Annotated in this window: 89 protein-coding genes and 2 tRNA genes (2 of these 91 running past the window's edge); 39 read left to right on the top strand and 52 right to left on the bottom strand. The window is 59.1% G+C overall.

The window, feature by feature from the left end; translation table 11 throughout:
• Together ACRRSD_RS18405 and ACRRSD_RS18400 are read left to right on the top strand one after the other, a co-directional pair.
• Window positions 1–106: the 3' end of a TonB-dependent copper receptor gene (locus ACRRSD_RS18405; protein WP_435034569.1), read on the top strand. It extends 2,015 nt beyond the left edge of the window; only the last 106 of its 2,121 coding nucleotides appear in the window; its start codon lies beyond the left edge, outside the window; it ends in the stop codon at window positions 104–106.
• A 150-nt stretch (window positions 107–256) separates the two neighbouring features.
• On the top strand, window positions 257–1,630 hold the full coding sequence (locus ACRRSD_RS18400; protein WP_435034567.1) for a PepSY-associated TM helix domain-containing protein: 1,374 nt from the start codon (window positions 257–259) through the stop codon (window positions 1,628–1,630).
• A gap of 67 nt (window positions 1,631–1,697) precedes the next feature.
• Here the strand turns inward: ACRRSD_RS18400 and ACRRSD_RS18395 are convergent, their stop codons facing one another.
• The gene (locus ACRRSD_RS18395) at window positions 1,698–6,509 is read right to left on the bottom strand and encodes a DUF4329 domain-containing protein (RefSeq protein WP_435034566.1); all 4,812 of its coding nucleotides are present in this window, start codon (window positions 6,507–6,509) and stop codon (window positions 1,698–1,700) included.
• Window positions 6,510–6,819: 310 nt separating this feature from the next.
• Here ACRRSD_RS18395 and urtA point away from each other — a divergent pair, with 310 nt between their 5' ends.
• The 11 genes from urtA to ureC all read left to right on the top strand — a co-directional run bounded on the left by urtA (window position 6,820) and on the right by ureC (window position 17,588).
• Window positions 6,820–8,085 (top strand): urea ABC transporter substrate-binding protein, encoded by a 1,266-nt coding sequence (urtA, locus tag ACRRSD_RS18390; protein ID WP_435034564.1) that lies wholly within the window; start codon window positions 6,820–6,822, stop codon window positions 8,083–8,085.
• Between the two features lie 366 nt (window positions 8,086–8,451).
• A complete protein-coding gene (gene urtB / locus ACRRSD_RS18385; RefSeq protein ID WP_435034562.1) occupies window positions 8,452–9,954 on the top strand; it encodes an urea ABC transporter permease subunit UrtB in 1,503 nt (500 codons plus the stop codon).
• Window positions 9,954–11,033, top strand: coding sequence for an urea ABC transporter permease subunit UrtC (gene urtC / locus ACRRSD_RS18380; RefSeq protein WP_435034560.1), 1,080 nt, complete (start codon window positions 9,954–9,956; stop codon window positions 11,031–11,033). Before urtB ends, urtC begins: the two co-directional genes overlap by 1 nt.
• On the top strand, window positions 11,030–11,899 hold the full coding sequence (gene urtD / locus ACRRSD_RS18375; protein ID WP_007918913.1) for an urea ABC transporter ATP-binding protein UrtD: 870 nt from the start codon (window positions 11,030–11,032) through the stop codon (window positions 11,897–11,899). Before urtC ends, urtD begins: the two co-directional genes overlap by 4 nt.
• A gap of 137 nt (window positions 11,900–12,036) precedes the next feature.
• Window positions 12,037–12,735, top strand: coding sequence for an urea ABC transporter ATP-binding subunit UrtE (gene urtE, locus ACRRSD_RS18370; RefSeq protein ID WP_435034559.1), 699 nt, complete (start codon window positions 12,037–12,039; stop codon window positions 12,733–12,735).
• 43 nt (window positions 12,736–12,778) lie between these two features.
• Window positions 12,779–13,618 carry an urease accessory protein UreD gene (locus tag ACRRSD_RS18365; protein WP_435034557.1) on the top strand — a complete coding sequence of 280 codons (840 nt, stop codon included), beginning with the start codon at window positions 12,779–12,781 and terminating at the stop codon, window positions 13,616–13,618.
• Between the two features lie 331 nt (window positions 13,619–13,949).
• Window positions 13,950–14,252 (top strand): urease subunit gamma, encoded by a 303-nt coding sequence (gene ureA, locus ACRRSD_RS18360; RefSeq protein WP_007915951.1) that lies wholly within the window; start codon window positions 13,950–13,952, stop codon window positions 14,250–14,252.
• Window positions 14,253–14,261: 9 nt separating this feature from the next.
• Window positions 14,262–14,795: a GNAT family N-acetyltransferase gene (locus tag ACRRSD_RS18355; RefSeq protein WP_435034555.1), complete on the top strand. Its 534-nt coding sequence runs from the start codon at window positions 14,262–14,264 to the stop codon at window positions 14,793–14,795.
• 5 nt (window positions 14,796–14,800) lie between these two features.
• The gene (locus tag ACRRSD_RS18350; RefSeq protein ID WP_435034554.1) at window positions 14,801–15,334 is read left to right on the top strand and encodes a GNAT family N-acetyltransferase; all 534 of its coding nucleotides are present in this window, start codon (window positions 14,801–14,803) and stop codon (window positions 15,332–15,334) included.
• Window positions 15,334–15,639, top strand: coding sequence for an urease subunit beta (locus tag ACRRSD_RS18345; RefSeq protein WP_435034552.1), 306 nt, complete (start codon window positions 15,334–15,336; stop codon window positions 15,637–15,639). Before ACRRSD_RS18350 ends, ACRRSD_RS18345 begins: the two co-directional genes overlap by 1 nt.
• A 248-nt stretch (window positions 15,640–15,887) precedes the next feature.
• Window positions 15,888–17,588 (top strand): urease subunit alpha, encoded by a 1,701-nt coding sequence (gene ureC, locus ACRRSD_RS18340; protein ID WP_435034551.1) that lies wholly within the window; start codon window positions 15,888–15,890, stop codon window positions 17,586–17,588.
• 57 nt (window positions 17,589–17,645) lie between these two features.
• Here the strand turns inward: ureC and ACRRSD_RS18335 are convergent, their stop codons facing one another.
• From ACRRSD_RS18335 to ACRRSD_RS18325, 3 genes are all read right to left on the bottom strand, one after another.
• Window positions 17,646–19,046: a hypothetical protein gene (locus ACRRSD_RS18335; RefSeq protein ID WP_435034550.1), complete on the bottom strand. Its 1,401-nt coding sequence runs from the start codon at window positions 19,044–19,046 to the stop codon at window positions 17,646–17,648.
• Between the two features lie 139 nt (window positions 19,047–19,185).
• Entirely contained in the window at window positions 19,186–19,491 is a 306-nt protein-coding gene (locus ACRRSD_RS18330; RefSeq protein ID WP_016984795.1) for a chaperone modulator CbpM, read from the bottom strand.
• A gap of 23 nt (window positions 19,492–19,514) precedes the next feature.
• Window positions 19,515–20,465: a DnaJ C-terminal domain-containing protein gene (locus ACRRSD_RS18325; protein WP_435034548.1), complete on the bottom strand. Its 951-nt coding sequence runs from the start codon at window positions 20,463–20,465 to the stop codon at window positions 19,515–19,517.
• 292 nt (window positions 20,466–20,757) lie between these two features.
• On the opposite strand from ACRRSD_RS18325, the gene ACRRSD_RS18320 reads away from it, so the two are divergent.
• Window positions 20,758–22,032, top strand: coding sequence for an Hsp70 family protein (locus ACRRSD_RS18320; RefSeq protein ID WP_435034547.1), 1,275 nt, complete (start codon window positions 20,758–20,760; stop codon window positions 22,030–22,032).
• A 135-nt stretch (window positions 22,033–22,167) separates the two neighbouring features.
• Here ACRRSD_RS18320 and ACRRSD_RS18315 read toward each other — a convergent pair whose 3' ends face one another.
• The 3 genes from ACRRSD_RS18315 to ACRRSD_RS18305 form a co-directional block, all read right to left on the bottom strand.
• Window positions 22,168–23,181 carry an AI-2E family transporter gene (locus ACRRSD_RS18315; protein WP_368966162.1) on the bottom strand — a complete coding sequence of 338 codons (1,014 nt, stop codon included), beginning with the start codon at window positions 23,179–23,181 and terminating at the stop codon, window positions 22,168–22,170.
• A gap of 439 nt (window positions 23,182–23,620) precedes the next feature.
• Window positions 23,621–23,926: a PsiF family protein gene (locus ACRRSD_RS18310; protein ID WP_064388692.1), complete on the bottom strand. Its 306-nt coding sequence runs from the start codon at window positions 23,924–23,926 to the stop codon at window positions 23,621–23,623.
• 63 nt (window positions 23,927–23,989) lie between these two features.
• A complete protein-coding gene (locus ACRRSD_RS18305; protein ID WP_435034545.1) occupies window positions 23,990–24,784 on the bottom strand; it encodes an AraC family transcriptional regulator in 795 nt (264 codons plus the stop codon).
• A gap of 96 nt (window positions 24,785–24,880) precedes the next feature.
• Between ACRRSD_RS18305 and ACRRSD_RS18300 the strand changes: the two genes are divergently transcribed.
• Window positions 24,881–25,768 (top strand): DMT family transporter, encoded by an 888-nt coding sequence (locus ACRRSD_RS18300; RefSeq protein ID WP_435034543.1) that lies wholly within the window; start codon window positions 24,881–24,883, stop codon window positions 25,766–25,768.
• Window positions 25,769–25,882: 114 nt separating this feature from the next.
• Here the strand turns inward: ACRRSD_RS18300 and ACRRSD_RS18295 are convergent, their stop codons facing one another.
• From ACRRSD_RS18295 to ACRRSD_RS18285, 3 genes are all read right to left on the bottom strand, one after another.
• Entirely contained in the window at window positions 25,883–26,761 is an 879-nt protein-coding gene (locus ACRRSD_RS18295; RefSeq protein WP_435034542.1) for an alpha/beta fold hydrolase, read from the bottom strand.
• Between the two features lie 91 nt (window positions 26,762–26,852).
• Window positions 26,853–27,158, bottom strand: a complete 306-nt coding sequence (locus ACRRSD_RS18290) for a DMT family transporter (protein ID WP_007915923.1) — start codon at window positions 27,156–27,158, stop codon at window positions 26,853–26,855.
• Window positions 27,159–27,797 (bottom strand): FMN-dependent NADH-azoreductase, encoded by a 639-nt coding sequence (locus ACRRSD_RS18285; RefSeq protein ID WP_435034540.1) that lies wholly within the window; start codon window positions 27,795–27,797, stop codon window positions 27,159–27,161.
• A gap of 121 nt (window positions 27,798–27,918) precedes the next feature.
• Between ACRRSD_RS18285 and ACRRSD_RS18280 the strand changes: the two genes are divergently transcribed.
• Window positions 27,919–28,854 carry a LysR substrate-binding domain-containing protein gene (locus ACRRSD_RS18280; protein ID WP_435034539.1) on the top strand — a complete coding sequence of 312 codons (936 nt, stop codon included), beginning with the start codon at window positions 27,919–27,921 and terminating at the stop codon, window positions 28,852–28,854.
• A 98-nt stretch (window positions 28,855–28,952) separates the two neighbouring features.
• Window positions 28,953–29,486: a ferritin-like domain-containing protein gene (locus ACRRSD_RS18275; protein ID WP_122606555.1), complete on the top strand. Its 534-nt coding sequence runs from the start codon at window positions 28,953–28,955 to the stop codon at window positions 29,484–29,486.
• A 100-nt stretch (window positions 29,487–29,586) separates the two neighbouring features.
• Here the strand turns inward: ACRRSD_RS18275 and ACRRSD_RS18270 are convergent, their stop codons facing one another.
• Complete coding sequence (locus ACRRSD_RS18270; RefSeq protein WP_435034538.1) at window positions 29,587–31,662, bottom strand: AsmA family protein; 2,076 nt, start codon at window positions 31,660–31,662, stop codon at window positions 29,587–29,589.
• A gap of 385 nt (window positions 31,663–32,047) precedes the next feature.
• Here ACRRSD_RS18270 and ACRRSD_RS18265 point away from each other — a divergent pair, with 385 nt between their 5' ends.
• The 7 genes from ACRRSD_RS18265 (at window position 32,048) to ACRRSD_RS18235 (ending at window position 37,347) form a co-directional block, all read left to right on the top strand.
• Complete coding sequence (locus ACRRSD_RS18265; protein WP_435034537.1) at window positions 32,048–32,515, top strand: hypothetical protein; 468 nt, start codon at window positions 32,048–32,050, stop codon at window positions 32,513–32,515.
• Window positions 32,516–32,669: 154 nt separating this feature from the next.
• Complete coding sequence (locus ACRRSD_RS18260; protein WP_150651744.1) at window positions 32,670–33,302, top strand: TetR family transcriptional regulator; 633 nt, start codon at window positions 32,670–32,672, stop codon at window positions 33,300–33,302.
• A 330-nt stretch (window positions 33,303–33,632) separates the two neighbouring features.
• Complete coding sequence (ureE, locus tag ACRRSD_RS18255; protein WP_435034536.1) at window positions 33,633–34,133, top strand: urease accessory protein UreE; 501 nt, start codon at window positions 33,633–33,635, stop codon at window positions 34,131–34,133.
• Complete coding sequence (locus tag ACRRSD_RS18250; protein ID WP_435034535.1) at window positions 34,130–34,804, top strand: urease accessory protein UreF; 675 nt, start codon at window positions 34,130–34,132, stop codon at window positions 34,802–34,804. Before ureE ends, ACRRSD_RS18250 begins: the two co-directional genes overlap by 4 nt.
• Before the next feature lie 12 nt (window positions 34,805–34,816).
• Entirely contained in the window at window positions 34,817–35,431 is a 615-nt protein-coding gene (gene ureG / locus ACRRSD_RS18245) for an urease accessory protein UreG (RefSeq protein ID WP_007915910.1), read from the top strand.
• A 27-nt stretch (window positions 35,432–35,458) separates the two neighbouring features.
• Window positions 35,459–36,031, top strand: a complete 573-nt coding sequence (locus ACRRSD_RS18240; protein ID WP_435034534.1) for a HupE/UreJ family protein — start codon at window positions 35,459–35,461, stop codon at window positions 36,029–36,031.
• A gap of 182 nt (window positions 36,032–36,213) precedes the next feature.
• Entirely contained in the window at window positions 36,214–37,347 is a 1,134-nt protein-coding gene (locus ACRRSD_RS18235) for an AGE family epimerase/isomerase (RefSeq protein ID WP_435034533.1), read from the top strand.
• A gap of 123 nt (window positions 37,348–37,470) precedes the next feature.
• Here the strand turns inward: ACRRSD_RS18235 and ACRRSD_RS18230 are convergent, their stop codons facing one another.
• The 9 genes from ACRRSD_RS18230 to amaB form a co-directional block, all read right to left on the bottom strand.
• The gene (locus ACRRSD_RS18230) at window positions 37,471–38,376 is read right to left on the bottom strand and encodes a cation diffusion facilitator family transporter (protein WP_435034532.1); all 906 of its coding nucleotides are present in this window, start codon (window positions 38,374–38,376) and stop codon (window positions 37,471–37,473) included.
• A 175-nt stretch (window positions 38,377–38,551) separates the two neighbouring features.
• Entirely contained in the window at window positions 38,552–39,316 is a 765-nt protein-coding gene (locus tag ACRRSD_RS18225; protein ID WP_122599291.1) for an SDR family oxidoreductase, read from the bottom strand.
• An 841-nt stretch (window positions 39,317–40,157) separates the two neighbouring features.
• On the bottom strand, window positions 40,158–40,874 hold the full coding sequence (locus ACRRSD_RS18220; RefSeq protein WP_007915900.1) for an ABC transporter ATP-binding protein: 717 nt from the start codon (window positions 40,872–40,874) through the stop codon (window positions 40,158–40,160).
• Entirely contained in the window at window positions 40,871–41,743 is an 873-nt protein-coding gene (locus tag ACRRSD_RS18215; RefSeq protein WP_435034530.1) for an ABC transporter ATP-binding protein, read from the bottom strand. Before ACRRSD_RS18215 ends, ACRRSD_RS18220 begins: the two co-directional genes overlap by 4 nt.
• Entirely contained in the window at window positions 41,740–43,041 is a 1,302-nt protein-coding gene (livM, locus tag ACRRSD_RS18210) for a high-affinity branched-chain amino acid ABC transporter permease LivM (RefSeq protein ID WP_095047315.1), read from the bottom strand. The genes ACRRSD_RS18215 and livM overlap by 4 nt, the downstream gene beginning before the upstream one ends.
• A gap of 3 nt (window positions 43,042–43,044) precedes the next feature.
• Complete coding sequence (locus ACRRSD_RS18205; RefSeq protein ID WP_034151619.1) at window positions 43,045–43,959, bottom strand: ABC transporter permease subunit; 915 nt, start codon at window positions 43,957–43,959, stop codon at window positions 43,045–43,047.
• A gap of 239 nt (window positions 43,960–44,198) precedes the next feature.
• Entirely contained in the window at window positions 44,199–45,332 is a 1,134-nt protein-coding gene (locus ACRRSD_RS18200) for an ABC transporter substrate-binding protein (protein ID WP_435034529.1), read from the bottom strand.
• A 368-nt stretch (window positions 45,333–45,700) separates the two neighbouring features.
• Complete coding sequence (gene amaA, locus ACRRSD_RS18195) at window positions 45,701–46,984, bottom strand: L-pipecolate oxidase (protein ID WP_435034528.1); 1,284 nt, start codon at window positions 46,982–46,984, stop codon at window positions 45,701–45,703.
• Between the two features lie 160 nt (window positions 46,985–47,144).
• On the bottom strand, window positions 47,145–48,635 hold the full coding sequence (gene amaB / locus ACRRSD_RS18190; RefSeq protein ID WP_007915887.1) for an L-piperidine-6-carboxylate dehydrogenase: 1,491 nt from the start codon (window positions 48,633–48,635) through the stop codon (window positions 47,145–47,147).
• Between the two features lie 162 nt (window positions 48,636–48,797).
• On the opposite strand from amaB, the gene ACRRSD_RS18185 reads away from it, so the two are divergent.
• The 3 genes from ACRRSD_RS18185 (at window position 48,798) to nadE (ending at window position 51,969) form a co-directional block, all read left to right on the top strand.
• Window positions 48,798–49,697: a LysR family transcriptional regulator gene (locus ACRRSD_RS18185; RefSeq protein ID WP_435034527.1), complete on the top strand. Its 900-nt coding sequence runs from the start codon at window positions 48,798–48,800 to the stop codon at window positions 49,695–49,697.
• A gap of 216 nt (window positions 49,698–49,913) precedes the next feature.
• Window positions 49,914–51,137 carry a nicotinate phosphoribosyltransferase gene (gene pncB / locus ACRRSD_RS18180; protein WP_435034526.1) on the top strand — a complete coding sequence of 408 codons (1,224 nt, stop codon included), beginning with the start codon at window positions 49,914–49,916 and terminating at the stop codon, window positions 51,135–51,137.
• 4 nt (window positions 51,138–51,141) lie between these two features.
• Entirely contained in the window at window positions 51,142–51,969 is an 828-nt protein-coding gene (nadE, locus tag ACRRSD_RS18175; RefSeq protein ID WP_007915880.1) for an ammonia-dependent NAD(+) synthetase, read from the top strand.
• Window positions 51,970–52,167: 198 nt separating this feature from the next.
• Here the strand turns inward: nadE and azu are convergent, their stop codons facing one another.
• Window positions 52,168–52,611 carry an azurin gene (gene azu / locus ACRRSD_RS18170; RefSeq protein WP_095138131.1) on the bottom strand — a complete coding sequence of 148 codons (444 nt, stop codon included), beginning with the start codon at window positions 52,609–52,611 and terminating at the stop codon, window positions 52,168–52,170.
• Window positions 52,612–52,951: 340 nt separating this feature from the next.
• Here azu and ACRRSD_RS18165 point away from each other — a divergent pair, with 340 nt between their 5' ends.
• Both ACRRSD_RS18165 and ACRRSD_RS18160 read left to right on the top strand, forming a co-directional pair.
• A complete protein-coding gene (locus ACRRSD_RS18165) occupies window positions 52,952–53,539 on the top strand; it encodes a TIGR00730 family Rossman fold protein (protein ID WP_435034525.1) in 588 nt (195 codons plus the stop codon).
• 68 nt (window positions 53,540–53,607) lie between these two features.
• Window positions 53,608–53,796 (top strand): hypothetical protein, encoded by a 189-nt coding sequence (locus ACRRSD_RS18160; RefSeq protein WP_034151625.1) that lies wholly within the window; start codon window positions 53,608–53,610, stop codon window positions 53,794–53,796.
• Window positions 53,797–54,007: 211 nt separating this feature from the next.
• Here ACRRSD_RS18160 and ACRRSD_RS18155 read toward each other — a convergent pair whose 3' ends face one another.
• From ACRRSD_RS18155 to ACRRSD_RS18140, 4 genes are all read right to left on the bottom strand, one after another.
• Window positions 54,008–54,898, bottom strand: a complete 891-nt coding sequence (locus ACRRSD_RS18155; protein WP_435034524.1) for a transglutaminase family protein — start codon at window positions 54,896–54,898, stop codon at window positions 54,008–54,010.
• Entirely contained in the window at window positions 54,898–57,384 is a 2,487-nt protein-coding gene (locus ACRRSD_RS18150) for a circularly permuted type 2 ATP-grasp protein (protein ID WP_435034523.1), read from the bottom strand. Before ACRRSD_RS18150 ends, ACRRSD_RS18155 begins: the two co-directional genes overlap by 1 nt.
• An 88-nt stretch (window positions 57,385–57,472) precedes the next feature.
• On the bottom strand, window positions 57,473–60,748 hold the full coding sequence (locus ACRRSD_RS18145; protein WP_435034522.1) for a DUF2126 domain-containing protein: 3,276 nt from the start codon (window positions 60,746–60,748) through the stop codon (window positions 57,473–57,475).
• 409 nt (window positions 60,749–61,157) lie between these two features.
• Complete coding sequence (locus tag ACRRSD_RS18140) at window positions 61,158–63,470, bottom strand: YgiQ family radical SAM protein (RefSeq protein WP_435034521.1); 2,313 nt, start codon at window positions 63,468–63,470, stop codon at window positions 61,158–61,160.
• Window positions 63,471–63,677: 207 nt separating this feature from the next.
• Here ACRRSD_RS18140 and ACRRSD_RS18135 point away from each other — a divergent pair, with 207 nt between their 5' ends.
• The 3 genes from ACRRSD_RS18135 to ACRRSD_RS18125 all read left to right on the top strand — a co-directional run bounded on the left by ACRRSD_RS18135 (window position 63,678) and on the right by ACRRSD_RS18125 (window position 73,679).
• Entirely contained in the window at window positions 63,678–66,260 is a 2,583-nt protein-coding gene (locus ACRRSD_RS18135) for a hypothetical protein (RefSeq protein ID WP_435034520.1), read from the top strand.
• 52 nt (window positions 66,261–66,312) lie between these two features.
• Entirely contained in the window at window positions 66,313–68,910 is a 2,598-nt protein-coding gene (locus tag ACRRSD_RS18130) for a hypothetical protein (RefSeq protein ID WP_435034519.1), read from the top strand.
• A 101-nt stretch (window positions 68,911–69,011) separates the two neighbouring features.
• The gene (locus ACRRSD_RS18125; protein ID WP_435034518.1) at window positions 69,012–73,679 is read left to right on the top strand and encodes an NEL-type E3 ubiquitin ligase domain-containing protein; all 4,668 of its coding nucleotides are present in this window, start codon (window positions 69,012–69,014) and stop codon (window positions 73,677–73,679) included.
• A 39-nt stretch (window positions 73,680–73,718) separates the two neighbouring features.
• On the opposite strand, the gene dnaB is transcribed toward ACRRSD_RS18125, so the two are convergent.
• The 7 genes from dnaB to rnr form a co-directional block, all read right to left on the bottom strand.
• On the bottom strand, window positions 73,719–75,116 hold the full coding sequence (gene dnaB, locus ACRRSD_RS18120) for a replicative DNA helicase (protein ID WP_007915846.1): 1,398 nt from the start codon (window positions 75,114–75,116) through the stop codon (window positions 73,719–73,721).
• 119 nt (window positions 75,117–75,235) lie between these two features.
• The gene (gene rplI, locus ACRRSD_RS18115) at window positions 75,236–75,682 is read right to left on the bottom strand and encodes a 50S ribosomal protein L9 (RefSeq protein ID WP_003221136.1); all 447 of its coding nucleotides are present in this window, start codon (window positions 75,680–75,682) and stop codon (window positions 75,236–75,238) included.
• 19 nt (window positions 75,683–75,701) lie between these two features.
• Window positions 75,702–76,595 carry a hypothetical protein gene (locus tag ACRRSD_RS18110; RefSeq protein ID WP_435034517.1) on the bottom strand — a complete coding sequence of 298 codons (894 nt, stop codon included), beginning with the start codon at window positions 76,593–76,595 and terminating at the stop codon, window positions 75,702–75,704.
• Window positions 76,596–76,631: 36 nt separating this feature from the next.
• Window positions 76,632–76,862, bottom strand: coding sequence for a 30S ribosomal protein S18 (rpsR, locus tag ACRRSD_RS18105; RefSeq protein ID WP_002551829.1), 231 nt, complete (start codon window positions 76,860–76,862; stop codon window positions 76,632–76,634).
• A 28-nt stretch (window positions 76,863–76,890) separates the two neighbouring features.
• Window positions 76,891–77,313 (bottom strand): 30S ribosomal protein S6, encoded by a 423-nt coding sequence (gene rpsF, locus ACRRSD_RS18100; protein ID WP_038360383.1) that lies wholly within the window; start codon window positions 77,311–77,313, stop codon window positions 76,891–76,893.
• A 306-nt stretch (window positions 77,314–77,619) separates the two neighbouring features.
• A complete protein-coding gene (gene rlmB / locus ACRRSD_RS18095; protein ID WP_016983783.1) occupies window positions 77,620–78,387 on the bottom strand; it encodes a 23S rRNA (guanosine(2251)-2'-O)-methyltransferase RlmB in 768 nt (255 codons plus the stop codon).
• Complete coding sequence (gene rnr / locus ACRRSD_RS18090; RefSeq protein WP_435034516.1) at window positions 78,384–81,014, bottom strand: ribonuclease R; 2,631 nt, start codon at window positions 81,012–81,014, stop codon at window positions 78,384–78,386. Before rnr ends, rlmB begins: the two co-directional genes overlap by 4 nt.
• A gap of 225 nt (window positions 81,015–81,239) precedes the next feature.
• On the opposite strand from rnr, the gene ACRRSD_RS18085 reads away from it, so the two are divergent.
• The 4 genes from ACRRSD_RS18085 to ACRRSD_RS18070 all read left to right on the top strand — a co-directional run bounded on the left by ACRRSD_RS18085 (window position 81,240) and on the right by ACRRSD_RS18070 (window position 84,420).
• Window positions 81,240–81,326 (top strand) — tRNA-Leu (locus tag ACRRSD_RS18085).
• Window positions 81,327–81,506: 180 nt separating this feature from the next.
• Window positions 81,507–81,593 (top strand) — tRNA-Leu (locus ACRRSD_RS18080).
• Between the two features lie 251 nt (window positions 81,594–81,844).
• A complete protein-coding gene (locus ACRRSD_RS18075; protein WP_435034515.1) occupies window positions 81,845–82,855 on the top strand; it encodes an extracellular solute-binding protein in 1,011 nt (336 codons plus the stop codon).
• Window positions 82,855–84,420: an ABC transporter permease gene (locus tag ACRRSD_RS18070; RefSeq protein WP_435034514.1), complete on the top strand. Its 1,566-nt coding sequence runs from the start codon at window positions 82,855–82,857 to the stop codon at window positions 84,418–84,420. The genes ACRRSD_RS18075 and ACRRSD_RS18070 overlap by 1 nt, the downstream gene beginning before the upstream one ends.
• A 109-nt stretch (window positions 84,421–84,529) precedes the next feature.
• Here the strand turns inward: ACRRSD_RS18070 and ACRRSD_RS18065 are convergent, their stop codons facing one another.
• The 12 genes from ACRRSD_RS18065 to ACRRSD_RS18010 form a co-directional block, all read right to left on the bottom strand.
• Window positions 84,530–86,464 carry a methyl-accepting chemotaxis protein gene (locus ACRRSD_RS18065; RefSeq protein WP_435034513.1) on the bottom strand — a complete coding sequence of 645 codons (1,935 nt, stop codon included), beginning with the start codon at window positions 86,462–86,464 and terminating at the stop codon, window positions 84,530–84,532.
• Window positions 86,465–86,604: 140 nt separating this feature from the next.
• Complete coding sequence (locus ACRRSD_RS18060) at window positions 86,605–87,894, bottom strand: adenylosuccinate synthase (protein WP_007915835.1); 1,290 nt, start codon at window positions 87,892–87,894, stop codon at window positions 86,605–86,607.
• Between the two features lie 54 nt (window positions 87,895–87,948).
• Window positions 87,949–89,136 carry an ATP phosphoribosyltransferase regulatory subunit gene (locus tag ACRRSD_RS18055; protein ID WP_435034512.1) on the bottom strand — a complete coding sequence of 396 codons (1,188 nt, stop codon included), beginning with the start codon at window positions 89,134–89,136 and terminating at the stop codon, window positions 87,949–87,951.
• A 313-nt stretch (window positions 89,137–89,449) separates the two neighbouring features.
• Window positions 89,450–90,319 (bottom strand): protease modulator HflC, encoded by an 870-nt coding sequence (gene hflC, locus ACRRSD_RS18050; RefSeq protein ID WP_007915830.1) that lies wholly within the window; start codon window positions 90,317–90,319, stop codon window positions 89,450–89,452.
• Window positions 90,319–91,491 carry an FtsH protease activity modulator HflK gene (gene hflK / locus ACRRSD_RS18045; protein WP_007915828.1) on the bottom strand — a complete coding sequence of 391 codons (1,173 nt, stop codon included), beginning with the start codon at window positions 91,489–91,491 and terminating at the stop codon, window positions 90,319–90,321. Before hflK ends, hflC begins: the two co-directional genes overlap by 1 nt.
• Window positions 91,492–91,587: 96 nt before the next feature.
• The gene (gene hflX / locus ACRRSD_RS18040; RefSeq protein ID WP_095056368.1) at window positions 91,588–92,889 is read right to left on the bottom strand and encodes a ribosome rescue GTPase HflX; all 1,302 of its coding nucleotides are present in this window, start codon (window positions 92,887–92,889) and stop codon (window positions 91,588–91,590) included.
• 12 nt (window positions 92,890–92,901) lie between these two features.
• Window positions 92,902–93,162 (bottom strand): RNA chaperone Hfq, encoded by a 261-nt coding sequence (hfq, locus tag ACRRSD_RS18035; RefSeq protein WP_007902656.1) that lies wholly within the window; start codon window positions 93,160–93,162, stop codon window positions 92,902–92,904.
• A 94-nt stretch (window positions 93,163–93,256) separates the two neighbouring features.
• A complete protein-coding gene (gene miaA / locus ACRRSD_RS18030) occupies window positions 93,257–94,228 on the bottom strand; it encodes a tRNA (adenosine(37)-N6)-dimethylallyltransferase MiaA (RefSeq protein ID WP_435034511.1) in 972 nt (323 codons plus the stop codon).
• The gene (gene mutL / locus ACRRSD_RS18025) at window positions 94,228–96,129 is read right to left on the bottom strand and encodes a DNA mismatch repair endonuclease MutL (protein WP_435038516.1); all 1,902 of its coding nucleotides are present in this window, start codon (window positions 96,127–96,129) and stop codon (window positions 94,228–94,230) included. The genes miaA and mutL overlap by 1 nt, the downstream gene beginning before the upstream one ends.
• 5 nt (window positions 96,130–96,134) lie before the next feature.
• Window positions 96,135–97,508 (bottom strand): N-acetylmuramoyl-L-alanine amidase, encoded by a 1,374-nt coding sequence (locus ACRRSD_RS18020; RefSeq protein ID WP_401044867.1) that lies wholly within the window; start codon window positions 97,506–97,508, stop codon window positions 96,135–96,137.
• 57 nt (window positions 97,509–97,565) lie between these two features.
• Complete coding sequence (gene tsaE, locus ACRRSD_RS18015; RefSeq protein WP_108224393.1) at window positions 97,566–98,036, bottom strand: tRNA (adenosine(37)-N6)-threonylcarbamoyltransferase complex ATPase subunit type 1 TsaE; 471 nt, start codon at window positions 98,034–98,036, stop codon at window positions 97,566–97,568.
• Window positions 98,024–99,523, bottom strand: coding sequence for an NAD(P)H-hydrate dehydratase (locus ACRRSD_RS18010; RefSeq protein ID WP_435034510.1), 1,500 nt, complete (start codon window positions 99,521–99,523; stop codon window positions 98,024–98,026). Before ACRRSD_RS18010 ends, tsaE begins: the two co-directional genes overlap by 13 nt.
• A 63-nt stretch (window positions 99,524–99,586) precedes the next feature.
• Between ACRRSD_RS18010 and queG the strand changes: the two genes are divergently transcribed.
• Window positions 99,587–100,660, top strand: a complete 1,074-nt coding sequence (gene queG, locus ACRRSD_RS18005; RefSeq protein WP_435034509.1) for a tRNA epoxyqueuosine(34) reductase QueG — start codon at window positions 99,587–99,589, stop codon at window positions 100,658–100,660.
• A gap of 25 nt (window positions 100,661–100,685) precedes the next feature.
• Here the strand turns inward: queG and ACRRSD_RS18000 are convergent, their stop codons facing one another.
• The 6 genes from ACRRSD_RS18000 to orn all read right to left on the bottom strand — a co-directional run bounded on the left by ACRRSD_RS18000 (window position 100,686) and on the right by orn (window position 111,927).
• Window positions 100,686–105,455, bottom strand: coding sequence for an RHS repeat domain-containing protein (locus ACRRSD_RS18000; protein WP_435034508.1), 4,770 nt, complete (start codon window positions 105,453–105,455; stop codon window positions 100,686–100,688).
• Window positions 105,456–105,536: 81 nt separating this feature from the next.
• On the bottom strand, window positions 105,537–106,520 hold the full coding sequence (locus ACRRSD_RS17995; RefSeq protein WP_435034507.1) for a hypothetical protein: 984 nt from the start codon (window positions 106,518–106,520) through the stop codon (window positions 105,537–105,539).
• A 336-nt stretch (window positions 106,521–106,856) separates the two neighbouring features.
• Window positions 106,857–109,286, bottom strand: coding sequence for a hypothetical protein (locus tag ACRRSD_RS17990; RefSeq protein ID WP_435034506.1), 2,430 nt, complete (start codon window positions 109,284–109,286; stop codon window positions 106,857–106,859).
• Between the two features lie 187 nt (window positions 109,287–109,473).
• Window positions 109,474–110,505, bottom strand: a complete 1,032-nt coding sequence (locus tag ACRRSD_RS17985) for a hypothetical protein (protein ID WP_435034505.1) — start codon at window positions 110,503–110,505, stop codon at window positions 109,474–109,476.
• A gap of 175 nt (window positions 110,506–110,680) precedes the next feature.
• Window positions 110,681–111,292, bottom strand: a complete 612-nt coding sequence (locus ACRRSD_RS17980; protein WP_038360340.1) for a trimeric intracellular cation channel family protein — start codon at window positions 111,290–111,292, stop codon at window positions 110,681–110,683.
• 92 nt (window positions 111,293–111,384) lie between these two features.
• On the bottom strand, window positions 111,385–111,927 hold the full coding sequence (gene orn, locus ACRRSD_RS17975) for an oligoribonuclease (protein ID WP_034151653.1): 543 nt from the start codon (window positions 111,925–111,927) through the stop codon (window positions 111,385–111,387).
• A gap of 107 nt (window positions 111,928–112,034) precedes the next feature.
• Here orn and rsgA point away from each other — a divergent pair, with 107 nt between their 5' ends.
• Window positions 112,035–113,066, top strand: a complete 1,032-nt coding sequence (gene rsgA, locus ACRRSD_RS17970; RefSeq protein WP_095120636.1) for a small ribosomal subunit biogenesis GTPase RsgA — start codon at window positions 112,035–112,037, stop codon at window positions 113,064–113,066.
• 45 nt (window positions 113,067–113,111) lie between these two features.
• On the opposite strand, the gene motB is transcribed toward rsgA, so the two are convergent.
• Window positions 113,112–114,194 (bottom strand): flagellar motor protein MotB, encoded by a 1,083-nt coding sequence (gene motB / locus ACRRSD_RS17965; protein WP_435034504.1) that lies wholly within the window; start codon window positions 114,192–114,194, stop codon window positions 113,112–113,114.
• Window positions 114,195–114,197: 3 nt separating this feature from the next.
• Window positions 114,198–115,049 carry a flagellar motor stator protein MotA gene (motA, locus tag ACRRSD_RS17960; protein ID WP_007952169.1) on the bottom strand — a complete coding sequence of 284 codons (852 nt, stop codon included), beginning with the start codon at window positions 115,047–115,049 and terminating at the stop codon, window positions 114,198–114,200.
• Window positions 115,050–115,215: 166 nt separating this feature from the next.
• Between motA and ACRRSD_RS17955 the strand changes: the two genes are divergently transcribed.
• Window positions 115,216–115,343: the start of an HDOD domain-containing protein gene (locus ACRRSD_RS17955; protein ID WP_435034503.1), read on the top strand. 1,411 nt of this gene lie beyond the right edge of the window; the window shows 128 of its 1,539 coding nt (coding positions 1–128); its start codon is at window positions 115,216–115,218; its stop codon lies off the right edge, out of view.

Below are 115,343 nucleotides of genomic sequence, written 5' to 3'. Positions count from 1 at the left end.
CCTGAACCTGGCGGGCAACGCCGGGTTCGGCTACCCGGCCAATGACCCGCAAGCGATCAATGAACCGGGGCGCACGCTCTGGACCAAGGTCGACATGAGTTTCTAACACCTACCCACCCATGTGGGAGCGAGCCTGCTCGCGAAGGGGACGGCACATTCAACATTGATGTCGTCTGGCACGACGCCTTCGCGAGCAGGCTCGCTCCCACAAGGTTGCAGAACAACCAGAAGATCCAAGCCAAGCGGAGCACACGTGATGAAACAGCCCAAACCGAATTTCTACAACCTGGCCTGGCGTTGGCATTTTTACGCCGGTCTCTTCGTCGCCCCTTTCATGGTGATGCTGGCCCTGACCGGCATCATTTACCTGTTCAAACCGCAGCTCGATTCGCTGATGTACAGCAGCCTGCTCAACGTCCCGGCCGGCCATCACACGGTGCCCGCCGATGACTTGCTGCAACGGGTGAAAAGCGCTTATCCACAAGCTCAGATCACCCAGTACCTGCCGCCGGTCAACGCCGAACGCAGCGCACAGTTTGTGGTGACCAACGCCGGCCACGAACTTAATGTTTTCGTCGACCCGTATCACGGCGACATCCTCGGTGAGCAGGATGCCAAACAAAATCTGCAAGCCATCGCCCGCGCAATCCACGGCGAATTGATGATCGGCACCGTTGGTGACCGCCTTATCGAAATGGCCGCCGGCTGGGGCGTGGTGCTGGTGGTGTCCGGCCTGTTCCTGTGGTGGCCGCGCGGTCAGGCAGCGGGGATTCTGTGGCCGCGCCTGAATAGTCGCGGTCGCGTATTGTGGCGTGATCTGCACGCCGTCACCGGGTTCTGGGGCGCGACATTGCTGCTGGTGATGTTGCTCAGCGGCATGACCTGGACCGGTTTCTGGGGCAAGCAATACGCCCAGGTGTGGAACGTGTTCCCGGCGGCGATGTGGGACAACGTGCCAACCTCCGACGTCGAGGCGCGTAGCCTGAACACCGCCACGCGGCAGACCGTGCCATGGGCGATGGAAAACACGCCGATGCCAATGTCCGGCGACCACGCCGAACACATGGCGCACGGTGCAGCCAACGCCGGTCCCGCAGCACCCACCATCAGCCTGCAAGACGTGCAGAACATTGCCACCCAGCGCAAAGTCGAGCCGGGCTACAGCATCACCCTGCCGACCACCGCCACCGGTGTGTTCACCATCGCCGTGTTCGCCGATGACCCGCGCAACGATGCGACCCTGCATGTCGATCAGTACACCGGCAAAGTCCTCGCCGATGTGCGTTTCGAACAATATGGCACCGTCGCCCGCGCCACTGAGATCGGTGTGATGCTCCACGAGGGCAAGATGTTCGGCACCTTCAACCAGATCCTCGTGCTGCTGATCTGCCTGATGATTCTGCTCAGCGCTATCAGCGGTGTGGTGATCTGGTGGAAGCGTCGGCCACAGGGCAAATTCGGCGTGCCACCGCTGCGTCATGACTTGCCGAAGTGGAAAACCGGCGTGGTGATCATGCTCGCACTGGCGGTGGTGTTCCCATTGGTAGGCGCTTCGCTGGTGGTGGTGTGGTTGCTGGATCGAGTGCTGCTGTCGCGCTTTGGCCGGCAGCCTGAATCTGCCTCGACGTAAGTGAGACTCAGTGTGGAGTGGCCGCCGACGGCGGCACACTCCTGTTATGTCGCCGCTAAATCGAGCGTTACAACTCGTCCCTGACTCGTGCCCCACCCTCGGTTGCAGGCTGCTGGCGGCGCACTCTCCAGCCGGCGCCCATGCGACCGGTCTGACGCCAGTAATGCCCCGCGACCAGCACTCTGAATTCGCCCAGTTCCATCAGTTGTGAAACAAACTCGCCCGGACTTAGCCGGCTGACCCAACGCCCGGCTTCGAAAGCCACAGGTCGGGTCAGCAGCAAATCCCTCTCGGCCTGCGAGTAAACAGGCGTGTACTTGATCAACACGTGGTTCGGCGTTGAGTAGTAATAATCCTGAATGTCGAAACCCTGGGCCTTGAGTTCATGTGTGTGCGCATGCACTCGCGCAGGCGAAGCGAAATTTGCTCTGACATCATCCGTGTCCGGTGCGAGCGTGGTATTGCCCGACAGATGGAACTGGTGGCTGGCCACGAGTGTGTAGCCATTGGGGTAACGCGCCGCCGGATTTCGCCAACTGATCGTCGGATCCCTGGACGAGCGGAATATCCGCAGGACAGGGTCCTCCGCATAAGCGGACCACGCTATGGGCTCGAGCGGGACGAATCGACTGCTCGTCGACCGCGCCAGAATGGCGCCTTCGTAACCGGTTCTGCTATCAGCGTTTTCGTCCGTGCGTTGTTGCGCATAGCGGGCGGCATCGTCGGGGTGATGAAAAACCGGCCCCAGCGCCGGCACCGGATTATCTCGCCATCGTTGTTCGCTCGAACTATCGGCCATACGCGGTTGCCAACGCTCATCCACTTGACCATGCCGCGACCAGTAATCACTGGTTTCAATAACCTCGAGCCGGCCGGCCTTGGCCATCCGGTGCACGTAGTCTGTAAATCTGAATCGGCCCCTGGCAATGTCACGTTCATCAATCGCTGCTTGCTCGCGCGATACAAACGCATTGGGGCGCAACTCCACCTGCCCGTAAGCGTCGTAGAACACGCCGGGTTCAAACGCATGCAATTGCAGTTTCAGCAACGCGTCACCGGCACAGGAGATGTAGATCGGTCTGTACCCCTGCGGCGTACTGGCGCGTCGGCATGCTTGCTGGACATCGCTGGGGGTTACAAAGACATTCCTCACATCGTCAGGCCGTGCGCCGAGCGGAGGCAGCGCTGCGCGCAGATAAATCGAATCCTGTGCAAACCCCGACAACAGGCGTGCCCGTTCGAAAACTCGATCCACAGCCAATTCAGAGCGTTGCACTTCAACGGGCAGGCTGGCGAGGAACAAGCCATCCCGAGAGCGCAGAATGAATCCGAACGTCTGGGTGTCCCTGCTCACCGAGATTTCATGAACATACCGACCAGCAGCATCTGCCTGAATGAATACCGGACTGCAAAGCGGAGCGCTCGCGGCTCTGGTGTAATCCATTACGGGCAGCAGATCCGCAGAGTAAGGAACCCAGCGACTCACCTGTCGGGGCAAACCCCAGGTTTCACTGCCGATGACAACTTGCAGATAGCCAGTCTTTGCCAAGGCGTCGACCCATTCACTCGGTTTCAGTTTCGCGCTGCGTATGCGCTGTTTTATCGCGTCGCCATCCAGGGTGGCAGGAACCGATTTGTAGTCCGTCAGAACGGCCACCAGATCTGCTCGCAGACGATCCCATATTCCCGGCTGATAGCGGATCAACGAACCGTCGGGGCCAAACAGATATTCCTCCCATGCCACTCTTGGCAACCGTGTGAAGGCTGAGTACACGGTGTCGACGGACAGCATGTTCAGATAGAGCTGCTTCTCGACACGAGAAAAAATCACCGACAGCTCCCGTGCGACTCTGGATCGATAACGCGCCGTGATCCTGCAGCCAGCAGGAAATACGCCCGCGCCCTCGCTTTCATCCGGAAAAATCTCGGTAATGTCGAAATCCTCCCGCGACACCTCGAGAGGCGCAGAGGCCAAATACAAACCGTCGGGCCGTTTCAGAATGACGCCGCCAAAAGGTTTGTCCGTACCCAGGGGCAAGCTCGATTTGGCAAACGCCGCAGCATCGTCAGCACTTTGGAAAACCGGGCCGAGCCAGCGTCGCTGCAGATGCGCGTAGGGCTGCCACGTTGGCCCGACCCATCCTGACCGATCCCAGCACTCGCTGGTTCGCACCACCGAAAGTTCACCGCTTTCGGCGACCTCATGGACAAAATCCGTCGGCAGCCACTCGCCAGAAGCGAGGCCTCGCTTGATCGAGTCAAGTGTTGTCTGAGACGTGTCGTCATGGAACAACTTGCTTGCCGTATTCCTCGCGTACCTCAGCAGACCACCGTCCCGAGTGGCAAGGTAAAACGCGGCGGGGCCTGAATCTATTACAGGCCGTCGGCGACCAAAGTACATCGCCGTTGTCAGGTTATCCGGTGAGACAAAATACTGCGCCAGCCAGTCCTCAGGGCTGCTAGACGGTGCTTTTACTCTCTGGTGCACATAAAAGCTCCCATATATGTCGAAGCCATCCGGGTACTGATACCAGGGCGCTGACCGTCGAGGGGCAAATACCGATTCCAGTCGAAACAGATTGCTGTCCTGGCCACTGACAGGAAACAGCTCAGTACCAATGTATTCCTCCCGGGCCTCGTGCTTGAGAATGAATGCGAACCAGGCTCTGTTCTCATCGTGCAAACGCCTGTCGCCAGCAAACAGATGCTGCGCCGCCTCGTCCGCCGAAGCACAGACTGGACCGTACATAACGAACTCAGGCCGCTTCCATGGCAATGGCCAAGGAGAAGATGACCGGGACGATGACGACGAGGGATACGGTGGCAGGGACGGCTGGGGCAGGGACGGCGTAGGCAGTGTCGGTATGGGCGGCGGCGGTTCGGTGGATGTTGACCCGGCGGATTCTGGCATGCTCCAGCCCGGCAGTACTTGGCCGCGATGCCCCCACAACTCGTTGTCCGTCAGGTTGAACAGCCAGCCGGCGGCGGCCTGCTCCCGGATGAAGTCTTGCGGTCGTTTGCTGCCCTTGTCCAGCTCCAGCGCCAACGGACCGGGATGCAAACGTGTTCCCAGGCGTCGCGCCAGATCCTTCGAAGCCAGGGTTGCGTGAGGTGCGAATCTGACCAGGCTGTCCATCGCAGCAGAGCAATACAGAACGGTCTCATCAAGCAATACCTGCCGGATCTCCTCGACACTTAACATCTGCAGGCTGAGCAACGCCTCCTGGAACGTCCACTGGCGGAAATCGATATTGACCTGCTCAAGCCGTGTGAGTGCGACGTGGGAGACATAACGGGCATGCACCACGTGGTTGTCGGGGAAAACCGGATGCCCTCGATTATCCCGAGGATAAAGGCGCCCCTGTTCAAGCACATCGATATCCCCCTCCAGCGGCTCGGTGACCACAAAGCGTTTGTCGTTGCGTTGAAATACATAGCCTGCGTACTGTCGGTCACGGCGAATGCCGACTTGTTCGTGGGCATACCGAACAGCGTCATCGGCGGATAAAAACGCCCGACTCAATGACGGCCAGGGAAAATCCGCGAAAGGCGCCCACGCCAGGTCCAGCCTCCCCAAATGCGCCCATAGCGCGCTGCCCCGCACAACCTCGATCCGGCCAGCCAATATCAGCATCGAGACAAATTCCCGTGGCTGCAATGCCCCGTTCAACAGTCTGGATTGCACCCCGGCATCGTTGATCGCCCCGTCGGAATGCTCGATGCTCAGTGCGCTTTCAATCTCACTGCCGCTGAAGCTGTACTTCAACATGGAGGCATCTTGCGCCAGCATGTACAGCGACAAAGGCCGGCGGACCGCAGACAGCTTTCTGCTCCGGCCCTGACAGGCAATGGCCAAAGCTATCTCCTGCGGCGTGAAGAAATTCTCGTAGAGCCACGATTGAGCAGGAGGAAACTGCGAAGGATCCGGGCGTGATGCGTAGTAGAAGCCTTCCAGCTCATAGCCGTTGGGCAACTGCAGTTGACCATCAACATCCGCCGCAAAGATCTTCGCAGGATCCCATGACGCCAGCCCGGCCGGCCGCGCATGGGTCGCTACATACTCCTCGCCGGCAGTCTTTTTCAGCAGCAGCCCCCACGTTTGCGCGCCTCTGGACTTCAGTGCAGCAAGAACGGCACGTTCAGCACTGGCACAGACGCGGGTCATCAGCGGTAACCCGGCCACCCGGCCTTTGTTAAACGGCTGGCCGGCTTTCCAGTCCGGCGGCACTTGACCAACGGAATGCCCCCAGTCTGCGTGCGAAACAATGACTTTCAGTTCACCCACGGACGCAAGTCTGTTGATGATGCTCATGACGTCATAAGTCCCCCCCGGATTACCCGACGGCGAACCGGCCTTGCGCCAGAGGTAGTAACTGAACTCCTCTTTCGAGCCACTCGGCGAATATTTGAGCAAGGTTCCATCGGGTCCGGACAGATACGCACTGCGAAAAAAGTCCTTCGCTGCCACATCTGCGACGAAATCCAGATCGGAGAAAAAATTGATGAAAAGCCTGATCAGCCTTTCATCCTGACGTGGGTTGGCTTTGCGAACTTCCTCGTACAGAGGCGCATGGCAATGCAGGTTCGCCACGCATCTATAGCCACGAGGGTGCACGTAGCGGCCTGCGGCATCGACTTCGATGATGCTACCGAAATCGAAGCGTGTGACTTCTCCCGGGACGGGTGAGGTGGCGACGAATCGCCCATCCGGGCGAAGCAGGATCACGCTGCCATATTCCCTGTCCGTTTTCTGGGGAATACGGGTATGGACCCAATAGGCAGCATCCTCCTCAGTCAGAAACGCCGGACTCAGGGGCGGCAGCCTGAGTTTGCGGGAAGGTTTGGCGGCACGGTCGGTCCGGCCTGAAACATCACTCATGATAAGCATCCTGCGAAATAGAATCGGGATAACGATCGAATGAGTCTGTTCCTGCCGGCCTGGCGAGCCGTGGTACATGTTTATCGTTTATGTGTCCGCATCTGCCAGCACACGCCGCGCCCCAAACTGGCGCACCTCTGCGCACCAACACCCGCAACCTGTCCATTCCTGGTGCGCCCCCTCTGTCACGCAACCGCTCTGAAACGACATTTCCTTGCCCGATCCCGACCGGGCACAGCCCTTGCAAAACACACCTTCAGTCGTCCGCATCTGCCAACCAGAAAAATTAAATGTTCATGGAGATCGCACAATGAAGCGTCGCAGTTTGATCAAGGCTTTCACACTCACGGCATCCATTGCCGCGATGGGCATGACCTGGACTGTCCAGGCCGCCGAGACCATCAAGGTCGGGATTCTGCATTCGCTGTCCGGCACCATGGCGATCTCCGAAACGTCGCTCAAAGACATGGCGCTGATGACCATCGACGAGATCAACGCCAAGGGCGGCGTCAACGGCAAGATGCTTGAGCCGGTCGTGGTTGACCCGGCGTCGAACTGGCCGCTGTTCGCCGAAAAGGGCCGGCAGTTGCTGACTCAGGATAAGGTTGCCGTGGTTTTCGGCTGCTGGACTTCGGTGTCGCGTAAATCGGTTTTGCCGGTGTTCGAAGAGCTTAACGGCCTGCTGTTCTACCCGGTGCAGTACGAAGGCGAAGAGATGTCGCCGAACGTGTTTTACACCGGCGCCGCGCCGAACCAGCAAGCGATCCCGGCGGTTGAATACCTGATGAGCGAAGAAGGCGGCAGCGCCAAACGCTACTTCCTGCTCGGCACCGACTACGTCTACCCGCGCACCACCAACAAGATCCTGCGCTCGTTCCTGCACTCCAAAGGCGTGGCCGACAAGGACATCGAAGAGGTCTACACGCCGTTCGGGCACAGCGACTATCAAACCATCGTTGCCAACATCAAAAAATTCTCGGCCGGTGGTAAGACTGCCGTCATCTCGACGGTCAACGGCGACTCCAACGTGCCGTTCTACAAAGAGCTGGCCAACCAAGGCCTGAAGGCGACCGACGTACCGGTTGTGGCGTTCTCGGTCGGCGAAGAAGAACTGCGCGGTATCGACACCAAACCGCTGGTGGGCAACCTCGCGGCGTGGAACTACTTCGAGTCGGTAGAGAACCCGCAGAACCAGAAATTCGTCGCTGACTGGAAGGCCTACGCGAAGAAACACAACCTGCCGGGCGCCGACAAAGCCGTGACCAACGACCCGATGGAAGCCACTTACGTCGGCATCCACATGTGGGCGCAAGCGGTTGAGAAAGCCAAGTCCACCGACGTCGACAAAGTCCGTGGAGCCCTCGCCGGCCAGACCTTTGCCGCGCCGTCCGGGTACACGCTGACCATGGACAAGACCAATCACCACCTGCACAAACCGGTGATGATCGGCGAGATTCAGGCCGACGGTCAGTTCAACGTGGTGTGGCAGACCGAAGGGCCGATCCGCGCGCAACCGTGGAGCCCGTTCATTCAGGGCAACGACAAGAAGCCGGATTATGCGGTGAAGAGCAACTGAGTCTGACTTGGGTTTTGGGCTGGGGCGGAGATCTTTTCCCCCTCACCCCAGCCCTCTCCCCCAAGGGGTAGAGGGGAAAGGGAGCTGATCTATGGCTTTCAGAACCTGAGTTGGACGCAGGAATGTCAGGTCGGTATTGGATGATCTGACAATTCGGTCAGCCCCCTCTCCCTTTGGGAGAGGGGGAAAAGGTAGAAGATCTCTATGGCTTTCAGAACTTGAATTCGACGCAGGAATGTCAGGTCGGTGCTGGATGACCTGACACCTCGGTCAGTCCCCTCTCCCTTTGGGAGAGGGTTAGGGTGAGGGGCGGATTCACAGCCGGACACCGCTCCATCGGCCACCGCAAGAAAGGACACACCACTAATGCCCACTGCCATACACCGCGTTCTCATAGCCATCGCACTGTTGCTGCCGATGCTGGCCCACGCCGGCGACGCCGAAGACTTCGTCGCGGCCAATCCCGTGCAGCAAGCCAAACTGCTGGAAACCTGGGCCGCGCAGCCCGACCCGGCCCGTATCGAATTGATCAACGCCCTGCAACAAGGCGAGCTGACCATCGACGGCCAACCGAAAACCCTGCGCCTGAACAATCGCCTGCGGGGTCTGATCGACACCGCCATGGCCAGCCATCAATTGCTCGCCGCCGACGCCAAAATCCGTCTGACCGCCGCGCAGCAATTGCAGAAAAGCGCGAAACCCGCGCAGCTGAAATTCCTCGACCAGCAACTCGCTGGCGAAAAAGATGAAAGCGTCCACGCCGCCCTGAGTCTGGCGCTGGCCAATCTGCAACTGGTCGATACTGATCCGGCCGTGCGCCTCGCCGCAGTACGCCTGCTTGGCGAAACCGGCGATCCACTGGCGCGCACGCGCCTCGAAGGCTTGCTCGAACCCGGCGTCGAGGCCGATGCCGGCGTGCGCACCGCCGCCGAAACCAGCCTCTCCCAAGTCAAACGCAAACTGCTGATCGGCGAGATCCTCGGCCAGGCATTCAGCGGCATGTCGCTCGGTTCGATTCTGCTGCTCGCCGCACTCGGTCTGGCGATCACGTTCGGCCTGCTCGGCGTGATCAACATGGCCCACGGCGAGATGCTGATGCTTGGTGCCTACTCGACGTACGTGGTGCAGTTGATGTTCCAGCGCTACGCCCCCCAAGCGATTGAGTTTTATCCCTTGATCGCACTGCCGGTGGCGTTCTTTGTCACGGCGGCCATCGGCATGGCGCTGGAGCGCACGGTGATTCGTCATCTCTATGGTCGCCCGCTGGAAACCCTGCTCGCCACCTGGGGCATCAGCCTGATGCTGATTCAACTGGTGCGCCTGCTGTTCGGCGCGCAGAACGTTGAAGTGGCTAACCCGGCATGGCTGTCCGGTGGCATTCAAGTGCTGCCGAATCTGGTGCTGCCGTACAACCGCATTGTGATCATCGCTTTCGCCCTGTTTGTGGTGGTACTGACCTGGCTGCTGCTGAACAAAACCCGTCTGGGCCTCAACGTCCGCGCCGTTACCCAGAACCGCAACATGGCGGCTTGCTGCGGCGTGCCGACCGGGCGCGTCGACATGCTCGCCTTCGGCCTCGGTTCCGGTATCGCCGGCCTCGGCGGTGTGGCGCTGAGCCAGATCGGCAACGTCGGCCCGGACCTCGGCCAGAGCTACATCATCGACTCGTTCCTGGTGGTGGTGCTCGGCGGCGTCGGCCAGTTGGCCGGTAGCGTGCTCGCGGCCTTCGGCCTGGGCATCGCCAACAAGATTCTCGAACCGCAGATCGGTGCGGTGCTCGGCAAGATCCTGATCCTCGCGCTGATCATTCTGTTTATCCAGAAACGTCCGCAAGGCCTCTTCGCGCTGAAAGGACGGGTGATCGACTGATGAACCAGCCTCTGTTAGTCACGGCCACGCAAAAGGCCGGGCCGAAAGTCACCATCGCGGTCGGCGCGGTGATCCTCGCCCTGCTGATCGCCCTGCCGCTGCTGTCGTTGTTGTCGCCCGACAATGCGCTGCACATTTCGGCGTACACGCTGACGCTGGTCGGCAAAATCCTCTGCTACGCCATCGTCGCCCTGGCGCTGGATCTGGTCTGGGGTTACGCCGGTCTGCTGTCGCTGGGCCATGGTCTGTTCTTCGCCCTCGGCGGTTATGCGATGGGCATGTACCTGATGCGTCAGGCCGCTGGCGATGGCTTGCCGGCATTCATGACCTTCCTGTCGTGGAGCGAATTGCCGTGGTACTGGAGCGGCACCAGCAGCTTTGTCTGGGCGATGTGTCTGGTGGTGTTGGCGCCGGGTTTGCTGGCGCTGGTGTTCGGTTTCTTCGCCTTCCGCTCGCGGATCAAAGGCGTGTATTTCTCGATCATGACCCAGGCCCTGACCTTCGCCGGCATGCTCCTGTTTTTCCGCAACGAGACCGGGTTTGGCGGTAATAACGGCTTTACCAATTTCCGCACGATCCTCGGTTTCGGCATCACTGAGCCGGGCACGCGCGCGGTGTTGTTTCTGGCCACGGTGTTGTTGCTGGTAACCAGTCTGTTCATCGGCTGGCGCCTGGCGCAGAGCAAGTTCGGTCGCGTGCTGACGGCGTTGCGTGATGCGGAAAACCGCTTGATGTTCTGCGGCTATGACCCGCGCGGTTTCAAGCTGTTCGTGTGGGTGTTGAGCGCGGTGTTGTGTGGTCTGGCCGGGGCGTTGTATGTGCCACAAGTGGGCATCATCAACCCGAGCGAGATGTCGCCAACCAACTCCATCGAAGCGGCCGTGTGGGTTGCCCTCGGCGGTCGCGGCACGCTGATCGGCCCGCTGCTCGGTGCCGGTGTGGTCAATGGCATGAAGAGCTGGTTCACCGTGGCCTTCCCGGAATACTGGCTGTTCTTCCTCGGCGCGCTGTTCATCGTGGTGACGCTGTACTTGCCCAAAGGCGTGATCGGTCTGCTGAAGAAACGAGGTGAACAATGAGAGTCACAGCGAGCGCTGAATTCATGCTGGAACCGGCCTTCTTTCCCGTCGAACCGAACAAGGACGCCGGCACCAGCCGCGACTCGATCGGCCTCGGCCAGCGCGTCGGCCCGGGCCTCGACACCCGTCACGGCACGATCCTCACCCTGGAAGACATCAGCGTCAGCTTCGACGGCTTCCGTGCACTGAACAATCTCAACCTGTACATCGGCGTCGGCGAATTGCGCTGCATCATCGGCCCCAACGGCGCGGGCAAAACCACGCTGATGGACGTGATCACCGGCAAGACCCGGCCCAGTCACGGCAAGGCCTGGTTCGGTGAAACCCTGGACCTGACGCAGATGAGCGAAGTGCAAATCGCCCAGGCCGGCATCGGTCGCAAGTTTCAGAAGCCGACAGTGTTCGAAGCGCTGAGCGTGTTTGAAAACCTGGAGCTGGCGCAGAAAACCGACAAGTCGGTGTGGGCCAGTTTGCGTGCACGGCTGAGCGGTGAGCAGAAAGACCGGATCAGCGAAGTGCTGGAGACGATTCGCCTGACCACCTCGGTCAATCGTCAGGCGGGGTTGCTCTCCCACGGTCAGAAGCAGTTTCTCGAGATCGGCATGTTGCTGATGCAGGACCCGCAATTGTTGCTGCTCGATGAGCCGGTGGCGGGGATGACTGATGCGGAAACCGAGTTCACTGCAGAACTGTTCAAGAGCCTGGCGGGCAAGCACTCGTTGATGGTGGTGGAGCATGACATGGGCTTTGTCGGCTCGATTGCCGACCACGTCACCGTATTGCATCAGGGCAGCGTTTTGGCCGAAGGCTCGCTTGAGCAAGTGCAGGAAAACGAGCGCGTGATCGAGGTCTATCTCGGCCGCTGAACTGCAAATGAAGTCACTGTGGGAGCGAGCTTGCTCGCGAAGACGGCAGCACATCCGACATCTCAGTGACAGGTCAATAGCATTCGCGAGCAAGCTCGCTCCCACAGGGATTTGGGTGAACTTTAAGGAATTCGAACATGCTGCAAGTCGACAAGCTGCACCAGTACTACGGCGGTAGCCACATCCTCCGTGGCCTGTCTTTCGACGTGAAGGTCGGCGAAGTCACCTGCCTGCTCGGCCGCAACGGCGTCGGCAAAACCACCCTGCTCAAATGCCTGATGGGCCTGCTGCCGGCCAAAGAAGGCGCAGTGAGCTGGGAAGGTAAACCGATCACCACCTTCAAACCACACCAGCGCGTTCACGCCGGGATCGCTTATGTGCCACAGGGCCGGGAAATCTTCGGTCGCCTGACGGTAGAAGAGAACCTGTTGATGGGCCTGTCGCGCTTCCCCGGCAGTGAAGCCAAAGAAGTGCCAGGTTTCATTTATGAATTGTTCCCGGTGCTGCTACAAATGAAGCAGCGTCGCGGCGGTGACCTCTCCGGCGGTCAGCAACAGCAGTTGGCGATCGGCCGCGCGTTGGCCAGTCGCCCGCGCTTGTTGATCCTCGACGAGCCCACCGAAGGCATTCAACCTTCGGTGATCAAGGAGATCGGCGCGGTGATCAAGAAGCTTGCAGTCCGTGGTGACATGGCGATTCTGCTGGTCGAGCAGTTCTACGATTTCGCTGCAGAACTGGCCGATCAATATCTGGTGATGTCCCGGGGCGAGATCGTCCAGCAGGGGCGCGGTGAAAATATGGAGGCCGAAGGTGTGCGCGGGCTGGTAACGATCTAGTACAACGAACTAATCTGTAGCTTCCTAACGATAATTACAAACCATGAATTCGACTGTTGCACCTGCCCTGTTTACCCCGAGCTGGCACGCCGAGCTGGAACTCGCTTACGCGCGTTTCGGCGACTGCACGCGCCCGGTCATGCGCCGCCACCTCGGCCCGCTGCGGGTGCAAAAACACCTGTACGCCGAAGGTCCTGAAGTCTGTCAGCACATCATCGTCCACCCACCGGGCGGGATTGCCGGCGGTGATCGGCTGGACATCAGCGCGCGCGTCGAAGCCGACGCCTGGGCGCAGATCACCAGCCCCGGCGCCGCCAAGTGGTATCGCGCCGGTGGGCCGGCTTATCAGAAGCTCGACTTGAAAGTAGCTGCCGGAGCGACCCTGGAATGGTTGCCGCAGGAAACCATCGTCTACAGCGCCGCGCAGGCTGAGCTGACCACTTCGATTGAACTTGAGGGTGATGCACGGCTGTTCTACTGGGATGTGGTGGCGCTCGGTCGCCCGGCCAGTGGCGAACGTTTTGACCGCGGGCATTTTCAGGCGCATCTGGATATACGTCGCGATGGTCGATTGCTCTGGCATGAACGCCAGCGCATTGTCGGGAACGATGGTTTGCTTGATTCGCCGATCGGGCTGGATGGCAATCCGGTGTTTGCGACGTTGTTGGTCACCGGTGAGATTGATGCTGAGTTGCTGGAGCGTTGTCGTTCGCTGGAACACGACGTACGCGGGGATCTGACCCAGTTGCCGGGGCTTCTAGTGGCTCGGTGTCTTGCCAGTGAAGCGTTGCTCGCTCGCGCCTGGCTTATTGATCTTTGGCGTTTGCTACGGCCGGTGCTACTGGGCCGTGAGGCGGTATCTCCCAGAATATGGAGTACCTGAAAAAGCCCCTCACCCCCCGCCCTCTCCCGGAGGGAGAGGGAGCCTGACCGGGTCGTTTGAAATGAATTTAACTGACTGAACGAATACTGCTGACTGAACCGGCCATTGAAAACAACCGAGATCAGTCCCCTCTCCCTCGAAAGAGGGAGCCTGACCGGGTCGTTTGAAATGAATTTAACTGACTGAACGAATACTGCTGACTGAACCGGCCATTGAAAACAACCGAGATCAGTCCCCTCTCCCTCGGGAGAGGGCTAGGGTGAGGGGCGGCTCCAACTGACACCCCACAACCGCAAGAACCTCACAAAATCTGCCCTGACGGAACCCCACAATGGACCTGACCCCACGCGAAAAAGACAAGCTGCTGATCTTCACCGCCGGCCTCGTCGCCGAGCGGCGTTTGGCGCGCGGCGTGAAACTCAACTACCCGGAGGCCATGGCCTACATCTCCGCCGCGCTGCTCGAAGGCGCGCGTGATGGCCAGACCGTGGCTGAGCTGATGCACTTCGGCACCACCCTGCTCAGCCGCGAACAAGTAATGGAAGGCATCCCGGAAATGATTCCGGAGATTCAGGTCGAAGCGACGTTCCCCGACGGCACCAAACTGGTCACCGTCCACCAACCGATCGTCTGAGGCTACGCCATGACTTACACCATTCGCGATGCCGTCCACGCCGATCTGCCGGCGATCCGCGACATCTACAACGATGCCGTACTCAACACCACGGCGATCTGGAATGAACAAGCCGTCGATCTCGGCAACCGTCAGGCGTGGTTCAGCGCCCGTCAGGCCCAGGCCTATCCGATTCTGGTGATCGTCGACGGCGACAACAGCGTGCTCGGCTACGCTTCGTTCGGTGACTGGCGGCCGTTCGACGGTTTCCGTCACACCGTCGAGCACTCGGTCTACGTGCGCAGCGACCAGCGCGGCAACGGCCTCGGCCCGCAACTGATGACTGTGCTGATCGAACGGGCGAAGACTTGCGGCAAACACATCATGGTTGCCGCCATCGAAAGCGGTAATGCCGCCTCGATTCGTCTGCACGAGCGCGCTGGTTTCAGCGTTACCGGGCAGATGCCGCAAGTCGGTACCAAGTTCGGTCGCTGGCTCGACCTGACCTTCATGCAACTGACCCTCAACCCTGGCGCGGAGCCGCCTGACGCCAACAAGGAGTGACACCGATGAACGCCGCCCAACTGCGCCGCGTCAACGCTGAAAGTTTTGCCCACTACCGTCAGGGCCTGATTGACCTGTTGCTCGATGCCGTGGGTTACGGCGCCAGCGTCGGCTTCATGGCCAACCTCGATGCGGCGCAGGCGCGCGCCTATTTCGATGAGGTGCAGGACAACGTCAACAAGGGCAGTGTGCTGCTCTGGGTGGTGGTCAAGGACGAGCAGGTGCTGGCCAGTGTGCAGTTGGGCCTGTGCCAAAAGTCCAACGGACTCAATCGTGCCGAAGTGCAAAAACTGCTGGTGCGCGAAGACGCGCGACGTCGCGGTCTCGGCCAGCAATTGATGCATGCGCTGGAACTCGAAGCACCCAAACACAAGCGCGGCATGCTTTACCTCGACACCGAGGCCGGCTCCCCGGCCGAAGATTTCTACAAGGCGCTGGGTTACACCCGCGCGGGTCAGATTCCTGATTACGCCTGCGACCCGCACGGTACCTATCGGCCAACCGCCCTCTATTACAAGATTCTGCAAGGAGCCCAGTGATGATTCCTGGCGAATACCAGATCCAGCCCGGCGACATCGAACTCAACGCCGGCCGCCGCACCGTCAGCCTGAAAGTCGCCAACAGCGGCGACCGGCCGATTCAGGTCGGTTCGCACTATCACTTTTTTGAAACCAACGACGCACTGACCTTTGATCGTGCGGCCAGCCGTGGAATGCGCCTGAACATCCCGGCCGGCACCGCGGTGCGCTTCGAACCGGGGCAGAGCCGTGAGGTTGAGCTTGTGGATTATGCCGGGAAGCGGCGGGTGTTCGGGTTTGCCGGACGAGTGATGGGGGATCTCTGACATCTGCGTGCACCGCTGCCCCTCACCCCAGCCCTCTCCCGAGGGAGAGGGAGCCGATCACCGATAGCCGCTCCACCGTGAACAGTCCCCTCTCCGGAGCTGATCACCGATAGCCGCTCCACCGTGAACAGCCCTCTCTGCGGAGCCGATCACCGATAGCCGGCCCACCGCGTACAGTCCCCTCTCCCTCTGGGAGAGGGCTAGGGTGAGGGTCGATGGCTCACCACTATTTTCCTGAAGGACGCTGCATGAAAATTTCCAGACAAGCCTACGCCGACATGTTCGGCCCCACCGTCGGCGACAAGGTGCGCCTGGCCGACACCGAGCTGTGGATCGAAGTCGAACAAGACTTCACCACTTACGGCGAAGAAGTGAAATTCGGTGGCGGCAAGGTCATCCGCGACGGCCAGGGCCAGAGCCAACTGCTCGCCGCCGAAGTGGTCGACACACTGATCACCAACGCGCTGATCATCGACCACTGGGGCATCGTCAAAGCCGACGTCGGTCTCAAGGACGGGCGCATCTTCGCGATCGGCAAGGCCGGCAACCCGGACGTGCAGCCGAACGTGACCATCGCCATCGGCGCCGGCACCGAAGTGATCGCCGGCGAGGGCATGATCCTCACCGCCGGCGGCATCGACACACACATCCATTTCATCTGCCCGCAGCAGATCGAAGAAGCGCTGATGAGCGGCGTCACCACCATGATCGGCGGCGGCACCGGCCCCGCCACCGGCACCAACGCCACCACTTGCACCTCCGGGCCGTGGCACCTGGCACGCATGCTCCAGGCCGCCGACGCCTTCCCGATGAACATCGGCCTCACCGGCAAAGGCAACGCCAGCCTGCCGGAGCCATTGATCGAGCAGGTCAAGGCCGGCGCCATCGGTCTCAAGTTGCACGAGGACTGGGGCACCACGCCGGCTAGCATCGATAACTGCCTGAGCGTTGCCGACCAGTTCGACGTGCAGGTGGCGATCCACACCGACACCCTCAACGAATCCGGTTTCGTCGAAACCACGCTAGGCGCGTTCAAGGGCCGCACCATCCACACCTATCACACCGAAGGTGCCGGTGGCGGTCACGCGCCGGACATCATCAAGGCTTGCGGTTTCCCTAACGTATTGCCGAGTTCGACCAACCCGACCCGGCCGTTCACCCGCAATACCATCGACGAACACCTCGACATGCTGATGGTCTGCCACCATCTTGACCCGAGCATTGCCGAAGACGTCGCCTTCGCCGAAAGCCGCATCCGCCGCGAAACGATTGCCGCCGAAGACATCCTCCACGACCTCGGCGCGTTCTCGATGATCAGCTCCGACAGCCAGGCCATGGGCCGTGTCGGCGAAGTCATCACGCGCACCTGGCAAACCGCCGACAAGATGAAAAAACAGCGCGGCCCACTGCCGCAGGATGGCGAAGGCAACGATAACTTCCGCGCCAAACGTTACATCGCCAAGTACACGATCAACCCGGCGATCACCCATGGCATCAGCCATGAAGTCGGTTCGATCGAAGTCGGCAAGTGGGCGGATCTGGTGCTGTGGCGTCCGGCATTCTTTGGCGTTAAACCGACGCTGATCCTCAAGGGTGGAGCGATCGCCGCCAGTCTGATGGGCGATGCCAACGCCTCGATTCCGACCCCGCAACCGGTGCACTACCGTCCGATGTTCGCCAGCTACGGTGGCTCGCTGCATGCCACCAGCCTGACCTTTATCAGTCAGGCGGCGCAGGAAGCGGGACTGCCTGAAGCGCTGGGCCTGAAGAAGAAAATCGCCGTGGTCAAAGGTTGTCGTGATGTGCAGAAAACCGACCTGATCCACAACGACTATCTGCCGAACATCGATGTCGATCCGCAGACTTACCAGGTCAAGGCTGATGGCGTGCTGTTGTGGTGTGAACCGGCAGAAACACTGCCGATGGCGCAGCGGTATTTCCTGTTCTGACAACCGTCATGGTCTGAATACGGATGTCGAGGTCCGTATTCAGAAGCCGTTAACGATTTACGGAAATGCCCACGACATTTGTTGCTCGCTGTAGTTGTAATCCAGGCGTAACTCAGTCCCTGCCGGTATGTCCTGCGTGGCAAAGATGGCGTTAAGGATAAAGTCTTTGGTCACCAGCTGTTTGCCAAGCCATTGTTGCGCTTCGACGTCGAACGGCACGGTTTCGACATTGTAGCCATCCGGTGCCTGACGAATCGGCTTGCCCGCATCGTCGTATTCAAAATTGGAATTGATGCGAGAAATGATGGTGTCCCCAAGGATCGCCAACGGATCAGGCAGCAGTACGCCCGGACCTGGTTTCAAACGCATTCCCGCCAGCATGGTGAAGGTTTGTTCGTTGGGCTGAACAAACCTTGCCGGCGTTATCGCACCACCGTAGACACCGATTGCCTCGCCTTTGGCGATGCGCCTGTTAGCCACCACCATGGACTGTCCGATCAGCGATTTCTCCCCGGGAACTTTGGCATCGGCCTCGGTGAACGTGCGCAATTGCAGCTTTTCCTCATACAGCAACGCGACCTGTTCATGCCCTTCAAACCTGATATAGGGTTTGATCTGCTCAGAGGTATATTGGTCGCCGTTTTCAAAGCGCACTTTGCTCTGCAACTTTCGAATGCGGATCGGCCGCCCGGCGGTATCCCTGAGCGGATACTTGCCGTTGTTTGCGCGGTTGTAGGTGCCCAATTGATTGGCAAGGAACGAGTAGCGCGTTTCCTCGCGCATCATGCTCAACTCTTCTGCCGTGTAAGGTTTGACCGGCATCGATTCAGAGGCCAGATAGAAGCGTTCCTCCGCCTCTCTGGGCAGTTCTTCCAGCGCCCACTCGAACTCGTCATCACTGTGCCGGTCAACCTTGCGACTCTCGCGCGGCATAAGCGCGTCGTCTGCCCTGGATACGGTGAAATCCACCAGCGGATACCAGTGGTTGCTCGACGGATCGTGAGCCAGTTCAGGCCCGGAAGGTTGCAACTCGCTCGACAGCCGGGCCTTGTGCAGGCCGGTTTCGGCATCCACGCCGATCAGTACGGTGCCGCCACCCTGCACATCGGCGTAATGACGCCCCTTGAACGTGCGCAATCCTTGCGCGTCTGCGTCAGGTAATGCGCTTGCCGATGGAATCAGGTAATGCTGCAGCAGCGCAACGTCAGCAGCCGAGACAGTCGAGGAGGTGGATGTCGGTTCATGGACTTGCACTTTCGGGATCGACGTCGCCACCTCGACTTCAAGTGCACGGCTACCGTCTTCAGCCATGTCGCTTGAGGTTCGGCGGGCAAACGGGTCTGACGTGAGATGCAGCGATTCAAATTCTGACCGGGTTGATTCAGAGGGTGTACGCGGGCGTGTGGGTACATCGACAGCGCCAGCACCGGGTGCTGGCGGTTTGGGTTTGACAGGCATGAATACTTTTCCTTGTAAGCGTTGCGCAGTGCCCGCCGGCATGGCGGGTGCTACGAAGACCGGCGTCCATTGCCGATCCTTGCCCGGAAAACTATCAGACAGTCTTGCCGGTTAAAACACGAGGAAACACCTGCAAACACTACTCGACCACCAGCCGTCCCAAGCGCTGGCGCAACATGCGGTTTTCAGCACGCAACTCACGCACCTCTTCCAGCAGGTCCAGCGCCAGGGCGACGCCTTCCCACTCAAGCTCCAGATCGCGCCGCAGCTTGGCGGCGCGTTTGGCCAAAGCCAACTCGTAATCGGTAAAGCGCCATTCCCGGGGCTGCGCGCCCTGAGGTTCGAGGATGCCGTGTTCGACTATTTCGATCACGTAGACATCCGATAAATCGGCTGCCTCGCAGAATTCTGCCAGGTCCAGTTGAACGATCAGGGGGCTGCTCATGATGGGCTACTCCGTCGTCGAATTCAGAAGTTCTCTCGCGGATTGAAGGCGGCTTTCTTCGCCAGTTCCTGCCACAGCGTCTTGACCTCGTCGTCAGCGGCTTTCGGCATCACGGCTTTGAGCTGGACGAACAGATACCCGCGCTCGCCGGCCTTGTTTTTCAGGCCATGACCTTTGGCGCGCATGCGCTGGCCATTCTGGCTACCGGCGGGCACCTTGAGGTTGATCTTGCCGGTCAGGGTCGGCACCGCCACCTCGGCACCCAACGCCAGTTCCCACGGCGCCAGCGGCAAGGTGATGATGAGGTTTTCGCCTTCGACATCGAATTTCGGGTGCGGCGCAAAACGAATGGTCAGGTACAGATCACCATTCGCTCCGCCACCGACGCCCGGTGCGCCTTGGCCTTTGAGGCGGATGCGCTCGCCGTCGGTCACGCCCGCCGGGATCTTCACGTTCAGGCTTTTGCTGGTGTTGCTGACGTGCTGGCCGTTGGCGTTGTATTGCGGCACCTGGAAGGTGACTTTTTTCGACTCGTTCGCCAGCGTCTCCTCGAGGAAGATCGGCAGTTCCATTTCCACGTCTTGCCCTCGGCGCCCTGCACTGCGTTGATGCCGACCTTCGCCGCCACCGAAACCGGGGCCGCGATTGCCGAAGATCGAACTGAAGAAGTCCGAGAAGTCACCGGTGTCGCCACCACCGCCGCCAAAGCCGCCACGGCTCTGCCAGCCCGGTGGCCCCTGAAACGGCTGACCGTGCTGGCCATAACGGCGCAGCTCGTCGTATTCGGCACGCTTGTCGGCACTTTTCAGCGCTTCATAGGCTTCCGAGGCGTCTTTGAACTTGGCCTCGGCGTCTTTTTCCTTGCTGACATCGGGGTGGTATTTGCGCGCCAGCTTGCGATAGGCCGCCTTGATTGCCTTGTCGTCTGCTGTCGGCTCCACGCCGAGTATCTTGTAATAGTCTTTGAAGTCCATTGAAGGAATCACCATCCGTTATCGATTTCGCGCCGATGCCAGCATGCGCCGATTCGCGCGTGCCGGGTTGACCGATCTCAAGGTTGTGACCGGGTGGCGCAGCAGAAGTTTATCGGCAGTGGACGACGGTTCTTGCGACCGCCGGTGGTTCTGCCGGCCCATGCCAGCAAGTTTGGGGCGAAGCTTGAGGTTTCAAGGCAGTTTAGTCGTGAAATAGCAGATGACCGGCCTTCGATTCTGACGCGCACTGACATACACTGCGCGGCCGTTTTTTTGACCGGAACCGAAAGACATGAAAGACGCCTCTCCAGCACGTGCCTGCGGTATCGACTTCGGCACGTCCAACTCCACCGTCGGCTGGCTGCGCCCCGGCATGGAAACGATGATCGCGCTGGAAGACGACAAGATCACCCTGCCGTCGGTGGTGTTCTTCAACATCGAGGAACGCCGCCCGGTTTACGGTCGTCTGGCCCTGCACGAGTACCTCGAAGGCTACGAAGGCCGACTGATGCGCTCGCTGAAAAGCCTGCTCGGTTCCAAGCTGATCAAGCACGACACCAGCGTGCTCGGCACAGCGATGCCATTCAAGGACTTGCTCGGCCTGTTCATCGGTCAGTTGAAGAGCCGCGCCGAAACTGCCGCCGGTCGGGAATTCGAGCAAGTGGTGCTTGGTCGTCCGGTGTTCTTCGTCGATGACGATCCGCTGGCGGACCAGGAAGCCGAAGACACCCTGGTCGATGTGGCGAAGAAGATCGGTTTCAAGGACGTGTCGTTCCAGTACGAACCGATCGCCGCCGCCTTCGACTACGAGTCGACCATCGAGAAAGAAGAGCTGGTACTGATCGTCGACATCGGCGGCGGTACCTCCGACTTCTCGCTGGTGCGCCTGTCGCCGGAGCGTCGTGGTCTGGATAACCGTCACGATGACATCCTCGCCACCGGCGGTGTGCACATTGGCGGGACCGACTTTGACAAACAGTTGAGCCTGCAAGGCCTGATGCCGTTGTTCGGCTACGGCAGCCGCATGAAGAGCGGCGCCTATATGCCGACCAGCCACCACATGAACCTGGCGACCTGGCACACCATCAACTCGGTGTACTCGCAGAAATCCAGCCTGGCGCTGGGCAGCATGCGCTACGACATCGAAGACACCGGCGGCATCGATCGCCTGTTCAAGTTGATCGAGCAGCGCGCCGGCCACTGGCTGGCGATGGAAGTCGAAGAAACCAAGATCCAGCTGACCCACACCGACAGCCGCCATGTGCCGCTGGACCGGATCGAAGCAGGCTTGAGTGTTGAGCTGACCCGTGCGCTGTTTGAATCGGCGATTGATGCGTTGCTGGAGCGGGTACGCGGCAGTGTCACACAGTTGCTGAACGATGCCGGTGTGGCGGTGGATCAGGTTGATACCGTGTTCTTCACCGGTGGTTCGAGCGGGATTCCGGCGCTGCGCAACAGCGTCTCGGCGATGCTGCCAAATGCGCGACATGTCGAAGGGAATATCTTCGGCAGCATTGGCAGCGGTTTGGCGATTGATGCGATGAAGCGCTACGGCGCCATGAACTGACCTGAAATCGGCGTCGCGCCATTCGCGAGCAAGCTCGCTCCCACATTTGACCGCACTCCTTCAGTTGAAATGCGATCCAGTGTGGGAGCGAGCTTGCTCGCGAAGGCGCCAGATCAGGCGGTACAGATCCATCGGTTACACCATCCCGCCCAGCTTCAACTCACTCTTCAGGTACGCATAATAAATCGGCCCCGCCACCACCCCCGGCAGGCCGAACGCGGCCTCGAACACCAGCATCGCCAGCAGCAACTCCCACGACTTGGCACTGATCTGCCCGCCGACAATGCGCGCGTTGAGAAAGTATTCGAGCTTGTGGATAAAAATCAGATAACCCAGCGCCGCCACGGCCACCCAAATCGACAGTGACAGGCCGACGATGGTGATCAGCGTGTTCGACATCAGATTGCCGATCACCGGCAGCAGGCCGAGCAGGAAGGTCAGCACGATCAGGGTTTTGGTCAGCGGCAATTTGATGCCGAACATCGGCAGGATCACCGCGAGGAAAATCCCGGTGAAGAAGGTATTGAGCAGGGAAATCTTGATCTGCGCGAAAACGATGTTACGAAACGCCTGCACCAGCAGGTGCAAACGGTCGAACAGCGCGGCGGCCAATGGTTTGCGTTTGGTAACGTCGGGGATGCGCTGCAAGGCGATGATTGCGCCGAGCACCATGCCGATCAGCAACGTCACGAACATGTGCGCGGCGTCCTTGCCGACCAGTTGCAGGTCGGACAGGTGTTTGCTCATCCACTCGCCAATCGCCACGCGAAATTCCGCAGCACTGGCCGGCAGATAGGCGTCGATGAACGGCGGCAATTGCCCGCGCGCGCGGTCGACCACGCCCATGAACTTGTCGAGGGAAGCGCCGGGATTTTCCGCTTCGTGCAGAAGAAAACTGATCGCGCCGGCGAAGATCAATGCCAGCACACTCACCACCAGCGTGCCCAGTAACGCTACCGCCAACCAGCGCGCGCGGCGGCCTTCGATCAGCCGTTGCAGCTGCGGGGTGAGCATGTTGACCAGCTCATAGACCAACAAACCGGCCAACAGACTGGGCAGCAAGCGCAGCGGCAGCACCAGCAGCAAACCGCCGAAAATGATGATGCAACTGACCCAGAACACTACATGACGCTCAGAAAACGTTGGCATACAGCCTCAAAACGAACGGCGTAAAAGGATTGGCAGTCTGCCAGCGTTCTGGGGGGAGCACTAGAAATATGCGGTGCTTCAGGTCCCCTCACCCTAGTCCTCTCCCAAAGGGAGAGGGAACCGATCAAGGAATGGCGAAGAAATCCGGTGACCTGCCAGTGCTGTATTGAATCCAGAATCGGCCGGATAGTTCAGGTCGATGGAGATCTGAAATCAGCGCGGTCAGCCCCCTCTTCCCTCCGGGAGAGGGAACCGATTGGGGGATGCTCTGGATACCCGGTGACCTGAAATAGCGCCATGGAATCCATAATCGACCGGTTTTTTCAGGTCGACGAGTTTGTTGAGACACCGCGGTCAGTCCCCTCTCCCTCCGGGAGAGGGTTAGGGTGAGGGCAAATCTGGAGCGGACGCGTCGACCCTGACACTCCACAGAACCGGGTTATTTTTTCTTCAGGCAATCACTCATGAACGCCTTGCGCGCATCGCCGGTCAGCGCCTTGGTTTTCGCGTCGGCGTTGCAGGTGGTCATTTTCTGCTGCTGGGGGGTCAGGGCCTTGGCATCGTTGGCCGCCGGCGCTGCCTTGAGGCAGGTGCTCATGAAGGTTTTACGCTCATCGCCTTTCAGACTCTTGGCGGTCGCATCGGCATTGCAGGTGGTCATTTTGTTCTGTTGCGCCGTGGCGGCGAAACCTTGGGAACACAGGAGCAAACCAATCATCAACAACGGCACACGCAACATCTTCATGGAGTTTTCTCCTTGTCGCCGCACCGATGGGAGCGGCCTCTGCTGGAGTGTAGCCAAATCTTGTTACACCTTCCTGCCTTCCAGATGGCTACGGCGATACTGCTCCGGTGTACACCCGGCCTGCCGGGCGAACATGGCGATAAATGCCGAACCGCTGCTGTAACCGAGGTCGAAGGCAATTTCCTGCACGCTGCGGGTAGTTTCCAGCGCCTCGATCGCGGCGAGATAACGCAGACGTTGGCGCCACTCGCCAAAGCTCATCCCCAGCTCCCGAACGAATTGCCGCGCCAAGGTGCGTTCACTAACGTGCACTTGCAGCGCCCAATGCGCCAGCGGCTGATTGTTGCCCGGCTCGGCCTGCAAGGTTTCGAGGATTGCGAGCAACCCCGGGCTGCTGGCGTAGGGCAGATAACACTCATGCACCGGCGCCTGTTGCAGTTGATCGACCAGAACCTGCGCCAGTCGTTGATCGGCATCGAGCGCAGGAATCTTCACGTCGCGGGCGGCGAAGTCCTTGAGAATCGCTTTGAGGATGTCGCTGATCGCAAGTGTGCAGGCACGCCGGGGCAAATCGGTGCAGACCCTGGGATCAAGACACACCGCGCGATAGTTGACCGGTTGATGGCTGTAGAAACTGTGCTCGACCTGCGGCGGCACCCACACCGCGTACTGCGGCGGCGACATGAAGCGGCTGCCGTCGACATCCATGTGCAGCACGCCGTGAGCGGCGTACTCCAGCGTGCCCCACGGATGACGATGCGGCGCAGCAAATTCATGGGCGTTGAAATCGGCATAACGGAAGTAAACCGCTGACGGCAGTTCGCTGAAATCCAGCAGATCGATATGTTTACTGTTCATGCTGTCCGGTTTCAGGGGCAGGTTGTCCGGTTCGCAGTATAGGCTTGCATCCAGACAGGGGATAATTGCGCTTCATCAATGTAATGGTTTCAACTCATGCAATACGCGTTTCCACTGCTGGCGATTTTTATCTGGGCCGGCAATACCGTGATCAACAAACTGGCGGTCGGGGCGATTTTCCCCGCCGAGATCGGTTTCTACCGCTGGCTCCTCGCCGGTTTGTTGTTCACCCCATTCATGCTCAAAGCGGTGATCGCGCACTGGCCGCAGATTCGCCCGAACCTGGGCAAGATTTTCATCCTCGGCGTACTCGGCATGGCGGTTTATCAAAGCCTCGCCTACTTCGCCGCGACCCTGACTACCGCGACCAACATGGGCATCATCCTGTCGCTGATGCCGTTGATGTCGCTGGCCATGGCGATCATCAGTCTCGGTCAGCGTCTCACCGCTGGTGCGCTGGTCGGTGCGGTGCTGTCATTCGCTGGCGTGCTGGTGGTGGTGTCGTCCGGTAGCCTCGGCGCGTTGCTGCAACACGGGGTGAACATGGGTGATGCGATGATGCTGATCGCCACCCTCGCCTATGCGATCTACAGCACCCTGTTGAAGAAATGGCAGCTGCGCCTGCCGCCATTGGTATTGTTGTATTTGCAGGTGCTGGTGGCGATTGTCGTGCTGTTTCCGCTGTATGCCGCTTCGCCGAAGACCGGTTTGACTCTGCAGAACATTCCGCTGGTGCTGTATGCATGCCTGCTGGCGTCGATGCTCGCGCCGCTGGCGTGGATGCAGGCGGTGCAGCGTCTGGGGCCGAGCCGCACGACGTTGTTCTTTAACCTGCTGCCATTGATTACCGCGCTGATTGCGGCGGTGGTGTTGAAGGAGCAGTTGGCGATGTATCACTTGGTGGGTGGATTACTGACCTTGGGTGGGGTGATTCTTTCCGAGCGTTGGACCACCGTGTTGGGCCGCCCGATCAGCGTTGCCTGACCCGGCCTCTTCGCGAGCAAGCTCGCTCCCACAGGTGTCCGCATTCCTTCTGTTGGAATGCATTCCAATGTGGGAGCGAGCTTGCTCGCGAAGAACGATGACTAGGTCTTGCGATTAAACGCCGGCAGCCTTTAGCCGCGCCGCATGCTCGACAAACAGCCGCACCGGATCCGCGCCCTTGCCGACCAGCCCCAGCGACTGATTGACGATATCGAAGTGGTCCAGCGGATAGTCATCGCCAATCACTGTCCCCAGATGCGAGCTGTAGCGCCCGACCATGCCGTCGCACTGCCCCGGCTCACGCACGAAGGTTTTCGCAAACAAGCGACAGCTGCGATTGGTTCCATCAAACAAATTGCCGCCGCGATCAGTCTTGCCCGGCTGCAACGTCCCCGACCACGAGTAATAGCGCACGCCGTTAACCTCTTCCGGCCCGTGCCCGCCCCACGTCTCGGGCAAGCCCTGTGGATAACGCTGATTGAACAGAGCCACGCCCGCAGTGGTCAGCGATTGGTGCGAGGCATGAATATCCACCGGCAGTTTCGGCCCGTGGTAACCGGTTTCCAGTAACGCCATCAGCCACCCGACAAAACGCAGCAATGCCTCAAGCAGGCGGCCCTTGGCGCTATCCGCCGGATAGTGTTTTTGCAGATAGTCGGCCAGCTCCGAGCCATGATTCGGCCCGGCCACCGATGTCACCGACGCCACCAGGTCTGGCCGTTTCGCCGCCGCATAGCGCGCCGTCAATGAGCCCTGACTGTGGCCGAACAGGTTGACCTTTTGCGCCCCGGTCTCGCGCAGAATCTCATCGATTTGCGCCAGCAATTGCTCGCCACGCACCTCTGTGGAGTTGAGCGGCGACACCTGCACCGCAATCACCGTCGCACCACCACGGCGCAGTGCCTTGATGATGCCGTACCAGTACGGATAGAGCACCAGCCGGATAAACCCGAGCATTCCGGGCACCAGCACCAATGGATAACGCGTCGACATGGGCAAACATCCTTGTGGTCGGTGAGTGGATGCCAGACGTGCAAAACGCCCGCCAAGCATCCTCCCTGATCATGACAACTCAACGACCAGCCTACTTCAGGCCCACCACCCCCGCCACAATCAGCCCTACCGAAACCAGTTTGACCAGCGTCAGGCTCTCACCCAACAGGGCAAAGCCGAGGAACACCGTGCCCAACGAACCAATCGCGGTCCAGATCGGGTAGGCGATGCTCACCGGCAACTCACGCATCGCCAGGGTCAGGAAGTAGATCCCGCCGACCGCCGCAATCACCGTGATCAACGACGGCCACAGTCGGGTGAAGCCCTCGGCGTACTTCATGCCCATGGCGAACGTCACTTCAAACCCGGCGGCGATCAGCAGGAACAGCCAGGCCACCTAGAACTCCCTTGCCAGGTCGAGCAAACGCTGCTCGGCCTCGGCCACCGATACCGCGAAAGTGCGTTCGGCGGATTCTTCGCCCTCGGCCGCGACCACGCTGACGTCATTGATGCCGATGAAACCCAGCGCCGTGCGCAACCATGGATCGGCGTGGTTCAAGGCTTCCAGTTCACCACCCGGACCGAAGCCGAAGCCGCCGCGACTGGTGACGATCAAGGCTTTCTTGCCCTGTAACAAAGGCGTGTACTGGGCGACGCCATTGTCCAGCGTGTGATCGAAGGTCAGACCCAGGCGCACGATCTGATCGACCCAGGCCTTGAGGCCGCTGGGCACGCTGAAGTTGTACATCGGCGTGGAAATCAGCAGCAGGTCGTGCTCGAACAGCTCGCCGACCAGTTGATCGCTCAAGGCCAGATCGGCCTGCATCGACAGTGGGCGTGCTTCAGGCTGTGGATAAAACGCGGCGGCGACAAAGGCTTCATTGACGGCCGGCATCAGCGCTCGCCCGACCTCGCGGCGAGTCACTTGCGCCTGCGGATGACGCACCTGCCAGGCACTGAGAAAATGTTCCGCCAGACGCCGCGAGTGGGAACGGTCGCCACGTGGGCTGGCATGAATCGCAAGAATCTTGCTCATCTGAAACTCCTTGAGACTAGACTTGAGTTGCTGTGTCGCTGCAGATTGCAGGCATCACGCCCAGGCCTCAAATGAGCAAAAATCAGTCGGGATGAATTTGTTTCATCCATGGAGATTTTCAATGTTTGCCTCGCTGCCCCTGACCGCCCTGCGCGCCTTCGAATCCGCTTCACGCTTGCTCAGTTTCAAGGCCGCCGCCGAAGAGCTGTCAGTCACGCCCACAGCGATTTCGCACCAGATCCGTTCGCTGGAAGACTGGCTCGGCCTCGCGCTGTTCGAACGTCTGCCGCGCCAGGTACGCCTGACCGAGGGCGGCGAACGCCTGTTTCGCAGCCTGCACGGCGCACTGCTGGAGGTGGCGCAAAGCGTCGACACCCTGCGCCCGCAGCGCAACGCCAGCACGCTGACGCTATCGACCACCGCCGCATTCGCAGCGCTGTGGCTGGTGCCGCGCCTCGGGCGCTTTTATGCGCAGCATCCGAACATCAACGTGCGCCTCGACACCCACTGCGAAGTCATCGATCTGCACCAGGACGCCAGCGTCGATCTGGTCTTGCGCTACAGCCTCGACGACTACCCGAATCTGTACGGTCTGTGCCTGTTCGATGAGTCGTTCGGCGTTTACGGCTCGCCCGAGCAAGTGGCGCTGGCCGCGCGGCGCACACCAACGTTGATCAGCGTGCGCTGGCACAACTCGAAACTGTATGCCCATGGCTGGGAAGCGTGGTGCGCCAAGGCCGAGGAAAACTGGCTGAAGCAGCAACCGGCGATCCGTGAATACGATGAAGAACATTACGCCCTGCAAGCGGCAATCGCCGGGCAAGGGCTGGTGCTGGCGAGCAATATTCTGGTGTCGGAGAGTGTCGCCAGCGGTTTGCTGCTGCCGTACAAAGGCGAGGTTCAGGTCGAGGGTGCAGGCTACAGCGCGTTGTGTGTGCCGGGGCGCGAGCGGCACCCGCCGGTGCGGGCTTTTTTTGCCTGGCTGCGCGAGGAAGCAGTTTTGTCCGGGCTGGCGCCAAGATCGCAGCCTTCGGCAGCTCCTGCAGGGGTTGCGTAAACCGATAAAACTTTTTGCAACGCTCATGACTCACAGCTTAGGTAGCGACCGCGTCCGCAGAACGTGGCGACAATCGGATTAGCCTCCAGGAGATCGAAATGAGCGACGACCTGCATCTGTCAGATGTTCAAACCTTGCGCGACCGTGCGCGCCAACACGTCGAGAACGGCGCCGTCACCGAAGGCTACAGCGCCGACCGTGAAGAGGTGCTGCGCTTGCTCAATGAATCGCTGGCCACCGAGCTGGTCTGCGTGCTGCGCTACAAGCGCCACTACTTCATGGCCAATGGCGTGAAAGCCCATGTGGCCGCCGAAGAGTTTCTCGAACACGCCACCCAGGAAGCCCAGCACGCCGACCGTCTGGCCGAGCGCATCGTGCAATTGGGCGGCGAACCCGAGTTCAACCCCGACATGCTGTCGAAGATGTCCCACGCGCAATACGTGGCCGGCAACACCCTCAAAGAGATGGTCTACGAAGACCTCGTTGCCGAGCGGATCGCCATCGACAGCTATCGCGAAATCATCCAGTACATCGGTGAGAAAGACCCCACTACGCGGCGTATCTTCGAAGATATCCTGGCGCAGGAAGAAGAGCACGCCGATGACATGGCTGACATCCTGAACGACCTGTAACCTTTCAAAACCGCCTTCGCGAGCAGGCTCGCTCCCACATTGGAATGCATTTCAAATGTGGGAGCGAGCCTGCTCGCGAAGGAGCCCTTACGGGCACCGACTATTTGGTAGGTTTAACGGTAACAGGCGCCTTGCCCGCCTTCATCTGCTCAAGCAACGGCGCACACTGATTCGGCTCACCACCACTCGGCGCCACCAGCGCCAACAGCCCCGCCGCCGGCGCCGCGATCACGCCCAACGCCACCATTCCCGCGCCACGCAACATCAGCGGCACTGCCTTCACGCCCGCATCCGGCTTGATGAACTTGCCACGCACATACAGCGGTGAACGCAGGGAAATCAAACGCCAGCCCTTGGATTCCGGTGTCACGGTCAGATCCAGCTGCTCGGTGGCCATGTTCGCCGTGCCGTCGATATAGATGATCGCGTTCTCGGTATCGAAGACAAACAACTGCGTGGTGGCCAGACCGCTCTTGATGTCAAAGTCGGCCGCTGCGCAGTTGATCTTCACTTCCTTGTCGCCAAAGATCTTGCCGACCACATAGTTGCCGACGTTGAGCCCGGCCAGTTCCATCAGCTCACGGCTGATCGCGCCGTCGTTGATCAGCATCTTCAATTTGCCGTTGGCCCCGCCCAGCAGCTTGGCCACCGAGTTGCCGCGCCCAGTGATATCGGCGTCGCCATTGAGCTCACCGAAACTGGTCTTCATCGGTTCAAAGGTCGGGAACAACTCCTTGAGCTTGAAGCGGCGTGCGGTCAGTTTCGCCCGGCCTTCCAGCGGCTCGGTGCGACCGTTGAGGCGAATCTGTGCATCGAGATTGCCGCCGGCCACACCGAAGCGCAGTGGCTCCAGGCTCAGTTCGCCGTCGTTGAGTTTCAAGTGGGTATAGAGGTCGTTGAACGGCAGTTTCTCGCTGTGGACGATGCGCTTGCCGGTGAACTCGACGTCGGCGTCCATTGCGCGCCAGCGATCAGTCTTGAACTCTTCCACCGGCAGCACTTTATCGGCCGGCTGTTTGCTCTCGCCGCCGCGCGCCTTTTGCTTGTCATTGGAATCGGCGCCGATCAGCGGTGCGAGGTCAGCGAACAACAGTTGATTGGAGAGCAACGCGCCGCTGAGTTTCGGCCGTGGCTGGCTGGCGACGTAGGTCAGGTCGCCATGAATATCACTGCTGCCGATCTTGCCGTTGAACTGTTCATAAGTGAATTTCGCCCCGGCGTCGTCATGCAGCTTGGCGATCAAATGTCCGTCGGTGGCGTATGGCGGCGTGTCCGGCAGGGTCACGCCAGTCAGCGGGTAAAGGTTGCCGAGGCTGGCGCCGGCCAGTTTCAGGCGCAGATCCAGCGCGCCGAGATTGAGCGGGTCGGTCAGCGTGCCGGCCAGTTCGATGCTGGTGTCGCCGATCTTCGCCTGCGCCTGCAACGGAAAGGGTTTGCTCGCGTCCTGCAAGGCAAGCAGACCGCCGATCTTGCCTTGGCCGGTGAGGTTCTGGCCGTGGTATTGGCCTTTGACCTTCAAGGCAAATGCATAATCCTGCGGCGCACCGCCCTTGTCCTGGGCGGTTTTCGCCGCTTTCGCACCAACGATATCGCTGTAGGAAATCGGCTTGCCCAACGGATCGATCAGCACATCAAGACTGGTTTTGAGCGTCTGGTCGTCGAGGGTGACGTGGCCCTTGTCGAAACCAATGGCGCCGATGTCAACCACCCAGTTCGACGGTTCAGCGTTCGGATCTTTCGGGTCGAACTTGAACGTCCAGTTGGCGCGGCCGTCGGCCAGGCGCTGCAACTCGGCGTTCGGTTCGGTCAGGTCGATACGCGGAATCACCACCCGTTGCGCCAACAACGCCAGCGGCGAGATGCGCAGTTCGACGCGCTTGAGCGTGACCATCTGCGGTTGCTTCGACCAGTCCGGGTTGCCCAGGCTCAAATCCTCAGCGACCACATGCGGCCACGGCACCCACGCGCGCCAGCCGCCCTCGTCCGGCTCGCGCTGCCAGATCACCGCGAGGTTGCCGTTAATGGCAAACGGTCGGTGCAGTTCTTCCGAGACTTTGGCGTTGAGCGGCGGTTTGATCCGGTTCCAGTCGAAGAACACGATGATCAACACCAGCACGGCCAGTAGCAGCACGAGGATGGCGAAGGTCCAGCTGAAGATTTTTCCAGTGCGCGTCATGCACAAAGCTCCTGATCACGACCGCACGCAAAGACTGCGGCGTACGGCTGAAACGGCGGGCCAAAGCGGCCCTCATGAAATCTACGACTGGCAAACCAGCCGCAGGTTTAATCGAAAGGTCGATTAGGGCGCAAAAAGTCTCGCGAAATCTGACCGATCAGTCGAACAGTGTTACCGCGACCCGCACTTTTGCGAGGCGCGAGTGAGTCGGAAATACCCACCCCGGTGCAAAACCGTCGCCCGGAAAGCCCCGGTCTAGAGCCTCTCGGCAGAACAATCAATTCTGTTGATTATTACCATTGCGTTTATGAACTTTTATATCGACTTATCGAGAGTAGCATTGCCTTCGTACCCACTTTATCGCCCTCCCAAGGAGCAACCCATCATGAAACGCCAATTACTGCTCAGCCTTACCCTGTCGATGCTAGCCAGCACTGCTTTCGCCCTGCCCGCTGCCGACCAAGCTACTCCGCAAGTGAAATCCAGCCACTCGGTGTTCAGCCAGACCGTAGCCGCTGATGGTTCCGACCGTACACCACAAGGCCAGACCCTGGCTGAAGGCGGCCGTGATCGCCTGGAAGAGAAAGGTCTGGTTCAGGACGGCTACGACAAGACTCCACAAGGTCAGACTCTGGCTTCCGACGGTAGCGAGCGCACTCCACAAGGCCAGACCCTGGCATCTGACGGCACCGAACGCACTCCACAAGGCCAGACCCTGGCATCTGACGGTACCGAGCGCACCCCACAAGGCCAGACTCTGGCTGACGACGGCTTCGACAAGACTCCACTGGGTCAAGCACTCGCCGAAGGTGGTGGTGACCGTGTGATCGAACGCAACAGCAAATTGAGCTAAGCGCATGGCGGCCTCGAAAAAAAGCCCAATCCCCGGATTGGGCTTTTGACTTTTCTGGCCCGATAAAATCTTCGCTGCATGCCCTCCCGTTCGACGCCGACAAAGCCGATTTGCTAGAGTGCGGCGCTTGTCCTGCCAAAGAACACCTCCTGCGATGCTGCCCCGCGCCGAACAGAAACAACAGACCCGCAACGCCTTGATGGACGCTGCCCGCCACCTCATGGAAAGCGGCCGAGGATTCGGCAGCCTGAGCCTGCGCGAAGTGACGAAAACTGCCGGGATAGTGCCCACCGGTTTCTACCGGCATTTTGCCGATATGGACGAGCTGGGCCTGGTGCTGGTCAGTGAAGTCGGCCAGACCTTCCGCGAAACCATCCGCTTGGTACGGCACAACGAATTCGTCATGGGCGGCATCATCGATGCTTCGGTGCGGATCTTCCTCGACGTGGTCAGCGCCAATCGCTCGCAATTCCTGTTTCTCGCCCGTGAGCAGTACGGCGGTTCGCTACCGGTGCGTCAGGCAATCGGTCGGTTGCGCGAGAACATCAGCTCGGACCTCGCTGCTGACCTGACGATGATGCCCAAACTGCAGCATCTGGATGCCGATGGCCTGAGCGTAATGGCCGACCTGATCGTCAAATCGGTGTTTGCCACCCTTCCCGACATCATCGACCCGCCCGCCGAAGCGCTGCCGGAGCATCTGACGCCACAGGCGAAGATCACCCAGCAACTGCGCTTTATCTTTATCGGGCTCAAGCATTGGCAAGGCTTGGGCAGTACCGAATAACCTTCCTTTATTTCAGCCCAGACCAAATCCCCTGTGGGAGCGACGGTGCGACGATTCGACTTGCTCGCGAAGGCGTCGTGTCAGCCAACTTCTAATCACTGACCCACCTCTTTCGCGAGCAAGTCGAATCGTCGCACCGTCGCTCCCACATTTGGTTCGGCGCATCAGCCTCCATTTGGTGCATTAAAAAATCTTCACGCACCAAAACCTTCCATATTCCCGCAACATCTTGAAACATCCACTACGCTCCGACAGGGATTTCCTACATCTCGTCCGATTGGCAAGGCCCTTGCTCTAGCCAGAGTATTGTCCATAGCTGGAAGCTTTCCGATGCTGGTGATTCACCGCAGAATCGACCCTCAACCCGTCTGGGCCGCCGAGTTGCACCTGACCTTCGAAGCACGGAGCAAAAGCCGTTTGCGCTGTTTCAGTGCCGAGGGCGAAGACGTCGGGTTGTTTTTGGAGCGCGGTCAGCCGCCGCTGTATGACGGCGAATGCCTGCAAGCAGAAGACGGGCGTCTCGTCCGCGTCTGCGCCCGCCCCGAGCAACTGTTGCACGTCACCTGCGCCAATGCATTCGAATTGACCCGCGCGGCTTATCACCTGGGTAACCGCCACGTCGCCTTGCAGGTTGGCGATGGCTGGCTGCGCCTGCTCGATGATTACGTGCTCAAAGCCATGCTGGAGCAGCTTGGCGCGCAGGTCGAAGCGATCGAAGCGCCATTCCAGCCCGAGCACGGCGCTTATGGCGGCGGCCATCACCATTCACGCCACGGCGACGAAGACTTCAATTACGCGCCGAAACTCCATCAGTTCGGCGTACGCCTGTGAATCCGGCCTGGGCGCTGCTGCGCCTGGCCAGTCCGCAATTGCCGATTGGCGGCTACAGCTATTCGCAAGGTCTGGAAATGGCTGTGGATAACGGTCGCGTGAACAACCCGGACAGTGCCCGGCGCTGGATCAGCGATCAGTTGCTGCTCAACCTCGCTCGCTTCGAAGCGCCGCTATTGCTCGCGCATTGCCAGGCAGCGGCGGATGAACAGTGGGCTGAATTGCAGATCCTTTGCGAAAGCCATCGCGCCAGTCGCGAGACTCGCGAGTTACATCTGGAGAGCCGGCAGATGGGCTATTCGTTGCAGCAACTGCTCAATGGCTTGCCAGAACTCGACGCATCCGCCCGCAGCGTTCTCGATCAATGCACTGAACCACATCTGGCCCTGTGCTGGGCGCTGGCCGCGCGCGCTTGGGGTATCAACCCGCAGGACGCGCTCGCCGCGTGGTTGTGGAGCTGGCTGGAAAACCAGCTCGCCGTGTTGATGAAAACTCTGCCGCTGGGTCAGCAAGCCGCGCAACGCCTGACCAGCGAACTGCTGCCGCTGCTGCAACAAGCGCAGCAGGACGCCAGCCGCATCAATCCCGAACACATGGGCAGCGCCGCGTTTGGTCTGTCCCTGGCGTGCATGGCCCACGAGCGCCAGTACAGCCGACTCTTCCGTTCTTAGGAGAAACACTCGATGAACACACAACCTCTGCGCGTCGGCATCGGCGGCCCGGTCGGTTCCGGCAAAACCGCGTTGACCCTGGCCCTGTGCCTGGCCCTGCGCGAGCGCTACAACCTTGCCGTGGTCACCAACGACATCTACACCCGTGAAGACGCCGATTTCCTCGTGCGCAACGAAGCCCTCGCACCGGAGCGGATCATCGGCGTGGAAACCGGCGGCTGCCCGCATACGGCGATCCGCGAAGACGCCTCGATCAACCTGGAAGCGGTCGATCAACTGAACCGCCGTTTTCCGGGGCTGGATCTGATTCTGGTGGAATCCGGCGGCGACAACCTGTCGGCGACTTTCAGCCCGGAGCTGTCCGACCTGACCATCTACGTGATCGACGTTTCGGCCGGCGACAAGCTGCCGCGCAAGGGCGGGCCGGGTATCTGCAAATCCGATCTGCTGGTGATCAACAAGATCGACCTGGCGCCGCTGGTGGGTGCCTCGCTGGAAATGATGGACAGCGACACCAAACGCATGCGCAACGGCAAGCCGTTCGTCTTCAGCAACCAGAAGACCGGTCAAGGCCTTGAGCAAATCATCGCCTTCATCGAACGCCAGGGCCTGCTGACCGCAGCCTGATTCAATTATCAACAAGGAAGCTTGTTCATGACACTCAAACGTATTCTTGGCGCTGTGGCGCTGCTGCTGACTCCGGCATTGGCCTTCGCACACCCGGGGCATGGCGACAGTGGCTTGATCGCCGGTATCAGCCACCCGATTGGCGGTCTCGACCATTTGCTGGCGATGGTGGCTGTTGGCTTATGGGCCGCGCAGCAGCAAGGCGCGGCGCGTTGGGCACTGCCGTGCACGTTTGTCGGCACCATGCTGATTGGCGGCATGCTCGGGTTTGAAGGGCTGGAATTGCCGGCGCTGGAAAGCGGGATTGCCGCGTCGGTGTTGGCGCTGGGGCTCGCGGTGGCATTGGCGGTGCGTCCACCGTTGGTGATGGCGGTGGTGGCGACGGCGGTGTTTGCGCTGTTCCACGGTGTGGCGCATGGCTTGGAGCTGCCGGACATGAGTAGCCCTTGGGCGTATGCGGCTGGTTTTGTCGCCGCGACAGCTGCATTGCATGCGGCGGGTTATGGCGTGGTGCGTTTTCTGCCTCAGGCAGCGGCGCCGCTGGTACGCCTGGCGGGCGCGGCTTCGGCGGCGACTGGAGTTTGGTTGCTCGCAGGCTAGTTTTTAGTGTCTGAACTGGCCCCTTCGCGAGCAAGCTCGCTCCCACATTGGATTTGTGGCATACACAAAACCTGTGGGAGCGAGCTTGCTCGCGAAGGCGGCCGATCAGACGCCGCATCTCTGATGCCGGTCTCTCTGCTACCATGTCGCGCAATCGCCCCAGCCCGTGACGACGTCCGCCCATGCCCCACGCTTCCCGCTCCACCGCCCTGCCCGAATTGACCGCCCTGTTCGATGATGTGCAACAGCACTTCGTCAACGTGATCGTGCCGCTCTGGCAAGGCCCGGGCTGGAACGCCGACATGGCGTTGCCCTATGAGGCGCTGGACGCCACGCACCAACCTCTGCCACCGCAGCGCTACCGGGCGATGGCCTGCGCGCGGCAGCTGTATCTGTTTTCCAGTCTGATCGGAGTTGTGGATAACGCTGACGTACGCGCGGCAGCGCTGTTTCGCTCCTTGCAACGGCACTTTCACGATGCCGAGCATGGCGGCTGGTTCTACAGCATCGATGCACAGGGCAAACCGCTGGATCAACGCAAGGACCTCTACACCCACGCCTTTATTCTGTTTGCCTGTGCGCATTACTGGGGAAAGTCTCGCGATCCGTTGGTTGAGTCGACGTTGAATGCAGCGCTGGAAATCATTGGCCGGCGCTTCGCGACCGGCGATGGTTTGTACGAAGCCTGCCTGGAACGCGACTGGATCACTCTGCAAACCGGTCCGCTGCAGAATCCGTTGATGCATCTGGCCGAAGCGTTTCTCGCCACCCTGGCGGTTCGCGAAGATGCCCAGACGCAGCAAGCATTGCTGGAGTTATGCACAGCCATGCACAAGCAGTTCGTCGATCCGCAATATGGCGTGTTGATGGAGAAGCCGCTCGGCGCTGTGGATAACTGGTATGAGCCGGGGCATCAGTTCGAATGGTATTTCCTGCTCGAATCGTCAGCGTTGCTGCGGGGTTCGAAACTGCATGCGGCGCTGGATCGGGCATTTGCCTTCACCGAGCAATACGGTGTGGTGCAGTCATCCGGCGCGGTGCGGGCGATGCTCGATCTGGAAATGGACGGTCGCCCGCGAGACTCGACTCAGCGGATCTGGGCTCAGGCGGAATATCTGCGCGCGCTGACGTTGCGTCAGGGCAGCGAAGCAGTGGTGCTGCGCCAGTTGCAGGCGTTGCAGCAGCGGTTTCTGCATGCCGGTGGCTGGCATGAGTGCCGGGATGAGTTGGGCGAGGTTAGCCGTAAGGACATGCCTTCGACTACGCCTTATCACTTGGCGACTTGTTACCACGGTCTGGCTGAATATTTGCGCTGACTTATAGATCCCTTTCGCGAGCAAGCTCGCTCCCACAGTTGATTTGTGCAGTTCACAAATGGTGTGTTCAGCGCAATTCCAATGTGGGAGCGAGCTTGCTCGCGATTAGCCGTTATGCGGTCGCTAGGCGATCCACTTCTTGTCCCCGGTAAAGCTGATCGTCAACCAGCGCGCCGCATCCGGCTTGCCCAGCTTCGCCGAAATCTCTTCGCGTAACGCATCCAGCTGTCCGACATTGTTCAGCGCATAATCCGTCGGCAACACCACATGAATCTCGATAAACCGTGCCCGCCCGTGCTTCTGCACGTACGACACGTAATCGTCGAAACCATGCTCGGTTTTCGCCGCCTCCATCACCTGACGCACCTGATCATCCAGTGTGTCCGGCGCGATCCCCAGCACATCGCGTAAGGCCGGCCCAAGGATCTTGAACGCCGGCGGCAACATGGTCAGCGCCAGTACGATCAGGATCAACGGGTCGACATACACCGCCCACTGGCCATAGCCCTGAGACTTGAGCAGCAGCGCCGCAAGGAAACTGATCAACAGGCCCACGGACAGCATCGCATCCACCAGCCAACTGATGTTGTCGAACTGGATCAGGCTGGATTTGAGCTTACGATTGCGCTGGCGTACGTAGAAGAAGTAGGCGAATTCGACCACGGTAAACACCGCGGCATAAATGATCACCAGCCCCAACTCGATGTCGCGGCCACCGTTGATGATGCCGAACACGCCGTTGAGAAACGCGTAGATCGCGATCAGCATCAGGAAACTGCCTTCGATCAGCAGCACCATCGGCTCCAGGTGCCAGAAACCGAACTGGAAGCGGTGATTGCTTTGCTTGGCGATCAGCTTGGCAGTGATCAGCATCAGGACTTTGATGAAGGTTGCGATCAGCGAGAAAAAACCATCGAACAGGATGGATTGCGAACCTGAAACAAAACCGGTGACGATCCCGGCAATCGCCACGGCAAACATCAGAATGGTCGATTGTTTGAGCAGTGCCTGCTCACCTCGGTTACTCACTTTGACTCCTCGAAAAACCTTGAAAACCGCGGGGTGCGGTTGGGTTGTTGCGAGGGGAGTTTACCTTATCGGGATTTATTGCCTGTGACGGCCCCTTCGCGAGCAAGCTCGCTCCCACATTTGATCGCGGTCTCATGTGGGAGCGAGCTTGCTCGCGAAGAACGATGACGCGGTGTCAGGCCTTATTACGCTCAATCGCAAAACCCGCCCAGGTCTGGCTCACCGGCATCAACTCGAGGCTATTGATGTTGATGTGCGCCGGCGCATTCATCACCCAGAAAATCGTCTCGGCGATGTCCTGCGGCTGGATCGGCTCGGCACCGGCGTAAGTCGCGTTGTAACGTTCCTGATCGCCAGCAAAACGCACCAGCGAAAACTCGCTCTCACACAGCCCAGGCTCAATGTTGCTGACCCGCACGCCGGTGCCCTGCAAGTCGCAGCGCAGGTTCAGCGAGAACTGTTTAACGAACGCCTTGGTCGCGCCATACACATGGCTGCCCGGATACGGATAGTTGCCGGCGATAGAGCCGAGGTTGACGATGCCGGCGCCACGACCATGGGCGATCAGGCGTGGCAGCAGCAAGCGGGTGGCGTACATCAGGCCTTTGACGTTGGTGTCGACCATGGTGTCCCAATCATCCAGATCGCACTTCGGCGCCGGGTCCACGCCCAGTGCCAGACCTGCGTTGTTGATCAGGCCTCGCAGCTTGGCGAAGGACGGCGGCAAGTTGGCAATCGCCTCTTCCATCGCCTTGCGATCACGCACATCGAGCACCAGGCCATGCACTTCGGTCTGCTTCGACAACTCCGCACACAAAGCGCTCAGGCGTTCTTCACGACGGCCGGTCAGCACCAGTTTCCAGCCAGCCTCGGCAAAACGGCGGGCGCAGGCTTCACCAAATCCGGACGTCGCGCCGGTGATAAACAGGGTGTTGGACATCGTGTTCTCCTTGCTTCGGCCGCCGGGGCAGCCCTTGGAATAGAAAATCAGCAGGCAGCATGCCCGGCCCTGCACGCACGGGCAACACCCACAAGCGGTACAAAAAACAACCAACTCTGTCGACGCCATAGCCACCGTGGCCTGTAGCCATGTGCACGCATGTTATCCACAGTCCCTTCCACAGTTTTCGGGGGCAACTGCAAACGCGCAAAGCCGCGCCACACAAGGCTTTGCGGGCGAAATAGAAAGTTTTTTGCTTGACCCTGAAGCGGCAGATGTGCGGGACATGGCATTTTGCACGACCGGGCGATCAGCACAGTGATTGCGCGAGGCCAGTAATTACGGCCCTCAGCGCGGTCTTTCCAGAGTTTAATCACAGACTTATCCACAGGCCCGTACAAATCGAATTGCCGAAGAGCCGATCCCTAGAAAAAGGTTGACAACGACGCCTTCAGCTTCAGAAAAAGCACCTGATCAAAAAACAACCACACACTTGCACGCCACGGATTACAAGGCCTGCAGCCAGATACACCCACGTTATTCACAGCCGGCTCCACAGTAACCGGGGACAAGTCAAAACTGTGGAAAAACAGCCATTTGCAGCGTCTATATGTCGCGCTTTGGCAGCTTGGGGAATTTGTTTTCCACAATTCTGGAATCTGGCGCATATCAACTGTGGGAGCGAGCCTGCTCGCGAAAGCGATGGCATATCCAGACAATCAAGTGACTGACACACCGCATTCGCGAGCAGGCTCGCTCCCACAGGGGGTTGTGGTGGGTTGTAGATGTAAAAAAGCCCCGGGACTTTCGTCGCCGGGGCTGTGCATAACGTCGAGGAAAATCAGTGCCCGCCCAGATAGGCGTTACGCACCTCCTCGTTAACCAGCAGTTCTTTGCCGGTGCCGGTCAGGCGAATCTCACCGTTGACCATCACATACGCGCGGTCCGACAGTTTCAGCGCATGGTTGGCGTTTTGCTCGACCAGAAAAATGGTCATCCCGGTTTTCGCAAGTTCGCGCAGGGTCGCAAAGATCTGCTTCACCACAATCGGCGCCAACCCGAGGCTCGGCTCATCGAGCAGCAGCAACTTCGGCCGGCTCATCAAGGCCCGGGCAATGGCGAGCATTTGCTGTTCGCCGCCAGACATGGTCATCGCCCGCTGGTTACGTCGCTCTTCAAGCCGAGGGAACAGCGTAAACATGCGCTGCATGTCCTCTTTGGCGTACTTGTCGCCAATCGGGATGGTGCCCATCAGCAGGTTTTCCTCGACGGTCATGTCGGGGAACACCCGCCGCCCTTCCGGCGACTGCGCAATGCCGTTGGAGGCAATGTAGTGTGAGGACTTGTGGGTAATGTCGACACCTTGATAAAGAATCTGCCCGCCCGCCGCCCGTGGCTGGCCGAAGATCGACATCAGCAACGTCGATTTGCCGGCGCCGTTGGAGCCGATCAGACTGACGGTTTCCCCTTCGTTGATCTGCAGCGAAACACCTTTTAGGGCCTGGATCGGACCGTAGAAGACGTCGAGGTCCTTGAGTTCGAGGATCGGTTGGGTCATGCCACTTCCTCTTCATCGGCGCCCAGGTAGGCCGCGATCACTTTCGGATCGTTGCGGATCGCTTCAGGCCCGCCTTCAGCGATGACAATGCCGTGGTCCAGCACCACGATGTGGTCGGAAATACTCATCACCATGCCCATGTCGTGTTCGATCAGCACCACGGTCAGATCGTGCTCGTCGCGCAGCAGCCGGATCATCGCGCTCAGCGCTTCGGTTTCCTGAGGGTTGAGGCCGGCGGCCGGTTCGTCGAGGCAGATGATCTGCGGCCGCGTGCACATCGCTCGGGCGATCTCCAGACGGCGCTGCTGGCCGTAGGAGAGCTCACCTGCGAGACGGTTGGCACAGTCCACCAGATCGACCACTTCCAACCAGTAGAACGCCACGTCCAGCGCGTCACTTTCGGCCTTGCGATAGCCCTTGGTGTTGAGAATACCGGCAAGCATGTTGCGGTTGACCCACATGTGCTGCGCCACCAGCAGGTTTTCCAGCACCGACATTTCCTTGAACAGGCGAATGTTCTGGAAGGTACGGGCCAGACCTGCACGGTTTACCAGGTGCGTACCGCCGAACATCTTGTAGTACATGCGGCTAAGGAAAGATTTCGGCGAGACGAAATCCGTCGGTTTGAACGACTCCCCCAGCAACTGGATGACGTTGGTCTGCTGGCCACGCACGTTGAGTTCGATCTTGCCGCCCGAGGCCTTGTAGAACCCGGTCAGGCAGTTGAACACCGTGGTCTTGCCGGCGCCGTTGGGGCCGATCAGGGCGAAGATCGAGTTGCGTTTGACCTGCAGGCTGACATCGCTCAAGGCCTTGATGCCACCGAAATGCATCATCAGTTTTTCAACAGAGAGTACGACTTCACTCATGGCGCAGTCCTCTCATAGTGAATGGCACCTTTGCGTGGAGTGACCCCGGTACGGCTGATGCGAATCAGCCCGCGTGGTCGCCAGATCATCATCAACACCATCAGGATGCCGAACAGCAGCACGCGATACTCGGCGAAGCCGCGCAGCAGTTCCGGGGCGACGGTGAGTACGAATGCAGCGATCACCACGCCAATGGTCGAGCCCATGCCGCCGAGCACGACGATGGCGAGGATCAGTGCCGATTCGAAGAAGGTGAACGAGGTCGGGTTGACGAAGCCCTGGTAGGTCGCGAAGAACACACCGGCGAGACCTGCGGTCGACGCACCGATGGTGAACGCCGAGAGTTTGACCAGCACGTGGTTGAGGCCCATCGAGCGGCAAGCGATTTCGTCTTCCCGCAAGGCTTCCCAGGCGCGACCGACCGGCATTTTCACCAGACGATGTTTGATGTACAGCACGGCCAACACCACGAGGAACAACACTGCGTAGATGAAGTAGTACTTCACGTCCGGGTTGTAGGCGATGCCGAAGAACTCGTGAAACGGCACCCCGCCATCCTTCGCCCGTTTGCCGAATTCCAGACCGAAGAACGTCGGCAGCGGCGCCGGCATGCCGTTCGGGCCACCCGTCAGTGACAACCAGTTGTTGAGGACCAGGCGAATGATTTCACCAAACCCCAAGGTCACGATCGCCAGATAGTCGCCATGCAGGCGCAGCACCGGAAAGCCGAGGATGCAACCAGCCAGCCCGGCAGTGATCGCCGCCAGCGGCAGCACCGTCCAGAAACCCAGACCGAGGTATTGATAACCGAGCGCCAGACCGTAGGCACCGATGGCGTAGAACGCCACGTAACCCAGATCGAGCAGACCGGCCAGACCGACCACAATGTTCAGCCCCAGCCCCAGCAGCACGTAGATCAACCCGAGGATGACCACGCCGAGCAGATAGGAGTTGGAGACAAACGGCACGATGACGGCCAGCACAATCAGCAGCGGGATGATCCAGCGCAGCGAGGATTTGTGATCGGCAGGCAGCACATGCACACCGGAACCGGTGCTCTCGAATCCGTCGAGAATTTTCAGGCCCTTGGGCGTTTGCAGGAACAGGCTGAGGGCAAAGCGGCCAATCATGACAATGCCGATGATCCAGGCCACGCGGGTCGGTTCGAGGTTGAAGCTGTAGCCCTCGAGCACAACGCCGACAATCGGGCCGAAAACGATCAGGGCAATCAGGCCGGCAAGAATCGCCTCAACCAGGCTTTTTTTGATATCGATGGATTTTTGAGTGGTTGAAGACATCGCTTACACCTTCGACACAAGAGGACGGCCCAACAGGCCCTGCGGCCGGAAGACCAGAACAAGTACGAGCAGCGAGAAGCTGAACACGTCTTTGTAGTCGGAGTTGACCAGACCGGAGAACAGCGACTCGGAAATGCCGAGGATGATCCCGCCGAGCATGGCCCCGGGCAGTGAACCGATCCCGCCAAGCACCGCCGCGGTGAACGCCTTGATGCCGATAATGAAGCCGGCATAGAAGTCGAAAGTGCCGTAGTTCATCGTGATCAGTACGCCGGCCAGCGCCGCCATGGCTGCACCGATGATGAACACATAGGAAATGACCCGGTCGGTGTTGATGCCGAGGATCGAAGCCATCTTGCGGTCTTGCTGGGTCGCACGGCACATGCGCCCGAGCTTGGTGTACTTGATGACGTAGGTCAGCAGGCCCATGCCGACGAAGGCAGCCACCAGAATGAAGACTTTGGTGTAGGTCAGTTGCACGAAGCCGGTACCGACTTCAACACGCCATGCACCGCTCAGCAGGGTAGGCACACCCTGTTGTTTGGCGCCTTGGGCAATCTGTGCGTAGTTCTGCAGGATCAGGGAGATGCCGATGGCGCTGATCAACGGAGCCAGTCGGGTGGAGTTGCGCAGGGGTTTGTAAGCGACTCGCTCGATGACCCAGCCATACACCGCCGTGATCACGATGGTGAAAATCAGCGTGCCGAGCATCAGCAGCGGGAAGGATTCAATACCGAAGTACGCCAGCAGAGCCAGACTGATTGCCGCCAGGTAAGCAGAAATCATGTAAACCTCGCCGTGGGCGAAGTTGATCATGCCGATGATGCCGTAGACCATTGTGTAGCCGATGGCGATCAGGCCATAGACCGACCCGAGGGTCAGGCCGTTGACCAGTTGCTGCAGGAAAATACCATCCATAACGCAATCTCACGCAGTGAGAACCTGCACACCTGTGATGTGCGGCTCTTCTAGGAAAAATACAGATTTACGTCGGAGCAATGTCAGCCACGATCAGCCCGTCCCACACCGTCCCTGTGGGAGCGAGCCTGCTCGCGAAAGCGGTCGATCATTCAACACATGTGTTGGCAGTCATTCCGTCTTCGCGAGCAGGCTCGCTCCCACATTGAATCGGTGGGATCAGCTGATCGCGTCAGCCCTTACTTCTGTTTTTCCAGCTGGTGATACTTGCCGTCCTTGTCCCACTGGTAAACCACGTAGTCGGAGACTTTCAGGTCGCCCTTGGAGTCCCAGGTTTTTTCGCCCATCACGGTTTTCACCGGATTTTTCTTCAACCAGGCTGCAGCCTCTTCGCCCTTGTTGGACTTGGCGCCGTTGAACGCGGCAGCCAGGGTCTGCACCGAAGCGTAGGCGTACAGGGTGTAGCCCTCAGGCTCGGTACCGGCCTTGCGGAATGCGTCCACAACGGTCTTGCTCTCAGGCAACAGACGCGGGTCGGCGCCGAAGGTCATCAGCACGCCATCGGTGAATTGCGGGCCACCGGCGGTGGTCACCAGTTCGTCAGTCACGATGCCGTCATCGGACATGAACTTGACGTCTTTCAGACCTTGTTCACGCAGTTGGCGAACCAGCGGGCCGGCCTCCGGGTGCAGACCGCCGAAGTAGACGACGTCGGCGCCAGCGCCACGGATCTTGGTGACGATGGTGCTGAAGTCCTTTTCGCCACGGGTCAGGCCTTCGTACAGCACAGGCGTCACGCCGCGCTTGACCAGTTGGGCCTTGGTGGCATCCGCCAGGCCTTGGCCGTAGGTGTCCTTGTCGTGCAGCACGACGACTTTCTTGCCCTTGAGCACGTCGACGATGTAGTCACCGGCCACGATGCCTTGCTGGTCGTCACGCCCGCACATACGGAACATGGCGCTGAGGCCGCGCTCGGTGACTTGCGGGTTGGTCGAACCCGGGGTGATCGCGATGATCCCGGCTTCGTCGTAGATTTCCGACGCTGGAATGGTCGAAGAGGAGCAGAAGTGACCGACCACGCCGGCGACTTTCTGGTTGGTGAGGTCCTTGGCGACCGTCACGGCCTGCTTCGGCTCGCAGGCGTCATCGCCTTTGACCAGAACGATTTTCTCCCCGTTGACGCCACCCGCCGCGTTGACTGCGTCAGCTGCTGCCTGTGCACCCTTCATGTACTGCTCGCCAAATGCCGCGTTGGCGCCCGTCATTGGACCCGCTACACCGATTTTGATATCAGCCTGAGCAAACGCAGAAACACCCAACGCAGTAGCCACTGCGAGGGCCAGAAAGCCTTTCTTGTAAAACGTCTGGGACATGAGGTGGTGCTCCAAGGTTTTTTTTAGTTGGCACTGCGACTTCACTTCACTGAATGCTAAGAGCAAGGGCCGTGCCATCGGTTTTTTATTCTTCAAAAAGTCGCTGCTTTCTTGTTATTTCGACTGTTTCGTTCCCATTTTCATTGGGCGTGCAACCGTCTAAACCGCGGAAGGTGAAACCATTTATTTTTTCAGGCGCAACCCGCACGCGCCATCATTGCAACCGCGGCGCCAAACGACGTGCAACCAGCCTGTAACAGCCCGCGTCACCGAACTGCACACTGCTGGTGCGGGACTGCTACAACCCGCACCATTACAGGCTAGTCGCTGCGTCGAAAAGCGCCGCTTCCGGCAACATATTTCAACACTCAAATGACGATGCGCAGGCACTGGCCCGCGTGATACAGCGAGAACCCGGCCTCATACAAACAACTGCGCAAGCCCACGCCAGCCAGGGGCTGCATCGGTGCGAAGGGAATCGGCAGGGCTTGTGGATCACCGTTGCACAAATAGTCGGCGAAGGCTTTGCCGACCACGGTGCCAGTCGTCACGCCACGACCGTTGTAACCGGTGACGGCCACCAGTCCCGGCGCCGGTTCGAACAGGCGCATGAGGTGATCGGGCGTGAATGCAATGCGCCCGGTCCAGGTGCATTCCCACTCGACAGGTTTCAGATTGGGGAAGTAATGCTGCTGCACGCGGTCGGCCCAGGCCTTGAGAAACCAGGTCGGTTTCTGATTGCCGTTGCCCAGGCTGCCGAGCAACAAGCGCCCTTCTTTGTCGCGACGAATGCTGCTCAGCACCTGCCGCGTATCCCACGAGCCCTGCCCGCCCGGGAGAATTTCCTGCGCGGCGTCTTCGGTCAGCGGCACCGAGGCGACCTGATAGTAGTAACCGGGGAAGAAGTTGCGCTTGAGTTCGGTCCAGTCGCCTTCGGTGTAAGCGTTGGAGGCGATGACCACTTGCCCGGCCAGCGCCGAACCGTGTTCGGTCTGCACCGACCAGTTCGAGCCCTGACGTTCGAGCCGGGTGACCGGTGAATGGTCGAACATCTGCCCGCCGAGACCAATCACGGCATTCGCCAGCCCGGTGACATACGCCATCGGATTGAGCGTGCCGGCGCGGCGATCGAGTAACGCGGCAGCGATCTTTTGCGTACCGGTGGCCTGTTCGCAGGCCTTGCCGGTGAGCAATTCGACCGGCGCACCTCGGCGTTTCCATTGCTGTTCACGACTGCGCAGATCCGCTTCACCTTTGGCGTTGTGCGCCATGTGCAGCGTGCCTTCGCGGCGTAACTGGCAATCGATGTTGTATTTATCCACAAGGCTGAACACCAGCGCCGGCGCGGCCCCGAGCATACGATTGAGCTGACTGCCCACCGCTTCGCCGAAACCGGCTTCGATCTCGTCCGGCGGGATCCACATGCCGGCGTTGACCAGCCCGACATTGCGTCCGGAACCACCGTGACCGGCGCGATGGGCCTCCAGCACGCAGACGCTTTTGCCTTTTTCCAACAGATGCAGCGCCGCCGACAACCCGGTGAACCCGGCGCCGATCACGCAGACATCGACGTTGACTTCGCCCCTGAGCGCGGTGTTATCCGGCCTTTGCGGCGTGAGTTTTTCCCACAGACATTCTTCGCGTAACGGCATTGCCAGACTCCAACAGAAACCCAACAAACACGGCATACCCTGTGGGAGCGAGCCTGCTCCGGGCGGCATTCCGACGAAAGCGGTATATCAGCCAACATCTATGTCGACTGACCCACTGCATTCGCGAGCAGGCTCGCTCCCACAAGGGGATCTCCACCTGTCAGTCGAAAGTAATGCCCTGCGCCAGCGGCAACTCCAGCGAGTAGTTCACAGTGTTGGTCTGGCGGCGCATATAGGCGCGCCATGCATCGGAACCCGACTCACGACCACCACCGGTTTCTTTCTCGCCACCAAACGCGCCGCCAATTTCGGCACCGCTCGGGCCGATGTTGACGTTGGCGATGCCGCAGTCGCTGCCGACCGCCGACATGAACTGCTCGGCTTCGCGCACATCGGTGGTGAAGATGCACGACGACAGACCTTGTGGCACGGCGTTATTCAGGCGCAGCGCTTCCTGAAAATCGCTGTAACCGACCACATAGAGAATCGGCGCGAAGGTTTCGCTGCAGACCACATCGCTCTGCTCCGGCATTTCAACAATCGCTGGCGAAACGTAATAAGCATTGGGGAACTGGTCTTCGAGCTGACGCTTGCCGCCGAATACCCGCCCACCCTCGCTCAACGCCTGCTCCAGCGCGTCCTGCATGTTTTCGAAGCTGTGCTTGTCGATCAGCGGGCCGACCAGATTGCCTTCCAGCGGGTTGCCGATGCGCACTTTCGAGTAGGCAGCCTTGAGGCGAGTGACGATTTCTTCTTTCACCGATTCATGGGCAATCAGTCGACGCAGAGTGGTGCAGCGCTGCCCGGCAGTGCCGACCGCACTGAACAGAATCGCGCGCACGGCCATGTCGAGATCGGCGCTAGGGCCGAGGATCATCGCGTTGTTACCCCCCAGTTCCAGAATGCTGCGGGCAAAACGTGCGGCGACTTTCGGCGCCACTTCACGGCCCATACGTGTGCTGCCAGTGGCGCTGATCAGGGCGACACGCGGGTCATCTACCAGCGCTTCACCCGCGTCGCGGCCACCAATAATCACCTGGCAAAGATTCGCCGGGGCATCGGTAAAATTCTTCACCACACGATCAAACAGCGCCTGACAGGCCAACGCGGTCAGCGGGGTTTTCTCTGACGGTTTCCACACCACCGGGTTGCCGCAGACCAGCGCCAGCGTGGTGTTCCACGCCCACACCGCGACCGGGAAGTTGAACGCGCTGATCACCCCGACCACGCCCAGCGGATGCCAGGTTTCACGCATGTGGTGGCCCGGACGCTCGGAAGCGATGGTCAAACCGTACAACTGACGGGACAGTCCCACGGCGAAATCGCAGATGTCGATCATCTCCTGTACTTCACCGAGACCTTCCTGAGTGATTTTGCCCGCCTCCCAGGAAACCAGTTCGCCGAGGTCGGCTTTGTATTCACGCAACACTTCACCAAACTGACGCACCAGCTCGCCACGACGTGGCGCCGGCACCTTGCGCCATTGCTCGAACGCATGATCTGCGCGACTGATGTGCTGCTCGACTTCGGCCGGGCCTTCCCAGTTCACGGCGGCAATTCGGCTGCCGTCGATCGGCGAATGCACCGGCACTTTGCCGTTCTGATAAAGGGCCGGGTTCACACCAAGACGATCAAGCAATGCGGCAACCATGGGTCACTCCTCAAGCATAAAACTGAATGTGTGCGGCCACTGTTTCGCGACCGGGCAGGCCTTTAGTTGTAGCGTCACAATGGCAAGGCAACAAACGACCTTTACGCGAGATATCATTCCGTTTATTCATGCAGCGCTAGAAAGACAAGAAAAGGATCGGCCATGCTGAACAAACGCCACTTGCCCTCGATCACCGCGTTGCAGTGCTTCGAGGCCGTGACCCGGCACTTGAGCTTCACCCGCGCCGCCGAGGAGCTGAACCTGACCCAGAGCGCAGTGAGCAAACAGGTCGCACAGCTTGAAGAGCTGCTGCAGCACTTGTTGTTCCGTCGCGTACGCCGGCGTTTGCAGATGACCCCGGCCGGGGATTTGTACTTGGTTGAAGTACGAAAAATTCTCACCCAAGTGGAAATGTCGACGCATTACCTGCGTTCCTACGGCGGCGAGACCGAAGTCCTGCGCGTCTCGACGCCCTCGACCTTCGGCGCCCGTTGGCTGGTGCCGCGCCTGAAAGGCTGGCGTCTGCGCCATCCATCGATTCATCTGGACTTGTGCAACGAGCACGAAGCGGATGATCTGCTGCAAGGGCGCAGCGATCTGGCGTTCTATTTCGGTCAGGGCTCGCGGCCCGGCACTGAATGCCTGAAGTTGTTCGGTGAAGAGTTGGTGCCGGTGTGCGCGCCGGGCAGCCTGCCGGACAAGCCGTTCACTGATCCGACGCAACTTACCGACCTGGTCCTGCTGCAAAATGCCTCGCGCCCGCAAGCGTGGCACGACTGGTTCGACAGTCAGGGCTACCAGACCGAACACAGCTACCACGGGCCGCGCTTCGAAACCTTTTATATGTGCATTCGTGCCGCGCAGGTTGGCTGTGGTGTGGCGCTGTTGCCGCGGTTTCTGGTTGAAGAAGAATTGGCCGACGGCAAACTGGTCATTCCCTGGCAGCATGCAATGCCCAGTTCCGACGCCTATTACCTGGCGTACCCGGAGCACGCGGCGGAAGTACCGAAGGTGCGTGATTTTGTGAAGTGGATGCTGGAGCAGATCGATAGCCCAGCGTGAAGCTGCCTTCACTCCCTGTGGGAGCGAGCTTGCTCGCGAAGAGGCCGACACATTCAATATCAATGTCGGCTGAAATGACGCCTTCGCGAGCAAGCTCGCTCCCACATTGGATCTGATGCGTTGTCAAAAAATGCTGGCAATCCCCACCGCTGATATGCGCCACTAGCGCCATTGATTGAGACCGCGCACAGGCGCGGCGCACCTGGAGACCCCGTTATGAGCGAGAGCGTGTTTGCCGATCGCATCGTGCAGAACCTGCTCGACACCGACTTCTACAAACTGACGATGATGCAGGCGGTGCTGCACAACTACCCCAACGTCGAAGTCGAATGGGAGTTTCGTTGCCGTAACAGCGAGGATCTGCGCCCGTATCTGGCCGAGATCCGTTTTCAGATCGAGCGGCTGGCCGAGCTGAGCCTGAGCGCCGATCAACTGAGTTTTCTGGAGCGCATCAGCTTCCTCAAACCGGATTTCCTGCGTTTTCTCGGGCTGTTCCGCTTCAACCTGCGCTATCTGCACACCGGTATCGAGAACGGCGAACTGTTCATCCGTCTGCGCGGGCCGTGGTTGCATGTGATTCTCTACGAAGTGCCGTTGCTGGCGATCGTCAGCGAAGTGCGCAACCGCTATCGCTACCGCGAAACAGTACTGGAACAAGCGCGTGAGCAGCTCTATCGCAAGTTCGACTGGCTGACCGCCAACGCCTCACCTGATGAGCTGTCGCAACTGCAGGTCGCCGATTTCGGCACCCGCCGACGCTTTTCCTACGGCGTGCAGGCAGAAGTGGTGAATGTGCTCAAGCACGATTTCCCCGGGCGTTTCGTCGGCACCAGTAACGTGCACCTGTCCCGCGAACTCGATATGAAACCGCTGGGCACCATGGCCCACGAGTGGATCATGGCCCATCAGCAACTCGGCCCACGGCTGATCGACAGCCAGATCGCCGCGCTCGATTGCTGGGTCCGCGAGTATCGTGGCTTGCTCGGGATCGCGCTCACCGATTGCATCACCACCGATGCCTTCCTCGGCGATTTCGATCTGTTCTTCGCCAAGCTGTTCGACGGCCTGCGCCACGACTCTGGCGACCCTGTGGTGTGGGGCGAAAAATGCATCGCGCACTATCACAGGCTGGGCATCGACCCGATGAGCAAAACCCTGGTGTTCTCCGACAGCCTGACCCTGCCCAAGTCGCTGGAAATCTTCCGCGCGCTGCACGGTCGGATCAATGTCAGCTTCGGCATCGGTACCAACCTCACCTGTGACATTCCGGGTGTCGAACCGATGAGCATCGTGCTTAAAATGACCGCCTGCAACGGCCAACCGGTGGCGAAGATCTCCGACGAGCCAGGCAAGTCCCACTGCAAAGACCCGAATTTCGTCGCCTACTTGCGACACGTGTTCCAGGTTCCTGCCGATTCCCGTCTATCTAGCAAGGAGTGAATTCATGCAAGCCGTACAGCGTGAGATTGCTGAACAGCTCAAGGTGCAACCGCCGTTCGCCGACTACCAGGCCCTGCAGGCCGAAGTCGCCCGGCGCATTACCTTTATTCAGGATTGTCTGGTCAATTCCGGGCTCAAGACGCTGGTGCTGGGCATCAGCGGCGGCGTCGATTCTCTGACCGCCGGCCTGTTGGCCCAGCGTGCGATGCGTGAGCTGCGCGACCAGACCGGCGACAACAGCTACAAATTCATCGCCGTGCGCCTGCCGTACGAAACCCAGTTCGACGAGCACGACGCCCAGGCCTCGGTGGATTTCATCGCGCCGGACGAGCGCCATACCGTAAATATCGGCCCGGCGGTGAAGTCGCTGGCCAGTGAAGTCGCGGCGTTTGAAGGCAAGCACGCGGTGTCGGTGGATTTCGTCCTTGGCAACACCAAGGCGCGGATGCGCATGGTTGCGCAGTACACCATCGCCGGCGCGGCCCACGGTCTGGTGATCGGTACCGATCATGCGGCGGAAGCGGTAATGGGCTTCTTCACCAAGTTCGGTGACGGCGCCTGCGACCTGGCACCGCTCAGTGGTCTGGTAAAAAATCAGGTGCGGGCGATTGCGCGCAGCTTCGGTGCGCCGGAGTCGCTGGTCGAGAAAGTGCCGACGGCGGACCTTGAGGATTTGTCGCCGGGCAAACCGGACGAAGCGTCCCATGGCGTGACCTATGCCGAAATCGACGCGTTCCTGCACGGTGAGCCGGTGCGTCAGGAAGCGTTTGACATCATCGTCGCGACCTACAACAAGACTCATCACAAACGCGTGATGCCGTTTGCGCCGTAAGCGCGGATGGAATGAAAAAGCCCGCTGAGGAGAGATCCCCAGCGGGCTTTTCTTTGGCCCAGACATCAGTTGATGCTGATGGCCCCTTCGCGAGCAAGCTCGCTCCCACATGGTTCGCTGTCGGACACAGCATTTGTGAACAACTGAAACCTGTGGGAGCGAGCTTGCTCGCGAAGAACGATGACGCGATTGGCCTGCTTATTTAACGGTAATCGTGCCTTTCATCATCGAGATGTGCCCAGGGAACGAGCAGAAGAAGCCGTAGCCGCCGTCTGCAATCTTCGCCACGTCAAAGGTCAGCGAATCGGTTTCCTTGGCGCCGATGATCTTGGTGTGCGCGATGATGCGCGCGTCACCTTCCGGCAGGTAGTTCTTGTCGATACCGGCAGCCAGGCCAGCGGTAGCGATTGGCTGCATGTCCGCTTCTTTGCTTATCACCAGGTTATGGCCCATCACATTCTTCGGCAGGTTGCCGGAGTGGGTCAATTCAACGGTGAAGGTCTTGCAGCTCTTGTCGATCACGATTTCCTTGGTGTTGAAGGACATCTGATCGGTGGAATCAACGGTGGTTTTGCACTCGGCAGCCATCAATTGGCTGCTGGCCAGCGCCAGCAGGGATACCGCAACAACTTTGGAAAACATGGTGAATCTCCAAGGCAGGGTTAACAAAAACACGAATGGTGGAAAGACTGCCTGAAATCTTCGCAAGTTCCTATGACTTGAGTCAAAAATTGTATACAACTTTCAGGCTATGACACTCATCGAGACAATCTAACGGCCAGATTCCCCGGCCCGACCTATGATCGGCGCATCTACTGAGACGGAGTGCCTGTCATGTTCTTTAACGGTCTGTTGTGCAGTTTGCTCGCCGCCTACGCCTGTGGCGCCAGCGGTACCTTTGAATCACCGGAACGCGAAGTTTAGCCCTTGGATCAAGGCGTGCCAGCCATTACCCTGTGACGGATTGACCCAGGAGGAAGGCATGTCTCTGAAATCCGTTTGTGTATTTTGCGGTGCCAACGCCGGCACTGACCCGGCTTACACCGAAGCCGCCATCGCCCTTGGCCGGGCCTTGGCCGAACGCAATCTGACCCTGGTCTACGGCGGCGGTGCTGTGGGCTTGATGGGGATTGTTGCCGACGCTGCGCTGGCCGCTGGCGGCGAAGTGATCGGCATCATCCCGCAAAGCCTGATGGACAAGGAAATCGGCCACAAGAGCCTGACGCGCCTGGAAGTGGTCGACGGCATGCACGCGCGCAAGGCACGCATGGCTGAACTCAGCGATGCGTTCATCGCTCTGCCCGGCGGCCTCGGCACGCTGGAAGAGCTGTTCGAAGTCTGGACCTGGGGCCAGCTCGGCTATCACGGCAAACCACTGGGCCTGCTGGAAGTGAACGGTTTCTACAGCAAACTCACCGCATTTCTCGATCATATCGTCGGCGAAGGCTTCGTTCGCACGCCACACCGTGACATGCTGCAAGTGAGCGAATCGCCGCAAACACTGCTCGATGCCCTGGATAACTGGCAGCCGACCGTCACGCCAAAGTGGGTCGACCAAAAACCCGGTTAACCACGAGGCACCGATACAGGGCAGAATATGCGCCGCTCAACCTCACCTTCGACCCAAGAGGATCGCCCATGGCCAAACCCAATTACTCCTTCGCCAAACGTCAACGAGACCTGGCAAAGGAACAGAAGAAAGAGGAAAAGCTTCAGCGCAAGAAACAAACCGCTGAAGAAGCGGCACTGAACCCTGAGGGTGAAGTGGCACCGGAAGATGATGTTGATGCAACCGAAGCACCGAAAGATCAGGCGCCCGACGCCTGAACCCCACCGGGTTTGATCATCGAATCAGACCCTGCGGATTTGTGACGGGGCTGGCGGTTTCACCGCCGGCCCTCACAGCCCTCCACTCCCCAATACACCCAAATTCCCTGTGGGAGCGAGCCTGCTCGCGAAAGCGGTGTATCAGCCACAAATGAGTTGACTGACCTGACGCCTTCGCGAGCAGGCTCGCTCCCACATTTTTTGATCGTCGTTAATCCAGAGGCATTACCGTGACGCGCACTTCCGGGTCGTGATTGCCGCCACCCAGAATAACCCCACGCAACGGCGATACATCGGAAAAATCCCTCCCCCACGCCAACGTGATGTGTTCCAGAGCCGGTTGCACATTGTTGGTCGGATCAAAATCCACCCAGCCCAGCACCGGACAAAACACCGACACCCAGGCATGCGATGCGTCGGCACCAATCAAGCGTGGCTGCCCCGGCGGTGGCTGAGTCAGCAGATAACCACTGACATACCGCGCTGCCAATCCCCGTGAACGCACGCAAGCCAGCATCAGATGGGCAAAGTCCTGACACACCCCGCGTCGCCGCTCCAGCACTTCCACCAATGGGGTCGCCACTTGGGTAGCCTCGGCATCGAAGGTGAACTCGTTGAAGATCTTCTGCATCAAGTCCTGCACGCCCAGCAGCAATGGACGCCCTGGGGGGAAACAACTCTGAGAGAACTCGACGAAGCTACGCTTCAAATGCACGTACGGTGACTGAAACCGGTAGCGACAGGCTTCGAGCAACTCAGCGGACAACGGCTGGCTGCTGTAAGTCAGCGCATCGCGGGTCAACTCCCAGGCAGGCGACTGATTGAAATCCAGCGCCGGCCGCGCCAGCACTTCCACCGTGAGTTGTGCATTGACCTGCAACTCGTCATGCGGGCGTTCGAACGCCAGTCGGGTCAACGGATTACCAAACACATCCAGCTCATCGCGCCGTGCTGTCGGGTCCGGACTGATCAGCAATTGCTGTGCGGTACAACGCTGCCAGTCACATTTTCGCGGCCACAAGTGCGCCAGTTGCTGCGCCAAAGATACCGGGCTGTCGTAGTGATAGCAGGTGTCGTGGAAGATCTGGTATCGAGCATTCATCAGACGGACACCGTGCGTTGGCTGACATCATCGACATGGGCGAAATGGCGCAAGGCCAGACGATCCGACACTTGCCCACTGGCCTCGGCAATTTCTTGCAGCAGATCCGCCAGACCATTCAGAGCCGCTCGTACGCTGGACTCACCGAACAATGGATTCTCCAGACAACCCAGATCGAACCGTGCCAGCCGCTCGACCAGTCGCGGCAATCCCGTTTCCCGTGGCGCGCCAAAATCATCGTTCAAACGTTTCAACGTGCGCGTGACCAGTTTCAACTGGAACAACACCGCGTGCGGGTTCTGCTCGTCCAGCAGCAACAGGTCGAGCACCGGAATCAATTGCGCCACTGCCAGGTAACGCGAGCGGTAGGTGATGCTGCTATTGCCCAGCTCCAGCAACCACTCCAGGCCCGCCTGATCGACAGCACCGGCGCCACGCAGAAACGCCGCGAGGCTGCTGCTGAGAAACTGCAGTCGCTCGATACGCCGGCCAATCATCAGAAAGCGCCAGCCTTCGTCGCGGGTCATGTCGTCCAGGGCAAACCCGGACAACGCCGCCAGCGACATCACCAGTCGGTTGAGGAAATCCAGCAGTTCACCGAAATCGGGTTCGTCGGTATCCAGTTCCATCGCTTCGCGCTGCAACTCGACCAGCGCCTGCCAGTTCTCCCGCGAAAGCTTGCCGCGCACTTGTGAGGCCGCCCACTGCAAGCGTTGCAGGTTGGAACGCAGACTGAACGACCAGTCGTCACCGAGCAGTGCCGCGAGCAAGCGCTCGGGCAGTTCTCCTTCGTCCGGCAACAACGTCAGCCGCTCACCGAGATCGACCGCCGCCTGCAACGCTTGCGGGTCATCACCATCGACATACCGCGCAAGCATGATGCGCAGCAGCCGCGCACTGTCGTCACAGCGTTCGCAGTAACGGCCGAACCAGAACAGGTTTTCCACCACTCGCGAGGGTAGATAGGGATCGCGCCGCACCAGATCATGCACGCCGACATTACGCTGGCTCTTCCATTGCTCGCCGCTGGGCGGACGATCGCCAATTACCCAAGTGTCCTTGCTCGCTCCGCCGCGCTGCATCGATACCACTTCGGCATCTGCCTCGGCGGCCACCCGGGTCAAACCACCGGGCAGTACGCGATAACCGTCGCGACTGGCCACCGCATACATGCGCATGCCAATGGCCCGCGGTTGCAGTTGACCGTTTTCGGCCTGCCAGATCGGCGCTTGCGACAGCTGAGCCAATTCTTGCGCAACGTAGGCATAAGGGCGCGCCTGCATGCGCTCGGCAAGCGCCTGACGCTGTTTTTCACTCAGATCACGGCCGAACACAGGCGCGAAGCTTTGTGAGGGAAACGCCGGTTTGATCAACAGCTCAGGTAGTTTTTCCAAGGCCTGCGCCAGCACCGGCGGCTCGCCGCACCACCACGTCGCGATTGACGGCAAGATCAGCTCTTCGCCAAACAGGTATTGGTTGATCTTCGGCAGAAAACCCAGCAAACCCGGCGATTCCAGCACGCCGCTGCCCAACGCGTTGGCAACCAGTACTCGCCCCTGACGCACGGCTTCGAGCAGCCCGGGCACGCCAAGCGCCGAGTCCGTACGCAGCTCCAGCGGATCGCAGAAATCATCGTCGAGCCGGCGCATGATTGCGTGCACCCGACGCAAGCCACTGAGGGTTTTCAGGTAGACCGTGGCATCGCGCACCGTCAGGTCACCGCCCTCGACCAGCGGGTAACCCAGCTGGCGAGCCAGATACAAATGTTCAAAATAACTTTCGTTGAAGCGCCCCGGTGTGAGCAAGACCACCAGCGGCGCGTCATCGCCGCTCGGCGCTTGGCGTACGAGGGTTTCCTGCAAGGTGCGGAAGAAACCGGCCAGATGCTGCACCTTCAGATCCCGGTACAACTCGGGAAAGGCACGGGACACGATAGTGCGGTTTTCCAGAGCATAGCCGGCGCCCGATGGCGCTTGTGTGCGATCCGCCGTGACCCACCAACGCCCGTCCGGCGTGCGTGCCAGATCCACGGCGTACAGATGCAGAAATATCTCTTCCGGCGGCGCGATCCGCTGACACGGCCAGAGAAAATTGTTGTGGCCAAACACCAGCTCTGCCGGCAACAAGCCTTCGCTGATCAGCCGTTGCGGGCCGTACAAGTCCGCCAGCACAGCGTTGAGCAGTCGGGCACGCTGAGCGATGCCTGCCGACAACTGTTGCCATTCATCTGCTGCAATCACATGGGGCAGCAGATCCAGCTCCCACGGTCGATCAGCGCCCTTGGGATCCGCGTAAACGTTATAGGTGACACCGTTTTCCTGGATTTGCCGCGCCAGCAATGCCTGCCGCTGCACCAGTTGCGCTGGAGTACTGCGCTGCAACTGATCGAACAGCCGCCGCCAGTGCGGGCGCACCGCGCCACTGCCGTCGAGCAGTTCGTGATAAGTGCCCGCCGTGAGCGGGTAGCGGTCTAGCAGGTCAGGCATGGAAAGCTCGGCAGACAGCAAGGAACGGTCAGACTAACGCAGGCACATGACACGCGGATATACGAAAAATCCGCGTGTCGCGCAGGACTTAGAAACGTCGCAAATCGATTGTCATCGGTAGCTCGTCACTGATTTCCACGTTGGGTATAGGAAGTTTCCCCGGCGTGTGTCCGACGCGGAAGAATCGCGCCATGCGCCGGCTCTCCGCTTCGTTGGCATTGACCGGCAACGTCTCGTAATTACGCCCGCCCGGATGGGCGACGTGGTACTGACATCCACCCAGCGAACGGCCCATCCAGGTGTCGAGCAAATCGAATACCAGCGGTGCGTGCACGGGAATCGTCGGTTGCAGGCAGTTGGCCGGTTGCCACGCACGGTAACGCACACCCGCGACGAACTCGCCCACGCGCCCGGTCGGGTGCAACGGCACCGCGATGCCATTACAGGTCAGCAAATAACGCTGCGGCGGCAGCCCTTTGAGCTTGACCTGCAGACGCTCCAGAGATGAGTCGACGTAACGCACCGTGCCGCCTGCCGCGCCCTCCTCGCCCAGCACGTGCCAAGGCTCCAGCGCCTGACGCAGTTCCAGTTCGATGCCATTGACGGCGTAATCGCCGACTTTTGGAAAACGAAATTCCAGATGCGCGGCAAACCATTCCGCGCGCAGCGGATAACCGGCGTTGTTGAGTTCGACGATGACGTCAGCGAAATCCTGCTCGATAAAGTGCGGCAACAGGAAGCGATCGTGCAGTTCAGTGCCCCAGCGCGCCAGTTTCGGCGGCGCATAAGGTTCGCGCCAGAAACGTGCGACCAGCGCCCGCAGCAATAACTGCTGGGCCAGACTCATCCGCGCATGGGGCGGCATTTCAAAGGCGCGCAATTCCAGCAAGCCGAGACGCCCGGTGGCGCCGTCCGGCGAGTACAGTTTGTCGATGCAGAACTCGGCACGGTGCGTATTGCCAGTGACGTCGATCAGCAGGTTGCGCAGCAGTCGATCAACCAGCCATGGCGCGCATTCCTCGCCCGGTTCGGGCATCTGTGCGAAAGCGATTTCCAGTTCGTACAGCGCGTCATTGCGCGCCTCGTCGACACGCGGCGCCTGCGACGTCGGGCCGATGAACAGTCCGGAGAACAGATACGACAACGATGGATGGTTATGCCAGTAGCTGATCAGGCTGCGCAGCAGATCGGGGCGACGCAGAAACGGTGAATCCGCCGGCGTCGCACCACCGAGCACGAAATGGTTGCCGCCGCCGGTGCCGGTGTGACGGCCATCGATCATGAATTTCTCGGTGGTCAGCCGAGTCTGCCGCGCCTCTTCGTAAAGAAACTCAGTGCGCTCGACCAACTCGTCCCACGTCGCCGACGGCTGCACGTTGACCTCGATCACGCCCGGGTCCGGGGTGATGCGGAAGTTGCTCAGGCGCGGATCGCTCGGCGGCTCGTAGCCTTCCAGCAACACCGGGCAATGCAGCTCTTCGGCGGTGGCTTCGATGGCGGCCACCAGCTCCAGATAATCCTCGACCCGCTCCAGCGGCGGCATGAACAAGTACAAACGCCCCTCGCGAGCCTCCGCGCAGAATGCCGTGCGGGTCAGCCAGTCAGCGGATTCGTCGATTTTCGGCACACGTTCGTCAGCTGTCGACGGTTCGCCGTGACGGTTTAGCTGCGCGGCATCCGGCAGCTCAGGGAAGTCCTGATTCGGGTCCTGGGGATGGATAAACGGATACTCGGCGGCTTTTACCCAAGGCTGCGAACCCAGTGGCAAGCGATAACCCAGCGGCGAATCCCCCGGGACCAATCGGCAATGTTCGTCACGCAGATACCAGCGCCCGCTCTGCCACTGATCGCCCTTGGCGGTGCGCGCCAGCGGCAGCACCTGACCAATGACTTTGTTCAGGCCCTGACTGAACACCTTGCGCAGGCGTGCGCGCTCGAGCGGCTCCTCCAGACGCGAATCTTCGGCGCTGACGTTGCCAGGCAACGTGCCCTCACGCCAGAGGTAGTAGAAATTGTCTTCGTAGGCCGGAAACACAAAACGCGTAGGCAACTTCAATCGCTCGGCGACACTGGCGAGGAAGCGCCCGGCCAATTCGCCATTGGCGCCGTAATCCTGCTGCTCGTCAGCGATCAAGGCATCGTTGTGCCAGATCGGCACGCCGTCGCGACGCCAATAGCAGTTGAGCGACCAGCGCGGCAGTTGCTCGCCGGGATACCACTTGCCCTGACCAAAATGCACCAGGCCTTTCGGCGCGTAATGTTTACGCATGCGCTGGAACAGTTCGGCAGAGAGCCGGCGCTTGTCCGCACCCAACGCGGCGGTGTTCCACTCGGCACCATCCGGGTCATCGATGGAAACGAAGGTCGGTTCGCCGCCCATGGTCAGGCGTACGTCATCCGCCAGCAGGTCGGCATCGATCTGTCGGCCCAGCGCCTGAATCGCCAGCCATTGCTCATCGGTGTAAGGCTTGGTGACGCGCGGCGCCTCCCAGATCCGTTCCACTGACATTTCATGGCTGAACTCACACTCACACGGCTCGACCAAGCCACTGATCGGTGCCGCCGAGGACGGATCGGGACTGCAGGCCAACGGGATATGCCCTTCACCGGCAAACAGCCCGGAGGTCGCATCCAGGCCGATCCAGCCAGCGCCCGGCAAATACACCTCGCACCAGGCGTGCAGGTCGGTGAAATCGACGTCAGTGCCGGACGGGCCGTCGAGGCTTTTCACGTCGGCGGTCAGTTGAATCAGATACCCGGAGACAAATCGCGCGGCCAATCCAAGGTTGCGCAGCAGTTGCACCAGCAGCCACGCCGAATCCCGGCAGGAACCCGAGGCGTGTTCGAGGGTGTGTTCCGGCGTCTGCACGCCCGGTTCCATGCGGATCAGGTAACCGATGTCTTCGCTCAAGCGCTGGTTGAGCGCCACCAGAAAATCCACCGCCGGCAGCGGCGTGCGGTCGATGGCGTCCAGATAGGCTTTGAATTTGGGGGTCAGCGGCAGGGTTTCGAGGTATGGCGCCAGCTCCTTGCGCTCATCGGCGGCGTAGGCGAAGGGGATTTTCTCGGCGTAGGGCTCGAGGAAGAAGTCGAACGGGTTGAACACCGCCATCTCGGCGAGCAGATCGACTTCGATACGTAATTCGTCGGTTTTCTCGGGAAACACCAATCGGGCGAGGTAGTTGCCCTGCGGATCCTGCTGCCAGTTGATGAAGTGCTGCTCGGGCGATACTTTCAGCGCATACGACAGAATCCGCGTGCGGCTGTGGGCGGCCGGGCGCAGGCGAACGATCTGCGGGCCGAGTTCGACAGCGCGGTCGTAGCGGTAATGCGTGACGTGATGCAATGCGACATGAATCGACACGGCGTGCCTCCTGCGAGCCTAAGCGTATTCGAAAGCGCGCAAGACTTATGCCATGCACAGGCTTGGGCGCTTTTCCGGAATGCTTAGGGCAGTACAGCACCAAAATCGGGCGATGCGGGGAAATGGTTTGGGCTGATTGCACGTAAATGTTGCGAAGAGCCCCTCACCCTAGCCCTCTCCCAGAGGGAGAGGGGACTGACCGCGTTGGATGTTGGAGATACGCCGACTTGAAAATCTTGAGTCGAACTCAGATTTTGAAAAGCATGAAGATCTGCTCCCTTCCCCCTCGCCCCCCATGGGGGAGAGGGCTGGGGTGAGGGGGATGGATTTTGCGGACAACCCAATATCCAGCCCCAGAAATGCAGAACGCCAACCCGAAGGTTGGCGTTCTGTTCAGCTCAAGCGATGTTTAGCGCGGTACCACCGGCTTACGGGTCGGCTTCGGCCCTTTGCCTTTCGCAGCGTCTTTACGTTCCTTGGCCGCCTGCTGGTTGCGGGCAAACGCCGCGGCCTTGGCCTGTTCACGCTTGTCCCAAGGATTACCACCATCACTGGCACGCGGCGGCAGACCGGTGTGCTGAGTGAGGATCCTGGTGGTCTTCTCTTTGCCTTCCTTCGCCACTTTATGGCTGCCAGCCGGCGTCGAGTTCTTGCGGCGGGCGCTCTGGTAGCTGTCGGTAGCCGGCTGGTGCGTCGGGATCAACTGATCCTTGCCCGAACCGATCAAGTCGCCACGGCCCATGCGGATCAGCGCTTCACGCAGCATCGGCCAGCCTTTCGGGTCGTGATAACGCAAGAACGCCTTGTGCAGACGACGCTGCTCTTCGCTCTTGACGATGGTCACGCCGTCGCTCTTGTAGGTGACTTTACGCAGCGGGTTCTTGCCCGAGTGGTACATCGCCGTGGCGGTGGCCATTGGCGACGGGTAGAACGCCTGCACCTGGTCGGCGCGGAAGCCATTGCCCTTGAGCCACAAGGCCAGGTTCATCATGTCTTCGTCGGTAGTGCCCGGGTGGGCGGCGATGAAGTACGGAATCAGGTACTGCTCTTTGCCGGCTTCCTTGGTGTACTTCTCGAACATGCGCTTGAACTTGTCATAGCTGCCAATGCCCGGTTTCATCATCTGGTTGAGCGGACCTTCCTCGGTGTGTTCCGGGGCGATCTTCAGGTAACCACCAACGTGGTGGGTCACCAGCTCTTTGACGTACTCCGGCGACTCGACCGCGAGGTCGTAACGCAGGCCGGAGGCGATCAGGATCTTTTTCACACCCGGCAACGCACGGGCGCTGCGGTACAACTGAATCAGCGACGAGTGGTCGGTGTTCAGGTTCGGGCAGATACCCGGGAACACGCAGGATGGCTTGCGGCACGCCGATTCGATTTCCGGCGTTTTGCAGGCGATGCGGTACATGTTCGCGGTCGGGCCGCCGAGGTCGGAGATGACACCGGTGAAACCCGGCACCTTGTCGCGGATCTCTTCGATTTCGCGAATGATCGACTCTTCGGAACGGTTCTGGATGATCCGGCCTTCATGCTCGGTGATCGAGCAGAAGGTGCAGCCACCGAAGCAGCCACGCATGATGTTTACCGAGAAACGGATCATGTCGTAGGCCGGGATCTTCTCCTTGCCGTACGCCGGGTGCGGAACACGGGCGTAAGGCATGCCGAACACGTAGTCCATTTCTTCAGTAGTCATCGGAATCGGCGGCGGGTTGAACCAGACGTCGACTTCGCCATGCTTCTGCACCAGCGCGCGGGCGTTGCCCGGGTTGGTTTCCAGGTGCAGCACGCGGTTGGCGTGAGCGTACAGAACGGCGTCGCCACGGACCTTTTCAACCGATGGCAGACGAATCACGGTCTTGTCACGGGTCATGCGCGGGCTGGCCAGAATCTGTACGACCTTGGCTTCCTGCGGATCCTCGACCGGGCCTTTTTCCTGCTCGATGGCGCAGGCCTGAGTGTCCTGGGTATTCACGTACGGGTTGATGATCTTGTCGACCTTGCCCGGACGATCGATACGCGTCGAATCGACTTCGTACCAGTCTTTCGGCGTATCGCGACGAATGAACGCGGTGCCGCGCACGTCGGTGATGTCTTCGATCTTGTGGCCATAGGACAGACGCTGGGCGACTTCGACAATTGCGCGTTCGGCGTTGCCGTACAGCAGAATGTCGGCGCTGGCGTCGATCAGGATCGAGTTACGCACGCGATCCTGCCAGTAATCGTAGTGGGCGATGCGGCGCAGGGACGCTTCGATGCCGCCAAGGACGATCGGCACGTGCTTGTAGGCTTCTTTACAGCGCTGACTGTAAACCAGGCTCGCGCGGTCCGGACGCTTGCCGGCCATGCCGCCAGGCGTGTAAGCGTCGTCGGAACGGATTTTCTTGTCCGCGGTGTAGCGGTTGATCATCGAGTCCATGTTGCCCGCCGCAACCCCGAAGAACAGGTTCGGCTCGCCGAGCTTCATGAAGTCGTCTTTGGACTGCCAGTTCGGCTGGGCAATGATCCCGACGCGGAAGCCCTGAGACTCCAGCAGCCGGCCGATGATCGCCATGCCGAACGATGGGTGATCGACGTAGGCATCACCAGTAACAATGATGATGTCGCACGAATCCCAGCCAAGCTGATCCATCTCCTCCCTGCTCATCGGCAGGAATGGCGCTGGCCCGAAACATTCGGCCCAATATTTTGGATAGTCAAATAACGGCTTGGCTGCTTGCATGTCGACGACCGGTGTTGAAGTGAAAAATCGCGGGCGCGGAATATAGCACAAATTTTGACCAATTCCGACGGCAATGGTCGGTTTCTCTCACAGTCTGCGTCCTGCGCGTCCGACAACCCGTAACAGGCAAAAAATCAAACTCGAACCTAATATTCATCAGCCCAGCGCCAGCGCCGGCTGATGTGACACCCCTTCAAGGATGAAGAAATGTCACCTAAATCGCCCATCAGAGGCATCGCTACTGTCGATGTCCATCCACGGCCGGGCGCTCCGCTTATCGGGCGTGTGCCGCATCAGACTGATCCATCAGGCGCATTGCCCGCACGCGCAGTGCAGACGCCCGGCAGAACCGCGACGAGCGCTGACCTGGACGCAATCACTGCGGCACCACCGATTATAATCAGACAGTCAACATCCACCGCGCCCACGCACCCGGTGGCTCAGGAACAATCACTTGAGCACTACCGGGTCGGTGCGCATGCCTCACTGCCAGATCCCGATGTGGAAGGTTTCAGAATCTTCAAGGGACGCCGCTACGTCGATGTGTCGGACGGTGGAATCGTCCAGGTCGTGCAGGCTGCGCAAACCGGGTTTTACCAGGCAAGACTGCCGAGCGAGCGGCACGCTTCCGGGCCAATGCTCGTGCGCGATCCCGACAGCCGTCTCTGGCATGCGGTGAAAATATTCGAACCCATCACCTTCCCCTTGTCCGCAACTCGCCTGCAAGCCTTCGCAACCCATCTGGATTTCCGCGGTGCAGATCCTGGCCATGACGGGCTGCACCGGCACAACGGCAAACTGTATGTGGTGATGGGGGAGCACGCCTATCAGGTACTGCATGATCTTGACGCCTCCGTGCCGTCGAGGGCAGTGATGCGCATCATCCGCGCCGAAGATCCGGTGGCCACTGATCCCGCCAACCTTTACATCGGCACCCGCCCGGGACGCTCGGAGCCGATTGTCTTTGATCGGCATCACGGCTGGCTGGGAACGCTGGTGGGCGGTGCGGGGGGCATGCGTCGAAGTGCAAAGCCAACAGAAGCTGCACGCGTGGCCGACCTGGTATTCGAGCTGCAGGCACTGGATCTGGAGTTCGACCAGGCGATGACCAAGGGCGAACAGTTACAAAACCGTTGGCGGGCGCTGAAAGGCACCGATCGCGAGCGCAACGTACTGGAGCAACTCGAAGAGCACCATCAACGGGAGCTGTCGATACTCGAAAAAACCCTCAACGTGCATACCGAACAAAGGGAGCGGATCGTCGTGATCAGAGGCGGCACGGCCTACCGCAACAAAGTCATCATGCTACAAAAAGGCCGATTGCTGACGCTCAACCAACTGATGATCGCCAATGATTCGCGCCAACTCCTCGACGGGCCGCTCTTCGGTGGTCCGGTTTCAGACCACCCCAAGATCGCAGCCCACCTGTCGAGCAAGCTGGTGATGCTCAGACAGCGTCAGGCGATTGCCGATGAACTACTGAACACGTGGCGCTTGTCGCAAAGCGAGTTGTCTGGTGCCGCGTTCGAGCCGATGGATCTGCACGATACGGTGGCCTTCTGGATTTACGCCAAAAGCCGGATGTTCGTCGACACCGCGGCTGTAGTCGACGTCAACAACGCCCACGCCCGCTACCTCGGGTTCTGTTTTGGCGAGGTCACGTTTGCCTTCCGCGCGTTCGACAGCATCCCTGAGCAAGCGCGCATTGCATTGCTCAGCGATCTACTGGATCAGACGTCGGCAATCAGGGTCTCGTACGAAAACCTGCAACTGCCGAGCGGCGCGCACCATAACCGCTCACGAGAAGAAATCGTCGAGGCCATCCGCACCTTCGAGGGTACGCTGGAAGAGCACTTGAACCGCTTCCACCATGAGCAGGAAAAGACATCGACGTTGCCGCCCCATGAGCAACCGATTGATTTCGACTTTATCCCTGCGCAAAGCAGGAATCAGCCAAGCGCCACACCGCGCAAGATGTTTCGCAGCAAACACCACGGTGTCTACAAGATTCGCGTCGGTCGGCCACGCCGTACCGACGCTGGCGAAGAGCTGATTGATGTGATCAACCCGCATGATCCGGCAGAGGTATTGCAAACCTACGAGCGCCGGGAAGGTGAATGGCGCCGCCAGATTGCCCGGCAAGAAAGAAATCTGACGACATTGACCACCCAGGCCGAGCAACTTCTGGAAAAAACCGATCTTCACTTGAACACGGCCTGGCGCGATGAGCGCGCGAAACGCAACGCCACCAGCATCGTCGAGTTCCTCACCGACCGGGCCGACGACCTCACCGAAGTCACTCGACAAATCGAACAGGCCCCGAATCCCGGCGCCGTGGATACGGCCACATTGCGCCAGCGTCTGGAACACGACAGCCAGCGCCTGCTCAATGAAAGCGAAGAGATTCGCGTGCGCCTCTATAAGGATCCGGCCTATCTGAGCATTGATCGAGTGGCCTACCTGATCAGCCACGGACATCTCAGCGCTACCAGAACTCACAACCGGATACAGCTGGGTAAAGGCAACAAAAAGGACTACCTCGACGTTTACACCCTGAACGACAGGCAAACCGGCACGACGCTGTGGCACGCCCATTTTCACTACGCAGAGAAAGACAGCCCTGCGCTGAACTTCAATCCCAAGGGCGGCCACCTGAAGACCTTGCAGCAGAGCAGGCTCGGCACGTCATCCCAACGCCGCGATGAACAGGCCGGTCGAGCACATGTGCGGATCTGGCGTGAAGACATCGACCTGTCGACAGCGCAGCAAATATTCCAGTTGGCTTCATAAAACGGTCTCTTCCTGAACCAGGGCTGAGGGACTTATTTCAAGGATGAAAAACATGGCTCCAAAAAAAACCGTCAAGAGCACGGCTAATGTCGATAGCTCTTCTCGACCGAATGCATCACTGCACGGTGATACGGTGCAAACGCCACATGCGACACTGCAATCATCGTTTTCTCTCGGCGCCCCGACGCGACCGCTCTCCCCCCACGGCATTGCCGACCTCGACGCGATCAGACCGTCAGCCGTCGTCATTGCGCACTCGACATCAGTCGAAACCGCCACACCAGGGCCTCAACCGCTGGAGCATTACTGGCGCGCGGTACCTGACCGTATGCCGCAGGCCAATCTTCAAGGTTTGAGGATGTACAAGGAGCGCGAATATGTCGATGTGATGTACGACGGCATCGTTATGGTCGGTGTGGATCCGCAAACCGGCCTCTATCGCGCCCAACTCGCCGCCGAACGGGTTGCATCAGGGCCGCTATTGCTGCGCGACGCCAACAGCGGTCTCTGGCATTCGCTCAATGACGGTGACGCCGTTTCCTTGTTCGATACTCACCTGCAGACGCTTCGCACGAATCTGGACTTCACAGGCGTCAGCGCCGACGGCGAAGGATTATTTCGCCACGAAGGCCGGCTATACCTGACCATCGACAATCATGTTTATCAGGTCATGCACGACGTGAGTGCCTCCACCGCGACGCAAAAAGCGTGGCGCATCGTCAACCCGAAAGACCCCGTGGCAATCGATATCGCAAATATCTACCGGGCCAGCCGCAGCGGAAAAACCCGGGCGGTCAGGCGCGATGAGGTCAATAGCTGGGTCTATCATTTGCCAAACCCGAAGAAAGGCACCACTGACGCAGAGATGGCTCGGCTAAGCACGGACACTTTGATGCTGATGTACAAGCCTTTTCAGAAGGCCCACACGGAGTTGCAAAATTCGTCTGACCGTCATAACGACCTGTGGGCCGAGGCCAAAGAGTTGCCTGAGGGCAGTGCGCAGAGAAACGCAAAACTGCTCAACGTCGAAGTGAATCTGCTCAAACACGTTCACAAGCAAGCGGACTTCGTGGAGTCGCTTCTTCTCAACAAGAACTGGCTGATCCACACGAAAGCAAGCGGGCTGTTCAAGCAGGAACTGCACACCTTCCGGATCGAACGTGCGGAGTTTCTGAACCGACTCATGGCGGCCATGGACTTGCGGGTCAAGCCTACCGTCTCAAGACTCGACGCCGACAGTTGCAAGAAGATCATCCCCCACCTGAACAAGAAACTGCGGTTTATCGAGGAGCGGGAAGTGGTCATGGCTGAAATCAAAAAAGCTGATCCCGGAGCAGCCCCGACACTCGAAGAAATCAGGCAGCAAGTGCCATCGGCCGAGCGCATCAACTTCAACAAGCTGACGCTCTTCGTTCACTTGTTTGCCGGCACGCCCGACCATGCACCCAACACAACCATGCCTTCTCTTGCGTCCATCGACTTGATCACTGGCGATTTGAAAAACGTTCCGCAGCGCGATCACCCGATGGCGTTGTTGTTAACCCTTGATCAGATAAGGACAGACAAGTCCCGCTTTGAGATGCAACTGGCTGCCTCCGATGCTTCCAGGAGTGAGTACATAAGGGAAATCCTCAGCCTGATCGGTCCATTCGAGAAGCGCATCGAAAACAGGCTGAGCGAAATTCTTGATTCGTTTGATCGCAACACTGCGCTGCCAAGCGTCAACCACGATATCGATTTCGATTTTCTTCCACCGCAGCCCGACCCTTCCGAAAATGCTCGCCCCGTACCGCCGAGGAAAGTTTTCCGTGTCCGTCACCATGGCACTTACAGAGTACTGGTCGGGGACATGGAAACGACTCAGGACGGCAACGTCATCGTCAAGGTACCCGATCCACTGCGGCCTGACTCTCCCTCCGCGCGCTACGAAAAAAGACAAGGAGAATGGTTGCCCGTTCGCTCGCCCATTACCCGAACACCCAAGCCAAAACTTATCGCAGAGGCAAGACAGTTGCTGGCTGAAGTCGAACAACACGTTGCCAAGGCCAAGGTGGATGAGGCAAAAAAAACCAGTCCGAGCGAGATCCTCGACGACCTGGATAACGCGACAGACAGCCTGAACGAGCAGGCAAGACGCCTGGAAAGTCTCGAAGACGCCACCGACGACGCCGAAATCCTCGACCTGTCCACACGCCTGCGAACCGCAGTGGACTCACTTGCCGCGCAAGGCCAAAGCGTTCTGGTGCGTATGTACAAGAACAGGGATGTGCTCGACATCATGCGCCTCAACTTTCTGATGGATGCCGACGAACTCAACGTGAGCAAGACTGTTGATCGCAAGCAGCTGGGCAAAGGCCAGAGCAAGTCGTTTCTGGACGTTTACTCGATCAGCGATCGTGCCGATGACACGCCGTTGTGGGAAGCCCACTTCCACTACGACAGGCAGGACGCCTTGCCGCTGAATTTCACGACAAGAGGTGGTCATCTCAAAACGATTGAGCAGAGCAGGCGCGGCATCGAATCTCAACGCCGCGATGAACAGGCGGGCTTACCGCACGTGGCCATCTGGCGCCAGACCTTCGATGGCAAGACAGCGACAAAAATATTTGCACTGGCCAGCACGGCTGCCGTGCTCCCCAGGCCCGAATGAAGGGCATTGGGACTAAACGCTAAATCAGGCAATGACGCCGACCCTGCCATCAGCTCCTGTGTATGCGAGCTGATGCGCAAACTCTACAAGGATAGAAAGAAATGCCCGTTAAATCATCTGCCAAAGGCGGCAGTTCCGGTACCAGCCATGTTCGTCAGAACTCTGTGCCAGACGTGGATACCCCGCGCCTCGACCTGCCTCTGCGCACGGATTCAGAGATCTCAATACCAGGCGGGCACTCGCCGCGCCCGGGCAGATTGCCGGCGCAAGCCGACATCGATGCGATCGCGCCGGCACCGACCATCACGGTTCATCGACCCGTGTTGTCGATTGACACACCGCGTTCCGTGAGTCATTCGCTGGAGCATTACTGGGTACCATCCGCCACCGGTTTGTCGGATCGCAACGCTGACGGTTTAAGAACATACAAGAGCCGCCAATACGCCGAAGTGCCCGGCGGCATCGTGCTGATCGGCAAGGATCCGGAAACAGGACTGTATCGAGCAAAACTGCCCAGCGAGTCCTTGCCCTCGGGACCTGTGCTGCTGCGCGACTCCAGCTCAGGGGTCTGGCATGAGCTGGACCAGTTCGAACCGATCGGTGTGCCACTGTCGGCTACCCGACTGGAGGCGTTCCGTACGCAGCTGGATTTCAGCGGCATGCAAAGCGGCAACGATGGACTTCACCGTTTCAACGGCAAGCTCTATGCGGTGATCGACAACCACAGTTATCAGGTACTGCACGACATCGATGCCTCGACCCCATCCACAGCGGTGATGCGGATCGTCCGCGCGCAGGATCCGGTTGCCGGCGATAGCACCAATACCTACATCGCAACGCGTCCGGGAAGATCGGAACCGATTATTTTCGATACCCACGAAGGCTGGCTGGGGACTGAGGTCGGTGGTGCCGGGGGGATGTTCCGTAGTGAGTCAGGCAGCCCCGCTCACCCAAACCTGCTGCAACGTTTGACGACGGCGATCAATCGTCTGCGCACACCAGAATCCCGCGCGGGGAGACTGTTTCCGGACCTCAGGAAAGAGGAAATCACTCAGCTTTTGCGCTCACAGGGGGATGACGTCCGCAACTATCTGGACCAACGAGAAGCCAAGTACAAGTCGCTCAAGGCTGACCTTGCTGCCTGGATCAAGAAGACGTCCTCAGAATCGCCCACCGAACCTGTACATCCCTCTGTGGAGCGTGCCGTCGAAGAAATAAAACGCTGCTGGAAACGGCAGACCGGAACATCGCTAAAACTGGATCTGGGGGATGCGATCCTTGCGCCCCTGACGGCTGATTTCAGCCATGTACGCACGCTGGAGCTGACCGCGGTCGCCTGGTCGGACACTGCCGACACCTTCCTTGGCAGTTTCCCCAACCTCGAAAAACTGGCGGTGACCCACTCCAACCTGGCCAAGCTGCCGCCGGGTATCGCACAAATGCCCGCTCTCAAGGCTCTGGATCTGAACACCAATCGCATTGAGCTAAGCGAGCGAACGGCGTTAACAACGGGCACGCTCAACCAGCTCGAACACCTCGACCTGGCGGGTAATCCCCTTGGAAGAACGCCGGATTTCAGCGGCATGTCGCAACTGCGCTCATTGAACCTGAACAACACCCGGCTGGAGCAATGGCCCAACGGTTTACGCGAGCAGGTGTCGCTGGAAGTGGTCGACTTGCGTAACAACCAACTGCGCGAAATTCCGCAGACGATCCTCAACCCGCCAAGCGATCAACTCCTGGCCGTCGCACGCATCAACGCGGTTACGCTGATAGAAGGCAACCCCTTCCCTAACGGCTATTGGCGCTCGCTCGAAGTCTATTGGCGGCGTGTAGTGGCCGACTATCCGGCGATGCGCACTGGCTCGCACGCGGACGCGTTCAGACTCGATGGCGACATCCCTGAAGTCGCAATGGTGCGCCGCATGTACCCGGACAAGGACCCGCAAGCCGCCAGGGAGTATCTGATTGGCCTGGGTGATGATGCCGAGAATCAGATAGCCCGACGCATTGCCGGTTTCGATTTACTCGAAACGCAACTGCAAGCCTACATAGCCGACAGTCAACTCGGGCCGGCCAACATAATCGGACCGGAAAGAATCAACGCCACCCGCTTGGCAAGAATCATCAAAGGCTGCTGGCTCGGCGAGTCGGAAGGCGCACTGAAACTGCCACCATTGTATGGACCACTGCCCTTGCTGACCGTGGATTTCAGTCACGTCAAATCACTCACTCTCGACTCGGTTATCTGGTCCGACACCGCCAATACGCTCCTGTCCAACTGCCCAAACCTGGAAAGCCTGACCATCGTCCAGTCCGGCCTTGAAAAATTGCCGAACAAAATCGCCGAGATGGACAAACTCAGCCATCTGAACCTGAGTTCGAATCTGATAAAACTGGATGAGCAAAGCGCTTTGGCGCTGAGCGGATTACACCAGTTGAAACAGATCGATCTATCCAACAATCAGTTGCGTACAGTGCCCGACTTCAGCGCCATGTCCGGGTTACAGGTCCTGAACCTGAAAAACACGGGTATCGGCCAGTGGCCTGCCGGGCTGCTGGACAAAGCCGGCCTGACCAGCCTGGATCTGCGCGACAATCGCATGAGCGAGGTCCCCCAGGCGAACCTCAACCCGACACCCGAGACACTTTCAGTCGTCGCGCGGATCAACAATGTCACGCGCCTTGAGGGTAACGACTTTCCCTCCGCTTACTGGAGAAAATTCGACATCTACTGGCGACGCCTGAAAGAGTCTCACCCGGCATTGATGGAACCAGCCAATCCCGCCGTATTCGATAGCGAGAATTCGAGGGCGCAGCGCTATCGAAACCTGTACCCGGCCAAGAGCATCAAAGAGTGCAGGGAGTTCATCTGGAATCACGACAGCGGCACCGTCGCCCCGCGCTTGCTCGCGCTGGAGCAAGAGTTCGAACTGCTGAAAACCCAGCTCGACGATTGGGTCTTTTCCGGAGGCGGCAATCGGCTCCGTTATGTGCGTGCCAATCAGCTGCAAATCAACGCCACCACCCGCAATGACCGCACCTCAGCGCGGGATCGGATCATCAGTTGCTGGCGGCGCGAAACGGCGCAGAAGCACGCCTTCGATGGCACGCCAATCGGTCTGGAACTGGACTTGAGCGGCCTGACGCTGCCGACCCTGCCGGACCTGAGCATCGACTTCAGCCATGTCGGCTCACTCCGGTTGAGCGGCATGAACCTGACGGCTTCTCCGGAAGGTTTCCTCACTCGTTTTCGTCATGTGCGCTGGCTGGACATGTCGAACAACCGGCTCAGAGACTTGCCTCCGGCCGTGGGCGAAATGCACGGGATGACACGCTTGTTCTTGCAGCACAACCAACTTGAACTCAACGCAGAAACGGCACGGATACTGGCTGGGCGCACAACGCTCAGAGCGCTCTGGATTGACAACAACCCGCAACTCGGCGTGATACCGGACTTCAGCCAGATCACCGACATGCGCGAGGTCAATCTGGCGAACACCGGTATCAGCCAATGGCCGACCGGCCTGTTTGATCAACCTCTGCTGACCGGGATCGATCTGAGCAACAACCGGATCACGACGATTCCTGACTTTGTTGCTGCACCGACGCCGGAGCGTCTGGCGCATTCGGTCCAGGTCAACAGTGGCACTCTGGTGAGCAACAATCCTTTGTCGGACGCCACGCCACAGCAGTTGCTCGCCTACCGTGAACGACTGACCGCAGCCGGGACACCTCTGAACCGAACACTCAATCTGCTCACAACCTCTGTCGCCGTCGCACGTCGCCCCATAGCCAGAAACATCATGGAACCTGGCCTGCAATGGACCGCGGGATTGACCGTCGATGAAGTCTCCATCAGAAAAGCTCAATGGCGCACATTGCGTGAACAGGAAGGCTCGGACGGTTTCTTCAACATCCTCGCTAGCCGCGTCCACCATGCCGATTTCCGGCGCCAGGCCTGGGACGTGATTGATGTCATCACCGAAGACAATCCGCAGTCGCGCACCTTGCGCAGGGAACTGTTCGATCGTGCGTGCGAAGCCGGCTGCACTGACCTCGCAGCAGCGACCTTCACCGACCTGCAAGTGCTGGCCATGACTCACAAGGCTCGCGTGCAGGCCAGACAAGATAAGAATGGCGAGCCATTGGTTGAGTTGTCCAAAGGCTTGTTCCGGCTGAAGCAGGTTGACGAGTTTGCTGCGGCAGAGATCGCATCGAGCCGGGCAATCATCGACGATCCGGCCACATCCCGGGAGCTGCGAAACAGCCAAAGTCTGCGCATACGCGATCCCCATGAAATGACCATGGCTTACCGCTTTGGCCTCAAGGATCGGCTGCAATTGCCGTTTCAACCGCAGTCACTCACCTTCATCGGTATGGCCGGGGTTACTCCGGCCATGCTGGAGGTGGCTTATCGAAAAGTCGTTGCGTTGAATGGTTCGCCCGAAGAGTTTCAGGCGTTGGTATCGATGGATTTCTGGCAGGACTTCATCATCCACAAATACCAGGCGCAATTCGATGCGGGCCGACAGCCGTTTCAGGATCGGCAAGAGATTCTGGACAGCCAGTCAGCGCAGCGCCTGCTGAGCGAGGCTCAATACAATTCACAAACCGATGATGTGACCGCGCAACTGGCGATTGTCGAAGCAACATTGATCCAGACGCTGACGCGGCAGGAACTGCAGCCTCGAACAACCATCGAGGCGCCTTCTGCCAACGTCATGCTTGCCGATGAAACTCCGGGACCGAGCGACGCAACGGTGTAATAGAAGCATGACAGCAGGCCGAATGACTTCGGCCTGCTGTCACTCGTCGTCGTCGAAGTTGTAACTGCCCGGGGCGAGGTTTTCGAAACGGGTGTATTTGCCGATGAACGCCAGGCGGATAAAACCGATCGGGCCGTTACGCTGCTTGCCGATGATGATTTCGGCGATGCCCTTGTGTTCGGTTTCCGGGTGATACACCTCGTCGCGGTAGACGAACATGATCACGTCGGCGTCCTGCTCGATCGCTCCGGATTCGCGCAAGTCGGAGTTCACCGGACGCTTGTTCGGACGTTGTTCGAGGGAGCGGTTGAGCTGCGACAGCGCCACCACCGGACAGTTGAATTCCTTGGCCAGCGCTTTCAGGGATCGCGAGATCTCGGAAATCTCGTTGGTGCGGTTATCACCGCTGGAACCGGGAATCTGCATCAGCTGCAGGTAGTCGATCATGATCAGGCCGACATCGCCGTGCTCGCGCACCAGACGCCGGGTTCGCGCACGCATTTCCGACGGGCTGATGCCGGCGGTGTCATCGATGAACAGCTTGCGATCGTTGAGCAGGTTGACCGCCGAGGTCAGGCGCGGCCAGTCATCGTCTTCCAGTTGGCCGGAACGCACCTTGGTCTGATCGATGCGCCCCAACGAGGAGAGCATACGCATGATCAGCGATTCACCTGGCATCTCGAGGGAGTACACCAGAACCGCCTTCTCGCTGCGCAACACGGCGTTTTCCACCAGGTTCATCGCGAAGGTGGTTTTACCCATCGACGGACGGCCGGCGACGATGATCAAGTCAGACGGCTGCAGGCCGCTGGTCTTCTCGTCGAGGTCGGTGTAGCCGGTGGACAGACCGGTGATGGCGTTGTCGGTGTTGAACAAGGTGTCGATGCGATCGATAGCCTTGGTCAGCAAATCGTTGACACCGACCGGGCCGCCGGTTTTAGGTCGGGCCTCGGCAATCTGGAAGATCTGCCGTTCGGCTTCGTCGAGAATCTCGGCGGCGGTGCGGCCTTCCGGATTGAACGCGCTGTCGGCGATTTCGGTGCTGATGCCGATCAACTGGCGCAACGTCGCTCGTTCACGGACGATCTGCGCATAGGCCTTGATGTTGGCGACGGACGGCGTATTTTTCGCCAGTTCGCCAAGGTAACCGAGGCCACCGACCTGCGAGGTCTGACCTTCCTTGTCCAGTTGTTCGGACAGGGTCACGACGTCGATCGGCATGTTCTGATCGGCCAGTTTGGCGATCGCACGGAAGATCAGACGGTGGTCATGTCGATAGAAATCGCCGTCGGAGACTTGATCGAGCACGCGTTCCCAGGCGTTGTTGTCCAGCATCAGACCACCGAGTACAGCCTGTTCGGCTTCGATGGAATGCGGCGGCACCTTCAGGGCAGCGGTTTGCAGATCGTATTGCTCGGGAGCGGAGATATCGTTCATGGCCACTTGTGTTGTTTGGAAAAACAGGGAATTCAGAAAGACAAAGGGCACGACCTGTAAACAGGATCGTGCCCGATGTTAACCGTCTGACGGACAAGCCGCCAGCCGATCAGTGTTGCTTAAGCTGCTACCACGACAACGCGTACGGTGGCTTCAACTTCGGCGTGCAGGTGCACAGCCACGTCGAATTCACCCACGTTGCGGATGGTGCCGTTCGGCAGACGAACTTCGCTCTTCTGCACTTCAACGCCGGAGGCGGTCAGTGCGTCAGCGATGTCGTGAGTACCGATCGAACCGAACAGCTTGCCTTCGTCGCCAGCGGTGGCAGTGATGGTCACTTCCAGCTCGGCCAGTTGGGCAGCACGGCTTTCAGCCGATGCTTTACGGTCTGCGGCAGCTTTTTCCAGCTCAGCACGACGCTCTTCGAACGCAGCCAGGTTGGCAGCGGTCGCAGCGGTAGCTTTGCCGAAAGGCAGCAGGTAGTTACGGCCGTAACCGGCCTTAACGTTTACTTTGTCGCCCAGGTTGCCCAGGTTGGCGATTTTTTCCAGAAGGATCAGTTGCATGTGGAAATCCTCTTAACTTTTAACCTTCACCGTTCGCGTTATCGGCGTCTTTCGACACGTGACGACCGCGAAAATCAATCAGGCTGTCGACAATGGCCAGGACCACGAGCAACGGATAGATCAGCTGCATGAACAACAGCAGCGTGACGTACAACCCCACCAGCCAGAAACCGGCCAGTCGCTTCTGCCCGACCAGCCCGTGAATCAGGGCAAGTCCGGCGAACACCAGCGGTACACTGCACAACGGCGTCAACATGGCCATCTGTGCACCGAGATTCGGGCCCAGAAGCATCAACGCCAGCAGTAACATCGCCGGCCCCAGCGGGATCCGGATGGCGCGAAACTCGCGACCAAAACCACCCGGGTTGTACAACAACGCCTGCCAATGCCGCCCGACAATCAGGCTCAGCACGCTGACGATTTGCAACAAAGCCGCAATCAGTCCGGTCAGGACTGGTGCGATCAGGGACGCGAAACGCGCTTGCTCATCAACCGACAATTGCTTGTAAGTCTCACCGAGAAGCGCCGGCATGACCTTTATCAAGGCCTGCGCGAGCATCTCGATCTGGGCCGCAAACGCTGCCCCGAGCACCACTGAAAACACCACTCCAACCACTACGCTGACCAGCAGCGTGCGAACCCAGGACTCACTTGCGCGCAAAACCAACGCAAGTCCCGAAGACCCCAGCAGCACCAGAAGTGCGCGTGGGTCATCGGCATACCACCACCAGATCAATGCCGGCAGCAGCCCCAGAGACAGAACACCCAGGGCGTCCGTCAGTCCGCGCCGCAGCAGCACAAGGCTCCCGGCGGCAGCGCCCAACCAATACAACAACGGCAATGTTGCACATCCGGCCACCACGAGAGTGGCCTGCATACGGCCTCGCATGATGAACTCAGCTAAGGCACGCATGCATTCAATCCTTTGCTACTTGTCGACTGCCCGGTCTCAGCGGCCGTGGCTGTCGGTGTAGGCCAGCAGGGCCAGGAAGCGGGCGCGCTTGATAGCGGTGGCCAGCTGACGCTGATAACGAGCTTTGGTACCGGTGATGCGGCTTGGAACGATTTTGCCGGTCTCGGATACGTAGGCTTTCAGAGTGTTGAGATCTTTGTAATCGATCTCTTTCACGTCTTCAGCGGTGAAGCGGCAGAATTTACGACGACGGAAGAAACGTGCCATTTGATAGGCTCCTTAAAAGGTCCGTGGATTACTCGTCAGCGTTATCGCTGTTGTCGCTGTCATCACTATCAGCGCTATCAGCGCCTTCGTGCTCAGGACGGTCGCGACGCTCACGGCGCTCACTGCGGTTTTCTTCAGCCTTGAGCATCTCGGACTGGCCAGTAACGGCTTCGTCGCGACGGATGACCAGGTTACGGATCACTGCATCGTTGTAGCGGAAGTTGTCTTCCAGCTCGGCCAGGGCCTTGCCAGTGCACTCAACGTTCAGCATCACGTAGTGAGCCTTGTGAACATTGTTGATTGCGTAGGCCAGTTGACGACGGCCCCAATCTTCCAGACGGTGGATTTTGCCGCCGTCTTCTTCGATCAGCTTGGTGTAACGCTCAACCATGCCGCCGACTTGCTCGCTTTGATCCGGGTGGACCAAAAAGATGATTTCGTAATGACGCATGAATGCTCCTTACGGGTTGTAGCCTGCCGCTCAAAAACGGTCAGACAAGGAGTGAATGACACTTATGGACTTGCTGGCGCGGGGCACATGCGTGCCTGCCGTCACAGCAAGGGGCGCAATTGTAGAGAAGGGGCAGAAGAGGCGCAAGGTAATTGGTGATTATTTGAACAACCACCCATTTATGCCACACCACAAACACTGTGGGAGCGAGCCTGCTCGCGAATGCGTTGTATCAGGCAACATTTATGTCGACTGACACTCCGCTTTCGCGAGCAGGCTCGCTCCCACATTTGAATCGTGTACGACTCAGGACTTCTTCGCGGCAGCCTTGGCTTTTGCACCGCGCTGACGCTGGGCTTCGAACAGGCAGACGCCGGTCGCTACCGAGACGTTGAGACTGCTGACGCTACCGGCCATCGGCAGCTTCACCAGATAATCACAGTGCTCGCGAGTCAGGCGACGCATGCCTTTGCCTTCGGCGCCCATGATCAGGATGGTTGGGCCAGTCAGGTCCTGGTCATAAATGCTGACCTCGGCCTCACCCGCCGTACCGACAATCCACAGACCGCGCTGCTGAAGCTTTTCCAGCGTACGCGCAAGGTTGGTTACCGCCACCAGCGGAATCACTTCCGCCGCGCCGCAAGCGACTTTACGCACGACCGGCGTCAAAGTTGCCGATTTGTCTTTCGGCACTATCACCGCCAGCGCACCGGCCGCATCAGCCGAACGCAAGCAGGCGCCGAGGTTGTGCGGATCTGTCACGCCATCCAGCACCAGCAACAGTGGCGCGCCCTCAGTGCGATCGAGCAGCTCGTCGAGCATGGCTTCGCCCCAGACCTGGCTCGGGCTGACTTCCGCCACCACGCCCTGATGCACGCCTTCAACCCAAGCGTCCATTTCACGGCGCTCGGCCTGGCCGACCTGGACACGATTTTCGTTGGCCAGCTCAACCAGGGTCTGTACGCGCGGATCGTTGCGGCTTTCCGCCAGCCAGATCTGCTTGACGCGTTTCGGGTGATGACGCAGCAACGCTTCTACCGCGTGAACGCCGTAGATTTTTTCCAACTGACTCATGACTTCGCCTTCGGTTTACGTGCCCCGCCACTTTTGGCTGGAGCAGAACCCGCTTTTGGCGGGCCTTTACGATGTTTGCTCGGTTTGGCTGGCTTGCCGCCGGAGGCCTTTTCAGGCGCCGACCGTCCGGTCTTTCCCCCGGACGCCGCTTTACCACCGTTTTTGGCATCAGAAAGCAGCGCTTTCTTCATTTCACGGCTTTTGCGCAACTCGGCGTTTTTCGCCACGGCGTCGCTTGGACGATAGGCTTCTGCGACTTTTTCCTTGGCAGGACGACGGCTGGCAGTTTTAGCCGGGGCCTTTTCTTCCGAAGCCTTGGCAGCAGGAGCCGTGGTTTCAGCACCACGCTTCTTGCGGCCGATTGGCGCGCTGATGGTTTTTTCAGCCATCTCGAAGTCGATCTTGCGCTCGTCGAGGTCGACGCGCATGACCCGCACTTCAACGGTATCGCCAAGGCGGAAGCTACGACCGGTGCGCTCGCCCGCCAGGCGGTGATGCACAGGATCGAAGTGGTAGTAATCGCCCGGCAGCGCGGTGACATGCACCAGGCCTTCGACGTAGATATCGGTCAGCTCGACGAACAGGCCAAAACCGGTTACCGCGGTGATCACGCCCGGGAACGACTCGCCCACGCGGTCTTTCATGAACTCGCACTTGAGCCAGTTCACCACGTCGCGGGTCGCTTCGTCAGCACGGCGCTCACTCATCGAGCACTGCTCGCCGAGCTGCTCCAGTGCTGCCTCGTCGTACGGATAGATGCGCGCCTTCGGAATGGTCATCGCACCGGCACGACGAACGTGCGGGGTATCCTGTTTCGAATGGATCACGCTGCGGATCGCGCGGTGCGTCAGCAGGTCCGGATAACGACGGATCGGCGAAGTGAAGTGGGTATACGCTTCGTAATTCAGGCCGAAGTGGCCCTGATTGTCAGCGCTGTACACCGCTTGACTCAGCGAGCGCAGCATCACGGTCTGGATCAGATGGAAATCCGGACGGTCCTTGATGCTCGCCAGCAAGGCCTGATAGTCCTTCGGCGAAGGGCCATCCTTGCCTTTGTGCAGGGACAGACCAAGCTCGCCAAGGAACGCGCGCAGTTTTTCCAGACGCTCTGGTGGCGGGCCGTCATGCACGCGGTACAGCGCAGGAATTTCATGCTTCTTTAAGAACTCGGCGGTGGCCACGTTGGCCGCCAGCATGCATTCCTCGATCAGCTTGTGCGCGTCATTGCGGGTGGTCGGACGGATTTCGGCAATCTTGCGCTCGGTACCGAAGATGATTCGGGTTTCCTGCGTTTCGAAATCGATCGCGCCACGTACGTGACGGGCAGCCAGCAGAACCTTGTACAGCGCATAAAGCTGCTTGAGGTGCGGCAGAACATCGTTGTACTCACCGCGAAGCTGACGCGCCTCGGTGATTTTCGGCGTTTCCAGCATCGCGCTGACTTTGTTGTAAGTCAGACGGGCGTGGGAATGGATCACCGCTTCATAGAAGCAGTAGTCGGTCATTTCGCCGGACTTGGAGATGGTCATCTCGCAAACCATGGCCAGACGATCGACGTGCGGATTCAGCGAGCACAGGCCGTTGGACAGTTGCTCAGGCAGCATCGGCACGACGCGCTCGGGGAAATACACCGAGTTGCCACGCACTTGCGCTTCGTTGTCCAGCGCCGAACCGATCTTCACATAGCTGGAAACGTCGGCAATCGCCACGTACAACTTCCAGCCGCCAGAGAACAGGCGCAGCTTGCCCGGTTTGGCTTCGCAATAAACGGCATCGTCGAAGTCGCGGGCATCTTCGCCGTCGATGGTGACGAACGGCAGATGACGCAGGTCGACGCGCTTCTCTTTATCTTTCTCTTCGACTTCCGGCTTGAGCTTGGCCGCTTCTTTCAGAACAGCCTCAGGCCAGACGTGCGGAATGTCGTAGGTGCGCAGGGCCACGTCGATTTCCATGCCCGGCGCCATGTAGTTGCCGACCACTTCAACCACGTCGCCTTGCGGCTGGAAGCGCGGCGTCGGCCAGTGGGTGATTTTCACCTCAACGAATTGACCGATCTGCGCGTTGGCATTGCGGCCCGGGGTGACCAGCACTTCTTGCTGAATCTTCGGGTTGTCGGCAACGACGAAGCCGATGCCGCCTTCTTCAAAGTAACGACCGACGATGGTTTCGTGAGCACGGGAGACCACTTCGACGATCACGCCTTCGCGGCGACCGCGACGGTCGAGACCGGAAACACGCGCCAGCGCACGGTCGCCATCGAACACCAGACGCATCTGCGCCGGACTCATGAACAGATCATCGCTGCCGTCGTCCGGCACCAGGAAGCCGAAACCGTCGCGGTGACCGCTGATGCGGCCGAGGATCAGGTCGAGTTTATCGACCGGTGCATAAGTGCCGCGGCGGGTGTAGATCAGTTGTGCGTCGCGCTCCATGGCGCGCAGGCGGCGGCGCAGGGCTTCGATCTGGTCTTCCGTGGTCAGACCAAACTCTTCGACCAGTTGCTCGCGGGCAGCAGGCGAACCCCGATCGGCGAGGTGCGCCAGGATCAGTTCGCGGCTAGGAATAGGGTTTTCGTATTTTTCCGCTTCACGAGCGGCCTCGGGATCGAGGGACTGCCAATCGGCCATTAGAGAGTTTTCACCTTGTCTATATGCGGGTTAGTTTGGCATAGGCGCCATGAAACGGGAAATTTCCGACTCTATAAGGCCTGACTGAGGCCCTGCAACGACGCTTGAAAGCCGTTTTGTACACCGCTGGTAAAAAAAATCATATTTTTTGCTGACAGGGGTTTACAGTTAAAAAGACGCTCCGTATAGTGCGCGCCATCGACGACGCACAGCGTTGCCGATACTGCCCAGATGGTGAAATTGGTAGACACGCCAGCTTCAGGTGCTGGTGACCTTACGGTCGTGGAAGTTCGAGTCTTCTTCTGGGCACCAATTTCGAGCTTGAGACTAGATCAGTTTCAAGGCTCACACAAAACCCGCGAAAGCGGGTTTTTTGCATTCTAAGCCCGGCGTTTCTTAAAACTGATTTATTAAAATTAAATCAGGGGTTTACAGATCAAAAGACGCTCCGTATAGTGCGCCACATCAACAGCGGCAACGCTCGCGATGATTGCCCAGATGGTGAAATTGGTAGACACGCCAGCTTCAGGTGCTGGTGACCTTACGGTCGTGGAAGTTCGAGTCTTCTTCTGGGCACCAATTCAAATTCAAGGTTACGGCCTTGGATTTCACAGAAACCCGCGAAAGCGGGTTTTTGCGTTTCTGGCTTCCAGAAATTTATCACCCCTCACCTTGATCTGGAAAAACAAGATCAGAAGATCGTCCGAACGCGGCGCAAGCCTTCGGCAGCTATTACAGGATCGCGCATCCTCCCGCAAGGCGCACTTGAGAAACAATATCGTTTATCATTGTTGCAAGTTTTTGCAATGCGACAGTGAGGAACCCTGCGAATGACGTTTCGAAATACCCTGCGCCGAGGCTTGACCTTCACCCTTCTCGGCCTGGCGCTCGCCACTCCCCTCACCCAGGCTGCCGATGCGGTTTCCCTGACTCTCTACAACGGACAGCACAAGGAAGTCGGCGACGCGATCGCCAAAGCCTTCGAAGCCAAGACCGGCATTCACGTCAATGTCCGTAAAGGCAGCAGCAATCAGCTCGCCAGCCAGATCATCGAAGAGGGTGACCGCTCCCCTGCAGACGTGATCTACACCGAAGAATCACCACCGCTGAACAATCTCGGCGAACTAGGCCTGCTGGCCAAGACCGATGACGCGACACTGGCCGTGCTGCCGGCAAAATACGTCGCCGGTAACGGCACCTGGATCGGTGTCACCGCCCGGGTTCGCGTAGTCGCGTTCAATCCAAAACTGATCGACGAAAAAGACCTGCCGAAATCGGTAATGGAATTCTCCGACCCGCAATGGCAAGGCAAAGTCGGCTTCGTACCGACCAGCGGTGCGTTTCAGGAACAAGCCGTGGCGATCATCAAGATGCACGGTCGCGACGCCGCCGAAGAATGGCTGACCGGTCTGCGCGCATTCGGCAAGACCTACAGCAACAACATGGTTGCACTCAAAGCGGTGGAAAACGGCGAAGTCGCTACAGTGCTGGTGAACAATTACTACTGGTTCGCCCTGCAACGCGAGAAAGGCCAACTCGACTCGAAACTGCATTACTTCACCGGTGGCGACGCCGGCGGCTTGATCACTGTATCCAGCGCAGCCGTGCTGAAATCCAGCAAACATCCGAAAGAAGCCCAACAATTCCTCGCCTACATGGCCAGCGAAGAAGGCCAGCGCGTGATCACTCAGACCACCGCCGAGTATCCGCTGCATAAAGGTATGGAATCGGATCGCGGGCTCAAGCCCTTCAGCGAACTGGAAGCGCCAAACGTGACACCAGCCGATCTGGGCAATGCTGAAGAAGCGCTGGATCTGGAACGCGAAGTTGGCTTGAACTGATGACCGCATCGTTATCCGCCCCCGCCATGCGCGGGGGTTACGTACCAAAGCGCAAGCGGCCATCGATCTGGCTGGTGCTGCCGGTTTTGTTGCTGGTCGTACTCAGCCTGTTACCACTGGCCTATGTCGGACTCAAAGCCTGGCAGGCCGGTTGGGCCGAGGCGCTGCACTTGTTGTGGCGACCGTATGTCTTCGGCTTGCTGCGCAACACCTTGGCATTGATGGTGGGCGTGACCATTACCTGCGGCGTGATCGGCCTGTCGCTGGCCTGGCTGCTGGAACGCAGCAATTTGCCAGGGCGGCGCCTGTGGGGTGTGCTTCTGTGCCTGCCGTTCGCGGTGCCGGCGTTTGTCAGCAGCTTCACATGGGTGTCGTTGAGCGCGCAGTTCGAAGGGCTTGGCGGGGCGATTCTGGTGATGAGCCTGTCGAAGTACCCGCTGATCTTTCTGCCAGTCGCAGCAACCCTGCGCAATCTCGATCCCTCCCTTGAAGAATCTGCCCGCACCCTTGGGCAGAATCGCTGGGGCGTGTTTTTTCGCGTCACCCTGCCGCTGCTCTGGCCTTCGCTACTGGCGGGTTCTTTGCTGATCGCCCTGCACATGCTGGTGGAGTTCGGCGCACTGTCGATCATCGGTCTGCAGACCTTCACCACGGCAATCTATCAGCAATTCGAACTGGAATTCAGCAACGCCAACGCAGCGATGCTGTCGGCCGTGCTGCTGGCGCTGTGTCTGGTGTTGTTGTGGCTGGAATTGCGCGTGCGCGGCAAAGGCCGACATGTGCGCACAGGACAAGGTGCAGCGCGCCAGCCTGAACAGGTTCGGCTTGGGCCGTGGGCAGCGGTCGGTCAGCTGTATTGCCTGATGCTGGCGGTGGTTGGCAGCGGGATTCCGCTGGGGATGCTGGCGTATTGGCTGGCGGTCGGTTCGTCGGCGGCTTTCCCGGTGGCCGCGATTACTGAGGCCCTGCTCTCGTCTTTGGCGCTATCTCTTGGCGGTGCGGCATTGTGCCTGGTGCTGGCCGTGCCAGTCGGATTGCTGGTAGTGCGCTACAAAGGCCAACTGGCAATCTGGGCCGAGCGCTTGCCGTATCTGCTGCATGCGCTACCGGGCCTGGTCATTGCGTTGACGCTGGTGTACTTCGCGCTGCATTACGTGCCGGCGCTGTACCAGACTTCGGGGTTACTACTGATCGCTTATGCGTTGCTGTTTTTGCCATTGGCGCAGGCACCGATTCGCACGGCACTGAACAAGGCAGCGCCGCAACTGGAAGAGGCTGCGCGCACACTGGGCGCTTCGTCGTTCACGGCGTTTTGTCGGGTGACGCTGCCGATCATCTTCCCGGCATTGGGCGCAGCGTTTGCACTGGTTTTTCTGGATGCGATGAAGGAATTGACCGCGACGTTGTTGTTGAGTCCGACCGGGCTTAATACGCTGGCGACCGAGGTCTGGGCGCATACCGCAAATGTCGAGTTTGCGGCGGCGGCGCCTTATGCGGCGCTGTTGATTTTAGTGTCGGGGCTGCCGGTTTATCTGCTAACGACGCGGATGTATCTGAGTCGCTGATGCCGCTTTCGCGCGCAAGCTCGCTCCCACATTTTGACCGAGTCCCATCAGAGGAACGCGATCTAATGTGGGAGCGAGCCTGCTCGCGAAGGGACCAGCTAAAACAACCTCAAGCCCTGAACTGCCCCAGGCTCGCCTTGAGTTGCGCCGCCAAACCATCCAGCACCTTGCCACTCGCCGTGGTCTCCACCACCGCCTGCGCCGCTTTCTCGGCTTGCGCATGAATCGTCTCGACGCGCCCGCGCACCGCCTGCGCACCTTGCGCCTGATGCGCCGCGGCCTGGGTGGCCAGACCTATCGCCGCATGGACTTGCTCGACCGATGCCTGCACTGACTGCTGCAAGCGCGCACTGTCGCGCAACACCAACAAACCTTCGCTGGCCTGACGCCCGGCCTGACCAATCGCCTCGACCGCCTCACGCGCGCCCTGCTGCAACGCGACAATGTGCGCCTGAATATCGCCGGTGGAGCTTTGCGTCTTGCTCGCCAACGCACGCACCTCGTCGGCAACAACGGCAAATCCACGCCCGGTCTCGCCAGCACGTGCAGCTTCAATTGCTGCGTTGAGCGCCAGCAGATTGGTCTGCTCGGCAATCCCGTGAATCACCGTCAGCACCACCTCGATCTGCTCACTCTGCTGCGCCAGTCGCTCGATGACTTTCGCCCCGGTATCGACCTGCCCCGCCAGCGCCTCGATCAGGCTGCCGACTTTGGCGGAGGTGCGGGTGTTTTCATCCGTGGCCTGGCGAATGTCCACCACCTGCTTCAACGCCGCTTGCATTGCATGACTTTCCGATTGCGCCTCATCGGCCATTTGCGACAGTGCACGCAGGCTTTCCGCTACCTCATCACGCTGCATGCCGGCAGCCGCATCGGCACCGGCATTGCGCAGTGTCATCGCGCCAATCTCGACGCCGGTGCGCTGTGCGACATCGCCCGCCTCGCGCACGATCGGCTGCAACTTATCTACAAAGCGATTGACCGCCGAGGCCATGTCGCCGATTTCGTCTTTGCTGTTGATCTGTACGCGCTTGGTCAGGTCACCCTCGCCCGCCGCCAGATCATCCATCGCCGCGTTGAGCATCTTCAAACGATTGACTACGCGATGGCCTAGCACTACCGCCAGCAACAACAGCACACCACAGCCGACCAGCGCCAGGCCCATGCCGATCCGCCAGCGCAAGGTCGCCGCCGCTTCCTGGACGGTATTGGCGGTATTGGCTTTCATCTCGGTCGCGGTGGACTGCGCTGACTGCAGGCGTGCTTGCATCGCCTTGGCGCTGTCCGCTGCGGCGCCTTTGAGGCTGTCGCCGACCAGTTGATCACTGCTGGCAATCAACGCCGAGAAGCGCTTGTCGAGCGCGGCCAGATCGGTCTCGACCGAGGCCGTGGAAACACCCATCAACACTTTGCCGATTTCCACGCCATTGGGATTGATCGACGCTTCGAGGTAATAGACCGACGGATCGTTCTTCGCCGCATCCAGCACTTTATCCAGCGCACGCTCGCCCTGACCTTTTTCCAGCAAGGCTTTGTTGATCGGGTTTTCGCGATTGAGATAACGGGTCAGGTGCTGGCCGGTGGCGTCGTCGTACACCACAAACAGCACATTGGGGTTACGCTGGGCACGCCGGGCGAACTCGGACAGGGTCGGTACGTCGCTGTCCCACATGGCACGCGGGGCGACGGAGGCCAGTAACTGCGCCATGTCATTGGCCGAATCTTTCAGATCCTTTTCCAGCGTCGCACGCAATTGCGCCTGCTCGTCTTTCAGTCGCAAAGACAGGCCGGCGGTAAGCCGCTGACGAGTACTGGCGGACAACGCATCGAGGCTTGAGGTGACTTCACGCCCGGCCTGCTCCAGCTCGCCGGAGAGTTTCTGGCTGTCGGCGCCGAGGCGCACCGCCAGATCAGCCTCCAGCGCGGTGACGGTGCTCCGCGTCAGGGCAACGGCCACCAACACCTGCACCAAAAGGGCGATACCAAGGGTAACGAATACGGGGCGCAACAAACGGCTTTGTAACAGTGAGAGAACGGCCGACACTGTGAATACCTCTACTTCTGACGCCATTAATTTGATGGCACTCTTGTAGACAGATTCACAGCAAAGGTCATGCCGTCCAACAGGCATAAACGACAAAGGCCCCGATGAAGGGGCCTTTGTGTTTTTACATCAACGACTTATCAAGCAAACGGATGACGCAGAACGATGGTTTCGTTGCGGTCCGGGCCCGTCGAAATAATGTCGATCGGCGCGCCGATCAACTCTTCAACGCGTTTGATGTAGGCACGAGCATTAGCCGGCAGCTCTTCCAGGGTTTTCGCACCCACGGTCGATTCGGTCCAGCCCGGCACTTCTTCGTACACAGGCTGCAGGCCTACGTAGCTGTCAGCGTCGGTCGGCGCAACAGCATTGCCTTCGGCATCTTTGTAGCCAACGCAGATGTTGATGGTTTCCAGACCGTCGAGTACGTCCAGCTTGGTCAGGCAGATGCCCGAGATGCTGTTCACATCGATAGCGCGACGCAGGATAACAGCGTCGAACCAGCCGCAACGACGGGCACGGCCTGTGGTAGCGCCGAACTCGTGACCTTGCTTGGCCAGGTGTGCACCGACGTCGTCAAACAGCTCAGTCGGGAACGGGCCCGAACCGACGCGAGTGGTGTAAGCCTTGGTGATGCCCAGGATGTAATCCAGGAACATCGGGCCAACGCCGGAACCGGTCGCCACGCCACCAGCGGTGGTATTTGAGCTGGTCACGTACGGGTAAGTACCGTGGTCGATGTCGAGCAACGAACCCTGAGCACCTTCGAACATGATGTCTTTGCCAGCGCGACGCAGGTCGTGCAGCTCGGCAGTCACGTCCAGCATCAGCGGCTTCAGCAGCTCAGCGTATTCCTTGCACTCGGCCAGGGTCTTTTCGAACTCGATGGCCGGCTCTTTGTAGTAACCGACCAGCATGAAGTTGTGGTAGTCCACCAGTTCACGCAGCTTGTCTTCGAAGCGCGGCATGTTCAGCAGGTCGCCAACACGCAGGCCACGACGAGCAACCTTGTCTTCGTACGCCGGGCCGATGCCGCGACCGGTGGTACCGATCTTCAGCTCGCCACGGGCCTTTTCACGGGCCTGGTCCAGCGCCACGTGGAAGGACAGGATCAGCGGGCAGGACGGGCTGATACGCAGACGCTCACGCACTGGTACGCCTTTCTCTTCCAGCTTGGTGATCTCGCGCAGCAGGGCGTCTGGTGCAACCACCACGCCGTTGCCGATCAGGCACTGCACGCCTTCGCGCAGCACGCCCGACGGAATCAGGTGCAGGACGGTTTTTTCGCCGTCGATCACCAGTGTGTGGCCAGCGTTGTGGCCACCTTGGTAGCGCACTACGGCGGCAGCATGTTCGGTCAGCAGATCAACGATCTTGCCTTTGCCCTCATCACCCCATTGGGTGCCCAGGACTACGACATTCTTACCCATAACACTTGTCCTCATTCGCGCAAACTTGGTGCCGGCGATGGCCGGCAGGAAAACTCAAGAAGCCAGTGGCGATACTTGCCAAAGCCCGTTCTGCTGAATCAATTGCCGGTCGCAGTCCGCATCACGGGCGGCGGCCAAAGGTTGTCCAGGCAACGCCTGAACGACACGCTGACCCTCACTGCGCAACTGGCAAACCTGCTGCCAGAGTGCCGCATCCGTACTGTCAGGCATCCAGATACCGCCAGACGGTAGCTCGATCTCAGCACGCCCCAGGGTCACCAGGGTTTTCAAATCGGTAGAGAAGCCTGTCGCCGGACGGGCGCGGCCAAAATCAGCGCCGATGTCGTCGTAACGACCGCCCTGAGCGATGGACTGGCCAACGCCCGGCACGAACACCGCAAACACCACACCGGTGTGGTAGTGGTAGCCACGCAGCTCGCCCAGATCGAAGTACAAAGGTAGCTCCGGGAAGCGCGCCGACAAACGCTCGGCGATCGCCAGCAAATCTTCCAGTGCCGCCAGCACTGGCGCCGGTGCATTGGCCAGACGTTCGCGAGCAGCGCTCAACACTTCACGGCCGCCGCACAGATCGACCAGTGCGCGCAACATGCCGGACAGATCGGCCGGCAGGCCTTCGGTCAAGGTAATGACCTCGTCGATGGCCTTGCGTTGCAACGCATCGAACAACTGCTGCTCGACTTCACCGGACAGACCGGCGGCACGCGCCAGACCACGGTAGATGCCGACATGGCCAAGGTCCATGTGTACATCCGCCACATCGGCCAGTTGCAGCATCGCCAGCATCAGACTGATCACTTCAACGTCGCTGCTCGGGCTGGCGTCGCCGTACAACTCGGCACCCAACTGGATCGGGCTGCGCGAAGAAGACAGTGCACGCGGCTGGGCATGCAGCACGCTGCCGGCGTAGCACAGACGGCTCGGGCCTTCGCGACGCAGGGTATGCGCATCAATGCGCGCCACTTGCGGCGTGATGTCGGCACGGAAACCCATCTGCCGGCCCGATTGCGGGTCGATGACCTTGAAGGTACGCAGATCCAGGTCCTGGCCCGCGCCGGTCAGCAGGGATTCCAGGTACTCGATATGGGGAGTCACGACAAACTCGTAACCCCAGCTCTGGAACAGATCCAACACCTGACGACGCGCGACTTCAATGCGCGCCGCTTCCGGTGGCAGTACTTCTTCGATGCCATCTGGCAGCAGCCAGCGGTCTACCGTTGCCATTACGCCATTCCCCTTTGATCCGGGCGGCCAGCCTGCGGGCGAGCCTTGAGTGAAGCAGAAAATGACCAATCCGTTCAAAACGCGCGCGCATGAACGACGCGGCGAAAGGCCTGTTACCGGCTTCGCCCATCACTTTCCTCGAAATACTCTCGGGCCATTCAACCCGATGCCTGCAACAAAAAACAGCAATCAAACGTGCAGACGCAAAAAAGCCGGGAATTTCCCGGCTGCCGCATCATACACACGTTTTCCCAAAGGATCACCCCGCCCGAGGTTTTAGCCGCCGGGCGGAATGATTCAGGTCAACGGCGTATCAAGGCTTGGCCTTTTCCAGGTAGTGGAAAAAGTCGCTGCTTGGGTCGAGGACCAATACGTCGGATTTGTTCGCGAAGCTTTCACGGTAGGCGCGCAGGCTACGGTAGAAACTGTAGAACTCCTGATCCTGACCGTAGGCCTTGGAGTAGATCGCAGCGGCCTGGGCATCACCGTCACCGCGAACCTCTTCGGATTCACGATAGGCTTCAGCCAGCAGCACGCGGCGTTGACGATCGGCATCGGCACGGATGCCTTCCGCCAGCTCGTTACCCTTGGCGCGGTGCTCGCGAGCTTCACGCTCTCGCTCGGTGCTCATACGTTCGAACACGCTGCGGTTCACTTCTTTCGGCAGGTCGATGGTCTTGACCCGGACATCGACCACTTCGATACCCAGCTCTTTTTCCGCCATTTTGTTCAGCGATGCGGTGATGTCAGCCATCAGTGCATCACGCTCACCCGACACCACTTCGTGCAGGGTGCGCTTACCGAACTGGTCACGCAGACCGGATTCCAGACGACGGGACAGACGCTCGTCGGCGATTTGCTTGAGGCCGGAAGTCGCGGTGTAGAAGCGCTCGGCATCTTTCACGCGCCACTTGGCGTAGGCATCAACCATTACGGCTTTCTTTTCCAGGGTAAGGAAACGCTGTGTCGGTGCATCCAGCGTCATCAGACGTGCGTCGAATTTACGCACCTGGTTAACGTAAGGCACTTTCACATGCAGACCCGGCTGAACATCGGCCTGAACCACACGACCGAATTGCAGCAGCACCGCACGCTCGGTCTGAGCGACGATGTAGAAGCAGTTCCAGCCCACCAGTACCACAACGACGCCAACGATCAGGGCGATCAGCGATTTATTGCTCATCAGCGGGTCTCCCTTGTGCGCGACTGCGGCAGATCAGTGACATGCGGCGTGACGTCCGTGTTGTTGCTGGCGGCAGCCGAACCGGTGACCGGTGCATTGCTACCCGAACTGTTCTGAATCATTTTGTCCAACGGCAGGTAAAGCAGGTTGCTCTGGCCGTTCTTGTTACCGGTCACAAGTACCTTGCTGGTGTTGCTGAAGACTTCCTGCATGGTGTCCAGGTACAGACGCTGGCGGGTAACTTCAGGTGCCTTGCGATACTCGGCGACCAGCTTGGTAAAGCGATCGGCTTCACCCTTGGCGCGCGAGACCGTTTCGTCACGATAACCGTTGGCATCCTCGAGGATACGCTGGGCCTGGCCACGGGCTTCCGGCACGACGCCGTTGGCGTAGGTTTCAGCCTGGTTGCGCGAGCGCTGCTCGTCTTCACGGGCGCGGATCACGTCATCGAAGGCTTCCTGCACTTCACGCGGTGCCGCTGCGCTCTGTACGTTGACCTGAGTGACGGTGATACCGGTGCGATAGGTATCGAGGAAGCGTTGCAGACGCTCCTTGATTTCGCTGGCCATCAATTCACGACCTTCGGTCAGCACCTGGTCCATGGCGGTCGAACCCACCACGTGGCGCAGGGCACTGTCGGTCGCATGCTGCAGGCTGATTTCCGGCTGATCGACGTTCAGCACGAAGTCCTGCAGGTTGCTGATCTTGTACTGCACGGTCAGTGGGACTTCGACGATGTTCTCATCTTCGGTCAGCATCTGGCCCTGCTTGGTGTAGGCACGCTCACGCGTGACGTTTTCCATGTACTTTTTATCGATCGGCGGGAAGTAGATGTTCAGGCCCGGGCCGACAGTCTCATAGTACTTGCCGAAGCGCAGCACCACGGCTTGCTCCTGCTCATCGACCACGTAGACCGCGCTGTACAGCCAGACAGCCGCCAGCACAACGAGGCCGATGCCGAGCAGACCGCCGAAGCCGCCACTGCTCTTGCCCGAACCACCGCCGTCATCACCACGTTTCTTACCACCACCGAACAACCCGTTCAGGCTTTCCTGCAGCTTTCGGAAGGCCTCGTCGAGATCCGGTGGCCCCTTGCGGTCGCCATTATTGCGGCGTTTGCCACCCCAAGGATCCTGATTATTCGAGTTGCCACCCGGCTCATTCCAAGCCATAGCGCTCTCCATCTGATAAAGCAAAGACGCACCCACGGCGCGCCGACCAATGCTACAGAATGCCTGCCGTTACGGCACAACCGCTTCTTCAGGCTTTTATTGCAAAGTGTGTTGCTCGATGAATTCCATCGGCTGCAATCCTTCGCGGCTTACCAGTCGATTCAGCTCGACCCGGGGCAAACGAACGGCCAGCAGACTGATGCCTTCTTCGTCGTGCTCTTCTTTCTGCACCGCACCGAGTTCGAAAAACTGCGCACGCAGTCGGGCGAATCGTTGCGGCAAGCGCAAGGTGCCGATGAACAAATCACTGCCGAGTAATTCGGCGATGGCTTGTTCAAGCAATTCCAGACCACTGCCATCACGTGCCGAAAGCCAGACCCGCTGGGGCTTGCCGTTTTCGTCGCGCTGGATTTGTGGCTCAACGCCTTCAAGCAAATCGAGTTTGTTATAGACCTCGAGGATCGGCAAGTCCTGGGCACCAATCTCGCCCAGCACCACCATCACCTGCTCGATCTGCAACATGCGATCCGGTTCGGCCGCATCGATCACGTGCAACAACAGATCGGAATTGCTCGACTCTTCGAGGGTAGACCGAAATGCCTCGACCAGCTTGTGCGGCAAGTGACGAATGAAACCCACCGTGTCAGCCAGAACGATCGGCCCCAGGTCGTCAAGTTCCAGACGGCGCAAGGTCGGGTCCAGCGTGGCGAACAATTGGTCGGCCGCGTAGACGTCGGATTTCGTCACGTTGTTGAAGAGTGTGGATTTGCCGGCGTTGGTATATCCCACCAGAGACACGGTCGGGATGTCAGCGCGGGAACGGCCACGTCGCGATTGCTCGCGCTGGCTGCGCACTTTCTCCAACCGGCCCTTGATCTGACGCAGGCGGACCCGCAGCAAACGGCGGTCGGTTTCGAGTTGTGTTTCACCCGGACCACGCATGCCGATGCCGCCACCTTGGCGTTCAAGGTGAGTCCAGCCGCGAACCAGCCGTGTGCTCATGTGGTCAAGCTGGGCCAGTTCAACCTGGAGCTTGCCTTCATGGGTACGGGCGCGCTGGGCGAAAATATCGAGAATCAGACCGGTACGGTCGATCACGCGACACTCGAAAACACGTTCGAGGTTACGTTCCTGACTGGGCGTGAGGATGTGATTGAAAATCACCAGATCGGCTTCTTCAGCCTTGACCAGGTCGCGCAGTTCCTCGACCTTGCCGCTGCCGATCAGAAATTTGGCGGTTGGCCGATGACGCGGCACGTTAAAAAACGCAACGGTCTCGGCGCCGGCCGAATTAGCCAATTCCTGAAACTCCTGCGGATCTTCGCGCGCCTCAGGGTCCTGTCCATCCAAGTGAACGAGGATGACTCGCTCACCACCACCGTGGCGCTCAAAGAACAAAGGAGACTCCTATCAGGCGTTACCTGGCTCAGCGTCACCTGCTTCGGATTCGGTTGCGCTAGGCAGACGAATTGGACGAACCGGCACTACTGTCGAGATAGCGTGTTTGTAAACCATCTGGCTTACGGTGTTTTTCAGCAGGATCACGAACTGGTCGAACGACTCGATCGTGCCTTGCAGTTTGATACCGTTGACCAGGTAGATGGAAACCCCAACTTTCTCTTTACGTAAAGTATTCAAGTAAGGGTCTTGTAGCGAATGCCCTTTTGACATGTGCCGCACTCCTTTAAGGATTCAATAATAAAAATAGGTAATTCAGATGGCTTTGGCCGCCACACCCCCAAGGATAGACGGCAATTGCAAGGACTCAGCTCAATATGGAGATGGTCCCAAGGTATTTCAAGGCGCGTGGCAGATTGTCGCAATCCAGACTGTCCAGCCAGTGTATATCTTCCCAGCTGCGCAGCCAGGTGAACTGGCGTTTGGCCAATTGGCGCGTGGCGATGATGCCGCGCTCCTGCATTTCAGCCAACGTCAGCTTGCCATCCAGGTAGTCCCAGACCTGGCGGTAGCCTACTGCACGTATAGACGGCAACCCCGAATGCAGGTCACTTCTTTTACGCAGGGCTACGACCTCGTCGAGGAACCCCTGTTCCAACATATTTGTGAATCTTTGTTTAATGCGCTCGTGCAGTACCTGGCGATTCGCCGGGGCAATGGCCAAGTTCGCGACAGTATAGGGCAATTGTTGCAGTCCCGAAGCGGCTGCTTCAGTACTTTGCGCAGATTGTTGCTGGCGCAGCTCGGTCATGCTCTGACCGCTGACTCGATAAACTTCCAGCGCGCGACTCAGTCGCTGCGGATCGTTCGGGTGAATCCGCGCGGCGGACACCGGATCGATAACCGCCAACTGGTCGTGCAGGGCTTGCCAGCCAAGGCGTGCAGCCTCTTCTTCGATCTGCGCACGGACGTTGGCATCGGCCGCTGGCATATCCGCCAGACCTTCGACCAAAGCCTTGTAATAGAGCATCGTACCGCCGACCAGCAGCGGAATTTTTCCGCGCGCGGTGATCTCGGCCATGGCTTGCAGGGCATCACGACGGAAATCCGCAGCGGAATAGGCTTCGGCCGGATCGAGAATATCGATCAAACGGTGCGGATATTCGGCCAGCAGTTCTTTCGAAGGCTTGGCGGTGCCAATGTCCATGCCGCGATAGACCAGCGCTGAATCGACACTGATCAACTCGCACGGCAGCACCTTGGTCAGCTCGATGGCCAGATCGGTCTTGCCCGCAGCGGTCGGGCCCATCAGGAAAATCGCTGGAGGAAGCTGGCTCATCAACGACCGCGCAGGAACAGTTTGTCCAGATCGTCCAGGCCCAATTGGGTCCAGGTCGGTCGGCCATGGTTGCATTGACCGCTGCGCTCGGTGTTTTCCATGTCACGCAGCAGGCCGTTCATTTCCGGCAGGGCCAAACGCCGGTTGGCGCGAATCGCGCCGTGACAGGCCATGGTGCCGAGCAATTCGTTGAGGTGCGCCTGAATCCGGTCGCTGGTGCCGTATTCCATCAGATCCGAGAGCACGTCGCCGACCAGGCGGTTGGCTTCGGCCTGTTTCAGCAAGGCTGGAATCTGACGGATCGCCAGGGTTTCCGGGCCCAGACGCTGTAATTCAAAGCCCAGCCGCTGGAACCACGCCGCGTGTTCTTCGGCGCAATCGGCCTCGCGCTGGCTAACGGCGAGGGATTCCGGCACCAACAACGGCTGACCGCTGAGGCCTTCGCTGGCCATGGCGATCTTCAGGCGTTCGTACATGATCCGCTCATGAGCGGCGTGCATGTCCACCAGCACCAGCCCTTGAGCGTTTTCGGAAAGAATATAGATACCTTTCAACTGCGCCAGGGCATAACCGAGCGGCGGAATGTCTTCCTGACCAGCCGGCAGTGCGTTGGCGTTTGCCTCAGGCAGCGGCGCGAAAAACTCGCGATACGCAGCCTGAGCCTCGGCAGCCGGCGGCACCGCCGATTGTGGCCGCGGTGAGTATTGATACTGATAAGCGCCGCCAGCACTGGCACCGGAGGAGGTATTGAACGCCGGTTGCGCCTGCGGTTGCTCCAGCAGCGCGTTGGCCGCCAGACGCATTTCGCCCTGCGGGCCGAACTCACCGGCATCGAGGCCCGTCGGCCGCACGACGGCTGTGGTCACGGAACCGGCAAGCTGATCTTCCGGCCGCACATCGCCCAAAGCGCGGTGCAAGGTGCCGTAAAGGAAGTCATGCACCATGCGTCCGTCACGGAAGCGCACTTCGTGCTTGGTCGGGTGCACGTTGACGTCGACCGCCGCCGGATCGACTTCGAAAAACAGCGCAAAGGTCGGGTGACGGCCGTTGAACAGCACATCACGATAGGCCTGACGCACCGCGTGTGCCACAAGCTTGTCGCGAACCGCACGGCCATTGACAAAGAAATACTGCAAATCCGCCTGACTACGGTTGAAGGTCGGCAAACCGACCCAGCCCCACAGATGCAAGCCGTTACGCTCGATCTCGATCGGCAGCGCCTGTTCGAGGAAACCCGAGCCGCAGATTGCCGCCACACGCCGGGCGCGGGCCGCATCATCGTGGGCCTCGTGCAGGCTGAGGATGGTCTTGCCGTTGTGGCGCAGATGAAACGCCACATCGAAACGCGCCAGTGCAAGACGCTTGATCACTTCTTGCAGATGATCGAATTCGGTCTTTTCGGTCTTGAGGAATTTACGCCGCGCCGGGGTGTTGAAGAACAGGTCGCGAACTTCCACCGAGGTACCAACCGGATGCGCTGCCGGTTGAACACGGGGCGCCATGTCGCGGCCTTCGGTTTCGACTTGCCAGGCTTGATCGGCATCGCGAGTACGCGATGTCAGGGTCAGGCGCGCCACGGAGCTGATCGACGCCAACGCTTCACCACGGAAACCGAGGCTCATCACCTGCTCAAGGTCTTCCAGATTGCGAATCTTGCTGGTGGCGTGACGGGCCAGCGCCAGCGGCAGGTCATCGGCGGAGATACCGCTGCCATCGTCGCGTACGCGCAGCAGCTTGACGCCGCCTTGCTCGACGTCGACATCAATGCGTTTGGCGCCGGAGTCAAGGCTGTTTTCCAACAGCTCCTTGATCACCGAGGCCGGGCGTTCAACCACCTCACCGGCGGCAATCTGGTTCGCCAGCCGTGGGCTGAGCAGTTCGATGCGGGCAGCGTTCAGCACTTCGTTCATTCTTTGGACGCCAGTTCGGTGCCAGGAATGGTCAAGTGCTGACCGACTTTCAGCTCATCGCTTTTCAGGTTGTTGGCGGCGCGCAGCGTGGCCGGCGACACCTGATAGCGCACGCCGATCATCGCCAGCGTTTCCCCCGGGCCAACACGGTGATCACGCGGGCCCTGGGCGATCTTGCCGGAATCACGCAGCCAGGCGATGTAGGTGCCCGGTGGCGGATTCTGCTGGAAGAACTGACGCACGCCGCTGCTGATCGATCGCGCCAGCGCTTGCTGGTGGCTCGATGCCGAAAGCTTGTTGGCTTCGTTAGCGTTGGAGATGAAGCCGGTTTCGACCAGGATCGACGGGATGTCCGGCGACTTCAGCACCATGAACCCGGCCTGTTCCACACGCTGTTTGTGCAGTGGCGTGACGCGACCGATGTTGGTCAGGACTTTTTGGCCGACGTTTAGGCTGGAGGTCAGCGAGGCCGTCATCGACAGGTCGAGCAACACGCCCGCGAGCATGCGGTCCTTGTCATCGAGGCTGACGTTGCCGGCACCACCGATCAAGTCGGAACGGTTTTCGCTGTCGGCCAGCCAACGCGCGGTCTCCGACGTCGCGCCGCGATCAGACAGGGCAAACACCGAGGCACCGAAGGCTGCGGCGGATGGGGCGGCGTCGGCGTGGATCGAGACGAACAGGTCGGCGCCCTTCTTGCGGGCGATTTCGGTACGGCCGCGCAGCGGGATGAAATAGTCGCCGGTGCGAGTCAGTTCGGCGCGGAAGCCTTTCATGCCGTTGACCTGACGCTGCAATTCACGGGCGATCTGCAATACCACGTCTTTCTCACGCTGGCCGCGCGAACCGGACGCACCCGGGTCTTCGCCACCGTGGCCGGCGTCGATCACCACAATGATATCGCGCTTGCCGGCCGGAGCTGGCGGTAACTTGATTGCAGGTTCAGTCGGGGTTACCGGCACCGCTGGCACGGTCGCCACCTGCGGCGTTGGCGCCGGCGGCGGTGCGGCGTCGGCCGGGTTGTCGAACAGGTCGACCACCAGACGGTTGCCGTACTGCGCGTTCGGCGCCAGCGAGAAGCTTTTCGGGGTGACGGCTTTCTTCAGGTCGATGACCACGCGCAGGTCGGTCGGTGTACGCTGGGCCGAGCGCATCGCGGTGATCGGCGTGTTCGCGGTCTGTACATTCAGCGGCGCACCGAGGGTGGCGCCGTTGATATCGATCACCAGCCGGTCCGGTGAGGTCAGGGTGAAGACGCTGTGCTGCACCGGGCCGCTCAGGTCGAAGACCAGTCGCGTGTTGTCCGGCGCCCGCCACAGGCGCACGCTGTTGACCTTTGAATCGGCCACAGCGTTGACGGTTACTGCCATCAACAACAGTCCAGCGGCAGCCACCAACGCGCGAAAGCGCATACCTAACCCCATCATTTAATTGGATTCCAATGCCAAAGCGGCACACCAGGCCTCGCCACGCGAGCCCTGGGATAAAATTTTCAGCGAACGCCCGCTGTCTTGCGGGCTAATGGTAATGGTCAGGTCAGGCTTTGGCAAAAAGCCTGCACCTTTATCGGGCCATTCGATCAGGCACATCGCGTCGTCTTCGAAGTAGTCGCGGATGCCGAGAAACTCCAGCTCTTCCGGATCGACCAGGCGATACAGGTCGAAGTGGAAGGCACGGACGTCACCGATCTCGTAGGGTTCGACCAAGGTGAAGGTCGGACTTTTTACCGCGCCGACATGGCCCAAGCCGCGAATGATGCCCCGCGACAGGGTGGTTTTACCCATGCCCAGGTTACCTTCGAGAAAAATCAGGCCATGGCCCTGGGTCACGCGGGCGATCCGTGCGCCAAAGTCGCTCATGGCCTGTTCATCGGCCAGGTACAGGGTTACTTCAGACACGGTGCTTGCTCCTCCAACAACTGACGAATGGCTGGAATCAGATCACTGGCCGCCAGCCCACGGCCCAATTTTCCTTGTTGCTGACCGGCATTGGCGTGCAGCCAGACCGCCAGACAGGCGGCATCAAAACCGGCCATACCTTGCGCCAGCAGCGCGCCGGTCAAACCGGCCAGCACATCGCCCAGCCCGGCGGTGGCCATGGCTGGATGACCTTGATGACACAGCGCCAGACGTCCATCGGGATGCGCGATCAGACTGCCAGCGCCTTTCAACACCACAACCGCTGTATATTTTTTGCTCAATGCCAGCGCCGCCGCCGGACGATCCGCCTGCACCTGCGCTGTGGTGATTCCGAGCAACCGCGCCGCTTCGCCCGGATGCGGGGTGATCACGCAATCCTTGGGCAACTCAACGAAGCCGCTCGCCAGCAGGTTTAGCGCATCGGCGTCCCACACTTGCGGCAATGCTGCGTTGGCAGCCGCCGACAACAGGGCGCGTCCCCAACTGGTCTGCCCAAGTCCCGGGCCGACAACCAGCGTCGAGACTTTTTCCAACAACCCCATCAACTGATTGGCCGAGGAAGTGCCGAGCACCATGGCCTCCGGCACTCGCATCAGCGCTGCCGGGATATGTTCAGGACGGGTCGCCAGCGACACCATCCCCGCGCCGCTGCGCAATGCCGTTTCGGTGCTGAGCAGAATCGCTCCGCCAAAACCGTGATCGCCACCGATCAGCAGCACATGGCCGAAACGGCCCTTGTGCGAAGTCGGTGCACGCGCCGTCAACCCCGGAAGATTAGCCGTGTTGAGCCGTTGGGCGATGATCGGAATGTCACGATAGATGTCGGCGCTGGCCTGCAAATCGTTGAACACCAATTCGCCCGTGTAATCCGCCGCGTCCCCAGTGAACAAGCCGAGTTTCAGCCCGATGAAGGTCACCGTCAGATCGGCCTGCACGGCGGTACCCAGCACGTGCCCAGTGTCAGCGCTCAGTCCAGAAGGAATATCGACAGCTGTCACCGGCAATCTGCTGGCGTTGATGGCTTTGATCGCCGAGACGTAAGGCTCGCGCACATCCCCGTTCAGCCCCGTGCCGAGCAATGCATCGAGAATGACCCCGCGCAATTCGCTTTCAGCCTGCCAGCCCTGCACCGCAACACCTTCAGCCAACGCCTCGGCATGGGCCAGCGCGGCATCGCCCTGCAAACGCTGCGGATCGCCGACCGCCAACACCCGCACCTGCCAGCCGGCTCGTTGCGCCATGGCCGCAACCAGATAACCATCACCGGCATTGTTGCCATGCCCGGCCAGCACTGACAGTTCAGTAGCCGACGGCCATTGCCGCACCAACGCTCGCCACGTCGCATGCGCCGCGCGCCGCATCAATTCGAAGCCCGGCGTGCCGGCGGCAATCAGCCGTGCATCGAGTTCACGCACCTGTGCGGCGCCATACAGCGCGTCGGGTAATTGATCTTTCGTGTGCGGCATGCGTCTTCGGGCTCCGATGTCTGGCAGAATTATACGCACCTCAGCTCCGGTTTCTCTCGTCTCATGTCCGCCATCACCACAGACCTGCCCGCCCTCGCCCAATCGATCAAGGATTGGGGCCGCGAGCTGGGCTTTCAGCAAGTCGGCATCAGCGGCCTGGATCTGGCCGAGCATGAGCAGCACCTCGCGCGCTGGCTCGAGGCCGGCTACCACGGCGAAATGGATTACATGGGCGCCCATGGCAGCAAACGCTCGCACCCCGAGGAGCTGGTGCCGGGCACGTTGCGCGTGGTTTCGCTGCGCATGGACTACCTGCCCGGCGACACACAAATGGCGCAAATGCTCGCACAACCGGAGAAAGCCTACGTGTCGCGTTATGCCTTGGGCCGCGATTACCACAAATTGATCCGTAAACGTGTGCAGCAATTGGCCGACAAGATTCAGGCGCAGATCGGCCCGTTCGGTTTCCGCGCGTTTGTCGACAGCGCCCCGGTGCTGGAAAAAGCCATCGCCGAAAAGGCTGGCCTGGGCTGGATCGGCAAAAACACCTTGGTACTCAATCGCAAGGCCGGCAGCTATTTCTTCTTGAGCGAACTGTTCGTCGATCTGCCGCTGCCGGTAGATGAACCGCACAGCAGCGAACATTGCGGCCGTTGCACTGCGTGTCTCGATATCTGCCCGACCAACGCCTTCGTCGGCCCGTATGTGCTGGATGCGCGGCGCTGCATTTCCTATCTGACCATCGAACTGAAAAGCGCCATCCCTGAAGACCTGCGTCCGTTGATCGGCAATCGCGTGTTCGGCTGTGATGACTGCCAGATCGTCTGCCCGTGGAACCGCTTCGCCAAACCTTCCGGGGAAAGCGATTTCAAGCCACGGCACAACCTCGACAATGCTGAACTGGCTGAGCTGTTTTTGTGGGACGAAGAGAAATTTTTAAGTAACACTGAAGGTTCGCCGTTGCGGCGAGCCGGGTATGAGCGTTGGTTGAGGAATCTGGCAGTGGGACTGGGCAATGCGCCTTCAACGATTCCGGTGCTGGAGGCGTTGAAGGCGCGACGGGATTATCCGTCAGAGTTGGTTAAAGAGCATGTGGAGTGGGCACTGGAACAACACTCCAGACCTTCACACCCATAAAGGGCAAGCAAAGTACTCAGGTTGCTCATATGCGCGTTGTATCCATACTTTTGGCTGACCTCATTATTGCGTTGGTCTGCCCGTCAGACCAATGGCCGCCCGCCTGGAGGACTTTGCAAACTCTCGTATTACTGTCCTCTAGAAGGTAAATACGCTCCCCACGTCCTTTCGATCTCGCAAAAAAAACATGCGTTACTTTTCGTCCATTGCCGGCTGCGCCGAACTCCTCGTAATACATCTCGGTCAAGCCCGCTGCTTGTCTGGGGGACATGTTGCTTTCCACGCGCTTGTAGAATTCCAAGGCCATTGGTTGATGATTTTTATGCACATTTTCTACCTCGGCCCCGATCAATTGCCAAGGTTCATCCGGCACTGTCTCCCCGGGTGCCTTGGCTTTTTTGGCCGCAGCCCTGGCACCTTTTCCAGGCTTCTTGAAATGTTTTGCCGCTTTGGCTGTGTCCTTGCCGTCGGGACTAAGGCCTTTGCTAAAGGCTGAAGCCATCTTCCTGCCTGCATTCACAGCCGCTTTTGCACCCGCCGCCAAACCTGCACCGAGCGAAGCCAGCCCAAGACCGAAGCTGATCCAGCCCAATATCTCGCCAGCTTGAGATCCCGGTGCCAGCTCATTGACCGCCTCGCTGGCAATACCCGCCAGACCTGAAGTCACCGCCAGCCCCAATGCCGCCGCGGCCCATGGCGTCGCCGCGCCCATCGTCAACACGCTGGCAACAACCCCGAGAATACCGAGCCCGATGCCCAGGACCGATTGCCAGGATATATGCCCGGTAGGGTCGACACGATTGACAGGATCGCCCAGGCAATAACTGTAGGCATTCAATCCGCCCGCACCGAACGGGCTCATGCTGTCGGGGGCGAGGAATCGCATCAATGTCGGGCTATAGGCCCTGTAACCGTTCCCCAGCAAATACAGCCCGGTCACCGGATCCAGTTGCTCGCCGTTAAACCCCGCCAGACTGAACAAACCACCTTCGGCAGGACGATGTCCGTAAGGGCTGTAGGCGCAATCGGTGAACTGTTCCTTGCCCAGCGTTGCCAGCACGCTTTGCTGCTGATCGGTACCAAACAGCTGCGCGCCGGCGTTCAAACCGAGTTGCTGCTGCCCCACCAGCGCTCCACCGTGACGTACAACGCTGGATGAATTTTCACCACTCACTTCATTGGCGACCCGGCCTGCGTAGTAGTAACGCTGCGCAGTTACCTTGTCGGGTTGCGACAGCTCAACCAGATCGTCGAAACCGTCGTAATGGTAGCCACGAATGACTGAACCGCCTGTGCCGGACAGTTGTTCGAGACGTCCGAACGCGTCATAAGCCAGGGTTCGCGCCTGGTCGTCCTTGATCATTCTGCCGTTGGCGTCGTATTCCAGCGTCACTGCTGGTGGATAGTCGACATGGGAATGTTTGACTGCGCTGAGCTGTGCAGGATCAGGATTGTCATAACTGAAGGTAGTCAGATTCACGCCCAGCGGGAACCTGGTCTGCACGGTAAGCATGTTGTCCAGCGCATCGAAGGTGAATGTCTGCTGGACAATTTCCTTGCCATACGGATCGCGGGGCTTTTGGGTGCCGGCACAGTCGTACTGGATCAGACGCCCGCGCACATCGTAGGTGAATTGCTCATCGCGCAATAGTTGCGTGCCACGCCTGGATACTCTCTGCGCCAGTTTGCCAGCAAGCGTGTAAGCAGACTCCAGCGTCTGGTCAGGCTGACCCTGAATCTCGAATGTGCGGCGGGTTTCACGACCGATATCGTCATAGGCAAACCGGGTGATCATCTGCCGCTTGATCGACGTTTCTTCGGTTTTCGTCCAGTCCGGCAAACCCGTCTGGGCGTTGTAGTGGCATTCGGTTTTCAGCGAGCCCTGCGAGGTGGACAGGAGGCGGCCGTACTCATCGTATTCGGATCTGCTTTCAGCTCCGAGTACATCGACATGGGTGATCGGTCGCCCCTGCAGGGACCAGGTACTGGACGTTGCTTTCGTGATAGCGCCGAAGGTCGTCGTTTCGGATTTGACGCGTCCAGAAGGGTAATAGGTAAAGCGGCGTTCCCGGCCGTTTTCGGTACAGGTCAAGGGCTTGCCACTGAGGGGCTCATAAGTCATGGTCGTGACCAGTTCCCCTGACTTGCGCTCAATCAGCAAACCACCCATATCGCGCAAGTAAGTGAATTCGGTTTTTTTGCCATCAGCACTCGTGTACCACTGTGGTTGAGTGAAGCCCGCTTCATAACCGGCCTCGGACTTGCGCCCGCCCACGGTACTTTGGATCAAACGCCCCAAACCATCATAAGCTTGCTGCCCCAACACTTTGTCACCGACCTTGATGCCGATCGATAGCCCTTCCTCACTATGCTCGGCGTAGTCGGTCACGACCACACTGGCGTCGGGCAGGATAGTGCGGATCATCCGGTCAAAAACGTCGTACTCATATCGAGTGGTATTGCCGACAGGATCTGTCGCGCTGGTTGTACGCCCGAACCCGTCATAGGTGTAAACGGTTTTGCCCAGACTCTTGTTCTTCAGATTGAAGCTCTCGACACTGAGCGGTTTACCGAACTCATTGATGAGGGTGAGTGTCTTGCCCATCCCTTGTAGCCAATTGGTTTGCTGGCGAAGAACCGGATCCGCCTCGCTGTGCTCGATACGCCCATCGACATGCAGCGTTTTGCTGACCTGGCCCCAGGAATCGAATTCGTAGCGAGTACTGAGCGGATAAGGTTTGCCGTCACGCCAATCGGTCAGCGTCACTTCCACCTTGTGACCGACCGAATCATGCAGGACAGAATAAAGCGTGCGAGTCGGGATGAGCCCCTCCTTGTCTGGATGGTCGCAGTCGTTTTCCTGAACGGTGATCACCCGCTCCAGACCGTCATAGCTCACTTTTTGCTCGCCGCCAACGGGATCGATGGTCACCATTGTGGCCGGCTGCTGTTTGCTGGCGGCCAGATAGGCCCACCGGGTCGCGGCAGCATAGGGAGTGCCTGAAGCAACCGTTTTGCACACTGACCGGCCGATAGCGTCGTATTCATGCTCGATGCGCATGCCATCGACACCAACTTCCGATACCTGCAATCCGGTCAACGTCGAAAGCACTTTTTCACTGGTCTGTAGCGCGCCGTCAAATCCGCGTGTGCTGGACTTGACCCGCAACTTGTCACCCTCAAGTTCATAGGCAAATTCGGTAGAGGTTTTTTTATCATTCAGGATGATACTTTGCGCTTGAGTGGCCCCGTGCTTGAGTGGGTCTTTGGGTGTATCTACATAACTGCGTTCGGTTTTCGAACGTATGACCTCAACACCTTCCACAACTTCGAAAAAACGCTCCCCAACCGGTAACACGGATGCCAGTTCCGCACCTTCCAACGCAGCATGCAGGGCATAGTCGTAGTACGTGCCAGTCGAAGCACCAGCCGACGCGGCAGCGGTAACCGTTGTCTTTTTCGGGAACCTGGAGAAACCCAGCGGATCCTCCGGACAATTGTCGCCGCCACTTGCCGGATAAAATTCCGTCAAAGTCGTCACCCCGCTCGGCTCGACGTGCTTGAGCAAGTTGCCTTCGGGATCAAACTCGGTGACGGTGGTTTCCACACGCTGCTGTTGAGTGCGCCGATCAAGGTGAGTCACCGTCTGGACTTTCGGCATGCGGAACTGAGCCACCTGCTCATTGAAAGGCTTGGCGACGGAACAGTAATACTCGGTGGCGGTTGCGATCTGGGCATCGCCACAGGTTGTAACCTCAGCCACTAGCAGATGGAACTTGTTGTAGGTGCGTTTAATGCGAGTATGGATTTTGCCGCTTACCAACAACTGCTCGTCCGAGGTGTAGACATAGTTGCCGGGCGCCAGATAGAGAGGGTCCAGGTCATTGTCCTTGGCTGGGAGGAGGCCCTGCCCAAGAAAGTTATGATCTGAGTACGTGTATGTCTTGCAGATTCTGGGTTGGCCGCGCCCAGGGTAGGTATCGTGAGCGATCACAAATGGTAGTGTCCGCTCCACGCCATTTTCGAAACTATGGCCTTGTCGCTTGTAGCGAATGATTTCTACGCCGCGCAATGGATTAACGACGCGGTGCAAATAGCTGGCGTCGTCGATGACTTCATATTCCAGATCCCAACCTTTACCGAGCGGAAGCCCGATTGCCGTTACCCGAGCATTTTTCAAGATCAACTTGTAGTCGGAACTGGACGAGGTATCGGGATACCGGGTCAATGTGACCTGACCTGCATTGCGGGTGATTTTCAGCAGGCATCGTTTGGCGTCACGAACTTCGGCCAACCTGGGAAACTGGTTGAAGAGCTCGTGCTTCAACGCGATGCTCACACCATTCGCCGCGACTATTTTTTCCGCTACGGCGACCTGAGTGCCAGCCAGGACTTTGAGCAGTTCACGCCGACCATCCTTGTATCGAACTTCATAGCGTCCTGCTCCGGTCACCAATACCTTTGCCGTTTGCAGTTTCATTTCCTTGAACTTCAAACCGGTGGATGTTTCTACGGCCTTGTAGCGCTCGCCGTTGCACAGCGTCATGACTTTGCTGCGCAAATCGTAGTTGGTCATAGTCAGAGACCAGCCAGCGCCGAAGCCGACATCTGCCTGATTGAGCGGATTGAAACCCAGTGAAAGTGCAAATTCAGGGCCATTGAGATCCGCCGAGTGCAACTTACCCAACGAAAAAGCGCACGTGTACATACCCGTGCGGGGATCAACACCTCCGGAAACAAACTCACCAAAGTTGAAAGCATTTGAATGAACAGCGGAAGATAAATTACTTTCCATTGAAAAACGTCCTTTTATTTCAAGATCCAGATATTAACGAGTCAAGTTGGCCAGCAAACACCCGCTGACCCCATGATTAAATCAGACAAGCTGTTTCATTGACCGCCTGGACTCACCCAGAATAAAAGTGCGCCGTTCTTTATTACCTTCGATACAAAGCCTGTGTTCTGAACCAAACTCATCGATCACTGCAAACTCGAATGAACCTTCGCTTTCCCGCCCCGCTTGCAGGTCTGCGGAAATATATTGAACAAGGGTCAGCTGTCCGTGCACGCTGTTGATCGGCACGATCATGATACCGAGGGGACTGCGAAAGGATGCTTTCAGCCCGTAGATGGGTGCCATGTAGCCGTAAAAGTTTCGACGCCCGTCCTGGGTATCAGGAATGTTTCCGGAGGCATAGACCTGCACTGCATCTTCGGAATCATAAGGATCAAGTTTCACCTCACTACTGTACCAGTCAAGCAGATGAATCTGCCTGCCCTCCGCGTGAAGCCCAATGTGATGACTTTGAACCCAGTCATATTGCGCCTTCTGCTGCTTCTGACCATATTCGCTGAACGTAAAGTTATTTAGCGAATACTCTTTCGGCGGAATGGCCTCCAGCGTAACACTGCTGTCAAAGCCAATTCCGTTACTTCGCAATAACACACCATCCATAAGAATTTCGGCGGCCACTTCCATGATCCCGGGCCTGGTGGCTGAAACCCAAAACTGAAAAATCTGCACTGGATCAGAGTCGTCACTTATCCGGTTGTGCGTGGTACGTGGAACTTCGGTAACCCGCGGTGCGCCACCCGACAATTCGTGAGCATAACGATTTTCCTGCAGCGAAACATTCCAGTCACCCTCCAGAGGCCGCGCGCCGTTATAGGCGATCAACTGCAGTGATTGCAATGCGGGATGCCCATACAGTGATGCGCCGTCGCCATTGTTATCGATGCCGTGGAGAAGTACCAACACTCGCACCTGCATGCGTCCGTTGGCGTAAAGCACTTTATGCTGGCCAGTCCTCGTGGAGTCGAGTTTTACCTCAATACGGGAAATACCAATTTGCTCTAACATTTAACAATACCTTGCTGATTAATCGATTCGCCCTTTAAGGGCACAGCAAAGTATTGAGGCTCGACTCAAATAAAAACAGCCGTGACATTCGACAAATTGTGAGGAAGTAATATTTCAACATCACCCTCAATAACTCATACAAATGCTAATACATTCAAAAATCGAAGATTTCATTACGCCAACTTTAACAACACTCTTTCCGCCCCTTTGATTCCAGCGCTCAATGACATTTCCCCTCCTGACCTCAACTGCGCACAATCAGGAGGGGAGTTACCGAGCAGTTTATTCTTTTCAGGTTATGTTAGAAAAAAAAGCAGCCGTTACTTCCACAAATATTCAGACACTGTCTGAACCTGTCGAGAACCCGCTTTCTGAGGAATCACTATCGGAGTCAGATTCTGAAACCACATCCTCCGTCTGGATTTCCAACTTTCGATCGATGCTGGAGCTTTCAAGATACTGACTAATCCGTTGCCTTGACGCGTCACTCAGAGGATTATTCAATAACCCAATGAACAAATCCTGTGTATCCGGGATCTCGAACAATTCGTATCCGACGTCGGAAATATTATTATCATGCAATGCCACGACACCCAGTTTCCTGAGTTTATCTATGCCTGAAGGAACGCCAAAAAGATTTGCGTTGTTGAGCAACAATCCGGTTAAACCTGCCATATAACCTACATGCGGAGCAACTGTCAGAGGGTTGTTCGCCAGATTCAACCGGATAAGCGTTTCGATTCTCGACAATCCTTCAACTGTGACCTCGGATAGTTTCAGCGAGCACCCGTCCAGCGTAAGCTCGCTTAACTGGCGCATTTGAAATATTCCTGACGGGAATTCCTCTATTTTTATGCCAAAGATACCCAAATATTGAATATTGGGAAAACTGTCAAGAAACGCCCCTATCCGTGCGCCCGGTTCATTTGCGGTCAATACCAACTCCGTTACATATTCAAATCGGCTGGACAGCCTAGGTAACTCACCCGAAAAATCGACGTAGTGAGAAAAATGATCGTCCCCCTCGCCCCACTTCGAAACCGACTTGCGCTGCCAGATATCTTGTAACTTTGTGCTGAACTGCTCGCGAGCCTGGTGTTGTTCGGCCGGAGTCGGCGCGCCTTCTGGTTCCGCCGTCTGCGCATGGCGTGACGCCCCCTCGGCAGTCCATATCGCCAATTCCGCACGCAGCGTGGCAAACTCTTTTTCAAGACGAATCAAAACGCCGGAGGGATCACTCTTCAATCGCTCCTTTATAAATTCCGTCACATCCTCATCTGGAAGATGCGGATAAAGATCACGTACACGCTCTGCGACGGACTTTTTCGATACCGGCTGGTTGTCGCCACCACCCCGCAAGTGCCCGTTTTGCCTATATTGCGCGATGGCAGGATCGACGGTAACCGGAAGCGGCGCCAGCCCCAGCAACTCACTCACGATTTGCCGTGGCGGCAACGGCTGTGCACGAATCAACTGTTGCAACGTCGCACCACCACCGTCTGTCACACCCAGCATTTGCCGATGCCCAGGCAACATCAGAAACCAGATGGTTGAATACAGATCCTTCGAGCCCTGAGGCAATTGGGCGTCGCTACTTTGGATGACATAACCGTCATCCTCACGAATCAGTATGTGACGAAACGGCGATCGGGCGTCGCCGATCGCGCTAAGGACATCCCCGTCCATCGTCCCTTGGCGAATCTCGATACGAGTCTGCCGCGGCCAATTCGCCAGATTTGCGAGCATATGCAGCACTAAACGATCACTGTCCGGGCTGGATATCGCCTCTAAATAAATGCCTTCCGCGGCCCTTGCCAGGCGAATGTCTCGCAGCGCCACCAGTGCCTCTTTTGCCACTCGCTGAGGCATGCCGGGCTGGTTGTGCATATGCAAACGCTCGGCAGCGCTGGTATTGCGCCATATTGCCAGCGCAGCCGTTTTCGCTAGATCTGGAAATACCCGACGCATCCGCAAAGTGTTTTCATCGCAATCGGATTCAAAGGCATCTTCCAGATCCTTGAACCGCTTGAACCGCTCACGTGCGGCTACGAGTCCCTGCGCCTGAATCTTCTGATCAAGTTCGAATCGCCTGATGGTGTCCTCCAGTAAAAAAGGCGCAGGGCGATCATTAATGAGCACATCGCGCAGCACTGATTCATTGACCCCGCTCACTGCCAGCATACGGTCAACCATGGCGTCGGAAAACTGCGCCGCGGAACGGCCCATCCGGCGAAAAAGTTGGGCGGTTTGTCCTGACATTGAATCAGTGAAGGTGGCGACATCGCTGTCCAGCGGGATCCAGAATCGGCCCTCGCTGCCTGGTTTCAGTAGCGGACCGGAGGGCTTGAGCTCACTGGCCAGCGCGGCGCGAAACAGGCCACTCTCAGCGTCGAGGATCACTTGCACGATATGATCATCGGCTACGGCGACGTACTGACGTTGCTTCACAATCCGGATGCCCTGCGCATCGGACTCGCCGAGGCTTTCAGGTGTGGGTATCCAGTAATCTGCCAAAGAGGACTTTACGGCATGTGTCGCGAATTCACCGATCGCGGAAGACCTCGGGCTCACGCTCATTCTGATTGCTGGCGTCACTGCGACCGAGTCAGGCCCGAAGTTAGGATGCGGGGGTTCCAGACGACGCGGGTTGGGTAGAGGTGGCATTGCTGAAGAGGTCGACGGTGACCGATGAGTACCCTCTACGCTGAAATCGGGGTTTTTTGTTGTCGCAGGCACAGGTTTGACCTTTGGCGGTTTGCCAGTCATGACTACTCATCCTTGAGAAGTGATTGTGTTGGCCCCTGCATAACTGAAGGGCCAACACTCGATACAAGTAAAAGCACTTTGGGTGCGATCACCTGATAATTGAACACCACAGTTTATCGATAGTCGCCATACCAAAAAGCATATATATCTACTACACCCACCGACATTGCATCAGTGAAGGTGAGACTTAGCCTCGCTCCAGATATAAATTTCGCTCATACAAGTTCAGGCGAATCGCCAGCTTATGTTCCGTGCCATGTTGATCAATGGCGCGCAAGTGAAGTACATCGTCGTATTTTGATTTTGGCGAAATTTCCGAGTACTCGGACAGGGCTTGCACGACAGTCAACTCACCATCGCGATCATTGACCCTTACAGAATAACGCTTGGTTTCCCTCGTTACGGCATCAGGAAAAACGAACGCGATGGGATCTCCGTTAAACGGCAGGTACACGTCCAGCTCTCTTCGTTCGGGGCGAACAAGGGTGGCCAGCATATAATTGGTTTTTGTTTCGTGAAGTTTGTTACCGCCCACGAAGGGCTGGTCAATGCTTGCATCTACTCCATCGACAAGCCAATCGACCAGTTTGATCTGCTGCCCCTGCGGATACAGCCCCAGATAATAGTTCCAGATACGATTGCCAGGCTGTTCATTACCGCGCCGGGTCTGATACCAGCGAAATTGTTCAACCGCATAGGTCGCCGGTGTTTGCGCTTCAAGCGTTACACTGCTGTCATGAACGCTGGAAAGCGTGGTTCCGTTACTGAGAATCCTCTCACCGTTCAGAGACAGGCGTGCACCGATCTGTGTCGTCCCGGCGCTCGATGAGGATACCCAGAATGTGCGAACCTGAGGATGGACGCTGTCACTTTCCACATCGTCTTCATCAACTTCTGCGACGGTGAAAGGAGTTCGCGCCTCAAGCGTAAACCGCCCTTGCTCGTTGCTCGCGACCCAGCCGTCGCGCAATGTCTTGCCAGTGCTGTAATGAATCAGCTCAATACTGTCCATCACCTGCGCCGGTACGTGCACAGCGTTACCGTCGGCATCCACCCCGGAAACCAGAACTTGAACTTTTACCTGCATCCGGCCATTACCGAACAGCGACTTGTTGCGAGAAACATCGTTGGCATCAAACTTCACGTTCATTCTGGCAAGGCCTGCAAGAATCGGCGCAATGGTTTGCTGACTGTATGTAGCGTCCATGCTTTCGCTCATGATGTATTCCTTTGAAGAGTTATATTTGAATATTGACATCGAAAATATGCCAACAAAAAAATTACAGATCTTTCAAATAAACAGCAAAGCGAAAAATGTAAGAAACATACACTTGCAATATCTTTAGCGGTTTACAGGTTATATCCGGCAAACCACTATTCTCCCGCAACAAGTATCAATGCTCGTCGTTATAAACGAACTTGGGCATTTCCCAATGAAAACGGATGGCCAGCAGACGTAACAAAAACCCGCCGAAAAGAGTGATCAGAATGGCTTGTTCACTTGGTACATTCAGATAAAGACACAGCATGTAGCACCACGCCGCAGCGAACGAGACACTCGCATAAAGTTCGCGGCGAAAGATCAGCGGAATGTCGTTGCAGAAAATATCGCGCAGGATGCCGCCGAATACCCCGGTGATCACGCCGCTGACCGAAGCCACCAACATGCCGTGGCCCATTTCCAGGGCGGTCATGCAGCCAATCAGGGTGAACGCCACCAGACCGACGGCGTCCAGCACCAGGAACAGCGAGCGCAGATGACGCATCCAGCGCGCGGTAAACACTGTGAACATTGCTGCGACCGAGGTCAGCACCAGATATTCCGGGTGTTTGACCCAAGTCAGCGGGTAATGTCCAAGCAGCACATCGCGCACCGAACCGCCGCCCAAAGCCGTGACGCAGGCAATCAACACCACACCAAACCAGTCCATGCCGCGACGGCCGGCAGACAATGCGCCAGTCATGGCTTCAGCGGTGATGGCGATCAGATAGAGCATCAGCAACATGGTGGCGGTCCTGGCAGGAAGGCGCGCAGTCTAGCCATTTCGGTGCGGCACCAAAAGGGGGCAGTTGCAGGGTTTGCCCCCACCGCCAGGAATCAGAACTTGATGAAGTGCTTGCGGTAATGCTGCAGCTCAGCGATCGATTCGCGGATGTCGTCCAGCGCCAGGTGCGTGCTGCCTTTCTTGAAGCTGTCGCGCACGTCCGGCGCCCAGCGCGCGGCCAGCTCCTTGAGCGTGGAGACGTCGAGGTTGCGATAGTGGAAATAGCTTTCCAGCGCCTTCATGTGCGTATAAAGGAAACGTCGGTCCTGGCAGATGCTGTTGCCACAGATCGGTGACTTGCCCTTCGGCACCCACTTCTCAAGGAACGCGATGGTTTCCGCTTCGGCTTCGGCCATGCTGATGCGACTATCGCGCACGCGCTGGGTCAGGCCAGAGTTACCGTGGGTGCGGGTGTTCCACTCGTCCATGCGCGCCAGCACTTCGTCGCTGTGGTGGATGGCAATCACCGGACCTTCGGCCAAGGTGTTGAGGTCACTGTCGGTGACGATGGTGGCCATTTCGATGATGACGTCGTTTTCCGGATCCAGACCGGTCATTTCCAGGTCGATCCAGATCAGGTTCTGCGGGTTTGGCATATTTCGGCTCCTAGGCAATGCTGCGCAGTTTAGCCTAGGCCGGTGGCCGGGCGTGCTAAACTCGCGGCCGTTTTACCTAATCGCTGCATTCTTCAGACGGAACACCCATGGCCAAACGCCAACTCAATCGTCGTCAAAACTGGCGCATCGAAAAGATTCAGGGCGAACGCGCTGCCCGCGCCGCCAAACGCGAGTCCTCGGCTGTCGAAGCCCTTGAGGGTGGCGACCTGGGCCCGGAACAAACCGGCCTGGTGATTGCCCACTTCGGTGTGCAGGTCGAGGTCGAGGCTGTTGACGGTGATCAGGCCGGCCAGGTCTTTCGCTGCCACTTGCGCGCCAACCTGCCTGCGCTGGTAACCGGCGACACAGTTGTCTGGCGTGCCGGCAATCAGGGCATCGGGGTGATCGTCGCGCAATTGCCGCGTACCACCGAACTGTGCCGCCCGGACAGCCGTGGCCAGCTCAAACCGGTAGCGGCCAACGTCGACATGATCGTCATTGTCTTCGCGCCGCTGCCTGAGCCGCACGCCAACCTGATCGACCGTTACCTGGTAGCCGCCGAACACGCCGGCATCCGCCCGCTATTGCTGCTGAACAAATTCGACCTGATTGACGAGCACAACGCCCCGGCGCTCAATGCGTTGCTGGCGGTATACCGCACGCTGGGTTATCCCGTGCTGGAAGTGTCGGCGCACCACGGCAACGGCATGGAACAACTGCAACAGCAACTCGATGGCCGCATCAGCGTGTTCGTCGGCCAGTCCGGCGTCGGCAAGTCGTCGCTGGTCAACAGCTTGCTGCCTGAGGTGGAAACCCGCGTCGGGCCGTTGTCCGAGCTGTCCGGTCAGGGCACGCACACCACGACCACCGCGCGGCTGTTTCACTTCCCCGGCGGCGGCGAGCTGATCGACTCCCCGGGTATTCGTGAATTCGGCCTGGGCCACGTCAGCCGCGCCGACGTCGAAGCGGGTTTCATCGAATTCGACGACCTGCTCGGCACCTGCCGTTTCCGCGACTGCAAGCATGATCGCGAACCGGGCTGTGCACTGCTCAAGGCGCTGGAAGATGGCCGCGTGCAGCAGCAGCGCATGAACAGCTACCGCTCGATCATCGCCAGCCTGCCGGAAAACGGCTATTAAGGCAGCAGAAACAAAAAAGCCACGGTGATCGTGGCTTTTTGTGACTCACTGCTTGGGCGCGGGAGCCGGGGCAGTGGCTGGCGGAGCAGCGGGAGCAGGCGCTGGCGCCGTACTGCCCGGTTCAGCCGGTTTCCGCGCAGCGTCGTCGAACAGGTTCAAGCGTTCGCGCAACTCGTGCGCCGGCACCGGTTGCTGATCCGCCGGCAGTGCATTCGGGTCAACCGGCGCTACCGGAGCGGCACCGTTCTGGCCTTGATCCGCCGGTTTCGCCGGATCGGCACCTTGCGCACCTTCGATGGCCGCCTGGGCTTTCTTGGTCAGCACAACAATGTCGATGCGCCGGTTGACCGGGTTGAACGGGTTTTCCTTGTCGAACAGCGCCGACGAGGCATAACCGACGACCCGTGCCACTTGCGCATCCGGATAGCTACCGGCGATCAAGGCACGACGCGCAGCGTTGGCACGGTTGGCCGACAATTCCCAGTTACCGAAATCACCCGTGCCGGTGTACGGCTTGGCGTCGGTGTGGCCGCTGATGCTGATCTTGTTCGGCACCGCTTTGATGGTGTCGGCCATGGCCAGCAGGATGTCTTCGAAGTATGGCTTCAGGCGTGCAGAACCGGAGTCGAACATTGGCCGGTTCTCGGCGTCCATGATCTGGATGCGCAAGCCGTTCGGGGTGATCTCGAAGAGGATCTGATCCTTGAATTTCTGCAGTTGCGGGTTCTCGTCGACCTTGTTCTGCAGTTCTTGCAGGAGCAGTTCCAGACGTTCCTTCTCGACCTGCTCGGCCATGCCTTCAACCTGCTCGGTGTCGACCGTGACCTTGTCCGGTTGCGGTTGCGATTTCACTTCCGGGTTAAGGGTGTTTTCCGGCGCCAGGGTCGGCGTGCCGCCCAGGTCGATGATGTACGGCGTGCCGCTTTCGGAGAAGCCGACCGGATCTTTGAAGTAACCGGCGATGGCGATCTTCTGCTCCGGCGTGGCGGTGGACAGCAGCCACAACACCAGGAAGAACGCCATCATCGCCGTGGCGAAGTCAGCGAAGGCGATTTTCCACGCCCCGCCGTGATGCCCGCCGGCTATGCGCTTGACGCGCTTGATGATAATCGGCTGATTATTTTCCATGACTTAGCGACCGCGAACGGCTTGTTCCAGCTCGGCAAAGCTTGGACGGTGGGCCGGGTACAGCACCTTGCGACCGAACTCGACCGCCAGCGATGGCGGCATGCCGGAAGCCGAAGCCACCAGCGAGGCCTTGATGGCTTCGTAGACGTTCAGCTCTTCCTTGGCATCGTGGGCCAGGGAATGCGCCAGCGGACCGAAGAAACCGTAAGCGGCGAGAATACCGAAGAAGGTACCCACCAGTGCCGCACCAACGTGCAGGCCGATGGACTTCTGGTCGCCTTCACCCAGCGAGGCCATGGTCACCACGATACCGAGTACCGCCGCAACAATACCGAAACCGGGCATGGCGTCAGCGATGCCGTTCACCGCGTGGGACGGGTGTTCGAGGTCTTCTTTGAGGCTGTACAGTTCCATGTCGAACAAGCCTTCCAGCTCGTGCGGCGCCATGTTGCCGGACGACATGATGCGCAGGTAATCGCAGATGAACGCGGTCATGCGCTCGTCTTTGAGCACTGCCGGGTACTTGGCGAAAATCGGGCTCGCAGCGGCATCTTCGATGTCGCCTTCAATGGCCATCATGCCTTCGCGGCGGCTCTTGTTGAGGATCTCGTAGATCAGGCCGAGCACTTCCAGATAGAACGTGTGGCTGAAGCGCGAACTGAACATGCTCAGGGATTTCTTGAGCACGTGCATCGTCATGTAACCGGGGTTGGCCTGCAGGAATGCACCGAGTGCAGCACCACCGATGATCATCACCTCGAAAGGCTGAATCAGGGCGGCAATCTTGCCGTGGGAGAGCACGTATCCGCCGAGCACGCTCGCGAATACGACGATGATGCCGATAATTTTAGCCATAGGTAGAAGGTACTTGTTTAAGTCGGGTTCAAGGTCATATTCGGAAGTTAAAAAATCTCTTCTTCTACTTATCGGCAAAACTGCGCCAGACTATAGCCAGTTCAGGCGAAAAGCCAATTTAGCCCATGCCGGGCGCGTCTACAGTCAGTGAAGATCTCGTCCAGACATGGCTAATGAAACGAACGTCCCACACGCAAAACCGACCACCCTCGACGGCTGGGTAAAGTTGCTCGATGGCGTGCGACTGCCCGTGCCGCAAGAGTCTCACGACAAGGTTTGTCGGGCGATCCGCGA

The organism is Pseudomonas neuropathica, from assembly GCF_051174785.1.
Lineage (GTDB): Bacteria > Pseudomonadota > Gammaproteobacteria > Pseudomonadales > Pseudomonadaceae > Aquipseudomonas > Aquipseudomonas neuropathica_A.
The sequence above is the reverse complement of the archived record's forward strand: the minus strand, read 5'-3'. Positions and strand labels throughout refer to the sequence as shown.

Bases quoted from the DNA above. Each gene is read 5' to 3' on its own strand.
- ACRRSD_RS18400 (WP_435034567.1), top strand. From the start codon at position 257: ATGAAACAGCCCAAACCGAATTTCTACAACCTGGCCTGGCGTTGGCAT.
- ACRRSD_RS18395 (WP_435034566.1), bottom strand. From the start codon at position 6,509: ATGAGTGATGTTTCAGGCCGGACCGACCGTGCCGCCAAACCTTCCCGC.
- urtA (WP_435034564.1), top strand. From the start codon at position 6,820: ATGAAGCGTCGCAGTTTGATCAAGGCTTTCACACTCACGGCATCCATT.
- urtB (WP_435034562.1), top strand. From the start codon at position 8,452: ATGCCCACTGCCATACACCGCGTTCTCATAGCCATCGCACTGTTGCTG.
- urtC (WP_435034560.1), top strand. From the start codon at position 9,954: ATGAACCAGCCTCTGTTAGTCACGGCCACGCAAAAGGCCGGGCCGAAA.
- urtD (WP_007918913.1), top strand. From the start codon at position 11,030: ATGAGAGTCACAGCGAGCGCTGAATTCATGCTGGAACCGGCCTTCTTT.
- urtE (WP_435034559.1), top strand. From the start codon at position 12,037: ATGCTGCAAGTCGACAAGCTGCACCAGTACTACGGCGGTAGCCACATC.
- ACRRSD_RS18365 (WP_435034557.1), top strand. From the start codon at position 12,779: ATGAATTCGACTGTTGCACCTGCCCTGTTTACCCCGAGCTGGCACGCC.
- ureA (WP_007915951.1), top strand. From the start codon at position 13,950: ATGGACCTGACCCCACGCGAAAAAGACAAGCTGCTGATCTTCACCGCC.
- ACRRSD_RS18355 (WP_435034555.1), top strand. From the start codon at position 14,262: ATGACTTACACCATTCGCGATGCCGTCCACGCCGATCTGCCGGCGATC.
- ACRRSD_RS18350 (WP_435034554.1), top strand. From the start codon at position 14,801: ATGAACGCCGCCCAACTGCGCCGCGTCAACGCTGAAAGTTTTGCCCAC.
- ACRRSD_RS18345 (WP_435034552.1), top strand. From the start codon at position 15,334: ATGATTCCTGGCGAATACCAGATCCAGCCCGGCGACATCGAACTCAAC.
- ureC (WP_435034551.1), top strand. From the start codon at position 15,888: ATGAAAATTTCCAGACAAGCCTACGCCGACATGTTCGGCCCCACCGTC.
- ACRRSD_RS18335 (WP_435034550.1), bottom strand. From the start codon at position 19,046: ATGCCTGTCAAACCCAAACCGCCAGCACCCGGTGCTGGCGCTGTCGAT.
- ACRRSD_RS18330 (WP_016984795.1), bottom strand. From the start codon at position 19,491: ATGAGCAGCCCCCTGATCGTTCAACTGGACCTGGCAGAATTCTGCGAG.
- ACRRSD_RS18325 (WP_435034548.1), bottom strand. From the start codon at position 20,465: ATGGACTTCAAAGACTATTACAAGATACTCGGCGTGGAGCCGACAGCA.
- ACRRSD_RS18320 (WP_435034547.1), top strand. From the start codon at position 20,758: ATGAAAGACGCCTCTCCAGCACGTGCCTGCGGTATCGACTTCGGCACG.
- ACRRSD_RS18315 (WP_368966162.1), bottom strand. From the start codon at position 23,181: ATGCCAACGTTTTCTGAGCGTCATGTAGTGTTCTGGGTCAGTTGCATC.
- ACRRSD_RS18310 (WP_064388692.1), bottom strand. From the start codon at position 23,926: ATGAAGATGTTGCGTGTGCCGTTGTTGATGATTGGTTTGCTCCTGTGT.
- ACRRSD_RS18305 (WP_435034545.1), bottom strand. From the start codon at position 24,784: ATGAACAGTAAACATATCGATCTGCTGGATTTCAGCGAACTGCCGTCA.
- ACRRSD_RS18300 (WP_435034543.1), top strand. From the start codon at position 24,881: ATGCAATACGCGTTTCCACTGCTGGCGATTTTTATCTGGGCCGGCAAT.
- ACRRSD_RS18295 (WP_435034542.1), bottom strand. From the start codon at position 26,761: ATGTCGACGCGTTATCCATTGGTGCTGGTGCCCGGAATGCTCGGGTTT.
- ACRRSD_RS18285 (WP_435034540.1), bottom strand. From the start codon at position 27,797: ATGAGCAAGATTCTTGCGATTCATGCCAGCCCACGTGGCGACCGTTCC.
- ACRRSD_RS18280 (WP_435034539.1), top strand. From the start codon at position 27,919: ATGTTTGCCTCGCTGCCCCTGACCGCCCTGCGCGCCTTCGAATCCGCT.
- ACRRSD_RS18275 (WP_122606555.1), top strand. From the start codon at position 28,953: ATGAGCGACGACCTGCATCTGTCAGATGTTCAAACCTTGCGCGACCGT.
- ACRRSD_RS18270 (WP_435034538.1), bottom strand. From the start codon at position 31,662: ATGACGCGCACTGGAAAAATCTTCAGCTGGACCTTCGCCATCCTCGTG.
- ACRRSD_RS18265 (WP_435034537.1), top strand. From the start codon at position 32,048: ATGAAACGCCAATTACTGCTCAGCCTTACCCTGTCGATGCTAGCCAGC.
- ACRRSD_RS18260 (WP_150651744.1), top strand. From the start codon at position 32,670: ATGCTGCCCCGCGCCGAACAGAAACAACAGACCCGCAACGCCTTGATG.
- ureE (WP_435034536.1), top strand. From the start codon at position 33,633: ATGCTGGTGATTCACCGCAGAATCGACCCTCAACCCGTCTGGGCCGCC.
- ureG (WP_007915910.1), top strand. From the start codon at position 34,817: ATGAACACACAACCTCTGCGCGTCGGCATCGGCGGCCCGGTCGGTTCC.
- ACRRSD_RS18240 (WP_435034534.1), top strand. From the start codon at position 35,459: ATGACACTCAAACGTATTCTTGGCGCTGTGGCGCTGCTGCTGACTCCG.
- ACRRSD_RS18235 (WP_435034533.1), top strand. From the start codon at position 36,214: ATGCCCCACGCTTCCCGCTCCACCGCCCTGCCCGAATTGACCGCCCTG.
- ACRRSD_RS18225 (WP_122599291.1), bottom strand. From the start codon at position 39,316: ATGTCCAACACCCTGTTTATCACCGGCGCGACGTCCGGATTTGGTGAA.
- ACRRSD_RS18220 (WP_007915900.1), bottom strand. From the start codon at position 40,874: ATGACCCAACCGATCCTCGAACTCAAGGACCTCGACGTCTTCTACGGT.
- ACRRSD_RS18215 (WP_435034530.1), bottom strand. From the start codon at position 41,743: ATGAGTGAAGTCGTACTCTCTGTTGAAAAACTGATGATGCATTTCGGT.
- livM (WP_095047315.1), bottom strand. From the start codon at position 43,041: ATGTCTTCAACCACTCAAAAATCCATCGATATCAAAAAAAGCCTGGTT.
- ACRRSD_RS18205 (WP_034151619.1), bottom strand. From the start codon at position 43,959: ATGGATGGTATTTTCCTGCAGCAACTGGTCAACGGCCTGACCCTCGGG.
- ACRRSD_RS18200 (WP_435034529.1), bottom strand. From the start codon at position 45,332: ATGTCCCAGACGTTTTACAAGAAAGGCTTTCTGGCCCTCGCAGTGGCT.
- amaA (WP_435034528.1), bottom strand. From the start codon at position 46,984: ATGCCGTTACGCGAAGAATGTCTGTGGGAAAAACTCACGCCGCAAAGG.
- amaB (WP_007915887.1), bottom strand. From the start codon at position 48,635: ATGGTTGCCGCATTGCTTGATCGTCTTGGTGTGAACCCGGCCCTTTAT.
- ACRRSD_RS18185 (WP_435034527.1), top strand. From the start codon at position 48,798: ATGCTGAACAAACGCCACTTGCCCTCGATCACCGCGTTGCAGTGCTTC.
- pncB (WP_435034526.1), top strand. From the start codon at position 49,914: ATGAGCGAGAGCGTGTTTGCCGATCGCATCGTGCAGAACCTGCTCGAC.
- nadE (WP_007915880.1), top strand. From the start codon at position 51,142: ATGCAAGCCGTACAGCGTGAGATTGCTGAACAGCTCAAGGTGCAACCG.
- azu (WP_095138131.1), bottom strand. From the start codon at position 52,611: ATGTTTTCCAAAGTTGTTGCGGTATCCCTGCTGGCGCTGGCCAGCAGC.
- ACRRSD_RS18165 (WP_435034525.1), top strand. From the start codon at position 52,952: ATGTCTCTGAAATCCGTTTGTGTATTTTGCGGTGCCAACGCCGGCACT.
- ACRRSD_RS18160 (WP_034151625.1), top strand. From the start codon at position 53,608: ATGGCCAAACCCAATTACTCCTTCGCCAAACGTCAACGAGACCTGGCA.
- ACRRSD_RS18155 (WP_435034524.1), bottom strand. From the start codon at position 54,898: ATGAATGCTCGATACCAGATCTTCCACGACACCTGCTATCACTACGAC.
- ACRRSD_RS18150 (WP_435034523.1), bottom strand. From the start codon at position 57,384: ATGCCTGACCTGCTAGACCGCTACCCGCTCACGGCGGGCACTTATCAC.
- ACRRSD_RS18140 (WP_435034521.1), bottom strand. From the start codon at position 63,470: ATGCAAGCAGCCAAGCCGTTATTTGACTATCCAAAATATTGGGCCGAA.
- ACRRSD_RS18135 (WP_435034520.1), top strand. From the start codon at position 63,678: ATGTCACCTAAATCGCCCATCAGAGGCATCGCTACTGTCGATGTCCAT.
- ACRRSD_RS18130 (WP_435034519.1), top strand. From the start codon at position 66,313: ATGGCTCCAAAAAAAACCGTCAAGAGCACGGCTAATGTCGATAGCTCT.
- ACRRSD_RS18125 (WP_435034518.1), top strand. From the start codon at position 69,012: ATGCCCGTTAAATCATCTGCCAAAGGCGGCAGTTCCGGTACCAGCCAT.
- dnaB (WP_007915846.1), bottom strand. From the start codon at position 75,116: ATGAACGATATCTCCGCTCCCGAGCAATACGATCTGCAAACCGCTGCC.
- rplI (WP_003221136.1), bottom strand. From the start codon at position 75,682: ATGCAACTGATCCTTCTGGAAAAAATCGCCAACCTGGGCAACCTGGGC.
- ACRRSD_RS18110 (WP_435034517.1), bottom strand. From the start codon at position 76,595: ATGCGTGCCTTAGCTGAGTTCATCATGCGAGGCCGTATGCAGGCCACT.
- rpsR (WP_002551829.1), bottom strand. From the start codon at position 76,862: ATGGCACGTTTCTTCCGTCGTCGTAAATTCTGCCGCTTCACCGCTGAA.
- rpsF (WP_038360383.1), bottom strand. From the start codon at position 77,313: ATGCGTCATTACGAAATCATCTTTTTGGTCCACCCGGATCAAAGCGAG.
- rlmB (WP_016983783.1), bottom strand. From the start codon at position 78,387: ATGAGTCAGTTGGAAAAAATCTACGGCGTTCACGCGGTAGAAGCGTTG.
- rnr (WP_435034516.1), bottom strand. From the start codon at position 81,014: ATGGCCGATTGGCAGTCCCTCGATCCCGAGGCCGCTCGTGAAGCGGAA.
- ACRRSD_RS18075 (WP_435034515.1), top strand. From the start codon at position 81,845: ATGACGTTTCGAAATACCCTGCGCCGAGGCTTGACCTTCACCCTTCTC.
- ACRRSD_RS18070 (WP_435034514.1), top strand. From the start codon at position 82,855: ATGACCGCATCGTTATCCGCCCCCGCCATGCGCGGGGGTTACGTACCA.
- ACRRSD_RS18060 (WP_007915835.1), bottom strand. From the start codon at position 87,894: ATGGGTAAGAATGTCGTAGTCCTGGGCACCCAATGGGGTGATGAGGGC.
- ACRRSD_RS18055 (WP_435034512.1), bottom strand. From the start codon at position 89,136: ATGGCAACGGTAGACCGCTGGCTGCTGCCAGATGGCATCGAAGAAGTA.
- hflC (WP_007915830.1), bottom strand. From the start codon at position 90,319: ATGAGCAATAAATCGCTGATCGCCCTGATCGTTGGCGTCGTTGTGGTA.
- hflK (WP_007915828.1), bottom strand. From the start codon at position 91,491: ATGGCTTGGAATGAGCCGGGTGGCAACTCGAATAATCAGGATCCTTGG.
- hfq (WP_007902656.1), bottom strand. From the start codon at position 93,162: ATGTCAAAAGGGCATTCGCTACAAGACCCTTACTTGAATACTTTACGT.
- miaA (WP_435034511.1), bottom strand. From the start codon at position 94,228: ATGAGCCAGCTTCCTCCAGCGATTTTCCTGATGGGCCCGACCGCTGCG.
- ACRRSD_RS18020 (WP_401044867.1), bottom strand. From the start codon at position 97,508: ATGGCAGTAACCGTCAACGCTGTGGCCGATTCAAAGGTCAACAGCGTG.
- ACRRSD_RS18010 (WP_435034510.1), bottom strand. From the start codon at position 99,523: ATGCCGCACACGAAAGATCAATTACCCGACGCGCTGTATGGCGCCGCA.
- queG (WP_435034509.1), top strand. From the start codon at position 99,587: ATGTCCGCCATCACCACAGACCTGCCCGCCCTCGCCCAATCGATCAAG.
- ACRRSD_RS18000 (WP_435034508.1), bottom strand. From the start codon at position 105,455: ATGGAAAGTAATTTATCTTCCGCTGTTCATTCAAATGCTTTCAACTTT.
- ACRRSD_RS17995 (WP_435034507.1), bottom strand. From the start codon at position 106,520: ATGTTAGAGCAAATTGGTATTTCCCGTATTGAGGTAAAACTCGACTCC.
- ACRRSD_RS17990 (WP_435034506.1), bottom strand. From the start codon at position 109,286: ATGACTGGCAAACCGCCAAAGGTCAAACCTGTGCCTGCGACAACAAAA.
- ACRRSD_RS17985 (WP_435034505.1), bottom strand. From the start codon at position 110,505: ATGAGCGAAAGCATGGACGCTACATACAGTCAGCAAACCATTGCGCCG.
- ACRRSD_RS17980 (WP_038360340.1), bottom strand. From the start codon at position 111,292: ATGTTGCTGATGCTCTATCTGATCGCCATCACCGCTGAAGCCATGACT.
- orn (WP_034151653.1), bottom strand. From the start codon at position 111,927: ATGCCAAACCCGCAGAACCTGATCTGGATCGACCTGGAAATGACCGGT.
- rsgA (WP_095120636.1), top strand. From the start codon at position 112,035: ATGGCCAAACGCCAACTCAATCGTCGTCAAAACTGGCGCATCGAAAAG.
- motB (WP_435034504.1), bottom strand. From the start codon at position 114,194: ATGGAAAATAATCAGCCGATTATCATCAAGCGCGTCAAGCGCATAGCC.
- motA (WP_007952169.1), bottom strand. From the start codon at position 115,049: ATGGCTAAAATTATCGGCATCATCGTCGTATTCGCGAGCGTGCTCGGC.